The 115,343-nt window shown below is 61.5% G+C and carries 96 protein-coding genes (2 of these 96 cut by a window edge); 54 read left to right on the top strand and 42 right to left on the bottom strand.

Going from position 1 to position 115,343, the window contains the following annotated elements; translation table 11 throughout:
• The 13 genes from ACFWYE_RS23735 to ACFWYE_RS23675 form a co-directional block, all read right to left on the bottom strand.
• A protein-coding gene (locus tag ACFWYE_RS23735; RefSeq protein ID WP_379114725.1) for a phosphoglycolate phosphatase crosses the window boundary here: on the bottom strand, positions 1–57 show its beginning. It extends 624 nt beyond the left edge of the window; 57 of the gene's 681 nt are visible here — the first part of the coding sequence; the start codon lies at positions 55–57; its stop codon lies off the left edge, out of view.
• Between the two features lie 77 nt (positions 58–134).
• Entirely contained in the window at positions 135–1,904 is a 1,770-nt protein-coding gene (locus tag ACFWYE_RS23730) for a dipeptide ABC transporter ATP-binding protein (RefSeq protein WP_379114770.1), read from the bottom strand.
• A gap of 47 nt (positions 1,905–1,951) precedes the next feature.
• A complete protein-coding gene (locus tag ACFWYE_RS23725) occupies positions 1,952–2,896 on the bottom strand; it encodes an acetamidase/formamidase family protein (RefSeq protein ID WP_379114724.1) in 945 nt (314 codons plus the stop codon).
• Entirely contained in the window at positions 2,886–4,529 is a 1,644-nt protein-coding gene (locus ACFWYE_RS23720; RefSeq protein ID WP_379114723.1) for an ABC transporter substrate-binding protein, read from the bottom strand. The genes ACFWYE_RS23725 and ACFWYE_RS23720 overlap by 11 nt, the downstream gene beginning before the upstream one ends.
• A gap of 33 nt (positions 4,530–4,562) precedes the next feature.
• Positions 4,563–5,483, bottom strand: coding sequence for an ABC transporter permease (locus tag ACFWYE_RS23715; RefSeq protein ID WP_379071515.1), 921 nt, complete (start codon positions 5,481–5,483; stop codon positions 4,563–4,565).
• On the bottom strand, positions 5,480–6,388 hold the full coding sequence (locus ACFWYE_RS23710; RefSeq protein ID WP_379114722.1) for an ABC transporter permease: 909 nt from the start codon (positions 6,386–6,388) through the stop codon (positions 5,480–5,482). The genes ACFWYE_RS23715 and ACFWYE_RS23710 overlap by 4 nt, the downstream gene beginning before the upstream one ends.
• Positions 6,366–6,971: an ANTAR domain-containing response regulator gene (locus tag ACFWYE_RS23705; RefSeq protein ID WP_379114721.1), complete on the bottom strand. Its 606-nt coding sequence runs from the start codon at positions 6,969–6,971 to the stop codon at positions 6,366–6,368. The genes ACFWYE_RS23710 and ACFWYE_RS23705 overlap by 23 nt, the downstream gene beginning before the upstream one ends.
• Positions 6,968–8,101, bottom strand: coding sequence for a transporter substrate-binding protein (locus ACFWYE_RS23700; RefSeq protein WP_379114720.1), 1,134 nt, complete (start codon positions 8,099–8,101; stop codon positions 6,968–6,970). The genes ACFWYE_RS23705 and ACFWYE_RS23700 overlap by 4 nt, the downstream gene beginning before the upstream one ends.
• Positions 8,102–8,283: 182 nt before the next feature.
• Positions 8,284–9,675 carry a glutathione-disulfide reductase gene (gene gor / locus ACFWYE_RS23695; protein ID WP_379114719.1) on the bottom strand — a complete coding sequence of 464 codons (1,392 nt, stop codon included), beginning with the start codon at positions 9,673–9,675 and terminating at the stop codon, positions 8,284–8,286.
• 112 nt (positions 9,676–9,787) lie between these two features.
• Positions 9,788–10,399 carry a DUF2059 domain-containing protein gene (locus ACFWYE_RS23690; protein WP_379114718.1) on the bottom strand — a complete coding sequence of 204 codons (612 nt, stop codon included), beginning with the start codon at positions 10,397–10,399 and terminating at the stop codon, positions 9,788–9,790.
• A gap of 19 nt (positions 10,400–10,418) precedes the next feature.
• Positions 10,419–11,117: a ribose-5-phosphate isomerase RpiA gene (rpiA, locus tag ACFWYE_RS23685; protein ID WP_379114717.1), complete on the bottom strand. Its 699-nt coding sequence runs from the start codon at positions 11,115–11,117 to the stop codon at positions 10,419–10,421.
• 91 nt (positions 11,118–11,208) lie between these two features.
• Positions 11,209–12,159, bottom strand: coding sequence for an alpha/beta fold hydrolase (locus ACFWYE_RS23680; protein WP_379114716.1), 951 nt, complete (start codon positions 12,157–12,159; stop codon positions 11,209–11,211).
• A gap of 190 nt (positions 12,160–12,349) precedes the next feature.
• Complete coding sequence (locus ACFWYE_RS23675; RefSeq protein WP_379114769.1) at positions 12,350–14,260, bottom strand: ABC transporter ATP-binding protein/permease; 1,911 nt, start codon at positions 14,258–14,260, stop codon at positions 12,350–12,352.
• A gap of 433 nt (positions 14,261–14,693) precedes the next feature.
• Here ACFWYE_RS23675 and ACFWYE_RS23670 point away from each other — a divergent pair, with 433 nt between their 5' ends.
• Entirely contained in the window at positions 14,694–16,067 is a 1,374-nt protein-coding gene (locus tag ACFWYE_RS23670) for a class II 3-deoxy-7-phosphoheptulonate synthase (protein WP_379071497.1), read from the top strand.
• 57 nt (positions 16,068–16,124) lie between these two features.
• Here ACFWYE_RS23670 and ACFWYE_RS23665 read toward each other — a convergent pair whose 3' ends face one another.
• A complete protein-coding gene (locus tag ACFWYE_RS23665; protein WP_379114715.1) occupies positions 16,125–16,529 on the bottom strand; it encodes a hypothetical protein in 405 nt (134 codons plus the stop codon).
• Between ACFWYE_RS23665 and ACFWYE_RS23660 the strand changes: the two genes are divergently transcribed.
• Positions 16,528–17,430, top strand: a complete 903-nt coding sequence (locus tag ACFWYE_RS23660) for a LysR substrate-binding domain-containing protein (RefSeq protein WP_379114714.1) — start codon at positions 16,528–16,530, stop codon at positions 17,428–17,430. The genes ACFWYE_RS23665 and ACFWYE_RS23660 overlap by 2 nt on opposite strands.
• Here the strand turns inward: ACFWYE_RS23660 and ACFWYE_RS23655 are convergent.
• The 3 genes from ACFWYE_RS23655 to ACFWYE_RS23645 all read right to left on the bottom strand — a co-directional run bounded on the left by ACFWYE_RS23655 (position 17,404) and on the right by ACFWYE_RS23645 (position 19,726).
• A complete protein-coding gene (locus tag ACFWYE_RS23655) occupies positions 17,404–18,177 on the bottom strand; it encodes an RES family NAD+ phosphorylase (RefSeq protein ID WP_379114713.1) in 774 nt (257 codons plus the stop codon). The genes ACFWYE_RS23660 and ACFWYE_RS23655 overlap by 27 nt on opposite strands.
• Positions 18,137–18,517 carry an antitoxin Xre/MbcA/ParS toxin-binding domain-containing protein gene (locus ACFWYE_RS23650; protein WP_379071485.1) on the bottom strand — a complete coding sequence of 127 codons (381 nt, stop codon included), beginning with the start codon at positions 18,515–18,517 and terminating at the stop codon, positions 18,137–18,139. The genes ACFWYE_RS23655 and ACFWYE_RS23650 overlap by 41 nt, the downstream gene beginning before the upstream one ends.
• Before the next feature lie 138 nt (positions 18,518–18,655).
• A complete protein-coding gene (locus ACFWYE_RS23645; RefSeq protein ID WP_379071482.1) occupies positions 18,656–19,726 on the bottom strand; it encodes a diguanylate cyclase domain-containing protein in 1,071 nt (356 codons plus the stop codon).
• Between the two features lie 363 nt (positions 19,727–20,089).
• Between ACFWYE_RS23645 and ACFWYE_RS23640 the strand changes: the two genes are divergently transcribed.
• Positions 20,090–20,449 (top strand): diacylglycerol kinase, encoded by a 360-nt coding sequence (locus ACFWYE_RS23640; RefSeq protein WP_129415426.1) that lies wholly within the window; start codon positions 20,090–20,092, stop codon positions 20,447–20,449.
• Between the two features lie 5 nt (positions 20,450–20,454).
• Here ACFWYE_RS23640 and ACFWYE_RS23635 read toward each other — a convergent pair whose 3' ends face one another.
• The gene (locus tag ACFWYE_RS23635) at positions 20,455–21,009 is read right to left on the bottom strand and encodes a DedA family protein (RefSeq protein WP_379114712.1); all 555 of its coding nucleotides are present in this window, start codon (positions 21,007–21,009) and stop codon (positions 20,455–20,457) included.
• 38 nt (positions 21,010–21,047) lie between these two features.
• On the bottom strand, positions 21,048–21,626 hold the full coding sequence (locus ACFWYE_RS23630) for a DUF1003 domain-containing protein (protein ID WP_379071476.1): 579 nt from the start codon (positions 21,624–21,626) through the stop codon (positions 21,048–21,050).
• A 96-nt stretch (positions 21,627–21,722) separates the two neighbouring features.
• On the opposite strand from ACFWYE_RS23630, the gene ACFWYE_RS23625 reads away from it, so the two are divergent.
• From ACFWYE_RS23625 to gltX, 5 genes are all read left to right on the top strand, one after another.
• A complete protein-coding gene (locus ACFWYE_RS23625) occupies positions 21,723–22,436 on the top strand; it encodes a DNA-3-methyladenine glycosylase I (RefSeq protein WP_379071473.1) in 714 nt (237 codons plus the stop codon).
• A gap of 85 nt (positions 22,437–22,521) precedes the next feature.
• Positions 22,522–24,198, top strand: coding sequence for an NAD+ synthase (locus ACFWYE_RS23620; RefSeq protein ID WP_379071470.1), 1,677 nt, complete (start codon positions 22,522–22,524; stop codon positions 24,196–24,198).
• A gap of 2 nt (positions 24,199–24,200) precedes the next feature.
• Positions 24,201–24,605 carry a GNAT family N-acetyltransferase gene (locus ACFWYE_RS23615; protein ID WP_379071467.1) on the top strand — a complete coding sequence of 135 codons (405 nt, stop codon included), beginning with the start codon at positions 24,201–24,203 and terminating at the stop codon, positions 24,603–24,605.
• A 368-nt stretch (positions 24,606–24,973) separates the two neighbouring features.
• Positions 24,974–26,776, top strand: coding sequence for an ABC transporter ATP-binding protein (locus tag ACFWYE_RS23610; protein WP_379071464.1), 1,803 nt, complete (start codon positions 24,974–24,976; stop codon positions 26,774–26,776).
• Between the two features lie 148 nt (positions 26,777–26,924).
• A complete protein-coding gene (gene gltX / locus ACFWYE_RS23605; RefSeq protein WP_379071461.1) occupies positions 26,925–28,298 on the top strand; it encodes a glutamate--tRNA ligase in 1,374 nt (457 codons plus the stop codon).
• Here the strand turns inward: gltX and ACFWYE_RS23600 are convergent.
• The 3 genes from ACFWYE_RS23600 to ACFWYE_RS23590 all read right to left on the bottom strand — a co-directional run bounded on the left by ACFWYE_RS23600 (position 28,216) and on the right by ACFWYE_RS23590 (position 32,647).
• Positions 28,216–29,316: a DUF2865 domain-containing protein gene (locus ACFWYE_RS23600; protein WP_379114711.1), complete on the bottom strand. Its 1,101-nt coding sequence runs from the start codon at positions 29,314–29,316 to the stop codon at positions 28,216–28,218. The genes gltX and ACFWYE_RS23600 overlap by 83 nt on opposite strands.
• A 62-nt stretch (positions 29,317–29,378) precedes the next feature.
• Complete coding sequence (locus ACFWYE_RS23595) at positions 29,379–31,709, bottom strand: NADP-dependent malic enzyme (RefSeq protein ID WP_379114710.1); 2,331 nt, start codon at positions 31,707–31,709, stop codon at positions 29,379–29,381.
• A 158-nt stretch (positions 31,710–31,867) separates the two neighbouring features.
• Positions 31,868–32,647, bottom strand: a complete 780-nt coding sequence (locus ACFWYE_RS23590; protein ID WP_379114709.1) for an SDR family oxidoreductase — start codon at positions 32,645–32,647, stop codon at positions 31,868–31,870.
• Between the two features lie 114 nt (positions 32,648–32,761).
• On the opposite strand from ACFWYE_RS23590, the gene ACFWYE_RS23585 reads away from it, so the two are divergent.
• Both ACFWYE_RS23585 and ACFWYE_RS23580 read left to right on the top strand, forming a co-directional pair.
• Positions 32,762–33,598 (top strand): UDP-2,3-diacylglucosamine diphosphatase, encoded by an 837-nt coding sequence (locus tag ACFWYE_RS23585; protein WP_379071449.1) that lies wholly within the window; start codon positions 32,762–32,764, stop codon positions 33,596–33,598.
• Between the two features lie 145 nt (positions 33,599–33,743).
• Entirely contained in the window at positions 33,744–34,958 is a 1,215-nt protein-coding gene (locus ACFWYE_RS23580; protein WP_379114707.1) for an MFS transporter, read from the top strand.
• Here ACFWYE_RS23580 and dgcA read toward each other — a convergent pair.
• Positions 34,929–35,909: an N-acetyl-D-Glu racemase DgcA gene (gene dgcA, locus ACFWYE_RS23575; RefSeq protein ID WP_379114706.1), complete on the bottom strand. Its 981-nt coding sequence runs from the start codon at positions 35,907–35,909 to the stop codon at positions 34,929–34,931. The two genes, ACFWYE_RS23580 and dgcA, sit on opposite strands and share 30 nt — an antisense overlap.
• Before the next feature lie 78 nt (positions 35,910–35,987).
• Here dgcA and ACFWYE_RS23570 point away from each other — a divergent pair, with 78 nt between their 5' ends.
• The 5 genes from ACFWYE_RS23570 (at position 35,988) to ACFWYE_RS23550 (ending at position 40,786) form a co-directional block, all read left to right on the top strand.
• Positions 35,988–37,172: an ABC transporter permease gene (locus ACFWYE_RS23570; protein ID WP_379114705.1), complete on the top strand. Its 1,185-nt coding sequence runs from the start codon at positions 35,988–35,990 to the stop codon at positions 37,170–37,172.
• Between the two features lies 1 nt (position 37,173).
• Positions 37,174–37,992 carry an ABC transporter ATP-binding protein gene (locus ACFWYE_RS23565; RefSeq protein WP_379114704.1) on the top strand — a complete coding sequence of 273 codons (819 nt, stop codon included), beginning with the start codon at positions 37,174–37,176 and terminating at the stop codon, positions 37,990–37,992.
• An 8-nt stretch (positions 37,993–38,000) separates the two neighbouring features.
• Entirely contained in the window at positions 38,001–39,374 is a 1,374-nt protein-coding gene (locus ACFWYE_RS23560) for an MlaD family protein (RefSeq protein WP_379071438.1), read from the top strand.
• Between the two features lie 73 nt (positions 39,375–39,447).
• On the top strand, positions 39,448–40,047 hold the full coding sequence (locus tag ACFWYE_RS23555) for an ABC-type transport auxiliary lipoprotein family protein (protein ID WP_379071436.1): 600 nt from the start codon (positions 39,448–39,450) through the stop codon (positions 40,045–40,047).
• Between the two features lie 121 nt (positions 40,048–40,168).
• A complete protein-coding gene (locus ACFWYE_RS23550; RefSeq protein WP_379114703.1) occupies positions 40,169–40,786 on the top strand; it encodes a DsbA family protein in 618 nt (205 codons plus the stop codon).
• A 114-nt stretch (positions 40,787–40,900) separates the two neighbouring features.
• Here ACFWYE_RS23550 and ACFWYE_RS23545 read toward each other — a convergent pair whose 3' ends face one another.
• Positions 40,901–48,031: a kinesin gene (locus ACFWYE_RS23545; RefSeq protein ID WP_379114702.1), complete on the bottom strand. Its 7,131-nt coding sequence runs from the start codon at positions 48,029–48,031 to the stop codon at positions 40,901–40,903.
• A 280-nt stretch (positions 48,032–48,311) separates the two neighbouring features.
• On the opposite strand from ACFWYE_RS23545, the gene ACFWYE_RS23540 reads away from it, so the two are divergent.
• Together ACFWYE_RS23540 and ACFWYE_RS23535 are read left to right on the top strand one after the other, a co-directional pair.
• On the top strand, positions 48,312–48,677 hold the full coding sequence (locus ACFWYE_RS23540) for an Hpt domain-containing protein (protein WP_379114701.1): 366 nt from the start codon (positions 48,312–48,314) through the stop codon (positions 48,675–48,677).
• A gap of 142 nt (positions 48,678–48,819) precedes the next feature.
• Entirely contained in the window at positions 48,820–49,140 is a 321-nt protein-coding gene (locus ACFWYE_RS23535; RefSeq protein ID WP_129415406.1) for a 2Fe-2S iron-sulfur cluster-binding protein, read from the top strand.
• Between the two features lie 45 nt (positions 49,141–49,185).
• Here ACFWYE_RS23535 and ACFWYE_RS23530 read toward each other — a convergent pair whose 3' ends face one another.
• Together ACFWYE_RS23530 and ACFWYE_RS23525 are read right to left on the bottom strand one after the other, a co-directional pair.
• The gene (locus ACFWYE_RS23530; RefSeq protein ID WP_379114699.1) at positions 49,186–50,664 is read right to left on the bottom strand and encodes an MDR family MFS transporter; all 1,479 of its coding nucleotides are present in this window, start codon (positions 50,662–50,664) and stop codon (positions 49,186–49,188) included.
• 267 nt (positions 50,665–50,931) lie between these two features.
• On the bottom strand, positions 50,932–51,546 hold the full coding sequence (locus ACFWYE_RS23525; protein WP_379071421.1) for a DUF922 domain-containing Zn-dependent protease: 615 nt from the start codon (positions 51,544–51,546) through the stop codon (positions 50,932–50,934).
• A gap of 84 nt (positions 51,547–51,630) precedes the next feature.
• On the opposite strand from ACFWYE_RS23525, the gene folP reads away from it, so the two are divergent.
• From folP to folK, 3 genes are read left to right on the top strand one after another with little or no spacing between them, the layout of a single operon-like run.
• The gene (folP, locus tag ACFWYE_RS23520) at positions 51,631–52,482 is read left to right on the top strand and encodes a dihydropteroate synthase (RefSeq protein WP_379114697.1); all 852 of its coding nucleotides are present in this window, start codon (positions 51,631–51,633) and stop codon (positions 52,480–52,482) included.
• Complete coding sequence (gene folB / locus ACFWYE_RS23515; protein ID WP_379071415.1) at positions 52,482–52,841, top strand: dihydroneopterin aldolase; 360 nt, start codon at positions 52,482–52,484, stop codon at positions 52,839–52,841. Before folP ends, folB begins: the two co-directional genes overlap by 1 nt.
• Entirely contained in the window at positions 52,825–53,337 is a 513-nt protein-coding gene (folK, locus tag ACFWYE_RS23510; RefSeq protein ID WP_379114695.1) for a 2-amino-4-hydroxy-6-hydroxymethyldihydropteridine diphosphokinase, read from the top strand. The genes folB and folK overlap by 17 nt, the downstream gene beginning before the upstream one ends.
• Before the next feature lie 27 nt (positions 53,338–53,364).
• Here the strand turns inward: folK and ACFWYE_RS23505 are convergent, their stop codons facing one another.
• A complete protein-coding gene (locus ACFWYE_RS23505) occupies positions 53,365–53,907 on the bottom strand; it encodes a DUF924 family protein (protein WP_379114694.1) in 543 nt (180 codons plus the stop codon).
• A 64-nt stretch (positions 53,908–53,971) separates the two neighbouring features.
• Positions 53,972–55,801, bottom strand: a complete 1,830-nt coding sequence (locus ACFWYE_RS23500) for a monovalent cation:proton antiporter-2 (CPA2) family protein (protein WP_379114692.1) — start codon at positions 55,799–55,801, stop codon at positions 53,972–53,974.
• A gap of 258 nt (positions 55,802–56,059) precedes the next feature.
• Between ACFWYE_RS23500 and ACFWYE_RS23495 the strand changes: the two genes are divergently transcribed.
• On the top strand, positions 56,060–56,329 hold the full coding sequence (locus tag ACFWYE_RS23495; RefSeq protein ID WP_379071405.1) for a hypothetical protein: 270 nt from the start codon (positions 56,060–56,062) through the stop codon (positions 56,327–56,329).
• An 88-nt stretch (positions 56,330–56,417) separates the two neighbouring features.
• Here the strand turns inward: ACFWYE_RS23495 and ACFWYE_RS23490 are convergent, their stop codons facing one another.
• Positions 56,418–56,969: a hypothetical protein gene (locus ACFWYE_RS23490; RefSeq protein WP_379071403.1), complete on the bottom strand. Its 552-nt coding sequence runs from the start codon at positions 56,967–56,969 to the stop codon at positions 56,418–56,420.
• A gap of 384 nt (positions 56,970–57,353) precedes the next feature.
• On the opposite strand from ACFWYE_RS23490, the gene ACFWYE_RS23485 reads away from it, so the two are divergent.
• The gene (locus tag ACFWYE_RS23485) at positions 57,354–59,993 is read left to right on the top strand and encodes an ATP-binding protein (RefSeq protein WP_379114690.1); all 2,640 of its coding nucleotides are present in this window, start codon (positions 57,354–57,356) and stop codon (positions 59,991–59,993) included.
• Positions 59,990–61,258, top strand: coding sequence for a sensor histidine kinase (locus tag ACFWYE_RS23480; protein ID WP_379114688.1), 1,269 nt, complete (start codon positions 59,990–59,992; stop codon positions 61,256–61,258). The genes ACFWYE_RS23485 and ACFWYE_RS23480 overlap by 4 nt, the downstream gene beginning before the upstream one ends.
• Here the strand turns inward: ACFWYE_RS23480 and ACFWYE_RS23475 are convergent.
• On the bottom strand, positions 61,175–61,912 hold the full coding sequence (locus ACFWYE_RS23475; protein WP_379114686.1) for a response regulator: 738 nt from the start codon (positions 61,910–61,912) through the stop codon (positions 61,175–61,177). The genes ACFWYE_RS23480 and ACFWYE_RS23475 overlap by 84 nt on opposite strands.
• A gap of 364 nt (positions 61,913–62,276) precedes the next feature.
• Between ACFWYE_RS23475 and fmdA the strand changes: the two genes are divergently transcribed.
• The 3 genes from fmdA to ACFWYE_RS23460 all read left to right on the top strand — a co-directional run bounded on the left by fmdA (position 62,277) and on the right by ACFWYE_RS23460 (position 64,480).
• The gene (gene fmdA, locus ACFWYE_RS23470) at positions 62,277–63,503 is read left to right on the top strand and encodes a formamidase (protein WP_129415395.1); all 1,227 of its coding nucleotides are present in this window, start codon (positions 62,277–62,279) and stop codon (positions 63,501–63,503) included.
• Positions 63,504–63,570: 67 nt separating this feature from the next.
• On the top strand, positions 63,571–64,083 hold the full coding sequence (locus tag ACFWYE_RS23465; RefSeq protein WP_379114685.1) for an AmiS/UreI family transporter: 513 nt from the start codon (positions 63,571–63,573) through the stop codon (positions 64,081–64,083).
• A 97-nt stretch (positions 64,084–64,180) separates the two neighbouring features.
• Positions 64,181–64,480 (top strand): FmdB family zinc ribbon protein, encoded by a 300-nt coding sequence (locus tag ACFWYE_RS23460; RefSeq protein ID WP_379114684.1) that lies wholly within the window; start codon positions 64,181–64,183, stop codon positions 64,478–64,480.
• Between the two features lie 49 nt (positions 64,481–64,529).
• On the opposite strand, the gene ACFWYE_RS23455 is transcribed toward ACFWYE_RS23460, so the two are convergent.
• The 3 genes from ACFWYE_RS23455 to ACFWYE_RS23445 all read right to left on the bottom strand — a co-directional run bounded on the left by ACFWYE_RS23455 (position 64,530) and on the right by ACFWYE_RS23445 (position 67,677).
• The gene (locus ACFWYE_RS23455) at positions 64,530–65,615 is read right to left on the bottom strand and encodes a YcjF family protein (RefSeq protein WP_379114683.1); all 1,086 of its coding nucleotides are present in this window, start codon (positions 65,613–65,615) and stop codon (positions 64,530–64,532) included.
• Positions 65,612–67,081, bottom strand: a complete 1,470-nt coding sequence (locus tag ACFWYE_RS23450) for a YcjX family protein (protein ID WP_379114768.1) — start codon at positions 67,079–67,081, stop codon at positions 65,612–65,614. Before ACFWYE_RS23450 ends, ACFWYE_RS23455 begins: the two co-directional genes overlap by 4 nt.
• Positions 67,082–67,173: 92 nt before the next feature.
• Positions 67,174–67,677, bottom strand: coding sequence for a SixA phosphatase family protein (locus tag ACFWYE_RS23445; protein ID WP_379071400.1), 504 nt, complete (start codon positions 67,675–67,677; stop codon positions 67,174–67,176).
• A gap of 252 nt (positions 67,678–67,929) precedes the next feature.
• On the opposite strand from ACFWYE_RS23445, the gene dksA reads away from it, so the two are divergent.
• Positions 67,930–68,346, top strand: a complete 417-nt coding sequence (gene dksA / locus ACFWYE_RS23440; RefSeq protein ID WP_129415389.1) for an RNA polymerase-binding protein DksA — start codon at positions 67,930–67,932, stop codon at positions 68,344–68,346.
• A 74-nt stretch (positions 68,347–68,420) separates the two neighbouring features.
• Here dksA and ACFWYE_RS23435 read toward each other — a convergent pair whose 3' ends face one another.
• Positions 68,421–69,170 carry a hypothetical protein gene (locus ACFWYE_RS23435; protein ID WP_379114681.1) on the bottom strand — a complete coding sequence of 250 codons (750 nt, stop codon included), beginning with the start codon at positions 69,168–69,170 and terminating at the stop codon, positions 68,421–68,423.
• Positions 69,171–69,408: 238 nt separating this feature from the next.
• Here ACFWYE_RS23435 and cckA point away from each other — a divergent pair, with 238 nt between their 5' ends.
• On the top strand, positions 69,409–72,039 hold the full coding sequence (gene cckA, locus ACFWYE_RS23430; protein WP_379071394.1) for a cell cycle histidine kinase CckA: 2,631 nt from the start codon (positions 69,409–69,411) through the stop codon (positions 72,037–72,039).
• Positions 72,040–72,075: 36 nt separating this feature from the next.
• Here cckA and ACFWYE_RS23425 read toward each other — a convergent pair whose 3' ends face one another.
• Positions 72,076–72,381 carry a ribbon-helix-helix domain-containing protein gene (locus ACFWYE_RS23425; protein WP_379071391.1) on the bottom strand — a complete coding sequence of 102 codons (306 nt, stop codon included), beginning with the start codon at positions 72,379–72,381 and terminating at the stop codon, positions 72,076–72,078.
• A gap of 235 nt (positions 72,382–72,616) precedes the next feature.
• On the opposite strand from ACFWYE_RS23425, the gene ACFWYE_RS23420 reads away from it, so the two are divergent.
• The 3 genes from ACFWYE_RS23420 to ACFWYE_RS23410 all read left to right on the top strand — a co-directional run bounded on the left by ACFWYE_RS23420 (position 72,617) and on the right by ACFWYE_RS23410 (position 75,238).
• Positions 72,617–73,012 (top strand): VOC family protein, encoded by a 396-nt coding sequence (locus ACFWYE_RS23420; protein WP_379071388.1) that lies wholly within the window; start codon positions 72,617–72,619, stop codon positions 73,010–73,012.
• An 82-nt stretch (positions 73,013–73,094) separates the two neighbouring features.
• The gene (locus tag ACFWYE_RS23415; RefSeq protein WP_379114678.1) at positions 73,095–73,625 is read left to right on the top strand and encodes a gluconate 2-dehydrogenase subunit 3 family protein; all 531 of its coding nucleotides are present in this window, start codon (positions 73,095–73,097) and stop codon (positions 73,623–73,625) included.
• A gap of 41 nt (positions 73,626–73,666) precedes the next feature.
• On the top strand, positions 73,667–75,238 hold the full coding sequence (locus tag ACFWYE_RS23410) for a GMC family oxidoreductase (protein ID WP_379114676.1): 1,572 nt from the start codon (positions 73,667–73,669) through the stop codon (positions 75,236–75,238).
• A 51-nt stretch (positions 75,239–75,289) separates the two neighbouring features.
• Here ACFWYE_RS23410 and ACFWYE_RS23405 read toward each other — a convergent pair whose 3' ends face one another.
• Positions 75,290–75,655 (bottom strand): hypothetical protein, encoded by a 366-nt coding sequence (locus ACFWYE_RS23405; RefSeq protein WP_379114674.1) that lies wholly within the window; start codon positions 75,653–75,655, stop codon positions 75,290–75,292.
• Positions 75,656–76,006: 351 nt separating this feature from the next.
• Here ACFWYE_RS23405 and ACFWYE_RS23400 point away from each other — a divergent pair, with 351 nt between their 5' ends.
• The 3 genes from ACFWYE_RS23400 to ACFWYE_RS23390 all read left to right on the top strand — a co-directional run bounded on the left by ACFWYE_RS23400 (position 76,007) and on the right by ACFWYE_RS23390 (position 78,291).
• Entirely contained in the window at positions 76,007–76,183 is a 177-nt protein-coding gene (locus ACFWYE_RS23400; RefSeq protein WP_165358265.1) for a hypothetical protein, read from the top strand.
• Between the two features lie 94 nt (positions 76,184–76,277).
• Positions 76,278–77,288: a hypothetical protein gene (locus ACFWYE_RS23395; protein WP_379114672.1), complete on the top strand. Its 1,011-nt coding sequence runs from the start codon at positions 76,278–76,280 to the stop codon at positions 77,286–77,288.
• A 4-nt stretch (positions 77,289–77,292) separates the two neighbouring features.
• Positions 77,293–78,291 carry a hypothetical protein gene (locus ACFWYE_RS23390; RefSeq protein WP_379114670.1) on the top strand — a complete coding sequence of 333 codons (999 nt, stop codon included), beginning with the start codon at positions 77,293–77,295 and terminating at the stop codon, positions 78,289–78,291.
• Between the two features lie 9 nt (positions 78,292–78,300).
• Here ACFWYE_RS23390 and ACFWYE_RS23385 read toward each other — a convergent pair whose 3' ends face one another.
• Positions 78,301–79,833 carry an acyl-CoA carboxylase subunit beta gene (locus ACFWYE_RS23385; RefSeq protein ID WP_379114668.1) on the bottom strand — a complete coding sequence of 511 codons (1,533 nt, stop codon included), beginning with the start codon at positions 79,831–79,833 and terminating at the stop codon, positions 78,301–78,303.
• Between the two features lie 460 nt (positions 79,834–80,293).
• Between ACFWYE_RS23385 and ACFWYE_RS23380 the strand changes: the two genes are divergently transcribed.
• Together ACFWYE_RS23380 and ACFWYE_RS23375 are read left to right on the top strand one after the other, a co-directional pair.
• Positions 80,294–81,823, top strand: a complete 1,530-nt coding sequence (locus ACFWYE_RS23380; RefSeq protein WP_379114666.1) for a DEAD/DEAH box helicase — start codon at positions 80,294–80,296, stop codon at positions 81,821–81,823.
• Between the two features lie 125 nt (positions 81,824–81,948).
• On the top strand, positions 81,949–82,350 hold the full coding sequence (locus ACFWYE_RS23375) for a GNAT family N-acetyltransferase (protein WP_379114664.1): 402 nt from the start codon (positions 81,949–81,951) through the stop codon (positions 82,348–82,350).
• Between the two features lie 3 nt (positions 82,351–82,353).
• Here ACFWYE_RS23375 and hutC read toward each other — a convergent pair whose 3' ends face one another.
• Positions 82,354–83,079, bottom strand: coding sequence for a histidine utilization repressor (hutC, locus tag ACFWYE_RS23370; RefSeq protein WP_379071367.1), 726 nt, complete (start codon positions 83,077–83,079; stop codon positions 82,354–82,356).
• Between the two features lie 38 nt (positions 83,080–83,117).
• On the bottom strand, positions 83,118–84,473 hold the full coding sequence (locus ACFWYE_RS23365) for a formimidoylglutamate deiminase (protein WP_379114662.1): 1,356 nt from the start codon (positions 84,471–84,473) through the stop codon (positions 83,118–83,120).
• Between the two features lie 101 nt (positions 84,474–84,574).
• Between ACFWYE_RS23365 and hutI the strand changes: the two genes are divergently transcribed.
• From hutI to ACFWYE_RS23310, 11 genes are all read left to right on the top strand, one after another.
• Entirely contained in the window at positions 84,575–85,807 is a 1,233-nt protein-coding gene (gene hutI, locus ACFWYE_RS23360; protein ID WP_379114660.1) for an imidazolonepropionase, read from the top strand.
• Complete coding sequence (hutH, locus tag ACFWYE_RS23355; RefSeq protein WP_379114658.1) at positions 85,804–87,348, top strand: histidine ammonia-lyase; 1,545 nt, start codon at positions 85,804–85,806, stop codon at positions 87,346–87,348. Before hutI ends, hutH begins: the two co-directional genes overlap by 4 nt.
• Complete coding sequence (hutG, locus tag ACFWYE_RS23350; protein WP_379114656.1) at positions 87,345–88,163, top strand: N-formylglutamate deformylase; 819 nt, start codon at positions 87,345–87,347, stop codon at positions 88,161–88,163. The genes hutH and hutG overlap by 4 nt, the downstream gene beginning before the upstream one ends.
• A gap of 19 nt (positions 88,164–88,182) precedes the next feature.
• Complete coding sequence (hutU, locus tag ACFWYE_RS23345; RefSeq protein ID WP_379114654.1) at positions 88,183–89,859, top strand: urocanate hydratase; 1,677 nt, start codon at positions 88,183–88,185, stop codon at positions 89,857–89,859.
• Positions 89,860–89,863: 4 nt separating this feature from the next.
• Complete coding sequence (locus ACFWYE_RS23340) at positions 89,864–90,439, top strand: HutD family protein (RefSeq protein ID WP_379114652.1); 576 nt, start codon at positions 89,864–89,866, stop codon at positions 90,437–90,439.
• Positions 90,440–90,719: 280 nt separating this feature from the next.
• Positions 90,720–99,281: a GH36-type glycosyl hydrolase domain-containing protein gene (locus tag ACFWYE_RS23335; protein ID WP_379114650.1), complete on the top strand. Its 8,562-nt coding sequence runs from the start codon at positions 90,720–90,722 to the stop codon at positions 99,279–99,281.
• Between the two features lie 277 nt (positions 99,282–99,558).
• On the top strand, positions 99,559–101,334 hold the full coding sequence (locus ACFWYE_RS23330) for a glucan ABC transporter ATP-binding protein/ permease (protein ID WP_379071343.1): 1,776 nt from the start codon (positions 99,559–99,561) through the stop codon (positions 101,332–101,334).
• 125 nt (positions 101,335–101,459) lie between these two features.
• Positions 101,460–102,215, top strand: a complete 756-nt coding sequence (locus tag ACFWYE_RS23325) for a heme ABC transporter permease (protein ID WP_379071339.1) — start codon at positions 101,460–101,462, stop codon at positions 102,213–102,215.
• Between the two features lie 124 nt (positions 102,216–102,339).
• Entirely contained in the window at positions 102,340–103,026 is a 687-nt protein-coding gene (locus ACFWYE_RS23320; RefSeq protein ID WP_379114648.1) for a D-lyxose/D-mannose family sugar isomerase, read from the top strand.
• Between the two features lie 214 nt (positions 103,027–103,240).
• Positions 103,241–104,239, top strand: a complete 999-nt coding sequence (locus tag ACFWYE_RS23315; protein WP_379114767.1) for a YeiH family protein — start codon at positions 103,241–103,243, stop codon at positions 104,237–104,239.
• 103 nt (positions 104,240–104,342) lie between these two features.
• The gene (locus ACFWYE_RS23310) at positions 104,343–105,269 is read left to right on the top strand and encodes a LysR family transcriptional regulator (protein WP_379114646.1); all 927 of its coding nucleotides are present in this window, start codon (positions 104,343–104,345) and stop codon (positions 105,267–105,269) included.
• Here ACFWYE_RS23310 and ACFWYE_RS23305 read toward each other — a convergent pair.
• From ACFWYE_RS23305 to ACFWYE_RS23295, 3 genes are all read right to left on the bottom strand, one after another.
• Positions 105,253–106,674 carry a coniferyl aldehyde dehydrogenase gene (locus tag ACFWYE_RS23305; RefSeq protein WP_379073053.1) on the bottom strand — a complete coding sequence of 474 codons (1,422 nt, stop codon included), beginning with the start codon at positions 106,672–106,674 and terminating at the stop codon, positions 105,253–105,255. The two genes, ACFWYE_RS23310 and ACFWYE_RS23305, sit on opposite strands and share 17 nt — an antisense overlap.
• Positions 106,675–106,925: 251 nt before the next feature.
• A complete protein-coding gene (locus ACFWYE_RS23300) occupies positions 106,926–108,515 on the bottom strand; it encodes a GMC family oxidoreductase (RefSeq protein WP_379114644.1) in 1,590 nt (529 codons plus the stop codon).
• A gap of 4 nt (positions 108,516–108,519) precedes the next feature.
• Complete coding sequence (locus ACFWYE_RS23295) at positions 108,520–110,022, bottom strand: aldehyde dehydrogenase family protein (RefSeq protein ID WP_379114642.1); 1,503 nt, start codon at positions 110,020–110,022, stop codon at positions 108,520–108,522.
• Between the two features lie 195 nt (positions 110,023–110,217).
• On the opposite strand from ACFWYE_RS23295, the gene ACFWYE_RS23290 reads away from it, so the two are divergent.
• From ACFWYE_RS23290 to ACFWYE_RS23260, 7 genes are all read left to right on the top strand, one after another.
• Entirely contained in the window at positions 110,218–111,006 is a 789-nt protein-coding gene (locus ACFWYE_RS23290) for an SDR family NAD(P)-dependent oxidoreductase (protein WP_379073052.1), read from the top strand.
• Between the two features lie 18 nt (positions 111,007–111,024).
• Positions 111,025–111,819: a MoaF C-terminal domain-containing protein gene (locus tag ACFWYE_RS23285; protein ID WP_379114640.1), complete on the top strand. Its 795-nt coding sequence runs from the start codon at positions 111,025–111,027 to the stop codon at positions 111,817–111,819.
• Between the two features lie 14 nt (positions 111,820–111,833).
• The gene (locus ACFWYE_RS23280; RefSeq protein WP_379071319.1) at positions 111,834–112,223 is read left to right on the top strand and encodes a nuclear transport factor 2 family protein; all 390 of its coding nucleotides are present in this window, start codon (positions 111,834–111,836) and stop codon (positions 112,221–112,223) included.
• 60 nt (positions 112,224–112,283) lie between these two features.
• The gene (locus ACFWYE_RS23275; protein WP_379114639.1) at positions 112,284–113,486 is read left to right on the top strand and encodes an amino acid ABC transporter substrate-binding protein; all 1,203 of its coding nucleotides are present in this window, start codon (positions 112,284–112,286) and stop codon (positions 113,484–113,486) included.
• Between the two features lie 146 nt (positions 113,487–113,632).
• Positions 113,633–114,370, top strand: a complete 738-nt coding sequence (locus ACFWYE_RS23270) for an ABC transporter ATP-binding protein (RefSeq protein WP_379114637.1) — start codon at positions 113,633–113,635, stop codon at positions 114,368–114,370.
• Positions 114,351–115,076: an ABC transporter ATP-binding protein gene (locus ACFWYE_RS23265; RefSeq protein WP_379114635.1), complete on the top strand. Its 726-nt coding sequence runs from the start codon at positions 114,351–114,353 to the stop codon at positions 115,074–115,076. Before ACFWYE_RS23270 ends, ACFWYE_RS23265 begins: the two co-directional genes overlap by 20 nt.
• Positions 115,076–115,343, top strand: partial view of a branched-chain amino acid ABC transporter permease gene (locus ACFWYE_RS23260; RefSeq protein WP_379071309.1) — the 5' portion only. It continues 623 nt past the right edge of the window; 268 of the gene's 891 nt are visible here — the first part of the coding sequence; its start codon is at positions 115,076–115,078; its stop codon lies off the right edge, out of view. The genes ACFWYE_RS23265 and ACFWYE_RS23260 overlap by 1 nt, the downstream gene beginning before the upstream one ends.

The following is a 115,343-nucleotide window of genomic DNA, read 5'->3' as shown; positions in this document are numbered from 1 at the left end:
TGGCGCGGTGTCGACAAGCGTTCCGTCAAGGTCGAAAACGATAATGGGGCGCGTCATGATCCAGTCCGTGATTGCAGCGAAGCAAGGCGATAGCTGTTCGCTCGCTCCGATACAAGCAGCGCGACGGCTATGGCTCAGTGTGCTGAGGCGATGTGGGCTGCGACCATGTGGCCGTCACCGACATCCGTCAGCATCAGTTTCTCCGGCGGGTCCCCCACGCGGCGAACCGGGCTTGCGATCTCGCTGTCCAGTCTGGCGAACCGCGTTCGCCGACGGGCTGGATCCGGTACCGGAACCGCCTCGATCAGCCGCCTCGTGTAAGGATGGCGCGGATTTGAAAAAATCTGGTCGCGCGTCCCCATCTCTACGATCTGGCCGAGATACATCACGGCCACCTTGTCGGAGATGTTTTCGACCACCGCCATATCGTGTGAGATGAAGAGATAGGCGACGCCGAACTCGCTCTGCAATTCCTTGAGCAGCCTCAGCACGCGCGCCTGCACCGAGACGTCGAGCGCGGAAACACTTTCGTCGGCGATGATAAGCTTGGGCCTCAGCGCCAATGCGCGCGCGATGCAGATGCGCTGGCGCTGGCCACCTGAGAATTCATGCGGGTACCGCTCCATCTGGTCGGCGGTGAGGCCTACGCGCTCGAACAATGCCGCGACGCGGTCGATCCGTTCCTTCGGAGTGCCGATGCCGTGGATGAGCAAGGGCTCCGCGACCAGGTCGCCGACACGCATGCGCGGATCGAGTGACGCGTACGGGTCCTGGAAGATCATCTGGATGTCGCGCCGTACCGCCTTGCGTTCGTCGCGCCCAAGGCCAGCAAGGTTGCGCCCGCCAACGGCGATGTCGCCGCTGTAAGGAAGCAGGCCAGCCAGTGCTTTCGCGGTGGTGGACTTGCCGCAGCCCGATTCACCGACCAACGATAGCGTTTCGTTCGACGCTATCGAAAAATTGACGCCTTCGACGGCGTGAACGCGGCGCGTGACACGCCCGAAGAAACCGCCGTGCAGATCGAATCGCACATGAAGGTCGCGGACCTCGGCGACGGCGACCGGCTTGGTCTGTTCTTCGATTCTAGCCGGTGTTGCCGCGCGCCCGGAACCCATCTTGGGTACCGCGGCAAGCAGTTCGCGCGTGTAGTCGACCTGCGGACGCTCGAAGATATCGACGATGGTTCCCTGTTCGACCATGCGGCCGTTGCGCATGATAATCACCCGATCCGCCATTTCGGCAACGACGCCCATGTCATGGGTGATCAGGATGACGGCAGTGCCTTGCTCGCGCTGCAGGTCACGCAGCAACTCCAGCACTTCGCCCTGCACGGTGACGTCGAGAGCCGTGGTCGGTTCGTCGGCGATCAGCACGTCTGGCTTCAAGGCCAGCGCCATGGCGATCATGACACGCTGGCGCATGCCGCCGGAAAGCTCATGCGGAAACTGTTTCAGGCGGCTCTCGGCTTCCGGAATACGGACGGCCTTCAACGCTTCGATGGCGCGCGCGCGTGCTGCGCTGCCGCTCAGGCTGGTGTGGGCTTCGATAGCCTCGATAAGCTGACGTCCGATCGAAAGCACCGGATTCAGCGATGTCATCGGCTCCTGGAAGATCATCGCGACACGATTGCCGCGAATGGTCTGCATGCGTTTTTCGCTCAAAACCGTGAGATCGAGTTCGTCGAGATGGATCGAGCCGGCCGAAATGCGCGCTTGCGGCTGCGGCAGCAGGCCCATCACCGCCAGCGAAGTCATCGACTTGCCCGAGCCGGACTCACCAGCAATACACAGCGTTTCGCCGCGAGAGAGCGTGAAGGAGAGGTCGGATACCACCGCTCGCTCCCCTTCGTCCCCGCGCACGGAAACCGTGAGGCCGGAGACGGCAAGCACCGGCTTGCTGCCCATATCAGGCGCGGCGATCGCCGCGCCTGAGTTTGCGTCGCCTGCTGCGGTCATTCGAACACGCAACGCGGGAAGTAGAACGACACCACCCAGTTCGGCATGTCGACGATCTCGCTGATGCGGAGATCGCCGCAGACTGAAACCAGCATGTAAGCATCGACCGGATCCATCTGATAGCGGGCAGCGAGCAGGTCGACCATCTGGGCAACGGCTTCCCTGGCGCCCGTCATCAGGTCGGGTCCGATGCCGGTCGTCACCTCGTACCCCTTGGCGTCGAGATGGCGTGTCACGGGACCGGGTGTGGTGAAGCGAGGCGTCTTCAGCCGGGCATTCTTGACCAGGTCGAGCGTGAGCACGACATCCATCGGGCTCTCGATCGCGGTACCGCAGACTTCGCCGTCGCCCTGGGCTGCGTGGGTGTCTCCTACCGAGAACAAGGCACCGGCCACTTCTACGGGGAGGTAAAGCGTGGTGCCGGCGGCAAGGTCGCGGATGTCGAGATTGCCGCCGACGCGGCGCGGTGGCACCACCGAATGCAGTCCTTTTTCCGCCGGCGTATTGCCTATGGTGCCGGCGAAGGGCTTGAGTGGTACACGGCCATGCTTGCCGAACAGCGCCGGTTCCAGCGAACTGGCATCATACTTCCAGATGGCCAGCGCCGGTTCCTTGAAGTCGTCGGCGAGCAGGCCGAAGCCCGGAATATTGGCCGTCCAGCCGAAGCCGGACGGTTTGAACTGTTCGACGGTGATCTTCAATGCGTCGCCGGGCTCAGCGCCCTCGACATAGATCGGCCCGGTGACCGGATTGATCTTGCCGAAGTCGAGCCTGGCGATGTCCGCGACCGTGCTGTCGGGCTGCAACTGGCCGCCGGACGAATCCAGGCAGTTGAACTCGATGGTCGAGCCGGGTTTCACCCGCTCGGCCGGGACGAAGGAGTTGTCCCAGCCGAAATGATGATGACGCCCGTGGATCGTGTAGTTGCAGTTATTGCACATCGTTCACATACACATAGTCGTAGTTGATCGGGATATGGACCGGGTCGACATAGAGCTTGTCGTCGCCTGCCATGCGCGGCGAACGCATGGTGAAACGCTGCTCGTTGAACACGGGAGCCCACGGCGCGTCTTCCATGACCTTGGCGTAGATCTCGCCCCACAGCTTGTAGCGTTCGTCCGCCTTGGCCGGATCGACGATGGAATCCGCCTTCGCGGCTTTGGTGTCGAGATCCTTGTTGCAGTACCAGGCCCAGTTCCAGCCACCCTGGACCGCGCCACCGCAACCGAGGATAGGGCCGTAGAAATTGGAAGGATCCGGGAAGTCGGCGATCCACGCCATGCCGCCCGACCAGATCATCGGCGCGCCGGCCTTGTCGCCGCCGGCTGCGATCACATTGGCCTGTGCCAGCGACTGGATCGAGGCCTTGATGCCTATTGCCGCCAGATCCTGCTGGATAGCCTGTGCGATGCGCGGGTTGGGGTCGGTGTTCATGACGAACAGCTGCGTCTCGAAACCGTCGGGATGACCAGCCTCGCCGAGCAGCGCTTTCGCTTTATCGACATCGTATTTATAGCCGGCAAAATTCTTGTCGTAACCGGGCATCGATGGCGGCAATGGCTGGTTGGCCGGTACGGCGCGGTTGTTGATGATCTTGACGATGCGTTCCTTGTTGATGGCCATGTTGACGGCCTGGCGGACCTTCACATTGTCGAACGGCGCCATGGTGGTGTTCATGGTGACGTAGCCGGTCTGGAGTTGACCACCCTCGACAACACGCGCCTTTTGCGCTGGATCGGCCATCACTTCTTGGAATTTGGCCGGCGGGATGCCGTCACCCGGCACATCGACTTCGCCCTTCTGCAGGCGCAGCAGTGCAACGATCGGCTCCTGGCCGATCTCGAAGGTGATCTTGTCGAGATAGGGCAGGCCCTTGTGCCAGTAGTCGCCATTACGCTCGAACACCAGACGCTGACCGAGCGTCCACTCGGCGAGCTTGTATGCGCCGGTGCCGACCGGATGCTTGCCGAAGTCAGCGCCATATTTCTCGACCTCTTCCTTCGGCACGACGTGGCTGAAATTGATCGCCATTACGTGCAGGAAGGTGGCGTCGGGCCGCGACAGCTCGATCTTGACGGTTGCAGGATCGACAACCGTGACACCGGCAAGGCTTTGCGCCTTGCCTCCAGCGACGTCCTCGTACCCTTTGATGGAAGCGAAGAATCCGGCGCCGGGGCTCTGGGTCTTCGGATTGGTCACGCGATCAAGCGAATATTTGACGTCGTCGGCCGTCATTTCGCGGCCATTGTGGAATTTCACGCCCTTGCGCAGCTTGAATGTGAACGTCGTGCCGTCAGGAGAGATCTCATAGCTTTCGGCGAGCTCCGGGCGCAGGTTGGTCGTGCCGGGTTCATAATCCATCAGTCCGTCGAACAGGCTCTTGATCATCGACCAGTTCTGCCAGTCGTAGCCGATTGCGGGGTCGAGGGTCGCGACATCGTCCTTGTAGGTGATGGTGATGGAGCCGCCCTGCTTGGCATTCGGATCGAGCTTCTCTTCAGCAGATGCGGGCGCCAGCCCAAGCATCAGCGCCAGCGCCGAGGCTGCTACGGTTGAGGCAAGATACTTCTTCATGTTCTGTTCCCTTCTCTTGTTTTGGTTGAATGGTCAGCGCAGCTTGATGCGCGGATCGATGAACGGAGCGACGATATCGGCGAGCAGGTTGCCGAGCACGATGGCGCAGGCCGATACCAGCGTCACACCCATGATGATTGGAATGTCGACACGCTGGATCGCCTGCCAGGCGAGCTGTCCGATGCCCGGCCAGCCGAACACGCTTTCCACCACCACGATGCCGCTCATGAACAGGCCGATATCGATGCCGATCATGGCAACGACGGGCAGGATGGCGTTGGGAAGGGCATGGCGAAACAGGATGGCACCACGCGCCAGCCCCTTCGCGCGGGCGGTGCGGATATAATCCTGACGCAGCACGTCGATCATCGACGAGCGCATCATGCGCGAATACCAGCCGGCGCCGAGGATGCCGAGCGTCAGCGATGGCAGAACCGCATGCCGCCACGTGCCGTAGCCGCCGATGGGGAACCAGCCGAGCTGGACGGCGAAGACATAGAGCAGCAGCAGCCCGACAACGAATTGCGGCGCCGAGACACCGATGAAGGAGCCGACCATGAGGGTCTGGTCCGTGGCACTGCCGCGTTTTGTGGCTGCGATCAGTCCCATGGTCAGGCCGATCGCCAGTTCGCACAGGATCGCACCCACCATCAGGACGAGGCTTGCCGGCAGGCGCGAAACGATCAGTTCGCTGACTTCGGATCGCTGGATGTAGGAGCGGCCGAGGTCACCTGAAAGCAGATTGGTGAGATAGCGCCAGTACTGCACGACAAAGGGTTGATCGAGACCGAGTTGCTGGCGAATGCTCTCGACTGTCTGCGGCGTCGCGCTGCGGCCGGCGATCTGGCGCACCGGATCGGCTGGCAGCAGATAGAGCAGGGCGAAGGTGATGATCGAGACACCGAGCAGGATCAGCGCTGCCTGGATCAGGCGGCGGGTAAGATAGGCGATCATGCCCGTCCCCTTTGCGTCGGGTCGAGAATGTCACGCAGCGCATCGCCGACCAGGTTGAAGGCAAGCGCGAGAGCCAGGATGGCGGCACCAGGAAAGAAGACCAGCCAGGGAGCTGCCTGGAAATAGGTTTGGTTTTCGAAGATGATGTTGCCCCAGGAGGCTGTCGGAGGCTGCACGCCGATACCAAGATAGGACAGGGTGGCTTCCAGCAGCACCGTGGTCGAGATGCCGAGCGTTCCCCACACGATGATGGTGGGGAGAAGATGCGGCAGGATATGGCGGAACAGGATGCGCGGCGTGCCGGCGCCGATGGTGCGCTCGGCATCGATGAACTCGCGCTCGGCCAGCGAACTGGTCTCCGTGAACACGACGCGGGCAGTCTGTACCCAGTTCACCAGCGCGATGACCATGGCGACGATCCATAGACTTGGCTGGAAGACGGCCGCCAGGCAGATGGCGAGCAGGAGTGCAGGGAAAGCCATCATAAGATCGGTAAACCGCATCAATGCACCGCCGATCCAGCCGCGGAAATAGCCGGCGGTGACGCCGACCAAAGTTCCGATGAGCAGGGCGGTTCCGTTGGCGACGACGCCAATGACGAGTGACGTGCGCGCGCCATAGAGGATCCGGGTCAGAAGATCGCGTCCAAGCAGATCCGTGCCGAGCCAGAACGCGGCATTGGGTGGCAGCGGCGCGCCTTCGAGCGTCAGCCCGTCGAACAATTGTTCGTTGGGATCATAGGCCGTCAGCCACGGCGCAAAAATCGCGCCGACAACCGTGATGGCGATGATGACAAGCCCGATGACGGCGAGGGGACGTGTCAGAAGGCGGCCGAACACACCGGGCCGGCGTTTTGCCGGCAGGCGCGGTGCGATAGGCGCGTCAGGCGCTATGGGATTGGTCAATGCCGCCCTCCTTTTCGCTCATGGCGACAACCCGGCGGGCAGCTTCCTCGAGATTCACCTGCCAGCTCATGGCCAGCGAGCGCAATTGCGCATAGGCGCGCTCGTCATCGATACCTTGGCCGGTCAGGGCGGTCACCGCACGCACGATGGTCTGGCGTTCGGCGACGCGCGCCTGCAGCGTTGCAATCTCGTCGGCCAGTTGCCGACGCGCGGCGAAGCTCTGGCGGGCGATCAACAGCGCGGAATAGACGCCGGAATTGCCGACCGGTTTCAGCAGCTGGGCATCGGCATTGTGGGACAGCGCCCACTCGATACGACCGGGTGCTTCCGAGCCGATCAATGCGATGATCGGCATCGGCGCCTCGCCCGGTGTCCAGGGAAATTGTTCGTTGAAACCGAGATCCACGTCGAAGAAGACGAAGTCTGCCCCAAGTGCCTCCGGCGGCAGCTCCGGCCAGCAGTCGGTCGCCGAAAGGCCGATCGCGGAAAGCTGGCGCATGATGGCGGTGAGGTTGGCATGCTGGCGGTGCAGCACAAAGGCCTTCGCGCCGCCGAGGATCGGGATGCGGGCGGCGCGCTTCATGACACCACCTTCAGCTTGCGACGGCCGAACACCTTGGTCCGATCATAGCGCGAAAGATAAGGGTCTGGCTCGATCGCTTTGGTAACGCTTACTTTTTCAAAACCGTCACCCGCGATGCGGCCGATCTCGACGGGCAGTGTCGCGTGCTGAGTTTGCGGATCGATGCTGATCGCCCCGAACGGCGTGTTGAAGCTGCTGCTTGCGAAGGCAGCAGACAGTTCGCTCGGGCTGGCGTCGCTGCCGGCAGCGAGAATGGAAGCCAGAACTTTTACGGAAGCGAAGGCCGAAGCCTGGAAGGATGAGGGACGCGGCTCACCGCTCTCGGGTTGGCCAACCAGCCATATCTCCTTGAGGGAAGCGTCGTGGAAATACGGTCCGGCGGAAAGGTGGCCATTGCCGGCGGCGCCGATGGCCGGCAGTTCACATTCGGTCAGATTGCAGGAGATGATCGGGCATTGCTGTGGCGTAAAGTGATCGTCCTGCCGGGCCAGTTCCGCATAGGCCTGGAAGAAAGCGTAGGAAGAGGGGCCGATCAGGTTGTTGAGGATGAAGTTCGGGCGGGTCGCGCGGATCTCTTCGATCAGCCGTGAGACATCGGTCTCTCCAAGCGGCAGATAGCGTTCGCCGAGCACACGGCCTCCGGCGTCGGCAATCAGGTCGCGGGCGACGCGATTGGTTTCCCAGCCCCAGATGTAGTTGGAGCCGGTCAGGAAGCCATTGGCGCCGTAAATGGGAATGACGTGCCCAAGCAGCGGCACCAGATGCTGGTTGGGACATGCATGCATGTAGACCACATGCTCGTTGGCCTCGAACCCCTCATACGGGCAGGCATACCAGAGCATGCCGCCGGCTTTCTCGAGTGCCGGAATGATTTCCTTGCGACTCCAGGACGTGACGCCGCCGATGATGTGGCGGGCTCTTGAGTTGCGCAGGATGTCCTCGGCCAGCGTCGCATAGCGGTCGGCATTGCCTTGCGGATCGCGCTCGATCGGAATGAATTCGATCGGCGAAAAGGGATCGGCATTGATTGCTGCGATGGCCTGCATGGCACCGCGATGACAAGACTCCGAGACGAGGCGGTAATTCCCGGAACGGGAATACAGGATGCCGATCTCGACGCGGCGTTTCACCAGCAATGTCCCCCAAAACGAAAATGCCCCGCAGCCATCGCCGTCAGGCGAGGCATACGAGGCACGCTTGCCGTCCGGCTAACAAGGCCGGTATTTTGTCCTTAAACTATCCGGTGCTGCTCCGCAGTCAAGAGCAGGAGCCTGGTTTTCTGCCGCATCGGAAACGAATCGATAGCGGGGCGCTAGTCGATCCGTTCGCCGTTTTTGACGCGGTATGTTGGTTTGTACATCGTGACAAGCTCTTCTGCGGCTGTCGGATGCACAGCCATGGTGCGGTCGAAATCATCCTTGGTCAGGCCTGCCTTGATCGGAATGCCCAGAAGCTGGGCCATTTCTCCCGCATCGGGTCCGAGGATGTGCGCGCCAAGCACCTTGCGGCTTGCCGCATCCACCACCAGCTTCATCAGCATCTTCTCGTCGCGTCCCGAAAGGGTGTGGCGCATCGGCCGGAAGGAAGCGCGATAGATTTCAAGTTCCGCGAAACGCTTGGCGGCATCATCTTCCGAAAGGCCGACAGTGCCGATTTCCGGCTGCGAGAACACGGTAGTGGCAATGGTGTCGTGATCGGGCGAAGTCGGCTTGTTCTTGAACGCGGTCTCCACGAAACACATTGCCTCATGGATGGCCACCGGCGTCAGCTGGACGCGGTTGGTTACATCGCCCACGGCCCAGATGTTGTCGACATTGGTGCGGGAATACTGGTCAACGATGACGGCGCCTGCCGGCGACAGTTCCACGCCGGCGGACGCCAGGCCGAGACTTTCGGTGTTGGGCTGGCGCCCGATGGCAAGCATCATCTGATCGACGGTAAGTATGTCACCTCCTGTCACCCGGACGTCGAGCCGGCCATCCGGGCGACGCTTCACTTCTTCCGAAACCGTGCGGCAGAGGATGCGGATACCTTTCTTTTCCATGGTTTCGTGCAGAGCATGGCGCAGGTCCATATCGAAGCGGCTGAGGATTTCGGTGCCGCGATAGATCAGCGTCGTTTCCACGCCGAGGCCATGGAAGATGTTGGCGAATTCGACGGCGATGTAGCCACCGCCTTCGATGGCGATCGCCTTCGGCAGTTCAGCCAGGTGAAAAGCCTCGTTGGAGGTGATGCAATGTTCATGGCCCGGCAGCGCGGGGTGCGCAGCCGGGCGGCCGCCGGTGGCGATCAGGATCTGGTCGGCGGTGACCGTCCGATTTTCCGCCTCCAGGCGGATGGTGTGGCGATCGACGAGCGTGGCGCGGGTCTGAAAAGTCTCCCCGCCGGCGCCTTGCACGCCCTTTGCGTAAAGTCCCTCGAGTCGGGCGATCTCACGGTCCTTGTTGGCGATCAATGTCGGCCAGTCGAAACTTGCCTGCGGCACGGTCCAGCCATAGCCAGCGGCGTCCTCGAAATGCTCCGGAAACTGTGAGGCGTAGACGAAAAGCTTCTTCGGTACGCAGCCGCGGATCACGCAGGTGCCACCGAACCGATACTCCTCGGCGACGCCGACCCTCTTGCCGAGTGCTGCGGATACGCGTGCCGCGCGCACGCCGCCCGAGCCGCCGCCGATAACGAAAAGGTCGTAGTCGTAAGCGCTCATCGTGAAATCCTGTTCCTTTGTACAACGCAGGTGAGAGGTAGGCGTGTAATCGTCAAAAGAAAAGCCCGGCAATTGCCGGGCTTCTTGATCCAGTCGCGCTGAGATGCAGCGATCAGTTGGCGCTTCCGTCCGCAGGTGCCGCACCCTCGGCTGGAGCCGCTCCATCGGCAGGGGCTGCGCCTTCTGCCGGAGCGGCGCCGTCGGTCGGAGCAGGAGCCTTGGCGCCGGCGGCGGACTGCAGTGCTTCGCCGACCTGCTGGGCGAGGTCCCGAGCGACGCCGTTCTGCCAGATCTCGGCGGCCTTCACGAGTTCACGGGTCACGATCGGGCCGCTGTCGAGCAGTTTCTTGCCGGTCTCGGACTGGTAGAAGGTGGCGATGTTGGTGAGGTCCTGTTCGGAGAACACCTTGGCGTAGGCGGTCGCTGCTTCCTTCTCAAGGTCGGAGCGGCGCGAAGCCAGCGCAAGCGCCTTGGCATTGATCGTCTGGCTGATCAGCTCCTGCAGGTCGGGATTCTTCTGGATCAGCTGGGCTTCGAGTGCCGCGGCCGCCTGCGGGAGGATGTTGTCGAATGCGTCGGTCGCATGGATTGCCGAGACTGCCGCGCGGGCTGCCTTGAGGTGCGATTCGGAGATTTCCTGAGCGAAGGAAGGCGCGGCAAAGGCAACGACAGCAGCAGTCGCCAGCATCACGGAAAGACGACGGACGCGGTTATTCAACATCATGATCGGAAAACTCCCTTGTTTATCGGGGTGCGTGGACAGTTTCGATGCCATTGGCACCTGCAACCACCGCCGCGGACGCCAGCCCGATGAAAAGACCGTGCTCGACCACACCGGGAATGGCATGGAGGGCATTCGATAGCGCTCTTGTATTCGGAATGCGGCCAAAAGATGCATCGAGGATGAAATGACCGCCGTCTGTAACAAAAGGCTGGCCCGCCGTCATCCTCAATGTGATCGGCCCGGAAAGGCCGAGTTCGCGTGCCGCAGAGGCAACGGCGATCTCGGTCGCGCGCAGGCCGAACCGGTTGACCTCGATGGGCAATGGGAAACGGCCGAGCATATCTACGAGTTTCGAGCGGTCGGCGATCACGATCATGCGTTGCGAAGCCGCAGCCACGATCTTTTCGCGCAGCAGCGCACCTCCGCCACCTTTGACCAGTGTAAGCTCCGGATCGATTTCGTCGGCGCCATCGATGGTGAGGTCGAGTTCAGGGGTCTCCTCGAGAGTCGTCAGCGGCACGCCAAGCTCGGCACACAGTGCAGCCGTGCGCTCCGAGGTCGGCACGCCGACGACGGAGAGACCGGTGGCGACCTTTTCAGCGAGTAGCCGAACGAATTCCTCTGCCGTAGAACCGGTGCCGATGCCGAGCCTCATGCCATCCGTGACATGGGCGAGGGCTGCCCGCGCGGATTCGATCTTTAGTTGCCTGGCATCCATGGTTGGAATTCGCTTCCCCGCGCCTTCGTTGCGGGGCTCCTAGCATTTTTGTCCGCACGGTCAAAGGGTATGCGGATGAGCTGGCCAGCTTCTATGTCATTTGTGGCGGCGGACTGCCGGCGGTGAAGGCCACACCGTTGAGCAACCAGGACAGAAATGGCGGCCACAAGGTGGTTGCGAAGCGTGAGCGGAAAAAGCCGAGATGACCGATCGGGCCGCCAGCGTCCTCCGGCGAAATCCAGCGCCTTTCGATTGGCGCATGGTCATAGTGTTTCATCAGCGATACGACGGCGCGTTCGGTTCCCCATGGATCGTCACTCATGCGCAGAGACAGGATCGGTGTGCGCACCTCTGCGAAACGTGTTGTTTCCCTCAGTCCGGGATCGTCGAAGAAATAGTCCGGCATCGAGCACCAGCGTGCCCAGTCACGGAAAACCGTCGCAGGGATCGGTTCGCCAAGGCGCATCCATTTCGGCATGTTGCTAAAGAGATAGGAGAGCGGCACGCCAAGCAGGAACATGCGCGGTCCGGCCCATTTGTCGTCGAGGCCGCGGTGATAGCCTGACATGACCGCGATCATGCCGTAGCGGGTGAAGCGGTTCGAAATGCCGCTCAAACCCAGCGCCTGGCCGCCATAGGACTGCCCGACACCGACCATGGGATGTCCTGGCGCAACGGCATCGAGCGCCTTGGCCGCTGCCGGCATGTCACGCAGTCCCCAATCCGCCATGCCGATGCGTTTCGACCAACCTTTGGAGGGCATTGAATCGCCTGTGCCGCGATAGTCATAAATGAGCACGCCACGCGCGCCGGCCTTCACGGCTGCAGTCGCAAAGGCCGCATAGAAACCGCGTGGCACTGCGGTTGCCGAAGAGATCAGCACGAGCGGTTGCTGTCCGTCGCCTTCGAACAATGTGCCGGTGAGAGGAAAGCCATCATCCGCGTCAAAGCGGATATCGCGGCGATGTACTTCCTGAGCGGTTGCCTCTTTATCCCTTTGAAGGGAGGCGGGCCGGATAGACTGCGCCTGGGGAGATGTCATAGATCCTGCCTCCCATGATCGAAAGCAGAGTCTACCATTGACGTGAACGTCAAAGTCAAGGCGATGATCGGCTTTGGCTGCCACTGCGCGTCACGATGGTCGGTGCGAACTTTCAGATCGCGCCGATGTCCATTCATCGAGCCGGTATCGGCCTGGGTCACCCTCCAGGCCAATGAAGGCTGTGGAACAGCTACTTTTGCCTGAGCCGCATGCGTGTGATGCGCGCCCAGCCATCCTCCAGCCGCGGTGCCTTGGCGACCGGCCGCGCAGGCGGGTTGGCCAGGATGGTGGTGATCTCGCGCGGCAATGTCGGCACCAGCGGCTTCTTGGTGGCGATGCCATCGGCGATGCTGAGAACGCTGTTGTAGAATTCCTCGCCGCTCGCCGAGCGTGGCGGAATCGCTTCGTGCATCACGCTGATGACGATGACGTCGGGACAATTGTCCTTGATCACCTGATGGAATGCTACCTTGCCCTGAGGATCGAGCGCTGCGGTCGCTTCATCCAGGAACAGCAGGCCCGGCTGCTGCAGAAGAATCCTGGAAACGATCAGTTTCTGCTTCTGGCCACCGGAAAGAACCTGGTCCCAGCTGTGATTGTCGCGTGTCGTCTCGGACAGATATTCGATGAATTCACCGAGGCCGGCGCGGTGCAGGGCAGCAGCGGCCTTGGTGTCGGAATGATCGTCGGGTGAATCCGGCAGGCAAACCAGCTCCTTCAGTGATACCGGCGGCAGTTTCACTTCCTGCGCTGCGTAGAAGGTTTTCACCCCTTCCGGGAAAACGACGGTGCCGCGCCCGTAAGGCCACAATCCATTGATCGCCTTGATCAGCGAAGTCTTGCCGCTGCCGGATTCGCCCTTGAGGAAAGTCCATTCACCGCGCCGGAAGCGAAGCCGTTCCGTCGTCACGAACGGTTCGGCGTCGGCTCCCTTCTGCATCAGTTCGAGATGCTGGATGGTAAGGCCGAACACCGGGTTCTGATGCGTGTATTGGAAGTCCGAATGACCTGACTGACGATAGAAATCGGCGGGCTGCTGGACACTTTCGATGGCGTCCGCCAGTTCTATGACACGGCGGCTGTTGGCTCTGAGCGCTGCGATCGCCGGCATGACATGGATGAACCACGAGCACTGGCTGATCAGCGAATTGACCAGCTCTGCGCCGGTAATGTAGCCCTTGAGGTCGATCTTGTTGTGGATGAACGGGATCAGGCCAGGCCCGTAGGCGACAATGCGGGCGCCGATGAAGTTGTAGACCAGCTCAAAGGATGAATAGCCGGCATTGACGCGGTTCAGGCGGCCCCATGTCTTGTCGATATCTTCATAGAGGCGGCCGTGCATGGCCTTCTGGACTTCCTCGCCGCGCGCGGCTGCGACATGGAATGAGCGGCGCAATAACGTCGTCAATTCACCACGATAGCTGCCCTCGGCCTGTTGCATCCTGACCGATAGCCGCTCAAGCATGCCGCCGAGCTTCATGGCGATCCAGGTGTTGACCGGGACGTAGGTTGCGACTGCCGCCAGCGCCAGCATGGCGCTGCCATAGTCGCCGAGGAATTCCAGTCCCGCGACTTCGGTGGAGTCTGCGATCAGCTTCTGTCCGACAAAGAACAGGGAGGTGGCCACCGCCAGCACGCCCATGGCAAGCCCGATGGCGCCGCCGGTCATGTCCTTGATCGATTCCTGCACGCGCTGGTCGATGTTGTCGGGCGCTGGCCCGTCGCCCCCATTCTGGGCATGGAAATGCGTGTGGTTTGGATCGAGCAGTGCGTCATTGAAGCGGCCGTTCAACCAGCCGCGCCATTTGCGATGTAACGTTGCCGAAACCAATGTGCGGGTGCCGGTGATGCCGACATCCTTGATGATGACGAGCAAAACCAGCCAGCCGGCATTGCTCAGCAGCGAGGTGAGGGGCGTTGTGTTGGCAGCATCGTGGAAGAAGGCAATGGAGTTGACCAATTCGCCGGAAGCTATCGCGAACCAAACGCCTGTCTTGCTGGAAAGTGCCGTCAGCAGAGCGATGATGGCAGCCAGTGCCCATGCTTCTCGCCACCGGTCCGAGAACCAGTATGCCCGCATAAGGCCCCAGAAACCGCGCATCGAAGAAACCGGCGTCCGGGTTGGCGGTGTTGCCGTATCGTGGCGCCGCCGTTTCAGCATTGAATGGCTCGGTCTATCGACCCGAATCACTTCCCGCCCAAACCTCTCTAGTTTTGTTACACAGAGTAACACCAATTGATCATTTTCCGTTAACATTCTCACTAAATGGTTAGCAGCGGTCTGTGATTGGCTTCACCCACGTGGCTGATCCGCCACAGTGACGCTAGGGTAAGGTCTTGTCCGGAAAGCTGGTTTGGTGCCTTCCGCGCAAACGGCGTAAGCTTCCAGGGGCAAGCATAAGTCGTTCGCGTCCCTGCCAAATCCGGGCTAGAATAGGAAACCGGCTTCCTGTATGGAGCCGCATCTCCTTGTTGGGGAGCGAAGGGCTTGGGCGATGGTGCCGAAGCGTGGAAAGCGCGTTGGGTGCGACAAGATGACAAAGTGGTCCCCGAATTCCTGGAGAGCGAAGCCGATTCAGCAGGTTCCCGCCTATCCGGACCTCTCCGCGCTGAAGGAGACCGAGGCGCGTCTTGCCAGCTTCCCGCCGCTGGTTTTCGCTGGTGAGGCCCGCAAGCTGAAGAAGCAACTGGCGGCTGTGGCCAATGGCGAGGCTTTCCTGCTTCAGGGCGGTGACTGCGCCGAGAGCTTTGCGGAACATGGCGCGGACAACATCCGCGACTTCTTCCGCGTGTTCCTGCAGATGGCGGTTGTGCTTACCTTTGCAGGATCGCAACCGGTGGTGAAGATCGGCCGTGTCGCCGGTCAGTTCGCCAAGCCGCGTTCGTCCGACAATGAAACCAAGGGCGAGACCACTCTGCCGAGTTACCGCGGCGACATCATCAACGGCATCGAATTCGACGAAAAGTCGCGCATACCCGATCCAGCCCGCCAGGAGATGGCCTATCGCCAATCGGCCGCGACGCTCAACCTTCTGCGCGCCTTCGCCCAGGGCGGCTACGCCAGTTTGGAAAACGTGCACCGCTGGATGCTCGGTTTCGTCGCCGACAGCCCACAGGCCGAGAAATACGAGGCGCTCGCCAACCGCATCACCGAAACCATGGATTTCATGCGGGCGGTCGGTATTACCTCGGAAACCAATTTCGCGCTGCGCGAGACGGATTTCTATACCAGCCATGAAGCGCTGCTGCTCGGCTACGAAGAGGCGCTGACCCGTGTCGACTCGACCTCAGGCGACTGGTACGCCACGTCGGGTCACATGATCTGGATCGGCGATCGTACCCGCCAGCCGGATCACGCGCACATCGAATATTGCCGCGGCATCAAGAATCCGCTCGGCCTGAAGTGCGGTCCGTCGCTTACGCCGGATGGTCTGCTGGAACTGATCGACCTGCTGAATCCCGACAACGAGCCTGGCCGGCTTACGCTCATTGCGCGCTTCGGCGCTGATAAGGCCGCGGACCATCTGCCGAAGCTGGTGCGGGCGGTGAAGAACGCCGGCCGCAGCGTGGTGTGGTCGTGCGACCCGATGCACGGCAATACCGTGACCGCCGCCGGCTACAAGACCCGCCCGTTTGAACGCATTCTCAAGGAAGTGCAGACTTTCTTCGACGTGCACCAGGCGGAAGGCACGCATGCAGGCGGCATCCATATCGAGATGACGGGCAAGAACGTCACCGAATGCACCGGTGGCGCTCGTGCCATCACGGCGGAGGACCTGCAGGACCGCTATCACACCCATTGCGATCCGCGCCTCAATGCCGACCAGTCGATCGAACTGGCTTTCCTGGTGTCGGAATTGCTCAAGAAGAGCCATGTGCGCCAGCCGCATACGCAGGCGGCCGAGTAGAGCATTGGATGACAGGAAAAAAGGCGCCGGAACCGGCGCCTTTTTTGTTTCAAGCATTCAATCTGCCAATGTTTGGTTTTTGACGCCCAGGCGCGGTTTCATCGGACCGGAACGGGTGTTGCCATCCTCGCCGACCGGGGTTCCACCTGTGCCTGGAAACAGGATCTCGAGGGCCGCGGGCTCTCGCAGCCGCAGATAGGTTTGCTCGTCGGCTCGCCACAGGCCGATATCGCGCAGTTGCGCGTCGTTCATCCGGTTGAACGAACCCGCGCTGTCAAAGCGGCGCACACCGACGACACCGCGGCGTGAGACGCCCAGCCCAGCGATAAGTCTTCTCAGCAGCGCTTTCATCTTGGCCTCTGGATTCGGCAAAATCGTGCGAAAGCAAAGATGGTGGGTATCGACTGGCCTGACAAAGCGAAATATCGCAATCTGCCATAAAGAATGCTTATGTATGCGCATGAAGCTGCCGCCTATTGCCGCCATTCGGGCCTTCGAGGCCGCCGCCAGGTATCAGAGCTTCACGCGCGCCGCCGAAGAACTCGGCATGACACAGGCAGCCGTCAGCTATCAGATAAAGCTGTTGGAGGCCCGCATTGGCGTTCCGCTTTTTGTGCGCGAGCCAAGACAGGTGACTTTGACGGCGGCAGGTCGAAAGCTGTCACCAAAGGTTACCGAGGCGCTGGACCTGCTTGGCTCCGCCTTTGTCGAAGTCGCAAGGAAGCCCGATCTCCATCTGATCATATCGACGCTGCCGACTGTTGCCTCGACCTGGCTTGTTCCGCGTCTGCCGTCTTTTCAGGCCGCCAATCCCGAAGTTCGGATCAAGCTGCATACGTCGAACGACAGCATCGATTTTGTCAGAGAGGACATCGATGTGATGATCCGGGGCAGTGACAGCGTGCTGCCAGAGCACGAGGTCTTCTCGCTGTTTCCGATGGAGTATGCGCCCGTCTGCACGGCCGAATATCGCGAACGGCATGCCATCGCGCAACCCGCGGATCTTCTGAAGATCCGCAGGTTTGGAGCGCTTAGCTGGTGGGCACGCTGGCTCGCCGGCGCCGGCGTCGAGAATGCTGGCGACGACAGCCGCATGGATCTGGTGATCGGCGTTCAGAGCATCGACGTCGGATTGACCTTGCAGGGGCAGGGGGTGGCGATGGTGATGCCGATTTTCTTCGCTGACGAATTGAACAGCGGCCGGCTCATACGGCCTTTCCAGCATATCGGGCGCGACGATCGCAGCTACAGCCTGGTCTACCCAAAGTCGCGCCGGCAGTCGCGGAAGATCAGGCTTTTCCGCGAATGGGTCATCGCCGAAGCGGAGGCGACACGATCAGCCTTTGCCGCGATCCCAGTTTAATTCGGCAAGTCGCGGGTCGCCGGCAAACGCCGTGCGTCCGAAACCGATGCGGCGCGGCGGAAATTCACACAGGGCCTGCACGCCGGAGGCACTGAGGCGCACACGCCAAGTCTGCCACTCCATCGGTTGCGGGTTGCTGAAGATCGTACACGTCAGCAAAGCGAGGTTCCTGCCGTCCGGATCTCGTGCGGACTGGTAACGGATGGCTTTAAGACCTGCTTCGCGCGCGTTGTCCGCAAGAGTCTGACAGGCGACATAGTCGGTTGGATGTGTCCATGCGCCCTTATTGCTGTCCAGTGGCGGTCTGGTGAGGTCCAGTACCTTGTCGGTGCGGTACGCGGCTGAAAAGGCGGTGTACTCGGCGGCGTCCTGTGGCCATGGCGTATCGGGGGATTCCGCAAAGAACAGCAGCCGGTAGAACGACATTTCCGCGACTGCGGTGGCGATGGTTTCCGCCGCGTAGTAGACGCCGAGCGTCCGACCGGCACGGCGGAATCGCGAGCCGTAAGGATAGACGGAGCCATAGCGGAACGGGGTGGCGAGCAGATAGTGCAGATGCCGGCATTCATGCGGAATATGCGGCTTGGTGTCTTCTATCAGCTCTTCCAGGAGTGTCTGTTCATCCAGCGTATCGACGAGCTTCAGCGTGGAGACGTGATGCTGCGCCTCCACCATGCGCCAGCACTGTCCCCCGAGGCCGATTGCCTCAGACGAGAGCGCGGCGGGCGTCCAGATAGCCGATGACATCGACGAGTCCGGTAACAGTCAGGATTTTCTCCAGCGGCTTGCCGTCAAGCGCCGTGTTGGCGTTGCGCAGCCATGCGCGCGCCACGGTCTCGTCACCGCCGGTGATGGCGTCGAGCGAGCGAAACAGGCGTATGAACAAGACTGCCAGTTCGAATGGTTTGGAACCTCTGTCGAGCAGGAACTCGCTCCTGCGCATGCGCGAAACCGTGGCCTCGGACACGCCGATGATCATGGACAAGGCTCGCGCCGTCACGTCCAGCCGTTCCGCGGCCCGCAGCGTTGCCTTGGTGATGACAGCGCTTTCTTCCGCGCTAGGGGCTGGTGCGATCCTCGTCGACATGGCTCATCCTTTCTGCTGCAAATATAGGGCAGAAAAGTTCATTGTGAAAGGTTTTAAAGAAAATTAGAACAAAACAAGAACTTAGGGCGGCGAAGCTTGATGTGTTGCTTCAGCCTTGTTCCGGCCTTCGTTGGGGATCTAGTCTTTCTTGTAGATCAGCCAGTTCTTGCTGGCGCGTCCGCCCATGACCGAATGGCGTGTGACGCGATTGCGGCCCTCGACCTTGGAGCGGTAGAGGGCCCGGTCGGCCTTGGAATAGAGATCTTCCGGTCCGATAGCCTCGGAAGCCATGCAGATGCCCATCGATATCGTCACCGTACCGTAGCTGGCGCCACTCTGGCTGCTGACGAAGGGAGTTTGCTCGATCAGGATGCGGATACGTTCGGCGATGTCGAAAGTGGCTTCCTCGCTGGCGCCTTCGATGATGAGGGCGAATTCCTCGCCACCTGTGCGGGCAACGAAGATGCCGCTGGAGACGCTGGTCTGGAAGACGTCGGCGATGTCCTTGAGGATCTTGTCGCCCACCGGGTGGCCGTAGCGGTCGTTGATTTCCTTGAAACGGTCGATGTCCGCCAGGATCAGGGCGTTGAACAGGATGCCCTTGTTGCTGTTGTAGATACGCGCGATCTCGGCATCGAAAGCACGGCGGTTCCAAACCTGAGTCAGGGGATCGGTGTCGGCGAGGCGCTTGTATTCCTCGAGCTTGGACTTGACGCTTTCAAGCTCGGCCGTCTTGTCGCCCAACGTGCTTGCTACCTGCTTGCCATGATCGATGGTCGAGGCGGTTGCCGTCGAAACCGCGCCAACGATCTTTTCCAGGAGTTCCTTGGAAATCACGCTGCGGTTGGCAAGTCCATCGGAAGTTTCGTCGAGTATCTTGCCGTATTTCTCGATATGGCTGCGCTCGTTGCGCAGCAGCGAGGCAATATCTTCCAGCTCGCGTGCCAGAACATCACGCACGTGGTCGACGATGCCGTGCTTGTGGTTTTGAGCGAAGAACCTGCGCCCGATCCGGTCCAGATCATCCTGGCTTGGCCGCTTGCTGAGGTCGAGCACGGCAAGGCTGAGCTCCGGATTTGTCCCGGCCAGCGCTTCATAGAAAATCTCGTAATTGCGAGGCATCGCAATGACGCCGAGTTGCCGCATCGTGGCCACGACTGTGGTCGCAATATCGGAACTCCGCTCGGGCGTGACGGCTGCCGGCTGCATTTGGACCCAATTCCCCCATCGGAACCGACGCGAGACAGAGGTCTCTAAGCTGCCGGTTGCAGAACTCATTTCGAAGTCGAATCCACACGAAAGACGTTCCGCCAACGACTTTCGCTTGCAAGACCTTAGATGTGCTAGCGCTAAAGTTTTCTTAACCTGCCGATTTTCCGGCGCATTTTTCTACTTGAGGCTGTGCTTGTTATGCAAGAGCAGGCAAAGATATTTTTGTCGGCTTTCATTCGAGGCGTAGAAGAACTGGATTCGGCAATCTTGGTTGCGGATGACTGGAGGATATCGGATAAGCACGCCAATCCATCGAAAAGGCGCAATAGACAGGCCGATCGTCGGAAAGGGACAGACTTCATGAAGCGGCTGATCGACGCCTTCCATAATTCCGTTCGTGCGTTCCGCCGCCTCGCGCAAAGCGAAGCGGCTTTCCAGCAGGAGTTGATGCTGCTTGTACTGGCCATTCCGCTTGGCTGGTTCGTGGCGACAAGCTGGAGCGGCTATGCGCTGCTGATCGGTGCGGTTCTGGTCCTTATCATGGTGGAAGTCCTGAACACCGGCATCGAGGCAACCTGCGATGCCATCAGCCGCGAGTTCAATATCGATATCCAGCTCGCAAAGGATTGCGGCTCGCTGGCAGTGCTGATTTCCATTGTTCTTGCTGCCGGTATCTGGCTGTTCGCCATTGTCGAGCGCCTTTACGGCGCGCCGATCTGATTTGGCTAGCCAGCCCGGCGCTCGCGGGCTTTTTCACGGCGCAGCAGATGTCGGGCAATGGCGATTGCGGCCGTCATGACGATAACGCCGATCGCGAATGCAACCAGCAGGCGTTCGTGATGGAGCAGGGCGCGGCCGACGATTTGTTCCGCACCGAGACCGAAGAGATAGCCGAAGCCGCAGAATAACGTCGCCCAGACTGCTGCGGAGATCGCGTTCAGAACCAGGAACCGCGCTGTCGCGATTCCGGAAAGACCGGCAACCACACCGCCCAGGATGCGCATGCCGTAGATATAGCGGTTGGACAGCACGTAGATGTTCGGGTGGTCGGTAACGAGCTGCCGGGCGCGGTCGAAGCCGGGCTTGCGGCTGATACGCCGCACAAGTCCGGTTTGGGCAAAGCTTCTCCCTAGCACAAAGAAGGCGGTGTCCCCGGCAAACGCGCCGGCAAACACGGTCAGCAGGGTCTGCCAGAGCGCGAAGACATGCTGATGAGCAAAGAAGCCACCGAGTATGGCAATGGTTTCACCTTCTGCCAGGCAGCCGAGGAAAACGGCCATCAATCCATAGTGTTCGACGAACTGATGGAGGGTTTCCGTCATTTGCGTGAACGCGTCGGGCGGACGGGCACCGACAGCTTTTGTTCGAGTTGCAGCATCTGATCGGCAAGGTGCTTGATGTCCTCGCGCATCGCCATGATCTGGCTGTGCCGCAACTCGTCCAGCTTTTCGTGCAGCGCCATGATTTCGATTTCGGCCTTGAGATTGACCTCATAATCGTGCGCTGCGGCGATGCGGTCGCGTTCAGCCTGCCGGTTCTGCGACATCATGATGACCGGTGCCTGGATTGCAGCCAGCATCGACAGCACCAGATTGAGGAAGATGTAGGGGTAGGGATCGAACGCTCCGCTGACCAGAACGACACTGTTGAGCAGTGCCCAGGCAATCAGGAACACCATGAAAGAGATGATGAAGGCCCACGAGCCGCCGATCCTGGCCACCGCATCGGCAATGTGTGCGCCGGTCGTGGCGCGCTGTTGATCGGCCTCCCCGGAATAGAAGGACACCGTTTTGCGGTCGATAGCGCTCTGCAGCACGCGACGTTCGCTGTCGGTCAGTGCATCGGCGTTGCGCGACAGCCAGCGGCTGGCCAGTTCCGCCATGGTCCTGCGTTGCATCTGCTCCTCCTTGCCGACGCTTGCACGTGCCGGCGATCTATAGAAGATGGTGCGAACATTTCATCGCGGCCCAAGCCGCAATCCGGGAAGGGCGACATGCTCGATTTTCAGCAGATTCGCGCCCGCGCCGCAAAGCGCAAGGGTGGCGATGCGGTTCTCGTATCGCTGCTGGGGGCAACACCCGACAATGCCGCGCTTGCGAAGGTACCCGACGATCGTGTGCTCTCGACGATGGCTGAGCGCGTTTTTGCTGCCGGTTTCGTCTGGAGCGTTATCGAACAGAAATGGCCGGGTTTCGAGGAAGCCTTTCTCGGCTTCGAGCCGAAACGATTGCTCTTCCAGCCCGATGATTTCTGGCACGATCTGGCGTCCGACAAGCGCATTGTGCGCAATCCGCAGAAAATCCGCTCCGTGCGGGACAACGCTGTCTTCGTCGAGCGAGTTTCCAAGGAACACGGTTCCTTCGGCAAGTTCCTGGCCGCATGGCCGGCGGCTGACCAGGTCGGGCTGACCGGCTATTTGTCCAAGCACGGCAGCCGGCTCGGCGGCAACACCGGCCAATACCTGTTGCGCTGGCTGGAGTGGGACAGCTTCATTATATCGAGAGACATGTCGGCTGCGCTGCGCGATGCCGGACTCGACATCGCCGAAAACCCCACCTCCAAGCGCGACCTCGATAAGATCCAGGCGCAGATCAACGTCTGGGTGGCTGAAACCGGCTTGCCGCGCAAACACATCTCGCGCGTCTTGTCGATGTCGATCGGCGAGAACCACGCGCCGGAGGCCATACGCGAATATACCGGGGAATGAGCATTATGCTCATATTGAGCATTGGCATAAGCGGTCACCGGCCTTGTCCGTTGCAGGCGCAAGGTTGCCACGCTAAACCCTAGCCATGACCAAGACCGCTCCCGATACGCTTCGCATCGCCGTTGCCCAGTTGAACCCTACCGTCGGTGACATAGCCGGCAATCTCGCCAAGGCGCGCGAGGCGAGGGCGGATGCAGCCCGTCAGGGTGCAGACCTTGTCCTGTTCACGGAACTCTTCATTTCCGGCTATCCGCCGGAGGACTTGGTGCTGAAGCCGGCCTTTCTGCAAGCCTGTCTCAAGGCGATTGAAGGGTTGGCGCGCGATACCGCAGATGGTGGACCTGGCATCATCATCGGATTTCCGCGGCAAGGCGAAAAAGGCAAGCACAATTCGGTGGCCGTACTCGACGGCGGCAAGATCCTTTCCACGCGCGACAAGGTTGACCTGCCAAACTATGGCGAGTTCGACGAGAAGCGTGTCTTCTCGGAGGGATCGATTTCCGGTCCGACGAATTTCCGCGGAGTTAGGATCGGTATCCCGATCTGCGAAGAGATATGGAATGATCTCGGCGTCTGCGAAACGCTGGCCGAGAGCGGAGCGGAGCTGCTCCTGGTGCCGAACGGTTCGCCTTATTACCGTGGCAAGCTCGACGTGCGCCATCAGGTGGCGCTGCGCCAGATCATTGAGAGCGGTCTTCCGCTTCTGTTCGCCAACCAGATTGGCGGGCAGGATGAACTCGTCTTCGACGGCGCGAGTTTTGCCTTCAATGCGGACAAGACGCTCGCTTTCCAGATGAGCCAGTTCGAAGAGACGCTTGCCGTTACCGAATGGAAGCGCACCGCCGACGGTTGGGTGTGTGCCGAAGGGCCGATGTCGAAAATCCCGGAAAAGGAGGAGGCCGACTATCGCGCCTGCATGCTGGGGCTGCGCGACTACGTTAACAAGAACGGCTTCAAGAATGTGGTTCTGGGCCTTTCCGGCGGCATCGATTCCGCGATCTGCGCTGCCCTTGCCGTCGATGCCCTGGGCGAGGAGAGGCTGCGCGCGGTGATGATGCCATACCGCTACACCTCCAAGGATTCCCTGAAGGACGCCGAGGACTGCGCGCGTGCGCTCGGCTGTCGCTATGACATCGTGCCGATTTTCGAGCCGGTCGAGGGATTTTCTCATGCGTTGACGCAACTCTTCGAAGGCACCAAGGAAGGCATCACCGAAGAGAATTTGCAGAGCCGTGCCCGCGGCACGATACTGATGGCGATCTCCAACAAGTTCGGCTCGATGGTCGTCACCACCGGCAACAAGTCTGAGATGTCGGTCGGCTATGCCACGCTCTACGGCGACATGAATGGTGGCTTCAATCCGATCAAGGACCTCTACAAGATGCAGGTCTACGCGCTTTCGCGCTGGCGTAACACGCATGTGCCGCCGGGTGCGTTAGGCCCTTCAGGGGAGGTCATTCCGAAGAACATCATCGACAAGGCGCCGTCTGCCGAATTGCGCCCGAACCAGACCGACCAGGATTCGCTGCCGCCCTATCCGGTTCTCGACGACATCCTGGAATGCCTTGTCGAGAATGAGATGGGGGTCGACGATATCGTAAAGCGCGGTCATGATCGCGCCACCGTCGAGCGCATCGAGCATCTTCTTTACATTGCCGAATACAAGCGCCGGCAGGCTGCTCCAGGCGTGAAGATCACCAAGAAGAATTTTGGCCGCGATCGCCGCTATCCGATCACCAATCGTTTTCGCGATCGGGCCTGAGCGTGCCGGAGGTCGAGATTTCCTTCGATCCCGGGCGCATCGATTTCTCGGCGACATCAAGGGTCATCAAGGAGAGTTACTGGGGTGCGCAACGCAGTGACGCCATCCACCGCCGGGCTTTCGACAACTCGCTCTGTGTCGCTGCCTTCATGGATGGCGAACAGGTGGGATTTGCCCGCGTGATCACCGACTATGCCTGTTTTGCCTATCTGTGCGACGTCATTGTGTGGCCGGATCGCCGCGGTGCCGGCATTGGCAGGAAGTTGATCCGCGCGTTGCTCGATCATCCGGATCTTGCAACCGTGGGAGGCTGGAGCCTGCGAACCGCCGATGCGCATTCGCTCTATGCCGGCTTCGGTTTCCAGGTTTCCACCGATGGCAAGACGATGCATTTCAGGCGCGGCTGATTGCCGCCGCCCGTGATCCGAGTGTTGCAGCATAGCCTCACCGGTTGTGCCAAGGCAGTTTTGTGACAGCCGCGGGGTTGGCGTGGCAAAATGCCTCTCCTATAAGTCCCCATCCGCGATTCCCTGATCGGGAGGATACGAATGATGGCATTTGAAAAATCCATACGAGGTAACGAGGCTTAGGTCTTCGAGGCTGTTCCTGAGGGAACACGCCGTCGCAGAATAGGCTTTGGAATTCCTCGAGCGCCGCCCCGCAAGGGGTTGGTCGAATCCATTTTCGCATCCGCATATACGACGGCGCTGAGCCCTCAACGCGGTGTTTTCTTTACACTTTTTTGGGATCAGGCACGATTGTGCCTGCAAACGTCATGACTCGTTTCAAGATCGATTTGCGCGCTGGCGCATTCGGCAGCGTTCTCGGCTTCACTCTGGTTCACTGGCGGCGCCAGCCGTTCAGGGTGCTGTTCATCATGCTGATGATTTTGCTTTCGACGATGGCCGACGTGCTGACACCACTCTATTCCGGCCGTCTGGTCGATGCCGTGGCCTCGGGTGCCGCATCAAATGAAGAGGCTTGGAATGCCGCGGTCACTGCATTCGCTGCATTGATCGGACTGGCATTGTCCTCGGTCATTTTCCGCAATTTTGGTTTCTACGGCATCGTGGAACTGACGCTGAAGATGATGTCGGACATCTGCGCCGACGCTTTCCATCGTGTCCAGCGCTTCTCGACCGACTGGCATGCCAATTCTTTTGCCGGCTCAACAGTGCGTAAAGTTACCCGTGGCATGTGGGCACTCGACCTGTTGAACGACACGATCCTTGTCGCGTTGTTCCCGTCCGTCGTCATGCTCGTGGGCTCGACGGTGCTACTTGGCTGGTATTGGCCGATGATGGGCCTGGTCGTCGCGATCGGCTCGCTCGTTTTCATCGCTGTCACGGCAATCCTGTCGCTCGCCTATGTCGCGCCCGCAGCAAGGCTCGCCAACGCGTGGGACACGCGACTTGGCGGCGCGCTTGCAGATGCGGTCAGCTGCAATGCGGTGGTGAAAGGCTTTGGCGCGGAGGCACGCGAGGAGCAGCGACTGGCCGAGGTTGTCACCAAGTGGCATCATCGCACGGGACGCACCTGGAACCGGGGCACGGTCAACGGCACCACGCAGGGCGTGATGCTGCTGGTCCTGCGGGCGGCGGTGATTGGTGTCGTTCTGCTGCTCTGGCTGCGCGGACAGGCGACCGCTGGCGATGTCGCCTTTGTGCTGACATCCTTCTTCGTGCTGCAGGGATATCTGCGCGACATCGGCATGCATATTCGCAACCTTCAGCGCTCGATCAACGATATGGAGGAACTGGTCGACTTTCAGGCGCAGCCGCTCGGCATCGAGGATGTGCCGGGAGCCGAGCAGGCCCGTATCACCGACGGTGGCATCGTGTTCGACCACGTCACCTTCCACTACGGCAACCATCGTGAGCCGCTCTACCGCGACTTCTCGGTGGCGATCGAGCCCGGCGAGCGCGTTGGCCTCGTCGGCCATTCAGGGTCGGGCAAGACGACCTTCGTCAAGCTGATCCAGAGGCTCTACGACATCAGCGGTGGCCGCATCCTGATCGACGGCGAGGATATCTCGCAGGTCACGCAATCGTCGCTGCGCCAGCAGATCGCCATCGTGCAGCAGGAACCGATCCTGTTCCACCGCTCGCTTGCCGAAAACATCGCCTATGCCAGGCCCGATGCCACCCAGTCGGAGATCGAGGAAGCGGCGCGCCTTGCCAGTGCGCACGACTTCATCACCCGGCTCCCCAAGGGCTACGGCACGCTGGTCGGCGAGCGCGGCGTGAAGCTCTCGGGTGGTGAGCGCCAGCGTGTGGCGATCGCCCGCGCTTTTCTGGCGAATGCACCGATCCTGATCCTCGACGAGGCGACGTCAAGTCTCGACTCGGAATCGGAGGTGCTGATCCAGCAGGCAATGGAAAGGCTGATGGTCGGGCGCACCACGCTGGTCATCGCACACCGGCTGTCCACGGTGAGGGCGCTAGACCGGTTGTTGGTCTTCGATCGGGGCAAGATCGTCGAAGAAGGCTCGCATGACGAGCTTATCCGCCTGAGCGGCGGCATCTACCGCCGGCTGTTCGAGCGGCAGGCGCTGGAATTGACCAAAGGGCTGGTCTGATCCGGCAATCCTCTGAAAACAAAGCGGGCCGCTTCGAAGGAGGCGGCCCGCAGCTTTTTTCGCTTGATCGGAATTCACCATATTTCCGACCGATCGAGGTTTTAAGGCGCGCCTTGCCAAGGTCCAACTCATCCGCTACGCCCCGTTCATGACAGTTACCGTCCGTTTTGCTCCGTCTCCCACCGGCCGCATCCATATCGGCAACGCGCGTACCGCGCTTTTCAACTGGCTGTTTGCGCAAAAGCACAAGGGCCGCTTCGTTCAGCGTTTCGATGACACCGACACGGTGCGCTCGAAACAGGAATATGCCGACTCCATCCTCTATGATCTGCATTGGCTGGGCATCTTCCCGGATGCTACCGACTATCAGTCGCGGCGCGTGCACATCTACGATGCCGCCGTCGAGCGCCTGAAACAGGCCGGGGTGCTCTATCCCTGCTTTGAGACGCCCGAGGAACTGGATCTGCGGCGCAAGATCCGGCGCACACGCGGCTTGCCGCCCGTCTATGGACGGGAGGCACTGACCCTGACCGCCAAGCAGCTCGCCGACCTCGAGGCTGACGGACGTCGTCCGCACTGGCGTTTCCTGTTGCCAAACTTCAAGAGCGATCCCCAGGAACCGGAACGCACCGATATTCATTGGAACGACCTCGTTCGCGGCGAGGAGACCGTCGATCTGGCCTCCGTGTCGGATCCGGTTCTGGTTCGTGAGGATGGCACCTATCTCTACACGCTGCCGTCTGTGGTCGACGACATCGAGATGGGCATCAGCCATGTCATCCGTGGTGATGACCATGTCACCAACACCGGCGTTCAGATTGCCTTGTTCAAGGCGCTGGGAGGGGAGGTGCCGGTCTTTGGCCACCACAATCTCCTGACCACGACAACCGGTGAGGGGCTTTCGAAGCGCACTGGTTCGCTCTCGATCGAAGGGCTGCGTTCGGACGGTATCGAGCCGATGGCGGTCGCTTCCCTCGCCGTCTTGATCGGCACCTCGGAAAATGTCCAGCCAATGCAGAATATGAGCGAACTGGCAGCGCATTTCGACCCCGCCGCGACCTCGAAATCCGCCGCCAAGTTCGACCCGGAAGAGCTGGTTGTGCTGAACCGTGGCCTGATGCACACGCTGTCCTTTGCAGACGCGCGTGACCGCCTGGCGGTACTTGGCATATCCGGCGACGACGCAGAGCAGTTCTGGGGCATCGTCCGCGGCAATCTCGACCGGTTGAGCGACGCGGTCTCCTGGTGGCGTATCGTTCAGGAGGGGCCGCTCGATAGACCTGAATTCGAGCCCGAGGAACTGCAGTTCGTGCGCGAAGCGTTCGATCTCCTGCCGGAAGAGCCCTGGACGGCAACGGTCTGGAAGGACTGGACCGCTCGGGTCAAGGATGCGAGCGGCCGCAAGGGCAAGGCGTTGTTCCTGCCGCTCAGGCTGGCGCTTACCGGACTTGTTTCGGGGCCGGAGCTTGCAGATCTATTGCCGCTTCTGGGTCGGGAAGGAACGTTGGCCCGACGACCCTGATCTTGCGCTGTTCCGGCGGCAATGCAGAGACGGGAGAGACCTCTGGTTTCTTCACCATCTGGCGCATGATCTCTATGTCGAATCCACCTGCCGCATTGGCTTGCGTCTCGGGATCGTCGGCGAGATCTGGCTTGTCCGTCGGCGTCGGCAGGAAGCCGGAACCAGCATCGGTTCCGGGCTGTGCAAGCGGCGGGTTGCCGCCGATGATCTTGAAATTCTGCGCTGCGTTGCAGCCGCAACCTTGCGGCAGTGGCTGGTCGGGACTCTTGTAGAGAAAAGCTGACGGAAGTTCGGAATAGGGGCGCCCGGTTCTCGATGACGTCATCGCTGCGGGATCGCCCGTCATGCCGCGCGAATAAAAAACCTGCATTTCCGTGCCGGGGCAGCCGGCGTTGCAACGGTTCTGGTCGCGCTGGAAGTCACTGACGGCGGCAGCATTCGACATCGGGAAGAAGTAGCCGTCGCAGGTGCGCACGCACATCGTGCGGAATTCGCCGGATGGCGACGGGACGAAAGCTGCACCGAGCGCTGCTTCCTTCGCTCCGGATTCCACCTCGCCATCTGGCTCGTCTGCCTGAACTTGCTTTTGCTGCGTCGGTTTGTCGTCGCAGTCATTGGTTTCCAGCGCCGCCAGCAGGCGGCTTCGATCGCGACGCGGCGAGGCATTTCCCATTTGCGCCCGCTTGCGCTGAAGTTTGTCGAGGTTGGCGTTCATCCGGTCGATGGCCGTGTTGAGTGCCGCACACTGACTGACGCTGCCGCCGAACAATGAAAAACCACACCCGGCGTCGCGCGCCTGAGTGCGTGCCTTGGCCAGTTCGTTGTTCTGGCGGGCGATGGCGCCGTCATAGCGACGCTGCTGGCCCGCACCACCGCCTTTTTGCAGGGAAGCGAGCTCTGCTCTCAGCTGACGGCAGATGCGAGAGGCGGCCTCGGCACGGGGCAGGGAACAAAAGACCAGCGCGATGACGCAAACCAGCGTCCATGCAAGCGCCTGCCTTCGATTCACCCCGGTCATCATTGCCCGCCTGTGTCGGGCAATGAAAATAAGGCGGGCCGGTTAAGCTTCTCTTGAGTTCGTCAACCACGCGGCGCATGAAGCGCCGCCTGTGCCTTATGCGAGGCCTCGACAACGGCCAGCGCGGTCATGTTGACGACGCCGCGTGAGGTCACCGAAGGAGTGAGGATATGCGCCGGCATGTCAGTGCCGAGCAGGATCGGGCCGACATGCAGGGCATCCAGCATGGTTCGAAGTGCCGTCAATGTGATGTTGGCGGCATCGAGGCTGGGAAACACCAGCAGATTGGCTTCGCCCTTCAGGCGCGAATGTGGATACACGCGCTGACGCAGGTGCTCTGACAATGCCGAATCCGCATGCATTTCACCGTCGCATTCCAGTTCCGGCGCGATACGCGCCAGGATATCGGCAGCCTTGCGCATCTTCAGGGCGCTTGGCGCATCGCGAGAACCGAAATCCGAAAGCGAGAGCAGGGCAGCCTTCGGCTCGATGCCGAAGCGGCGAATTTCCTCGGCAGCCAGGATGGTCATCTCGGCGATCTCTTCGGCGCTTGGATCGATCGAGACATAGGTATCGGTGAGGAACAAAACGCCGCGCTGCGAGATCAGCATCGAAAGCGTCGAAAGGTCATGATCGGTGATGCCTGGACGCGGCCCGATGATCAGTGTGACGTTGCGCAGATGACGCGCGAAACGGCCTTCGAGACCGCAGATCATGGCATCCGCGTCACCGCGTTTCACCGCAAGAGCCGCAATCACCGTATTGTCGGTGCGCACCATGGTCCGCGCCGCCTCCGGCGTGATGCCGCGACGGCCGCCCAGCTCGATCAGCAGGTCGACATAGTGGCGGTAGCGCGGGTCTTCCTCGGGATTGATCAGGCCGAAGTCGACGCCGGGCTTGATGCGCAGGCCATAGCGTTTGAGACGAACCTCGATCACATGCGGACGGCCGATCAGGATCGGCTCGGCGATACCTTCCTCGAGCACCACCTGGGCTGCCCGCAGCACCCGCTCGTCCTCGCCATCGGCATAGATGACACGCTTGGCGCTGGAGCTTCGGGCGGTTGAGAACACCGGCTTCATGACGAGGCCGGAACGGAAGACGAAGCGGTTCAGCTTGTCGAGATAAGCGGCCATATCCGCGATCGGACGTGTTGCCACGCCGGTATCGCAGGCTGCCTTTGCCACCGCCGGCGCGATGCGCAGGATGAGACGCGGATCGAACGGTGACGGGATCAGGAAATCCGGCCCAAAGATCGGCGTTTCGCCGGAATAGGCGCGCGCTGCGACGTCCGAGGGCTCTTCGCGTGCAAGTGCTGCGATCGCGCGCACGGCAGCCATCTTCATTTCTTCGTTGATGGCGCTGGCACCGCAATCCAGCGCGCCACGGAAGATATAGGGGAAACAGATGACGTTGTTGACCTGGTTCGGGAAATCCGAACGTCCGGTACAGATCATGGCATCGGGGCGGGCAGCCCGCGCGACTTCCGGCATGATTTCAGGCGTTGGATTGGCCAGCGCCAGGATCAGTGGTTTCTCGGCCATCCCTTGCAGCAATTCGGGCTTGAGCACGCCGGCGGCGGACAGGCCGAGGAAAACATCGGCACCAGGGATGACATCGGCCAGCGTACGGGCTTCGGTGTCCTTGACGTAAGGGTCCTTCCAGCGATCCATCTCCTCGACACGGCCCTTGTAGGCAACGCCAAAACGGTCGGTGACCCAGATGTTCTCGATGCTGGCACCGAGCGAAACAAGCAGGTTGAGGCAGGCAAGTGCCGCGGCGCCAGCTCCCGACGTCACGATCTTGACGTCTGCTATTTTCTTGCCGGCCAGCTCTAGCCCGTTGAGGACGGCAGCGGCGACGATAATGGCGGTGCCATGCTGATCGTCATGGAAAACCGGAATGCCCATGCGGGCCTTCAATTGCTCCTCGACCTCGAAGCATTCGGGCGCCTTGATGTCCTCCAGATTGATGCCGCCAAACGTCGGCTCCAGTGCCGCGACCGTCTCGACCATGCGGCTGATTTCAGGTGCCTCGATCTCGATGTCGAAAACGTCGATGCCCGCGAATTTCTTGAACAGGACTGCCTTGCCTTCCATGACCGGTTTGGAAGCCAGCGGGCCGATGTTGCCAAGGCCGAGCACGGCCGAGCCGTTCGAGATCACGGCGACAAGATTGGCGCGCGCCGTGTAGTCGGCGGCAGTCGCCGGATCATCTTTGATGGCGAGGCAAGGCGCGGCAACCCCCGGAGAATAGGCGAGCGCGAGGTCGCGCTGGTTGCCAAGCGGCTTGGTTGCCTGGATCTCCAGCTTTCCGGGGATAGGGTACTTGTGGAAGAAGAGCGCGGCCTCATCCAGATCCGAACGTGCCGTCTTGCTCTTGTCGCCTGCCATGCTTTCCCGCCTCCTGTTGCGTCACCCCTTTTAGCATGGGTCGCCATTTTTTCGAGGCGCGATGTAACGCACCTCCGTGTTTTTCACATCGGCGGGAAATCATTGCAGATCAATGCGTTGCTGGCGGAACCTGCGGGCAGGTTCACAAATTTTCCTGGCTAGAAGGCGCTGACGTAAAGCCCGCCATCGACCGGAATGTTCTGCCCCGTCAGATATCCCGCATGGACCGAGCACAGGAAAGCGCAGATCTGGCCGAACTCGTCCGGCGTTCCCAGCCGCTTGGCGGGAATGTCGGCGGCAAGACGTGCCTTGCGTTCCGTGGCGGCGTCCGCCGTCTCGATCGAGCCCGGTTCATGCGGCCCGCGCAGACGGTCGGTGTCCAGCTTGCCGGGCAGCATGCTGTTGATGGTGACGTTGCGGTCGATAACCGTGCGGGCGACGCCAGCGAGAAAGGACGTCAGCCCCGCCCGCGCGCCAGAGGACAGATCGAGACCGGGAATCGGTACATAGACCGAGAGCGAAGTGATGTTGACGATGCGTCCGAAGCCGCGCGCCGCCATGCCATCAATGACAGCTTTCACCAGTTCGATCGGCGTGACCATGTTGTTGGTGACGCCTTCCAGGATCTTTTCGCGGTCCAGCTCGCGAAAGTCGCGATAGGGTGGTCCGCCATTGTTGTTGATGAGTATATCTGGATCCGGGCAGGCAGCGATCAAGGCCTTCTGTACCTCGGGTTTCGACACGTCACCGACCACCTCGACAACACGCACACCGAACCGTTCGCGGATTTCCGCCGCGGTTTTCGCCAGGAGCACGGGATCGCGGCCATTGACCACGAGATCGCACCCTGCTTCGGCCAGCGCTATCGCGCACCCGCGTCCCAGTCCCTTGCTCGATGCGCAAACGATCGCCTTCTTGCCGCGAATGCCGAGATCCATGTCCCAAAACCTCCGATTGGATACGCAAGGCTAGCGAAAAGGCTGGCCCAATCGCAACCGTCATACGGTTGTTGCATGAATCGATGCATAGGCAGCGCGAAAGGTGAGATCGCGATGTCCAGCGCCAAACCACGCATGTTCCGCTCCATCTTCATCTCGGATGTGCATCTGGGATCGAAGGCGGCCAAGGCAGAATTCCTGATCGATTTCCTGCGTCATCACGATGCCGATACGATCTTCCTTGTCGGCGACATCGTGGACGGGTGGCGGTTGCGTCGCAGCTGGCATTGGCCCCAGGCACACAACGACGTGGTCCAGAAACTGCTGCGCAAGGCTCGCAAGGGTAGTTCGATCACCTACATCGCCGGCAATCACGACGAGTTCGCCCGCCAGTTCCAGGGAGTGCACTTTGGCGGCATCGTTGTGGCTGACCGTGCCATTCATGAAACGGCCGATGGCCGCCGCATGCTGGTCATCCATGGCGATCAGTTCGACACCGTCGTGCACAATGCGCGCTGGCTCGCCTATTTCGGTGATTACGCCTACGACGCGGCGATGTTGATCAACCGCGGTGTCAGCCGCTTCCGCAAAGTCTTCGGCATGCCGTACTGGTCATTCTCGTCCTGGGCCAAGGTCAAGGTGAAGAAAGCCGTCAATTTCATTGGTTCCTTCCAGAATGTGCTTACCGAGGAAGCACGACGGTCGGAGGTCGATGGTGTGATCTGTGGGCATATCCACCACGCCGCAATCGAAACCGTCGACAGCGTCCAGTACATCAACACCGGTGATTGGGTGGAAAGCTGCACGGCTGTGGTCGAGCATTTCGATGGTCGTTTCGAAATCCTGCATTGGGCGCATGTCATGCCCGAAGCGCCGTCGGCGGAACCGGTACTGGTGCCGGTGACCTTTGATGTCTTGCCGGCCAAGGTCAGGGCGGCGGAAGCGGCCTGACGACTGCTGATCCCACAAGCCTCCGATACCCACAATATTTGACATAAATCGATTAGGCCAACCGGTTTCTGGCAGCTGGCAGGCGTGATAGAGCAGGGCGGCTGACCGGCCATTTTGCCGGCAGCAGTTGCCGATTGCCTTTTTGATGTCCCTGCCACCGCTTTCGCCTGAACAGCAGATCAAGCCGCGCAACTATGAACTGCGCATGGCGCTCGTTTTCTTCACCGTTCTCGTGCCGAGCGGCATCTACCTGCCTTATTTCCCGCTCTGGCTGGAAGCACACGGCTTCAGCCCGGAAAAGATTGCAGTCATTCTGTCTGCGCCGATGTTCCTGCGCGTGGCGACGACCCCGCTGTTCACCTCCCTTGCTGACAAGGCCAATGACCGTGTCAACGTCTATCTGGCACTCGCCGTCGCGTCGGTGGTGGTTTCCGCAGGCTACTTCCTGCCGCCGAGCTACGCGATCGTGCTGGCGGTTTCACTGGTTCTGGCCGTGGTCTGGACGCCGCACTCGCCGATTGCCGATTCGCTGGCGCTGTCGGGCGTACGCCGCTTTGGCGCCAACTATCCGCGTATGCGGATTTGGGGATCGATTTCCTATCTCTGTGCCAATCTGGTTGGCGGTTTCATCCTGACCTCGACAGGGGCAGGTGCGGTACCGATCATGTTGTTCGTGTCGTTCCTGGCGATCGTCGCGATCGGCTTGATGGCTCCCCGCATGGGAAGGCCGCGGCGTGCCTCGCCCCTTTCCGCGACTGATCTGCAGCAAGCGGTACCCAGCCTGCGAAATCCATACTTCCTTTATTTTGCCACCGGTGCCGGCGTCCTGGTCGGCAGCCATGGCTTTCTCTACGGGTTCTCGTCCATCTATTGGAAATCATTGGGAATAAGCGATTCCGTCGTGGGCTTTCTGTGGGCCTTTGGCGTGGTTTGCGAAGTCGGCATGTTCATGGCCTTCAACCGACTGTTCAGCCACGTTCCGGTCGTTCGCGTCATGATGCTGGCCGCGTGCGGTGCCATCGTCCGGTGGATCGCTTTTCCGCTGATCTGGCCACTCGGCCTCGGCGTGGCCGGCTTCTTCGGCTTGCAGGCGCTGCACGCCATCTCGACAGCGCTGGTATTGATCGGCCTGCAAAAGATGATCGGCGAAACAGTGGCCGAGGAACGTACCGGCGCAGCGCAGGGCATCGCCTTTTTTGCCAATGGCTTTGCCATGGCGGCAGTCACGCTGGTCTCTGGCCCGCTCTACCAGAGCTTCGGGGTCGAAGGGTTCTATGCCATGGTGCCAGTGGCGTTGCTGGGCCTTGCGCTCATTTTGCTGGCTGCCCGTTCAGCCCCACAGCGCGGCATCAGGCGGTGAAACCAGCGATCCCTGGTAGACAAGGCCGGGTTCGCGATCACGGGCCAGCAACAGCGGGCCGTCGAGATCGACATAGTCGGCGCCTTGCGCCAGCAGTACTGCCGGCGCCATGGCGAGCGAGGTACCAACCATGCAGCCGACCATGACACCGAAACCTGCTTTGCGGGCACGGTCGCGCAGTTCGATCGCCTCGGTCAGGCCGCCGGCTTTGTCCAGTTTGATGTTCACGGCGTCGTAGAGGCCGACCAGCGCATCGATATCCTGTGTTGCATGCACGCTCTCATCGGCGCAGATCGGGACGGGGCGGGAAATGTACCTCAGCTTTCCGTCGCGACCGGCGGGCAGGGGTTGTTCGATCAACGCGACACCGAGGGCCGCCGCGGCAGCGATATTCTCCACGACATTGTCGTCGGTCCAACCTTCATTGGCATCCAGGATCAACCTGCTCCTCGGGGCCGCCTCTCGAACCGCGCGGATGCGCGCGGTGTCGTTCTCACCCCCGAGCTTGACCTTGAGCAGCGGCCGAGCCGCATTGGCATGAGCCTGCGCAGCCATCGCCTCGGGCTCCGCCAGCGACAGGGTATAGGCGGTCTCCAGTGCCGCGGGGGCAATCCGAAGCATCCGGGCAACAGAGGTGCCAGCCATCTTGGCCTCGAGATCCCACAACGCGCAGTCGATGGCATTGCGGGCTGCGCCGGCTTGCATCGCGGCCTGCAACTGCAGGCGATCCAGGCCGTTTTCAAGTGCGGGGCGCATGGTCTCGATTGCTCCCAGAACGCCCTCGATTGTCTCGCCGTAACGCCGATAGGGTACGCATTCGCCGCGTCCGATGTGATTACCGTCGCGGATGGTACAGGTGATGACCTCAGCCTCGGTCTTGGAGCCGCGCGCAATGGTGAAGACCCCGGCGATGGGAAAACGTTCGGCATCGACCGAAATGACACGCACCATATTTTTCTGCTCCGGTAATACTGGCGTAATGCTGCCGGCAAATCGACAGGCCTGTCCCGTCGAGATAAACAGGATGGCATGTTGACGATCCGCAAACGCGACGCAAGCGACAACGCCGCCACAGCGAGCCTTGAGCCGCGCGTTGTCGTCAGCGAGAGCGATGGGACGCTTGGCTGCACCTTTCACGGCAATTGGACGACACGCCGTGTCGCGCAAGTCGATGCTGAGATGCGGCAACTTGAAAAGAGAAACGATTTCAAATCTTTATCTCTTGATTTCTCAAGCGTCGCGCGCATGGATACAGCCGGCGCCTGGCTGATCGCGCGGCTGATCAATGCTTATCAGACGCGTGGCGCGCAGATCGAGCAAGTCGGGCAGAATGAGACGGTCAAGACGCTGATCGACGCCGTCTTTGAAGCTGTAAGCAGGGCCGAACTCGGCAAGGCGATTCCCCAACCGAACATCGTCGTTCGTGCGTTGGAGTTGATCGGGCGTCGTGTCTGCGAGGCTGGAGACGACTTCTTGGCCGGAATGAACATTTTGGGCGCCACGATCCGGGGCGCCCAGATGAAGCTTGGGCGCGGTCATGCGGTCAATCCGGCCGCGATCTTCAACCAGCTGGATCGCATGGGTGTCGGTGCGGTGCCGGTCGTGCTTCTGATGTCGGGCATCGTTGGCGCCATCGTGGCGCAGCAGGGCGCGTATCAATTGCGCTACTTCGGTGCCGACATCTTCGTCGTCGATCTGGTTGGCGTTCTGGTACTGCGCGAGCTTGGCGTGCTGATGACGGCAATCATGATTGCGGGCCGATCGGGCAGCGCGATCACGGCCGAGATCGGTTCCATGAAGATGCGCGAAGAAGTCGACGCGTTGAAGGTCATCGGCCTCAATCCGATCGGCGTTCTGGTGTTTCCGCGTCTTGTTGCGTTGGTAATCGGCCTGCCATGCCTCACCGTACTGGCCAATTTTGCGGCACTTGGCGGCGGCATCTTCGCGGCTTGGGCCTATTCCGACATTCCCCCGGCAGCCTTTATCGATCGGCTCAAGGTCGCCATCGATCTCAGTACAATCTTCGCAGGTCTGATCAAGGCGCCGTTCATGGCCATCATCATCGGCACCATCGCATCGGTGGAAGGATTGAAGGTCGGTGGAAGCGCAGAATCGCTTGGCCTGCACGTCACCCAGTCGGTGGTGAAATCCATCTTCGTCGTCATCATCCTGGATGGACTCTTCGCCCTGTTCTATGCGTCGATCAATTTCTGACATGGCAATCATCGAACAGCACGCCGAACATACCGACGAGGAGCAGGACGACATCGTGCTGTCGGCGAGCGGCATCAAAGTTGCCTTTGGCGAGACGGTCATCCTGGACGACCTGTCGCTGGATATCCGACGCGGCGAGATCCTTGGTTTCGTCGGAGCCTCGGGTGCGGGCAAATCCGTGCTGCTGCGCACCGTGCTTGGCCTTGTGAAGAAGCAGGCCGGCACGATCAGGCTGTTCGGGGTTGATGTCGATAACGCCAGCGACACGGAGCGGCTGCGCATCGATATGCGACTTGGTGTGCTGTTCCAGCAGGGCGCCCTGTTTTCGGCGCTCACGGTGATGGAAAACGTCCAGGTGCCGATGCGCGAATATCTGGATCTGCCGCGAAAGCTGATGGACGAACTGGCCATGCTCAAGATCGAGCTGGTCGGCCTGCCGCCGGATGCTGCGCGCAAATACCCTTCGGAACTGTCCGGCGGCATGATCAAGCGTGCAGCCCTTGCACGTGCCCTGGCTTTGGATCCGGAAATCGTATTCCTCGACGAGCCGACTTCCGGTCTCGACCCGATCAGCGCAGCCGAGTTCGACGAGTTGGTGGTCAAGCTGCGCGATACGATGGACCTGACCGTCTACATGGTGACGCATGATCTTGATTCGTTGTTCACGGCTTGTGACCGCATCGCGGTGCTCGGCAAGAAGCGCGTGCTGGTGCAGGGCACTGTCGCGGACATGTTGAAGAGCGAAGAACCCTGGGTGAAGTCCTATTTCCGCGGAAAAAGGGCTCGGCAGCTTGATCTTGCAACGCGCGCGCAGCCATAAGTGAAGCAATGGAAACCAGAGCCAACTATGTCATTGTCGGCATTTTCACGCTGGTGGCGATCCTGGCGGCCTTCGGCTTCGTCTACTGGACCGCGAACATCGGCGACCGTGGCGAGACGACGACGCTGAGCGTGCGCATTCCAGGTTCGGCTTCGGGCCTGACTCGTGGCAGCTTTGTCTTGTTCAATGGTGTCAAAGTCGGTGATGTCCGCCGCGTCTACATCGACGTCGACGATCCAACCATTGCGGTGGCGGAGACCGTGATCGACCGCATGACACCGATCACCCGTTCGACACAGGCCGACATCGGCCTTGCCGGCCTGACCGGTCAGGCGAATATCGAGTTGACCGGCGCGAATCCGAAGGAGCCGAAGCTTCTCGATGAAGCGGAAAAAGAGGGGCGCGTGGCGGTGATCATCGCCAAGCCTTCCGCCGTGACCAATCTTTTGCAGACCGCGCAGGACATCGCCAGCCGCGCCGACAAGGTCCTGTCCGAGTTCGAGGGCTTCGCGAAGGATGTGCGTGGACCGTTGACGCAGACGGCGCAGAACGCCGCCAAATTCTCGGATGCTTTGGCCAAGAATTCAGATGGCATCGACAAGTTCCTGTCCAGCGTCAGCGCGCTTTCAACGGAATTGCAGGGCGTTTCGGGCAAGCTGGATGGTGCGCTGAAGGCTGCGGAAGGCCTGCTGAACGCCGTCGATCGCGACAAGGTCAGGAATATCGTCGCAAATGTCGACGAATTCACCCGCAATCTGAGCAAGACCAGCGACGAGTTCGATTCGACCATCGCCGAGGTCAAGCAGGCGGTTGGATCGATCAACGATTTCGCCGCGAAAACGCAGGTGACGCTCGACAAGGTGAATGGCGTTCTCGACAGCGTCGACCCGGCCGATGTGCGCACCGCGCTCGCCAACATCAAGGATGCCAGCGTCAATGCCGGCAAGGCATCGGCAGACATCGCCAAGGTGACGGAAAAGGTCTCCGCGCGCTCCGACGACATTCAGCAGACCATCAAGGATGCGCAGCAACTGGCACAACGCCTGAACAACGCTTCCGTGCGCATCGACGGCATCCTCGCCAAAGTAGATGGCATGCTTGGCTCGGGCGATACAAAGGGCCTTGTGGCCCAGGCAAGCGAGACGCTGAAGTCGTTCAAGCAGGTGGCCGACACGCTGAACAAGCATGTTGGCGTCATCTCCGACAACCTGCAACGCTTCTCCGGCCAGGGCCTGCAGAACGTGGAGGCGCTGGTTGGAGACACCAGACGCTCGGTCAATCGCATCGAAGAGGCGGTTTCCGACTTCCAGCGCAATCCGCAGCGTATCCTGTCGGGTGGCGATGGCGAAGTGCGCCAGTATGATGGAAGGGTACGGCGTTGACGGCGCTGTACCGCTACGTTGATAAATACTGTCCGGAAGGGGACCGGGCGGACGTGTTCAGTGGGGACGTCGCGTGAAGTCGATCCGAGTGCATGCGGGCGCGTTGCTGCTCGCGACTATCCTTGTGGGATGCGCGGCGCTGCCAGGTGGCGGCCCCGCGCCTCTGGATACCTTTGATCTGTCGACGCCGAGCGTGCAGACCGGAGGGCAAAGCAAACGCCAGATCCTTGTCACCCAACCGGTGGCACTCAAGGCGCTGGACAGCCAGAACATCGTCATCAAGACCGGCCAGCGCTCGATTCAGTATCTCAAAGGCGCGCAATGGGCCGACAGGCTGCCGGTCATCGTGCAGGCAAGACTGGCTGAGGCATTCCAGCGCACGGGCCGGTTTGCGGGTGTCGGCCGGCCGGGCGAAGGACTGGCGATCGACTATCAGGTCATTACCGAAATCCGGGCCTTCGAAGTGCGCGCCGAGAAAGGCGAGCAGGCACATGTCGAACTCTATGTCCGCATCCTCAACGACCGCAACGGGGAAGTGCGTGCTTCACGCAGTTTCCAGGCCAGCGCGCCGGTCACTGGCGGCGGCGGTAACTCGGCCTATGTGGCCGCGCTCGACCGTGCTTTCGGCCAGGCGGTTGGCGAGATCGTGCGCTGGTCGGACTCGACGATCTAGGCTGCGAACACTCGAGGTCTCCAGTCATCACCGCTGTTTCGCGGCAATTTGGCACCTGCTTTCAGGCCTCGCTGCATTGTAGTTTCGCCGAATGGGCGGGCATCAGCAATCAGGGTGAACCATGAAACTCCTATCGACCGCCACGGTCATCTCGGCATTGCTCTTGTCCGATGGTGCAGCCTTTGCTGCACCGAAATCAGTATTGAACGGCGTGTTGATGCAGCCGGCAGGTATCGAAGACACTTTCATTGGCAGCAAACAGGCGCCCGCCACCCTCATCGTCTATTCTTCGCCGACCTGCGGCCACTGTGTCGACTTCGAGAAAAAAGTACTGCCCGACCTTGAACGGAAATATGTTCACACCGGCAAGCTTCGGATCTCGATACGCCCCTTTGCTCGCAACGCGGTGGACGCTGCAATTTTCCTGATAGCCGAGCAGGCGGGTCAGGAGCGCCATCGCGAGACGCTTGCAGCGTTCACCGATCGCTACGAAGAGATTATTGCTGCGACGGAGCGCAAAGGCGTGATGAGTGAAATCGCCGCTTCCCAGGGCATCGATCAGCCGCATTTCGAGCAAGCCCTCAAGAACGAAGCCTATCTTCGCAAGCTCGAAGGTCTTCGAGATCAGGCGATGCAGCAGTTGGAGATAAAGGGGACGCCGACGTTTTTCTTGAACGGCGAGCGTCTGGTCTACGACGGGACAGTCGCTTCATTCGACAAGGTGCTGACGTCCAGATAGCGTTCTTTGATTGGTAGAAACAAAAAAGGCGGGAGTTGAACTCTCGCCTTTTTCTATCGTGCCGAACCTCGGAGTGTTTCCATTTTTCACCGAAACACTCCGACTGGGATTGCTCTAGCGCAGTCGCCCGCTGGCATGGGCCAGCATGGTGTAGACCTTGCCGGTGTCGGAGGTGAGGTAGGTCTGCGAGATCATGTTGTCACGATCATTGCGCGAAACGTCCTTCAGCAGTTTCTCGAAGTCGTCGCAGTAGCGATCGACAGCGGCGCGGAACTCGGCCTCTGACTGATATTTGCGGCGGATGTCGTCGAAGGTCTGCTGGCCTTTCAGCGTATAGAGGCGGCGGGTGAATACGTCACGCTCGCCGCGCCGGTAGCGGTTCCACAGTTCGATCGAAGCATCGTGGTCGATGGCGCGGGCAATGTCGACCGAGAGGGAGTTCAGCGACTCCACGACGTGCAGCGGAGAACGCTGCACTGGCGTGGCACGTGGCTGTAGCGGAGCCGGCCGTGCGCCATCGTCTTCCGAAGCGCCGGTCAGCAGGTCACGCACCCAGCCACCCTGCGGCGTGCGGGCGCCGGCATCATTGCGTGGCCTGAGTGCTGTCTCGGCAGCGTCGAGCGAGCCGCGCAGGCCTGTCGGCGCGGTCGGTGCTTCAGGCGCGCGACGCTGTGGTTCCACGGGACGCCGCGCTTGCGGTTCAGTCGGACGCGGAGCCGGAGCCGGAGTCGGAGCAGGGCGCAGGTTGCGCGGCTCCGCGACGTCGACCGTGCGACCCGACTTGGCGACGATGTCCGACAACTCCTTGAGCGCATTGATCTGCTCGGAAACCGCACGGCGGATTGCCGTGGTCGATTCCTTTGCTTCTTCAGGCATCTCAATGACCCCCTTGCGCAGTTCGGCGCGGGTCAGGTCCAGCTCGCTCTTGATCGAACCGGCCGTGCGGCGCATCTCCTCGGTGGCATCGGAGAACCGCTTGGTGGCGGACTCGACCACTTCCGAAATAGCCACGCGGATCTTGTCGGCCGATTCCAGCGTCCTGCCTTCGGCGCTTTGCAGCGTCTGGCCGACCAGGGTCTCGAAGGAGCGCATGACCTTCTCAAGGTCCTCCGACTTCTTAACCAGGCCGACAGCGAGATCGTCGAGCGACGATTGGCGGGCCAGGGTGTGCTCCAGGTTGCTCTGCGCGGAACCGAGCAGGTCCGAGGCGCTGGCGAGCAGGCGGCTGTGTTCGTCGAAGCGGGTGGCGATGGAAGCCACTTCGCGCAGCGTCGCCGAGGACAGCTCGGTCAGCCTGGTCGTGTTGGAATCGACCAGACGAGCCGAGCTGGCGAAGGTCTGAGATGCCTTCTCGGTGGTTGCTGCGAAGCTCTGCGTCGAGCCGGCGAGACGGGTTTCGACTTCACCCAGGTTTTCCGAGGCCTTGGCGATCAGCGTGTTGAGCTGGTCGGCCGAGTTGGTCATGCGGCCGATCAGATCGGCAACATTGTCCGCAAGCGACGAACGGGCGCCATCGACCGCGGCAAGCGTTTCGGCCGTACGGTTGGCCAGCGCATCCGCAAGCACCGCGTTTTCGCGGCGCAACGTCTCCGTGGCACGCTCTGTCGCTTGCTCCATGCTCTTCTGCAGCTCGATGCCACCTTCCGAGAATTTGTCGACCAGCGGACGGGCCGTCTCGTCGAGGATCTTGGAAAGCTCCGCGGAACGAGCCGCCAGCATGGAGTTGAGCTCGCGTGTGTTGGCGCCGATGGTCTTGGCTGCTTCATTCGTGCTTTGGCCGATATGCTGGCCGACCGCGGCGAAGGTTTCGGCGATGACATTGGCGCGCGAAGCCAGCTGGCCTTCGGCCTGCGTGATCTGCTGCTCGAGCTTCTGACCCATCGCATCTGCCGATGCCGCAAAGCGGCTCTCGACACTTGCGATCTGGCCTTCGACGCGTGTCGCTGCGGCGGCGGCGCTGGATGCCAGGCGCTGGTCGGCGCTGGTCAAGGCACGTTCGATCTCGACGGCATGGCCGGCCAGTTCTTCACCGGTCATGCGGGCGCGGTCTGCAACGCGGCGCTCGGTATCCTCGAACGCCCCGACGATCTGGTCGGCATGGCTGCCGATTGCCGAAGCGCTGTCGGAGATACGCGACACCATACGGCTGTCGGCGTCGTCGAAGACGCGGCTGATCTCTGCGGCACGAGCTGTCAGAGCGTCCGAGCCCTCGGCGATGCGCGCGGCCAGCTGTTGTTCGACCGTTTCGAAGACGCGGCCGAGGTCGGTTGCACGAGCCGCGAGCGCGTCCGCGGATTCGCTGATGCGAACACCCATGCGCTGGTCGGCATCTTCGAAGTTGCGCAGGATATCGCCTGCACGAGAGGCCAGGGTCTGTGCCGTCTCAACGGCACGAGCGACCAGTTTCTGGTCCGCGCTCTCGAAGGTCTGGGCGATGTCTTCGGCACGAGCGAGCAGGGCGGCCGAGGTCTGCTCAGCACGCTCGGCGATCTTGCGGTCCGCATCGGTAAAGGCAATGCCGGCCTGTTCGTGCAGCGTGTTGGTGACCTCCAGGACCTTTTCACGCAGCTGGCCCGCAACATAGAGCGCGCTCTTTTCCAGCGCTCCGCGGATGTTGTCGACACCGGCGTTGAGCGCGCGTTCCATGGTGCCGGAGCGCTCCTCGATAACGCCGGTCTGGCGCGCGAAGGCCTGCTCGACCTTGTCGATATCGGCTGCAATGGCATCCGATATGCTCGAGGAGGAGGTCGCGATCTGATCAATATGTCCGGCGAGCGCGCGGTCGATGTCGCGGCGGGCATCGACCAGCTTGGCGAGATCTTCCTCCAGTGCCCGGGTGAGCGCCGAGCGGTCGGCCGACAGGCGATCATTGTGGCCCGAAATCAGGCCCTGGACATGTTCCAGGCTGCCTTCGAGAGCCTGCGCAAAGTCGGCGCGATTGTCGGCCAGCCGCTGGGCGTGGCCACCAAGTGCTCCGTCGATTGCGGCGAGGTCGGACTCCAGTGCGCGAGTCAAGAGATCGCGGCCCTCGGCCAGCTTGCCGACATGGTCGGCGATCACGGCGTCGATGCCGCCGCGGCTTTCATTGAGCTTGGCAAGGTCGGCGTCCAGGGCACGGCGCAAGATATCGCGGCCTTCGGCGAGCTTCTCGACCTGGCCGGCTACAAGGCCGTCGATGGACGAGCGGCTCTCAGCCAACTTGGCAAGGTCGTCTTCCAGCGCCGAGGTGAGCATCGAACGATCGGCGGCAAGCCGCTGGCTATGGCCGGCGACGATGTCGTTGACGCGCCGCAGCTCGTCGTCGAGCGCCTGCTGGAAATCGGTGCGCGCATCGACCAGCTTCTGCGACTGACCAGACATCACGCCGCCGATTGACGACAGGTCTGCTTCCAGCGCGCGCTTCAGCACATCGCGGCCTTCGGCGAGCTTCTCGACCTGTGCAGCGACAAGCCCGTCAATGGCGGCGCGGCTTTCGGCAAGCTTGGCAAGATCGTCTTCCAGGGACCTGGCAAGCAGCGCCCTGTCGGCCGCCAGTCTGTCGCCATGGCCGGAAACCAGAGCGTTGACGCGGGCGAGATCGGCATCCAGCGCGTCGGAGAACTGGGCGCGGTTGTCGACCAGCTTCTGCGATTGATCGGCAACCGTTGCACTGATGGTGTTGAGGTCTGCTTCCAGCGCACGCTTCAGAATATCGCGGCCCTCGGCAAGCTTTTCGACCTGACCGGCAACCAGGCCGTCGATGGATTCGCGGCTTTCGGCCAGCTTGGCCAGATCCTCTTCAAGTGCGCGGGTAAGCATGTTGCGACCTTCGGCCAGTCTGCCGACATGGCCGGCGATGGCTTCGTCGATACCGCTGCGGCTGTCGCCGATCTTGGCGAGATCTGCTTCCAGCGCGCGCTTGAGGATGTCGCGGCCTTCGGCGAGCTTCTCGACCTGGCCGGCGACCAGCCCGTCGATCGACGAGCGGCTGTCGGCGAGCTTGGCGAGATCCTCTTCCAGCGCCTGGGACAGGAGGGAGCGGTCTGCCGCGAGCCTGCCGCTGTGGCCGGCGACAAGGTTGCTGACGCTCGAGAGATTGTCTTCCAGTGCCTTGGAGAGCAGGGAGCGGTCCGCGGCAAGACGTTCGCTGTGACCGGCGACAAGATGATTGACGCTGGCCAGATCGGCATCGAGAGCCTGCGCGAACTGCGCGCGGCTGTCCGCCAGTTTCTGCGACTGGTCGCCGATCGCTGCCGTGATGGTGTTCAGATCGGCTTCCAGCGCGCGCTTGAGGATATCACGGCCTTCGGCGAGCTTCTCGACCTGGCCGGCGACCAGCCCGTCGATGGACGAACGGCTGTCGGCGAGTTTGGCGAGATCATCCTCCAGGGCTCTTGCAAGCAGGGAACGATCCGCGGCGAGGCGCTCGCTGTGCCCGGCAATAAGATGGTTGACGTTGCCGAGATCGGTTTCCAGCGCGGAAGAGAAGAGGGCGCGGTTGTCGGCCAGCTTCTGCGACTGATCGCCGATGGCTGCCGTGATGGCGCTGAGATCGGCCTCCAGGGCACGCTTGAGAATGTCTCGGCCTTCGGCGAGCTTCTCGACCTGGCCGGTGACCAGCCCATCGATCGACGAGCGGCTGTCGGCCAGCTTGGCGAGATCGTCTTCCAGTGCCCGGGCGAGCTGCGAGCGGTCGGATGCAAGCTGTTCGGCATGCCCGCGAACGAGTTCGCTGACGCTGGCCAGGTCCTGCTCCAGCAGGCGGGCGAATTGCGCACGATCGTCCGTCAGCCTCTGCGATTGGTCGGAAATGACCGAGCTGATCGTGCCGAGATCGGCTTCGAGCGCACGCTTGAGGATGTCGCGGCCTTCAGCCAGCTTCTCGACCTGACCGGCAACCAATCCGTCGATGGAAGCGCGGCTTTCGGCGAGCTTGGCCAGATCCGATTCCAGGGTCTGCGAGAGCAGGCTGCGTTCATTGGCGAGCTGGCCGGAGTGGTCGGTGACCAGCCGGCGGATGCTGGACAGGTCTGCATCGAGGGCGCGACCGAGCTGGTCGCGATCGTCGGCCAACTGCACCGAATGGCTCTCCATCAGCGCCTTGATGCTGTCGACGTCGGCTTCCAGCGCACGAGCAAGCACAGCTCGGCCTTCGGCGATCTTGGCAACCTGGCCAGCGACCAGATTGTCGATATCCGTGCGGCTTTCGGTCAGCTTGTTGAGATCTGCATCAAGAGCGCGGGCGAGGATGGAGCGACCTTCGGCCAGCTTGCCGACATGGCCGGATACCATTTCGTCGATGATGGTGCGGGCATGCACGAGCTTGTCGGCATCTTCATTCAGAGCGTGGGTCAGGCGCGAGCGGCCTTCCTCCAGGCGCTCCAGATGGCTGCCGAGCGAGGCGTCGATGGCCGCGCGGGACTCATTGACCTTGCGCAGATCCTCTTCGAGCGCCCGGCTGATGAGATTGCGGCCCTCGGACAGCATATGCACCTGCGAGGTGACGGCCTCGTCGATGGCGGCACGGCCCTCGGAGAACTTCTCCAGATCCGCCTGCATGGCGGCGGCCATGCGCTCGCGGCTCTCTTCCAGCTTGCGGCTGTGGTTCTCGACCGCTTCCTCGATGCCCACGCGAGCGTCCGCGAGACGGGCGATGTCGGCGTCGAATGTACGCGACACAGCGTGGCGTGCCGCCTCCATGCGGCCGGCGAAGTCGCTTGCACGAGCTTCAAGCATCGTCGACGTCGAGGTGACGATGTCGGCCATGTCGGCGCCGATCTGTGCCTTGCCCTGGTCGATGATGGCCGACAGCGTGTCCTTGCCTTCGGTGAAGGCGGTCGCGATGTCGCGGGCACGATCGACCAGCGTTTCGTTGATCTGGCGGGCACGGGCTTCCAGTGCGGCGTTGAGCTTCTGCGTGCCGGTGTCGAGCGCCTCGGCGCGCGTCTGGAATTCGCTGATCAGCGCCTGGCCACGTTCGGCGAGCGTGCGTTCGATGCCGGAGAGGCTGGACTCGAATTCGGAGCTGAGGGTGCGCGCGGCACCACCGAGCAACGACACCATACCCTGCGTGCGATCGTCGAGCAGTTCCGTCAGCGAACGCGTCAGGCCGTCGGTGCTGTCTGTAAGCTTGGCGATGCGCGTGTCCAACAGACTGGCGAATGCCTCGCCGGAAGTGGAGAGGCGGTCCGTGATCGTGTCGAGGCGGCTTTCGACCGAATCGAAAATCGACATCGAGCTTTCGTTGATGCGGTCGATCAGCTGATCGCCTGACGAGGTGATGGTCATCGACAGCTTGCTAGAGGCGCCGAGGATGTTCTCGCGGATGATATCGCTGGCCGAGTTGATCTCGTCACGCAGAGTTTCATGCGCACCGGAAATGGACGCGCGCACGCGCTCTGCGTGGCCGATGACAGCTTCCCGTTCGCTGCCCAATCCGTCGACCAGGTTTCGGATACGGCTCTCGTTTTCGGTGTAGGAGCGTTCGAGCTGGCTGACTTCGCTGTGAACCAGGGTCTCCAGTTCGACGGCGCGCGCGAGTGTGCGCTCGATGCCTTCGCCCATGGCCGCGACTTCGCGGCGCACGGCCTGGCCGATCATCATAACGCGATCCTGCGCGATGTTTTCCGGTTCGGTAAGGCGGAAGGCGACTTCCGTCATCGACTGCGCGGCCAATCGCATGTCCTGTGCGCGGCACACCATAGCGGCGAAAGCCCAGAACAGGATGATCGGAACTATGGCCGCAACGGCGATACCGATCAATTCGGGTCGCTGCAGCACCTGCGCGATGGAGCGGATATTCCAGATATCGGGACCGAAGAGGAGATTGGCCAAGGCTGCCGCACCGACGATCCAGGCGATCGATACGAACGCCACCACCCAATAGATGGTATTGGAAGCACGGCGATTGAGGTTATGCAGCAGGGAGCGATAGTCCTTCTGGCGATCGTCGTTGGCGGGCGAGAATCCGGCCGGCTGCGCTGCGCCGTTGCGCGGCTCAATGGGCCGCAGCTCAGCAGGTTTGGCCTCAGCCACGGAGGCTTTGACAGGCTGAGGGGCTGGTGCTGATGCTGGTGCGGCCTTTTCGGCACGACCGGCGCGCGCAAGCTCGTCTGCTGCCTGTGAGATCTGCGCTTCCAGATCCTCCATGGACGCGGCGATGTCCAGGTCTCCCGACTCTCCGGAGAGGTCGAAGTCGAGAGCCTGTTCGAGCTCCTTGGCGACCTCGGAATCAAGATTCTTCGTCGTGGTGGTTTTCTTCGCCATGCCTTCGCTACCCTGTACTAGCTGCTGCGAGAGCGGTCGTTATTGTCTTTTGTCGTCCCGCGCCGAGGCCTGATTTTGGACCCTCGTATCGTAATGACACAGGGGGGTAAAGAAAACATGCATTCGCGGACATACGTAAAACTTTAAATATAAGGTTAACGAGAGCGTGAGCCGAAACGGCGTTGCCAAACATTTTTCACAACTCCCTGTTAACCTGCCATCCATCGGAATTCGTTAGTTTGTAAGGCCTCGGGCGGCCGCGGCAATGGAGTTTGGTGGTATGCGTAGCGTGAACGTGGCGTTCTCGATGCCAGGTGGAGAAGCGTCGGGCCGTGCCCGCAACAGGCCTGTGGATATGGAACATCTGTCCCGGCAAACCATGGGCGATCGGGATCTGGAACGTGAGGTGCTTGCATTGTTCGTGCAGCAGGCGCTGTCGGCGGACGAGAAGCTGCCGGGCGCCGACAAAAGCCAGCGTCTCCTTTTGGCACACGCTTTGAAGGGCTCGGCTCGCGGCGTTGGTGCTTTGGCAATAGCCGATTGGGCCGTCGCATTCGAGCGTCAGCCGGACGATGATCGCCTCGTTAAAAAGCTGGGACCGTTGGTCGAGGACGTCCGCGATTTCATCGCCGCGATCAGCCGTTAGGACGGTTGACGGCTGGACGGACGATCGCCGTCGACTGGCCGAAGTCCGATTTTTCAAAAAGCGTCACTTTGGGGCGGTTTCGCGCGGCAGTTGACTTGCGCCGCCGAGTGATTATCTCGGCTGTGACTTCTCAGGTGACCAAATGACAAAACTGACCTACATCACCCATGACGGGACGCATTTTGACGTCGATGCCGAAAATGGCTCGACCGTTATGGAGAATGCGATCCGCAACGCGGTTCCCGGCATTGAAGCCGAATGCGGCGGAGCCTGTGCCTGCGCGACCTGCCACGTCTATGTCGATGAAGCCTGGACGGGTGTGGTCGGCGAGCCGGAGACGATGGAAGAGGACATGCTCGACTTCGCCTATGAGGTTCAGCCGAATTCGCGCTTGTCCTGCCAGATCAAGGTTCGGGACGAACTGGATGGCCTGGTGGTGCGCATCCCGGAGCGCCAAGGCTGATTTCCAAGCTTAGAACAGAGCTGCAAGCTTCTGTTTCTAAAAAGCTTACTCCGCAATCATCGGCGTTTCGGTATCATCGCGCCCACGCAGTGGCTTCTCCGGCATTGCAGCGAGTGCGGCAAGCGTGGCGACAAGCAGCGCTGTGCTGATGAGGAATATCGCCGCAAACGGAACCGCGGATGACAACTGCGCCTGAGCGGCCTGAGTGCCTTCGCCCATCAACGGCAGACCATAAGCGGCGCCGACCGCGCCCAGTAGCGCAACACCGAGAGCACCGCCCAGCGAGCGCATGAAGGTGAGCACACCGGTCGCTACGCCGAGATGGCTGCGTTCGACGGCATTTTGGACCGAAATGGTTGCCACCGGGAAAGTCGTGCCCGCGCCGTAACCAACGCAAGTGGTCAACACTATCACCCAGATGAGTGAACTGCTGCCGGCAACGAAGGCGAGCACGGCCAGGGCAACGATGCCGAAGCAGACGCCGGCCAGTGCCAGCCGCTTGTAGTGGGTAAAGCGCGGGGTCAAGCGACCCGCCGTGGTCGCGCCGGCAACCGTGCCGAGCAAGATACCAAGCATCGCCATGCCGGATTCCGATGCAGTCAGGCCGAGATGAGCCTGCAGGTAAACCGGAAGGTACACGGAAAGCCCGACATTGGCGGCCTGCAGAAGGAAGAGCGAGAGTGTGCCGGCGAGCACGATCGAATTACCGAGCACGTTCAGCGAGATCAACGGTTCGGCCGCTTTGACCAGCCGAAGTGCGAAGATGGCCCAAACGAAGGCAGAGGCAGCGAACAGGCCGAGAATCTGGTCAGAATCCCACGGATAGGTGCCACCGCCCCAGTTCAGTGCCAGAAGCAGCAGCGAGGTGGCAACGACAAGCAGTGCAGCACCGAGCCAATCGATGCTGTGGCGATGGGCGGCCACGGGGAGTTTTCTCAGCGGTTTGTTGATGATGGCCATTGCCAGCAGGCCGAGCGGCAGGTTGATCCAGAAGATCAGTGACCAGTGCAGGTGTTCGGCAAAGGTGCCTCCCAGCAGGGGCCCCGCAATGCTGGCGACGGCCCAGGTGCCGGAGATCCAGGCGGCATAGCGGGCGCGCTCTTTTGGCGGCACCAGATCGCCGATCACCGTCTGGGCCATCGCAAACAACCCGCCGCCGCCCAGCCCCTGGATGGCGCGGCCGATGATGAGAACCAGCATGTTGGGGGCGAGCGCCGCCACCAGCGAACCCGCCAGGAAGATGAGGATCGCGGCATAAAGCGTTGGCCGACGGCCGTGCACGTCGGAAATCTTGCCGTAAAGCGGGGCCATGGCGGTCGCGGTGAGCAGATAACCGGTGACGATCCAGGGAAGGTACTGCGCATGGCCCAGCGCCTCCGCTATGGTCGGCATGGCGGGGGCTACGATAGTCTGGTCGAGCGCGGCGAGCAGCATCGACAGAAGTACGCCGCCAATGATGGCATTCTTCTCGCTTTCCGACAGCGCGCCGTCTGCTGCCGCCACTTTTGAAACAGTCTGGTCCATGGTCATTCACCTGTCTGCCGTGGCGAACCCGGCAGCGTCCGAGTATGGGCGGCGGCTTTGATCGCCTGTGCTTGTCGAGAGTTGTATGGCCGGACATATGTCGCGCCGGCTGTGTGCATTTCGACAGACGGCTGAAATTTCTTGTTTCCGGGCGAGCCGAATGCGCCCTGTGAACAGTCTCGTTCCCTATATAGCGCGCCAGTCTCAAGGACCAACGGGTTGCTTCCGTTGATCCTGTTTCGCAAAATCCGATAAAATCCCGGGAGTTCAGCCAGGCAAACGACCGGCCTCGATCTGCTGGATACGGTAGCGCATAAGCCGGATGATACGGCTTTCGAAATTGACCATTTCGACACGGTCGAATTCAACCTGTGCCTGATCGTGCTGGCTGAGGATCTTTGCCGTCACCTCGCGGGCTTTGGCGGCGGCGATCTTGCAATTGGCCTCTTTGCCAATGTCTTTCAGCGAGCTTTCGAGGCGTTTGCCGTAGTCCTTGGCGATTTCGACATGGCGGTCTTCGTGTCGCTTGATGTCGGCTGCAAGCGTATTCCAGAACAGTCGCACATCCGGGCCCACCTTGCCGTTCGGTTTCCATCTGGGCAGGATGACATGGGTCTTTACCGTCACGACGGCCGAGACAATACGGCACGAATCCGGCGCGTCGGCGTAACCGATGCGGCTGGTGAAGGCCATGCGGGTAGCGCCGGGATGGCGCATGCCGGTGGATTTCACCGACGGACCACGTTTCGACAGTTCTGCCTGGATCTGTTCCAGGGAGCGTCCGCCGATCGAGAAATAACTGTAGGTCTTGACGAGATTTGCCGCATCGGCCGTAGAAACGGCGAAAAGGACGAGCAACGCGGTCAGCAGGGTACGATTCATTTTATTGCCTCTTGCCCCACCTTGCGTTACGGCCGTTGCCGGCGCAACGAAATACGTATCGCCAGCGCAGCTTGGCGGGCAAAGATGAACAGACGATGGCAATTGGCGCATGGACGCCATCTCGACCTCGGCGAAAGGTCCGTCGTCATGGGTATCCTCAACGTGACCCCGGATTCATTCTCGGATGGCGGCCGGTTCGACGCCAGGGACCTGGCGATCGAGCAGGCTGGCCGCATGATCCGGGAAGGAGCTGCCATCATCGATGTTGGCGGTGAATCGACCCGGCCGGGGGCTGCGGATGTTACGGCGCAGCAGGAACAGCAACGCGTGCTGCCGGTGATAGAGCAACTGGCAAGGCACGGCGACGCTTTGATCTCCATTGATACCTACCGCGCCGAAACGGCGCGCCTGGCAATTGAAGCTGGCGCTCATATTATCAATGATGTCTGTGGGTTACAGAAGGATCCTGAGATCGCTAATGAGGTTTCGAGGGCCAGAGCTGGCGTCGTCGTCATGCATACCGGCCGGGGGCGCGAGAAATTGACGGATGTCATTGCCGACCAGCGCCTCTTCCTTGGGAAATCGCTTGAGATCGCACGGGAAGCGGACATCGGCGATGACCAGATCGTGCTCGACCCCGGCTTCGGCTTCAATAAGGAAACGGCCGACGAAAACCTCGATCTGATGGTGCGTTTCGAAGAGTTGGCTGATCTCGGTTTTCCGCTCATCGTCGGCACGTCCCGCAAGCGTTTTGTCGGCACCGTCACAGGCAGGGACGCCGCGGATCGGGCGGCCGGCACCGCGGCCACCAGCGTCATCCTGAGGCTCAAAGGCGCCGATCTGTTTCGCGTTCACGATGTCGCAATCAACGTGGATGCTCTGGCCATGACGGATGCTATGCTGGCTCGCAGCAACACCTCGCAGGAACCTCGATAATGTACGTCATCCGGATGAAGAACTGCGCCTTCTTTGCCAGGCACGGGGTGCACGACGAGGAAGAGCGGCTGGGCCAGCGTTTCTATGTCGATGCGGTGCTGACTGTCGATCCAGCCAGGGAACTGGACGAGGATGCCATCGACAGCACGGTCGACTACGGTGTTGCATTCACCGTCATCGAAAAGATCATCACCGGCGAACGGCGTTTTCTCATAGAGGCCCTGGCGCTTGATGTTGCCAAGGCGCTGACCCGGCGTTTCCCGCAGATCAAGACGGCTGAGATTACCGTCCGCAAGCCCAATGCGCCGGTGCCCGGCGTGCTCGATTACGTCGAGGTCACCGTTGTCTGGCCGCAATAACACCGTTTTTCTAAGTCTCGGCGGCAATCTCGGCGATCCGGCTCAGTCCATTGCCGCAGCCTTGCGCATGTTGAACGACGATGCCGCGACGCGTGTCGTTGCGGTCTCCTCGCTCTATCGCACGCCGCCCTGGGGCAAGACCGACCAGCCCGATTTCCTGAACATTGCCGCGGAACTGACCACCGAGCTGACGCCGCATGTGCTCCTGGAACTGTGCCTGGAAACCGAACGCAGGCTGAAACGGGTCCGCGAGGAACGCTGGGGGCCGCGACTGATCGATATCGACATCCTCGTCTTCGGCAACCGTGCCATCCACGAAACCGAACTGGCAGTCCCGCATCCGCGCATGCTGGAGCGTGCCTTCGTCATGGTGCCGCTGGCGGAAATCGCGCCGCAACTCATCCTGGCTGGCAAGACCGTTTCCGAGCGGCTTGCGGCAATGGACATTACCGGCATCGAGCGGTTGCCATCCGGCCGTGAATGGTGGTCGGCCTGATCCGGCCGACCCGCGAACCATGTTGCTTTAGCCCGAGAAGCCGCCGCCATCGAGAAACGCTTTTTCCTGCACGGTGGTCTCGCGGCCGAGCGGCCGATTGCGGTGCGGAAAGCGGCCGAAACGCGCGATGATCTCAAGGTGCTCGATTGCATAGCTGAGGTAGTCCGGCGCATTCGCCTCCGTCAGCTCGACGCTGCGCTGCTGGTCTTCAAGGTTTTCGGAATGCTCGAAGGGCAGGTAGAAGAACACCCGGATTGCGACGTCGACTGCCAGGTCGTGCCCGGCAGCTACCGCTTTGGCCGCAAAATGACGAGCCAGCGGATCGGTTGCGAACATATGCGCGGTGCCGCGGAAGCAGTTGCGCGGGAACTGGTCGAGCAGGATCATCAGCGCCAGTGCGCCCTCGGCATGGTCGACCCAGCCATCCAGTTCCCGTCGCGCGGCTGCGTGATGCAGATCCAGGAAACGAGTCCTGAACGCGGTGTCGAAGGCCGCATCCTTCGTGAACCACGCATCCGTTCCGGCGTTGCGCCAGAAGGCCGTCACATCGAGTGCGCGTTCATCTACCATGTTTGTTATTATCCCTTTTTATCAGAGAGTTGATCGCGGCATCCAAAATTCGAGATGAAGCCGGTCAGGTCGCGTTTTTCAGCACTTCGGCTGTTTCCTCGCTAAGCGCCTGCGCCGGGCGACGCGGTTGGGTCACTGGTGCGGGAGCCGGCGTTGCGAGATTTCCTTTCAGGAAGTTGCGCCCATCGCGGATATCGCCGGTAAGCTGCAGGTCGAAGCGTGCGGCATCGCGCTGGCGGACGTCTTCGATGATTTCCGCGACTTCGTCCGGGTCTTCGCCCAGCGCCTCCAGTGTTGAACCGCCGAATACGAGTGCCGATTCGAAGGTTTCGCGCAGCTGATAGTCGACACCCGCCTTGACCAGTTGCAGCGAAGTGCCGCGGTCGTAGGCTCGGGCAAACACCGTCACCAGCGGGAATTCGGCCTTGACCAGTTCAGCAACGCGCACGGCGGTTTCCGGCTTGTCGACGCAGATGAGCACTGCCCGGGCGCGTCCGGCACCCGCGGCGTGCAGGATATCCAGCCTGGTGCCGTCGCCGTAATAGACCTTGAAGCCGAAATTGGCGGCGGCCTGGATCATCTCGACATCGTTGTCGATGATCGAAACGTCGACGCCGCGCAGGATCAGCGGCTGGCTGGCGATCTGGCCGAAACGCCCGAAGCCGATGATCAGCACTGATCCCGACAGGCCTTCCGCGACATCGACGCCGTCGAGCGAAGGTTCGTCACGTTGTGGATACAGATAGCGGAGGGCGATGATCACCAGCGGGGTCAGCACCATCGAGATGATGATGATGGCGGTAAGGATGGCGTTTGCCCGACCATCGATGATGCCGGCTTGCGTGGCCGAGGAATAAAGCACGAAGGCGAATTCGCCGCCTTGCGCCATGACCGCGGCACGTTCGATCGCTTCGCGGTTCGATGCCTTCAGAAGGCGGGCTACCCCATAGATGCCGAGCGCCTTGGCCACCATGTAGGCAACGACATAGATCGCGACCAGTTGCCAGTTCTCTGCCACGACGGCGAGGTTGAGCGACATGCCGACAGCAAGGAAGAACAGTCCGAGCAGGACGCCGCGAAACGGCTCGATATCGGCCTCGAGCTGATGGCGGAAGGTCGATTCCGACAACAGAACGCCGGCCAGGAAGGCGCCCATCGCCATCGAAAGGCCACTCATCTGCATGGCGAGCGCCGATCCCAATACGACCAGCAGGGCTGCGGCCGTCATCACCTCGCGCGCCCGTGCATCCGCCAGGACCCGAAACAACGGGTTGAGCAGATAACGGCCGGCAACCACCAGGCCTACGATAGCCGCAATGCCGATACCGATCTCGGTGAAACGCTGCTGCAAGGTGGTGTCGGCGCCACCGGGGGCCAGGAACGCTACCAGGGCCAGGAGCGGCACGATGGCCAGATCCTCGAGCAGCAGGATCGAGACCATCCGCTGACCTTTCGGGGTGGCGATTTCGCCCTGTTCTTCAAGCAATTGCATGACGATGGCCGTCGATGTCAGCACAAAGCCGGCGCCAGCGACAAAAGCCTGGGCGACAGGAAAGCCGCCGGCGAGCCCGCATGCCGTCAGCAACAGCGCGCACAGACCGACCTGCAGCGCGCCAAGTCCGAAGATGTCGCGACGCAGACCCCACAGCCGGGACGGCTGCATTTCGAGGCCTATGATGAACAGGAACATCACCACGCCAAGCTCTGCCACATGCAGGATTGCGGCGGGGTCGGAAAAGATGCCCAGGCCGAACGGGCCGATCGCCAACCCGGCGGCGAGATAGCCGAGGATCGAGCCGAGGCCGGCACGTTTGAATATCGGCACGGCGATGACGCCGGCGCCGAGCAGGGCGACCACATTCACCAGTTCGCTGTTTGAAGCCTCGACCGCCATCGCTGTTCCCGTTCTCGCCGCATCGGTGGAGGGAAGGAGCCCCCTGATCAGGATAGGAGGTTCGTCGCGCGGCGAACAGCCCCGAATCACCGTGTTTCAGCCCTCGCTGATAAGAGCCCAGAAGCCGGTAAATCCAATATTTCCAATAGCTGTACGTTGGTGAGTTGCAGTAGGCCGCAATGGCGCGCTATGGACGGCGAGGCTGGGGCCACAAACGCGGGCGGACGGGATCGCCGCCACTACGGAGAGAGGACTACCATGAAGAAGATTGTGCTGACTGTTGTCGGCGTGGCGGCGCTCGGTCTTTCGGCCTGCTCGAAGGCGCCTGAATGCACCGCAGAGGTGATCGGCAAGAAGACCCAGGAACTGACGACCGCGGTTCAGGAAGCCGTCACCAAGAACCCGGCCAAGGCTACCGAATGGACCGCCAAGATCCAGGAAATCGCCACAAAGTATTCGGGCTCGAACAACCAGGCCGACGCCTGCAAGGCTTATGACGAGATCATCGCTGAAGTGAAGAAGGGCTGATTGCCTGCTTCCACGCAAGGCGAAGGCCTTGCGCATGTTGAAACGGCGGCCTGTGGCCGCCGTTTGTTTTTATGGAATGGATCGCTCGTCAGTTCCTGGCAATGGCGCCCACCGCCACGTCATCGACACGCTTCAGGTTCATGCCGATCACAGGGACCATCTGCTCGTCGACCTTCACGGATACGGTGACGATCATCGAATTTTCGTTGGGGATACGGGCCTGCATGACGCCGCGCAGCTGATTTCGGTTGATGGCGAAGACGACCTTGCGGTTGTCTACGACATTGCCGGAGATGATATCGAGTCCCGCGCCGGAGGAACCGCCCATGAAGGAACCCTTATAGCCGTCGCGCCCTTTGCGCTCGACGGTTGCCCCCATCTTTTGCGAGAAGACGCCGACGCGACAATCTCCGTCCAGCGTCATGCCGACCTTGCTGCCTTCTGGCGTCGACCCTTTGAAATTGCAGTTGAACTTGGTTCCCTTGTACTTGCCGGCGACGATTTCGCCTGGCCCGATCCACTGTCCCTCGACCGATTGGAAAAACTGCTTGTCGCGATCGGCGCCGAATGCCGAGCTACCCACCGCGACCGAGGCGGCGAGCGCAAGAGGCATGACGGCGGACAGGAACACGCTTTTCATGGATGACACCCGGCAACGAGGACGCTGTGTTGGAACGAGGCCAACCATGAAGAAGATTGGTTAATGCTTCGTCACCTGGAGGGCGATTGGGAGGCGGTAAACCCAGCTCTGCCCGATCTTATCGACCCTGCAAGGAAGATCCGCAGCGCGACAGCGACAAAGTTGGATCGGACGCTCAACAGCGAAGCTTGCTGGACGCGCCAGGCGCAATCGAATGTGCCAACGGCTTCGCAAACGCACGACTGCCTCGCCTGACGGCAACGCCCCAGCGGGCTGGTCTGGCAATCGCCTTTGTGTGATCATTTGACAGGGAGCAGGTCTTAGGAGGAGCAGATTCATGCGCCGATCGCTGTATCGGACCATCGCGCATGCGTGCGGAATTTGATGGAAACGCCGCAGTTGCCAGCGTTGCGATCCTACCATTCCTGGATCGCCAACGAGACGCTGGAAGATTATTCGCTCCGGTACGCGGCTCGGTCGTTTCGCCGGTGGTCGCCATTTGTCATTGCCAACACTGCTTTGGGCGGGATTTCGTTTCTGGCCCTTGAAGCTATCGGGGGCGCTATTACGCTCAGCTACGGCTTCGCCAACGCCTTTCCCGCGATCCTGGTGACCTGCCTGTTTGTTTTCGCAACAAGCTTGCCGATCGCCTACTACTCCAGCCGTTACAACATCGACATGGACCTGCTGACGCGCGGCGCCGGCTTTGGTTACATCGGATCCACGATCACCTCGTTGATCTACGCAACTTTCACCTTCATCTTTTTTGCCCTCGAAGGCGTGATCATGGCGCAGGCGCTCAATCTGTTCGCCGATGTGCCACTCGTGCTGGGATATGTCATTTCTTCCGTCGTCATCATCCCGATCACCTTCATGGGCGTGACGCTGATCAGCAAGCTACAGCTCCTGTCGCAGCCGATCTGGATCGCCATGCATTTGGCTCCGTTCGCCTACATCCTGTTCGTCCATCCCGACACGCTCGACCAATGGGCGGCTTTCGTCGGCAGCGATATGGCAGGCGAGGGGTTCAATTTTCTGGCATTCGGCTCCGCCGTCGGTGTCCTGTCCGCGCTGTCCATCCAGATCGGCGAACAGGTCGACTATCTGCGCTTTCTGCCTGACAAGACACCCGGGAATCGTTTCCGTTGGTGGGCGGCCGTGATTGCCGCCGGCCCGGGCTGGATCGTCGTCGGCGGGTTCAAGATCCTGTGCGGCAGTTTGCTGGCAGTGCTCGCAATCCAGGCCGGCTTATCGCGGTCAACGGCGCTCGAACCCATCCACATGTATATCAAGGCATACGAGTATGTGAGCTCCGACCCACGTGTCGTGCTCGCACTTGCGGCGGCATTCGTGCTGATTTCCCAGGTCAAGATCAACGTCACCAACGCCTATGCCGGCTCGTTGGCCTGGTCCAATTTCTTCTCGCGCGTCACCCACTATCACCCCGGCCGGGTCGTGTGGCTGGTATTCAACATCCTGATCTCGCTGCTGTTGATGCTGCTAGGCATCTTCCAGACGCTCGAGCTTGTGCTGGCGGTCTACTCGATCATCGCCGCGGCTTGGATCGGCTCGATTTTCGCCGATCTCGCCATCCTAAAGCCGCTAGGGGTCAGCCCTGCTTTCCCCGAATTCAAGCGCGCCTATCTCTACAATTTCAATCCCGTCGGCTGCGGCTCTATGGCCATGGCGTCTTTCGTCGCCTTTCTGTGCTTCTCCGGCATTTTCGGCGTCATGGCACAAGCCTATGCCGCTCCCATCGCTTTTGTCACCGCGCTTGGCGGTGCGGTGGCGATCGGCGTCGCGACCAGGGGGCGATACTATCTGGCGCGCCAGCCTGTCGAGTTGCCCGCAACGACATCGGACAGCAATTTGTGCGCCATCTGTGGTGTCACCTATGAACGCTCCGATATGGTCCACTGCACTTTCTATGCGCAGCCGATCTGCTCGTTGTGCTGCAGTCTGGATTCGCATTGCCACGATGTGTGCAAGTCACCGGGCGGCGCCCTGGAGACCTCGCACACTCGGTATCTTGCCCGAGCACTGCCGCATATGCGCGACAAGATCGCCCCCCGCATGGGGCAGCGCCTCCTCAAGGTGGCGGGGGTGCTGTTTACCCTGGCGGTGGTCGCCGGCGGCGTGTTTCTTCTCACCTACCGATTGATCGAGCCGGGATCGGAACAACCCCATCTGGCAAGCGGCCAGCTGCTTTTGCGTGTCTTCCTCGCTCTGCTGCCCCTGCTGGGCATCGGCGCCTGGTGGATCGTACTGTCGCAGGAGAGCCGCGAACTTGCCGAAAGAGACCTCGTTGCGTCGCTGGAGAAACTGCGCCAGACCCAGAGGGACCTGGCAAGCAACGAACGCCTTGCCGCCATCGGCCAGATCACGGCAACCGTCAGCCACGAGCTGCGCAATCCGCTGGGTACCCTGGTGACATCAGCCGACGTCCTGCTTCGTTCGCTGAAGAATGCTGACGAGCCGGTGCTCTCCGAACTGCAACGGTTGCAGCGAAATGCCTGGCGCTGCGTGAGGATCATCGAGGACCTGCTCGACTTCTCGCGCAAGCACGTGCTGACGGTGACGCCAATCCTGATCGACCGGTGGGTGGCTCAACATGTCGCCGAACAGGATGCCACGCGGCCGATACAGCTCCAGCTCGCTGCCGGATGCAGGATATCGGCTGATGGTGAGCGGCTGCGGCAGGCTTTCTCCAATGTTCTGGCCAATGCCCTCCAGGCCTGCGAAGGGCACGCGGCGGATGACGCAGCGATTGTCGTCTCCACTCGCTGCGAGGGCAAGAACGCCATCATCTGCGTTGCCGATAACGGGACAGGCATGTCGCGCGAAACGGTGGCACGGGTGTTCGAACCGCTGTTCAGCACAAAGGCGTTTGGCGTCGGACTGGGGATGCCGCTGGTCAAGCGCATCGTGGAGCAGCATGGCGGCTCGGTCCTGATCGACAGCGAACAAGGCACAGGCACGCGCGTATCGATCGTGTTGCCGCGGACGAGCGCTGGTTCGTCATGACGGACCAGACCGACCTGCAGACCGATTTCATCGGCGACGATATCGTCCCGCAGGGCGCCGAGACGGTTGAGAAGAAGCGGATCCTAATTGTCGACGATGATGAGGACTTTGCCGCGAGTCTCGCCGGATTGCTTGAGCTTGAAGGCTACCAGGCGATCATCGCGCATGATGCGTTGTCGGCCCAAGGCGCATTGGCAGTGCACCAGCCGGCGATTGCCCTGGTCGACGTACGCTTGGGTGTAGGCAGCGGTGTCGAACTGGTCCGGGCGTTTCGCCGGCAAAGCCCCGATCTCATCTGCCTGATGGTGACCGCCTATGCCTCGGTCGAGACGGCTGTCGAGGCGTTACAGGCCGGCGCCTATGACTATCTGTGCAAGCCGTTCCACAGCGCCGACCTGTTGGCGACGCTGGAGCGCTGCTTCGAGCGCACCCGCCTGATGGAGGAAAAGCGCCTGGTCGCCGAGAGGCTCGGGCAGATGCAGCGCATCCAGACGATGGGACAACTGGCCGGTGGCATCGCGCACGACTTCAACAACATCTTGGCTGTCCTGCTCGGCAATCTGCGCTGGCTGCAGGAGCATGTGCGAACCAAGCCGGAGCAGGTACAGATGCTCGATGATGCCCTGGCGGCGGTGAAGGCGGGTACCGACCTGACGACGCGCCTGCTTAATTTCGGCCGCCAGGAAGGGGGCGATGCGGTTCGCGTCGACCTGCATGCGGTGTTGCCGGACCTGATGCGCGTCTTGCGTCGTACGCTGGGCGACGACATCAGCCTCTCGCTCGAGCTCGCGGATGATCTGCATGAGATCGAGGTTCACCCGGCGCAGATGGAAACCAGCCTGCTCAACCTCGCGCTCAACGCGCGCGACGCGATGCCTGATGGAGGCAGGCTCCGGTTCGAGGCTTGCAATTTTGTCGTTCGGCCGGATGATGCCCGGGTCGCGTCGGGCCTGTTGCCTGGTCAGTATGTCGTTATCTCTGTCATCGACACCGGCCATGGAATGCCGGTAGCAATACGCCGCCGCGCATTGGAACCGCTCTTCAGCACCAAACCTGCGGGCAAGGGCAACGGCCTGGGCCTGACGATGGTCGATGGATTCGTACGGCAGTCCGGCGGACGCCTTGGCATCTCCAGCAAGCCGGACGAAGGTACCCGGATCAATCTCTATCTGCCGCGTGCCTCAGTCCCGACCTTGAGTGGCGAACATGTAGCCGACGCCGCGAATGGTCTTGATGAATTGCGTGTCACGCGCGTTGTCCCGTAACTTGCGACGTATCTTGCCAATCAGCACGTCGATGCTGCGGTCATAGGGCGTCCAGCTGCGATTGGCGACGATGTCGAGGATCTGCTCGCGTGACAGGACGCGGCCGCGCCGTTCCACGAGCGCTGACAGGATCTGGAACTCCTGACTGGTCAGTCGCACGTTTTCGCCATTTGGTGACGACAGCTTGTAGCGTGTGGGGTCGAGCCGCCAGCCGTCGAAACAGACGGACGCGGAGCGGTCCGCCTCAGAAGCTTCAGGCACGTTGATGCGTTTGGCAAAGCGCCTCATCACCGTGCGGACGCGCGCCAGGAGCTCGCGCGGCTCGAAAGGCTTGGTGATGTAGTCGTCGGCTCCCAGTTCGAGACAGACGACCTTGTCGATTGTGGTGTTCTTGCCCGACAGCATGATCAGCGGCAGGTCGTATTGCGAGCGCATGCTGCGCGCCAGGGTCACGCCGTCTTCGCCGACAGGAAAGCCGAGATCGAGGATGACAAGATCGAACGCCTCGTCGGCCAGCGCGCGCCGCATTGAACGCCCGTCATGGGTGCTGACAATGGCATAGCCTTCGCTCGTGAGGAATCTTTCCAGAAAGCTGCACAGCCGACGATCGTCATCGACAACGAGAATGCGTGATCTTTGTTCGGCGACTGACATGACCGCTACGATAATCGCAATTCCTGCGTACGGTCGAGGAGGGAAGACATTCATTTGTCGTGGTCGGCGTCGCATGAAGCGAGGTGAGGGCGGGTCGATGTTTTTCGCGCATGGGAAGGTCTATCCAATGCGCTGAAAATTATAACTAAAATCGTCAGTAGGTCGCGTGCTGCGAGCGCGGGCCGCTAGCCGCCTGGTTACAAAAAATTACAAAGCGGGCGGCATTCCGATGCATGGCGATTACATGCCGCACCTAGCTTGGCGTCGCACGGCGATACCGGGCGCCATCGTGCAGCCCGGTGCAAGGACGAGGACGGCACGCAAGCCACCCGCCTGCACGCTGGCGTTGAGGAGGAACAGCCGCATGCCACAGACAGTATTCTCAGTCGACCTGAACAAAGCCCCCGAAGATCATGCCATCAAGACTCACAACCGGTGGCATCCGGACATTCCAATGGTGGAGCAGCTCAAGCCCGGGCGCACCTATCGTGTGGAATGCCACGACTGGACGGGAGGCCAGATCGGCAACAACGACAGCGCCAATGATGTCCGCGACGTCGACCTGACGCGCGTTCACTACCTCAGCGGCCCGTTCGGCGTCGACGGCGCGGAGCCCGGAGACCTGTTGGTGGTCGATATCCTTGACCTTGGCGCCAAACCTGACTCCGAGTGGGGTTTCAACGGCTTGTTTGCCAAGGAAAACGGCGGCGGCTTCCTGACCGAGCATTACCCCGAAGCCAGCAAATCCTGCTGGGATTTCCATGGCATCTACACGACGTCGCGCCATATTCCAGGCGTGCGTTATCCCGGCATCATCCACCCTGGCCTGATCGGCTGCCTGCCTGACCACAAGCTGCTCGCGGAAGCCAACAGGCGTGAAGCCGAACTGGTGGCGACCGATCCTGCGCGTGTGCCGCCGCTGGCAGCGCTGCCATATGCCGACACGGCACTGATGGGACAGTTGAAGGGCGATGCGGCGAGAAAGGCCGCGGCCGAGGCGTGGCGCACGGTTCCGCCGCGCGAGCACGGTGGAAACTGTGACATCAAGAACCTGTCGCGCGGTTCGAAGGTTTACTTTCCCGTCTATGTGAAGGGCGGCGGCCTCTCGATGGGCGATATCCATTTCTCTCAGGGCGACGGCGAAATCACCTTTTGCGGTGCCATCGAAATGGCCGGCTGGGTCGATATCAGCGTCGACGTCATCAAGGGCGGCATGGCCAAATATGGCGTCACCAACCCGATCTTCAAGCCAAGCCCGATCGACCCGCATTTCGACGACTACCTCATCTTCGAGGGCATCTCGGTCGATGAACACACGGGTGAGCAATTCTATCTGGACGCCCACGTCGCCTATCGTCGGGCCTGCCTCAACGCCATCGAATACCTCAAGAAGTTCGGCTACTCCGGCGAACAGGCCTACATGATCCTCGGCACCGCCCCTGTCGAAGGACGCATTGCCGGCATCGTCGATATCCCCAACGTTTGCGCCACCTTGGCCATTCCGACGGCGATCTTCGACTTCGACATCAATCCCAACGCACATGGACCGAAGAAGCAGGACTTCAAGGCCGACGTTGCCAAGACGAGCTGACAGGCTGCGCAACAATGAAGCGACGGTCAGACACGGTCTGGCCGGCGCTCTTTTGGGGAGGGAATTCATGCTGCTCGGATTTGCTTTGCTTTATGTCGGTGCGGTCCTGTTCCTGAACGGGCTGTGGCTGCTCGGAAAAATCGAGGACCTGGAAATCATCGTCATCAACGTGGTTTCCGGTGTCGTGACGTTCTGTGTGTCGCTCGCCTGGGCGTTCGGACCCGGCGCAGATGCTGCGTCTATAAAGGGTGCGGCGCTGACGATCCTGTTTTCGGCAACCTACTTCTGGGTGGCCTACAACAGGGTGATAAAGGTGGATGGGCGAGGGCTCGGCTGGTTCAGCCTGTTCGTCGCGATCACCACCGTTCCGGTGGCGGCACGAGGGTTTTCAGACGGCCAAACGTCGATCGACTTCTGGATGGCATCCAACTGGGTCATCTGGGGTGTGGTGTGGTTCCTTTATTTCCTGCTTCTGGCGCTGCAGCGGCCGGTGCTGCGGGTTACCGCGATTGCCACTCTGCTAGCGGGCGTCATCACCGGCTGGCTACCGGGCTTCCTGCTGCTGGACGGCAAGCTGTGACGCTGTTGTCTGGTCTGGCAACAGATCAGCCTGGCAACCTGGATGGGCGGGACACCCTTCGCCTGACAAAATCGTCTTGATGTTTCGGAGGCTGGCGATGCCGCTCTACAATTATGTTTGTGACGACTGCGGGCCATTTGATGAATGGGTTCCGATGCAAGACGCGCTGAGGGCGTGCGCGTGCCCGCAATGCAAGGAACAAAGCAACAGGGATGTGGCAGCACCCCGCCTGAGCATGATGAACGACAAACTGCGCCGGGCATTGGCACGTTCAGAGCGAAGCGGCACCGAACCGAAAGTGGTCAAGAAGGCGCATCTCAGCGGCTGTGGTTGCGCACTGTGCAAGATTGGCAACAAGCCGACATCGATGCGCAAGAAATGGATGATCGGCCACTGATGCCAACCGGCGCTAACTGTCCGCGCTCTGTAGGTATCGTCCGGTAGAATCAGGAAGTCGCGCCGGTGCCGCGATCCTTTCCGTCAGCGAACGAGGTCAATGCAGCAAGGAAGTCCCCCATACCGGGTCGCTTCACGGCCGTGAACGGCAAAGGGCGGGCGGTTTCCATGGCGGCGATGCCGATTCGTGCCGTCATCATGCCATTGACCACACCTTCCCCCAGCTTTGCCGACAGCCGCGCCGCGAGGCCATGACCCACGATCTGCTGGACAAAGCTGTCGCCGACGGCGATCGAGCCTGTGACGGCGAGATGGGCAAGCACGCTTCTGGCAAGCCGGAAGAAGCCCAACGTGCCGGGACGTCCGCCATAAAGTTCTGAAAGGCGCCGGATCAATCGCCCGGCTTCGAATACGACATAAGCGACGTCGACCAGGGCGCGTGGGCTGACGGCGGTAACCAGCGACACCCGTTTGGCCGCATCCAGGATCATTGTTTTGGCCTGGGCGTCGAGAGGACCGAGGATTTCGGTTTCGGCCAATCTCACGAGATCGCCGCCGTCGATGATCTCACCGCGCAATTCCGCCAGCGCACGGCGACCGGCGGCCGTCTGTGGCCGGGCTACGACAAAAGCAGACAGTTCGTCCACGACCGCGCGCGCGGCGTTGGGATCGTCCCGGGCAATGGCATCCAGCGCTTTGCCCTGCAGCTTCTCCACCTTGGCAAGCCGCGCAATCGCCAGGAATTCGCGAGCCAGGATGACAAGCAGTGCAAGCAGCGCGATTGCTGCCACGCCGGCGGCCAGCCAGCCGAGCCAATCGGCGCGCGTGAAGAGGTCGCGGATCAGCCGGTCCGTCCACAAACCTATCGCCAGCGAGACCAGGACGCCGACGGCGCCAAAGAAGATGTTGGCGAGGAACGAGCGTTTGCGTGGCGCGGGTGCTGCGGGTGGTTCGGCTGCAAGCAGGTTCGGTTCGTCGAACACATCGACTTCGTCAGGCACGACGATGGCCGCCTCGGCCTTCATCGCGCGCGGCTTGCGTGGTGTTTCCGTCGGCTTTTCGACAACCGCAGCCTTCGGTTGGGATGCGGTGTCCGGTCCGATGCGGAACGCCGCCGGCTTGCGGGACGTGGTCATGCGAGACGGTCTCCGATCAGGAACTGCAGGGCCCGGTCGAGCCGGATATGCGGCAGCGACAATGTCACGCCCTCGGCGGTGCGTTCGAGTTTCGGCGGCCGGAATCGCACGAAGCGTATGGCCGGATTGTCAGCACGATCCTGCGCGTTTTCTTCGAAAACAGCATCAGCGCTTTTCGGCAAATCACCGGGAAATATGGCTGTTTCGGTGTTGCCGTCGAAAGTCTCGCCCCCGATCCGCTCCCCTTCAAGCGGCGTGCCTATGATGACCGGCAAGGTTTCGGTGCCCTGCTTGACCGTACCTTCGCGGGTGGCACGCACCGCCGCCATGGCGACGACGTCGACGGCCGTACCGGTGAAGCTCGCTTTGGCGATGGCTCTATCGGCGAGCCGCCGCACGATCGCCTGCAGCCGGTCGTGGCTTTCATGGTGCAAATGGTCGGCCTTGGTCGCCGCGATCAGGATGCGGTCGATGCGCCGTGCGAACCAGTCGGTCAGGAAGTTGCCGCGCCCGGGCCGGAAGCAGGCAAGGATTTCCGTGACGGCACGTTCGAGATCGGCCATTGCCGCAGGCCCGGCGTTCAGGGCCTGCATGGCATCGATGAGCACGATCTGACGGTCGAGGCGGGCGATGTGTTCGCGAAAAAACGGCTTTACCACATGTGTCTTGTAGGCTTCGTAGCGACGCTCCATCATGGCATGGAGCGAACCGGGCCTTGCCCGTTTCCCTGTCATGCCGGGCAGCGGCGCGAACGTCAGCGCTGGCGAGCCATCGAGATCGCCTGGCATCAGGAAACGGCCCGGCGGCAAGGTGGAAAGCGCGCGTTCATCGCGTTTGCACGCCTTCAGGTAGGCAGAAAAACTCTCGGCCAGCCGGCGCGCGGTCAGCTCATCGGCATCCGCGTCGGCAGCCGCGGTCGTTGAAAGTGCGCGCCACTCGCGGGCGAGGTCGGCGCGTACCGGCAAGGCAGCCAGTTCGAAAGCCTCGCTGGAGAAATCGGCGAAGGATTTGCCGAGCAGCGGCAGGTCGAGCAGCCACTCGCCGGGATAGTCGACGATATCGACCGATAATCTCCCTGCCGAAAACATACGGTTCCAGCCAGAAGCCGATTCAAACTCGATGGTTAGCCGCAGCTCCGAAATAGCACGGGTGGAATCCGGCCATATGCGCTGGTCGACCAGAGCCGCGATGTGGTCCTCATACTGGAAGCGCGGTACGGCATCGTCTGGCTGTTCTTCCAGGAAAGCGCGCGCAATCCGCCCTGACTTCTGCGCTTCGAACAGCGGTAAGCGACCGCCATGTATGAGGTTATGGACGAGAGATGAGATGAACACCGTCTTGCCGGCACGCGAGAGACCGGTGACGCCCAGCCTGATCGAAGGTCGAAACAATCCGGCGGCACGGCCGGTCACGGTGTCCAGCGCGATGCGAGCCTCATCGGAAATTGTGGTCAGCGATGAAGCCAATCGGGTCTCTAGTGCTCCGCTCATCCAATCGCCCGCCGTGCGGGTATCTCGATATAGGCTGCCGGAGGTGGCTTTTGAATGGTTATTGCGTGTCAGGCGGTTATGGGCGTGAGGAAATCTTCCAGAAAGCCCTTGCCGGGTGCGGCGCCCGTCAGGCTTCCGTCGAAGCGTACAACTGCGAGCCCGGATGTTGGAAACCCGTGCTCCAGCGTCTCTCGCGCGCCTTCCTCACCGTCGCCGGATATGGCCATCGCAAGATCTTCCATCATCGGATTGTGGCCAATGACCAGAAGGGAACCGTAACCACCGTGGTCCCTGATGATTTCCAGATAACCTGCGGCATCCTCGCTGTAGAGCTTGTCGAAATAGAGTACGCGACCGGTGTCGGTATGAGCGGCTATTCCGCCGAGGGTCTCGCGGGCCCGCAGCGCCCCCGAACACAGTGTCAGGTCCGGAACATAGCCATGGGTCCGCATGGCGGTTCCAATCATCTCGGCATCGGTGACGCCGGAGGGGTCGAGTGCGCGGTCGAAGTCGCGCGTGCCCGGCAGAGCCCATCCAGCCTTCGCATGCCTGAGAAGATAGAGTTTCGCCACGCAGATCCCTCTTTCCGATCGGCGCCGCCCGCCGATCCGTCAGCTAAGAATTAGCCAGCCGGGAGCTTCGACGCAACGGCTGGGCAGTTGGCAGATATGCCGAGAACCTTGCAACTCGGGGCTGACCGGGAAAAGCGGCAGCGTAGGGCGGGGCTGTATTAACAAATGCGTGACGGCACGACGGATTGCGCTTGTTAAGCAATTGCGCCGCGAATATATAGGCGCCAAATTTGGGGCAGTCGGGTGAGTCGAATGAGCGAAATTGTAGCTTCCGATTACATACCCTCCGAAGACGAGCCGTTCATGAATGAACGGCAAAAATCATACTTTCGGCAGAAGTTGATTACCTGGAAGAATGATATTCTGCGCGAGGCGCGTGAAACTCTCGAAATCCTTCAGCAAGAAAACGCCAATCATCCAGATCTCGCAGACCGAGCGTCGTCGGAAACCGACCGCGCAATCGAGCTGAGAGCCCGTGATCGTCAGCGCAAGCTGATCTCGAAGATCGATTCTGCCTTGCAGCGCATCGATGAGGGCACTTATGGCTATTGCGAGGAAACCGGGGAACCGATCTCGCTGAAGCGCCTCGATGCGCGCCCGATCGCCACATTGTCGATCGAAGCGCAGGAACGTCACGAGCGCCGGGAAAAAGTCTACCGCGACGACTGACAATCGTCGGTGCTAGCTTGTCTTCGGAGATGGCCGGCTCTGCCGGCCATTTTCTTTGGTGTGTCCGTTGCCGATCAACGCTTGTGGCTGGACAATTCGCCGAGAAGCTTCGCCATTTCGTCGTCCAGCGTGGGCTGCGCCTTTGCATTGGTTTTGGCCGGGGGCATGTCGTCCTGCTCCAGTGAAACCTCAAGCTCATGCATCAACGCGTCATCGAGCGGATCTTCCAGCGGCTCCGGCGGTGCACGAAATGGCGGTTCGGCCCGGACGGGTTCCTGGCGCGCCACGGCTTGCAATGCGGGCTGTTGAACCCTTGGCGGCGAAGACAGTGGCAGGGTCGGCTCGAGATGCGGCGTCGGAGCACTGGGCGCAACCTGCTGGCGCGGCGGTTCCGGCCGTCGTGCCGGTGCAGCAGGTGAAGATGAAGGCGAAGGCGAAGGTTGTTGTTGGCGTTGTTGTTCGACGGTTGGACGCGCAGGTGATTGTTGCAGCTGCCCGTCTCCGGTGAGAACCGGGCGGCGCGAAGGCACCATTCGGATGTCGCGCTCGACAACCACGTCCGTTGGACCACCGATAAGGATCAAATGCTCGATGTCGTCGCGGCGCACGAGGACCAGGCGGCGATGGCTGTCGACCGCGGTTGCGTCCATGACCGCCAGACGTGTCTTGCGGTTCTTGCCGCCGGCGACATAAGTGCCGAAGGTCAGGCCGCGGATCAACCTTACTATAACCAGCAGGATGACAAGCAGGACCAGGGCCGCGAAGGTCCACACGATGGCAGGCGCATAATTCGGCCCTGCCATGCTTTCCAGCCAACTCAGCATAGACATCCCCAACAATGATCCGGCCCCAGCGTCGGCGACACTAAAGGCGGTGTCAGGATGTCGCAAGGCGCGTCTGGCGCTTTGTGAACAGGGCATATCGGAACGGCTTGCGGCAAAGCCCCGCGACAGCGTTGTTTTTGGCGCACATTTGCCAGCAGGGTCTTTTCCGGGCAGGGAGAATATGATTCAACCGGGCGAGTCGGGGCGCCGGTGGCTGGAATTGGTGAGCAGGGGGCACATGGCCAAGGAAACGGGCGGCGAGTTTTATCCGATGCCGATCGTCGACCAGGGTACAAGGCCGGGCGCGGTGACGCGGCTTATCGTCTTCATGGTGGTGCTGGCTGCGGCTGCCGTGGTTTTCGGTATTTTCCGCGAGCGTTTCGGCGATCCGTTTCTGCTTGGCATGCTGGGCGTGCTGGCGATGATCGGCGTCGGCTTCCTGTTTGCAACTGCAATCGGTTTCGTGCAGATCGCGCCGCGCTCGACCAGCGACGAACTGTCCAAGGCCTTTGTCGATTCGATGTCGCAGGGCCTTTTGGTGACGGATGCCAAGGATCGTGTGGTCTACGCCAACCGCGCTTATGCCGACATGACTGGCGCGACATCCGCCGCTGACGTCAAGACAGTGGAAGGGCTGCTGTCGGACGTTCCTGAAGCAACCAGCACGATTTATCGCCTTTCCGCCGGCCTGCGCGATGGTCAGGCCGGAGACGGCGAATTCCGGCTGACGCAATCGGTTCGCCCGGGCGCCGAACCTGGCGGGCGTTGGTATCGCACGCGGGCGCGCACCTTTACCGTGCCTGGCCTTCGGCAGCCGCTGTCGGCATGGCAACTTGCCGATATTTCGGTCGAGCGCGCCGAGCAGGAGCGTTTCTTCCTGGATCTGCAGCAGGCGATCGACCATCTCGACCATGCACCGGCGGGTTTCTTCGCTGCCGATCAGGATGGTCGCGTCACATACATCAATGCGACCCTGGCCGAGTGGCTGGGCATCGATCTGGCATCCTTCACGCCAGGTGCGGTTGCGCTCCCCGATATTGTCGCCGGTGACGGCATGGCGCTTATCCGCTCGGTGCGGGCGGATCCCGGTACAACGCGCAATGCGGTGATCGACCTTGATCTCACCACCATGGCCGGCAAGGCGTTGCCGGTGCGCTTCATGCATCGCGTTTCGGCGAGTCGCGAAGGGCTGAACGGTCCGAGCCGTACCATCGTGCTCAACCGGACCCAGGGTGAGGATGCCTCCGCAGACCTGCGCGCTTCCGAAATCCGCTTCACCCGTTTCTTCAATTCGACGCCGATGGCGATCGCCGGCGTCGATCATGACGGCCGCATCCTGCGCACCAACGCACCGTTCCTGTCGCTGTTCTCGCCTGCGGTCGACCGGGATGCGCTCGACCGCAAGGTGCGCCTCGACACAGTTATCCATGAGCGGGACAGGCCAGCTTTCGCGACGGCACTCGAAAAGGCGCATCAGCGCCAGGCCGATATCGCGCCGATCGACACGGTCCTGCCGGACAATGAGGAGCGTCATGTCCGCTTCTACGTCAACGCGGTCGCCGACGGCACCGATGGCGAGGGCGCCGAAGAGGCAGCGATCGTCTATGCGGTGGAAACCACCGAGCAGAAGGCGCTGGAAGGCCAGATGGCGCAGAGCCAGAAGATGCAGGCCGTGGGCCAGCTTGCTGGCGGCATAGCGCATGACTTCAACAATGTGCTTACCGCCATCATCATGGCGTCCGACCTGTTGCTGGCAAACCACCGTCCGTCGGATCCTTCCTTCCCGGATATCATGAACATCAAGCAGAATGCGAACCGGGCAGCATCGCTGGTGCGCCAGCTTCTCGCCTTCTCGCGCAAGCAGACGTTGCGTCCGGAAGTGCTCAACCTTACCGACGTGCTTGCCGACCTGCGCATGCTGCTCGCACGTCTCGTCGGCAACAACATCAAGCTCAAGGTCGACCACGGCCGTGACCTTTGGCCCGTCAAGGTCGATATCGGCCAGTTCGAGCAGGTGGTGGTCAATCTCGCCGTAAATGCCCGCGACGCCATGCCATCGGGTGGTGATCTCACCGTGCGCACGAAAAATGTCACGGCCGACGAATGCGCCGCGTTTTCCTATCGCGAGCTGCCAGCCGCCGACTACGTTGTCGTCGAAGTCGAGGACACCGGATCGGGCATCGCACCGGATGTGCTGAAGAAAATCTTCGAGCCGTTCTTCACCACCAAGGAGGTGGGGAAGGGCACCGGCCTCGGCTTGTCGATGGTCTATGGCATCATCAAGCAGACGGGCGGCTTCATCTTCTGCGATTCCGAAGTTGGCAAGGGCACGACTTTCCGCATCTTCCTGCCACGCCATGTCGCAGAGGCTGCGAAGCTGCCTATGGAAGGAAAGCCTGGCGATACCAGGGCGACGGGAACGGAGAACTCGGCGGCGGCTGAATCTGTCAAGAATGGCGATGCAGCCAGGTCCGGTGATGGCAAGGACCTGTCCGGCTCAGCCATCGTTCTTCTGGTCGAGGACGAGGATGCAGTGCGCATGGGGGGGGTGCGTGCGCTCAAATCGCGGGGCTACACCGTGCATGAGGCGACATCAGGCGTCGAGGCGCTGGAGGTGTTCGACGAGCTCGAAGGCAAGATCGACATCGTCGTCTCTGACGTCGTCATGCCCGAGATGGACGGCCCGACGCTGCTCGGCGAATTGCGAAAGCGCCAGCCGACCATCAAGTTCGTTTTCGTATCGGGCTATGCCGAAGACGCCTTTGCCAAGAACCTGCCAGCCGACGCCCAGTTCGGGTTCCTGCCGAAGCCGTTCTCGCTGAAACAGCTGGCTACCGTCGTGAAGGACGTTCTCGAGGGTAAATCCTGAGACGGATTCCTTAGACGGGTGTGTTCGCCGGGACCATCAGGCTGCCTGGCGTCGCAGCGTCTCGACGTCTTCGGCGCAGGGGCGGTGGCCGCGCAGATAGAGCGCGCAGGTTGTGCGCAGCATTGACGCGAAATTCGGGATTTCGCCATTGATCTCAATGGCTTCATCGTAGAGCTTCGAGATGAATTTCGGCGTCGTCAGACCCTGGCTGTCGGCGATTTCATCCAGCAACTCCCAGAAAGTGGCTTCGAGCTGGATGCTGGTCGAATGGCCGGCGATGCGGATCGACCGGTTGATCTGACGATATCCTTCCGGGTCCTGTCCGGCAAACACCCTGCACATTGAAAATCTCCCATCTTACTTTGGCTTTGGCCGGCACATCCGGCATCAGCCAGCTTTCAGTTTATCTTCCGCCGAAACGCCGGAGCCGGCAATCGGACTTTCGTCCGCGAGACAATAACAGAATCGGTAAAACCATAAGTGGGAGCATGGATTTGCGCGTGGTAACGGGCTGCCACCAAACTCTTTTCGCCGCGCCCATAATCCTCCTCATCAGAAAGATCAGGACGGAGTTCCCTTGGCCAAGGCAATCCACACGATGATCCGGGTTCTGGATGAGAACCGGTCGGTCGAATTCTACAGACAGGCCTTTGGCCTCGATATTGCCGAGCGCCTGGATTTCGAGACCTTCACGCTCGTCTATCTCAGCAATCCCGAGAGCGATTTCGAAGTTGAGCTGACGGTCAACAAGGGACGGGCGGAGCCTTACGCTCTGGGTGACGGCTATGGTCACCTGGCGGTGTCCGTGGCCGATCTCGATGCGGAACACGATCGATTTGGCGCGCTCGGCCTCAACCCGAAGAAGATCGTCGAGTTCAACCGCGACGGTGCGCTCCTGGCGCGTTTCTTCTTCGTCGAGGATCCCGACGGCTACAAGATCGAGGTTCTGCAGCGTCACGGTCGTTTCAAATAGGAGGAAATGCTGTCGCCCCTGGGAGGGGATGCGACGCCAGCCACAGCGCCGGGAGGCGCAACAGCAAGCAAGGGAGGAGAAGTTGGTCACAATTCACGAAGGCAGGCCTGGCCTGTCGCGCCGCGAGCTTCTGAAACGCGGCAGCATCGGCGCGTTGCTGGTCATTGCCGGCAACGCGGTCATCAGCCCCGAAAACGCCTGGGGTCTGGAAACCTCCGCGTTGAAACCGGAGACCATGGCAACGCTGATCCAGATGGCGCGCGACATCTACCCGCACGATCAGCTGGCCGACAAATTCTATGCGGTCGCGGTGAAAGGCCATGACGAACAGGCGGGCAAGGATGCCAAGCACAAGGAACTGATCGAGGTCGGTATCGCGGACCTCGACAAGCGTGCCGGCGAGGGAGGGTATCGCGGGCTCGGCTGGGAGGAGGAGCGGGTCTCTGTGCTCAAGGCCATCGAGACGACACCGTTCTTCCAGGCGGTGCGTGGGGGGCTGGTCGTCAGTCTCTACAACCAGAAAGAGGTCTGGCCGGTGTTCGGCTACGAGGGCGAGTCCTACTCCAAGGGTGGCTACATCAGTCGCGGCTTCGACGACATCGAGTGGCTCTGAAACACACCCGTCACCCAGCAAGGAATTCATGGGAGGAAACCATGGCAGCACCATTCGACCTGAAGAATGATGGCGTTGTCGTCATCATCGGCTCGGGCGCCGGCGGCGGCACGCTCGGCAACGAACTTGCCCAGAAGGGTATCGACGTCGTCATCCTCGAAGCAGGCGGGCGCTATGAATATGACGATTTCGTCAATGACGAGTGGGACAGCTTCGCCCAGCTCGCCTGGAAGGATATGCGCACCACTTCGGGCGACTGGCGTGTCGCAAAGGACTTTCCAAACCTGCCGGCCTGGATCGTCAAGGCGGTAGGTGGAACGACGACGCATTGGGCAGGTGCCTCGCTGCGCTTGCAGGATCACGAATTCAAGGCGCTCACCACCTACGGCAAGGTCGAGGGCGCCAACCTGCTCGACTGGCCTGTCACCCTTGCTGAACTCGAACCTTATTACGCCAAGGCAGAAGACAAGATGGGGGTGACGCGAACGAACGACATCCCAGGCCTTCCGGGTAACAACAACTTCAAGGTGTTGAAAGCCGGAGCCGACAAGCTCGGCTATAAGGAATGTCACACCGGTCGCATGGCAATCAATTCGCAGCCGCGCGACGACCGCAATTCCTGCCAGCAAACTGGATTTTGTTTCCAGGGTTGTAAGTGGGGTGCCAAATGGTCGACGCTCTACACTGAAATTCCCAAGGGCGAAGCGACGGGGCATCTTGAGGTGCGCCCCAATGCCATGGTTATCAAGATCAACCACGACGCGTCGGGCAAAGTGACCGGCGTCGTCTATGCCGACAAGGAAGGCAAATTGCAGGAACAGAAGGCGCGCATCGTCGCCGTTGCCGGCAATTCGATCGAAAGTCCCCGCCTGCTGCTCAATTCGGAGTCGTCAAAGTTCGCCCACGGGCTTGCCAATTCCTCGGGGCAGGTGGGACGGAACTACATGCGCCACACCACAGGCTCGGTCTATGCCATCTTCGACAAGCCGGTGCACATGTACCGCGGTACCACAATGGCCGGCATCGTGCGCGACGAGGCACGCAACGATCCTTCGCGCGGTTTCGTTGGCGGCTACGAACTGGAGACGCTGTCGCTCGGGCTGCCGTTCATGGCCGCATTCCTCGATCCCGGCGGCTGGGGGCGCTCCTTCACCACAGCGCTCGACCATTACGATCATATGGCCGGCCTGTGGATCGTCGGGGAGGACATGCCGCGCGCCGAAAACCGGGTGACGCTGCATGCTTCCGAGAAGGACACGCATGGCATGCCCGTGGCCAACGTGAATTTCGACGATCATCCCAACGACACCGCGATGCGCAACCATGCCTACAAGCAAGGCACGGCGCTCTATGACGCGGTCGGCGCGACGCGGGTCTTCCCGACGCCGCCTTATCCGTCCACGCACAATCTCGGCACCAACCGGATGAGCGAGAAGCCGGAGGACGGCGTCGTCAACAAGCATGGCCAGACGCATGACATCAAGAATCTGTTTGTCTCCGACGGCAGCCAATTCACCACCGGGGGTGCCGAGAACCCGACACTGACCATCGTCACCTTGGCGATCCGTCAAGCCGACTACATCGCCAAGGAGATGGCCGCCAGGACGATCTGAAAACTCGCAGGCCTGTTCGCGCGGAACGCCACGGTGTTCCGCGCTTTTCGTTCAAGGGTTGCGGATCGTGCAGGTCGCCGCGCTGAAGGCGCCGTCCGGCTGGCGCATGACGATGTCGAAAGAGGCGTCGGTGGTATCGTCGGCCGTCACCTGCGTCAGCGAGATGCCATTGCCGCCGCTGGTGAAACCGCCGACAGGGCCAAGCCAGCTGATCTCGCCATTGTTGTCCATCTCATAATTATAGCCTTGCATCAAAGGGCCGTAGGTCGGACCGCTATAGACGCGTCCCTTGATCTTGATATCGCCCAGGTTGACGAATGCGCCGAGCAGGTAGACCTCGCAGCGATAGCTGCCTTCGGGCAAGGTGCCGTCGGCAATGGCAGCGCGCGCGTTGCCGGTCGCAAGTCCCGCAGCCATGAAAGATAACAAAAGGGTCAGGCAACGCATCATCGATTGGTCCGAATGCGGTCGGCGCATGCTTTGCACCATTTTTTCGACAAGACCGCAACATCGCCGAACGTCGCCCCTTGCACAAACTTCACCGCTGAAATCATATATTCTGGATGACTAATATTGCTGCGCTTTGGTCCACCCATGTTACCCTTTGGTTGGCCTTGGTGAGTCGGCCATATTTTCCGCGTCAAACTTGATTTGGGGGCAGATCGAGGAAGATCTCGACGGCGTGGGCCAGTTCCGCGCTGGAGGATGAATACAGCGTTTCTTCCGTGATCTCGGCGTTACTGGGCACATCGGGCAAGGGACGGGCCGATGGAGACTTTTTTCGAAGACTACCAGAAGCGGCGGCTCGTCGAGCGCGTCGACATCCTGACGGCTATCAACATCCTGAAATCGCAGGGTTACGACGACGACGAGATCATCACCGAGATCACCCGCGTCTTCTACGTCGATCTCGATGAATACAACGATCTGGTAAGAGCAGCCTGAGTTTCAGGATACATCTTTCGGCTTACACCGGAAGATCTGAGAAAGCCTTCAGGACATTGTGCTACCGTAGCCTGTCCAGCGAGGGGGCCGGGGCATGAAACATCTCATCCTCGTTCATGGCAGGGATATCAAGCCGGCCGGTTCGGCGCTGGCAGCACTTGCCAAGCGCGCCATCGTCGCCGGATTGCGGCGGGCGGGCAAGGCCGATGTCGCAGACGACCTCCAAGGCGGCGCCATCAAATTCAGCAGCGCGTATTACGGCGATGTCACCAACCGCATCGAGGCGTCCTACGACCCCAAGACCGCCGCATTGCTGACCGCGCAGAACGATCCGCCATATGATTTCAAGCCGTGCTTTCCGGCGGCGGCATTGGATGACGCCTTCGATTTGACCGACGCGCTGCGGACTTTCAACAAGAAGAGCTATCGCCATGTCCTTGATATCGCCAAAGATTGGCGCTTTCTCGACGAGGCGATACACGCGGCTTCCATGTTCGGCGAGCTGTTTACCTTCGGCCTCGTCAACTCGCTGGTCGAAGTCTCGATCAAGTGGGACCTTGCCGTCTATCTCACATCGCAGCGTGTCGGCTCGGACATCCGCGCCCGGCTCCAGGATGTTCTGAAGCAGTCGTTGGCCGACGGCGATGACGTTTGCCTTGTCACACACAGCATGGGCTGCATGGTCGCCTACGACGTCTTCTGGAAGTACTCGTTCCGGTCCGAATATGAGGGCCGGCGCGATGCATCCGCAATCCCGGTCAGGCTCTGGCTCACATTAGGCTGTCCGCTCGGCGAAATCGGTATCCAGCGCAATCTGCTCGACGCCGTGGCGTTGGATGACGAAAAATATCCGCGCAACCAGTTCGTCGACTGGATCAATGTCCACGCAGAGGACGATTTCATCGCGCATGTGCAAAGTATGCGCACGGCCTTTGCAACCATGCGCACCAAACATTATTGCCGCTCGATCACCGACAGGAAGATCTACAACTGCTGGCATTATCGCGATGCGTCTAGCGGGCAACTCGTGTCCAACCCGCATGATTTCTATGGCTATCTGATGAACCAGGATACAGCCAGGATCGTGGCTGGCTGGGCGGAGTGAACCGATGGTTTCAAAGAAACCCCAAACCCCTCCGATCTCGCTTGCCGACCTACGCAAACGCTGCCGCAACGCATCGCTCAGCGAGCAGGAACTCACCGACTACTTCCTGCCGGACGAAGAACACAGCAAGCCTTTCGCTCCCGCTTTGAAACTTAACGAGGCGTTGGTCGAAGTCGGCCGCGCCAGGCCAGCCCCTGACGCAATCTCCAAACTCTACGCCGAGGCAACGCGAGCGCAGACCCCGCCTCCAAGGAAGCCGAGGGTACTGACGCAAACATTTCGCAGGGCGGCAAGGACCAGGCTTTTGGCCGAGGGTGACTCCTGGTTCAACCTGCCGGACTACATCTATCCAAAGACGGCAATCGACTTTCTAGGCAGCGATTATGATTTCGAAGTCAGCAACATCGCGCTCTGGGGCGATGAACTGGAAGCAATGGTCACAGCGAAGCAATATCGCCAGCCGTTACGCTCCGGTCTGTTCGGGCATTTTCTGTTCTCTGGCGGCGGCAATGACGTGTTGGGTTCCATCCCGACCTATGTGAAGCCTCGAAAGTCAGGCGATGCCGATCCGGCGCACGCGGCCGACTACATCAAGGCGACATTCTCGCAGAAGATCAGCCAGATGATGGGCTTCTATCGGTCGCTGGCCAATGATGCGCGCGACGCCACCGCAGGCCGTGTCGTGCTTTACGTGCACGGCTATGCCAATGCCATTCCGAAGAAGGGCGGACACTATCTCGGCGGTCCGTTGGAAACGCTCGGCTTTGATCCGATCGCTCATGCGCCGCTGTGCCGGGCAATCGTTGCCCAAATGGTCAAGCTGTTCAACGACGCCTTGCAGTCGTTCGCGCAGAGCACCGCGCATGTCGTCTACAGCGACCTCAGGCCGGCGATGACCGACCGCGACTGGTACCGCGATGAAATCCACCCGAATGAATCCGGTGCAAGAAAGATCGCCAGGATTTTTGCGGAATCCGTTCGTGCCAACACACCGAGCGTGTGATGGCACGTCCTAAAGCGGAATGTTGTCGTGCTTCTTCCAGGGATTCTGCAGGTCCTTGTTGCGCAACATCCTCAGCGCTCGTGCGACGCGGCGACGCGTCGAGTGCGGCATGATCACCTCGTCGACATAGCCGCGTTCCGCGGCCACGAAAGGTGACAGGAAGCGGTCCTCGTATTGTTTGGTGTGTGCCGCGATCTTCTCGGCGTCGCCGATATCCTTGCGATAGATGATTTCGACGGCGCCCTTGGCGCCCATCACGGCGATCTGCGCCGTCGGCCAGGCGTAGTTCATGTCGCCACGCAGGTGTTTCGAGGCCATCACGTCGTAGGCGCCGCCAAAGGCCTTGCGGGTGATCACCGTCACCTTTGGCACCGTTGCCTCGGCATAGGCGAACAACAGCTTGGCGCCGTGCTTGATCAGTCCGCCATACTCCTGCGCGGTGCCGGGCAGGAAACCGGGAACGTCGACAAAGGTGACGAGCGGAATGTTGAAGCAATCGCAGAAGCGTACGAAGCGTGCTGCCTTGCGGGAGGCGTCACTGTCCAGAACACCGGCCAGCACCATCGGCTGGTTGGCGACGAAGCCCACGGTGCGCCCTTCGACACGGCCGAGACCGGTCACGATGTTCTTGGCGAAGGAAGCCTGGATCTCGAAGAAGTCGCCTTCGTCGACGGTCTTCAGGATCAGTTCCTTGATGTCGTAGGGTTTGTTGGCGTTGTCCGGAATGAGGCGGTCGAGCGACATGTCATGCTCGGTTACCGATTGATAGCATTCGACTTCCGGTATCTCGGCGGTGTTGGAGGCTGGCAGAAGGTCGACCAGTCGTCGCATCTGCAACAGCGCCTCGACATCATTGTCATAGGCTCCGTCAGCGATCGAGGACTTCGTCGTGTGTACGGAAGCGCCGCCGAGCTGCTCGGCCGTGACAGTTTCGTTGGTCACGGTCTTGACGACGTCCGGACCGGTCACGAACATATAGGAGGTGTCCCGGACCATGAAGATGAAGTCAGTCATGGCGGGCGAATAGACGTCGCCGCCGGCGCAGGGACCCATGATCAGCGATATCTGCGGAATGACCCCGGAAGCCAGTACGTTGCGCTGGAAGATTTCAGCATAGCCGCCCAGCGCTGCCACGCCTTCCTGGATGCGCGCACCGCCGGCATCATAAAGCCCGATGATCGGCGCGCGGTTGCGCAGCGCCATGTCCTGCACCTTCATCACCTTCTCGGCATGCGCTTCCGAAAGCGAGCCGCCGAATACGGTGAAATCCTTGGCGAACAGATAGACCGGACGACCGTTGACCGTGCCCCAGCCGGTGACGACGCCGTCACCGGCGACTTTCGATTTCTCCATGCCGAAATCGGTGGAACGATGTTCGACATACATATCGAACTCCTCGAACGAACCTTCGTCGAGGAAGATCTCAATACGTTCGCGTGCAGTCAGCTTGCCCTTGGCGTGCTGGGCATCGATGCGTGCCTGACCGCCCCCCAAACGGGCGATGTCGCGCCGGCGCTCGAGTTCCTTCAGCACTTCCTTCATTGGGCGGCCTCCCTCAGATATTTAGTCCGCTTTTGGTATCGGCGTGGCGCGGGGAGCGCAAGCGGGGCTTTGATTTCACGATGCAAACCCGTATTTCGCATGCCTCGCGCAGTCATCGACGGCTGTAGTTTGTCTCCTGAACGCGGTTAGACGCCCATGCGCAATGCTGCATTGCAACATGAGGCTCTTGCATTTCTTCGCGAACTCCTCCATATGCCGCCTCATAGGCGCTCGGGCCGGGTCTTTCCGGCTTTCTCCCTGATTGAGACTGGTTGCGTCTGTTCCCCTTGCCTTGGGCAAGGCGGTGTAAGTCCCGCGGCAAGAGGCCGGCGGGCACGACAGCGCAGCCGAGCGGGCTTTTTGGCCCGCCCTCCTTGTCGTCCCATTCCTGTTTTTGACGGCGGGTTGCGCCCGGCCGCCATTGCTGTTTGCGGCAATCGCCGCACGAAAGAAGATTATTTTGACCAATGAAACCAATGCGGAGCTGAATGGCTTCGCCAAGCTCGGAATTTCCGGCCAACTGCTGAAGGCCACCAACACGGCAGGCTTCACCGAGCCGAAGCCGATTCAGGAGCAGGCCATCCCCGCACAGCTGGCTGGCCGGGACATCCTGGGCATCGCCCAGACCGGCTCCGGCAAGACGGCGGCCTTTGCTCTGCCGATCCTCTCGCGCATCATCGCGCTCGGCACCAAGCGCCGGCCGAAGACGGCACGCGCCCTGATCCTGGCACCGACCCGCGAACTGGCCGTCCAGATCGAAGAGACGATCAAGGTGCTCGCAAAAGGCGCGCACATCTCCACCGCGCTCGTGCTGGGTGGCGTTTCGCGCTTCAGCCAGGTCAAGAAGATCGGTCCCGGCGTGGATTTCCTGATCGCGACTCCCGGCCGCCTGATGGATCTGGTGCGCGAGAAGGATGTCATCCTGTCGGAGACCACCTGGCTGGTTCTCGACGAGGCCGACCGCATGCTCGATATGGGCTTCATCAACGACGTCAAGCGCATCGCCAAGGCCACGCATCCGGCAAGGCAGACCGCGCTGTTCTCGGCCACCATGCCGAGCGAGATCGAGCAGCTGACGCAGAGCCTGCTGCGCGATCCGGTGCGCGTGGAAGTGGCGCCGCAGGGCACCACGGCCGCCGAGATCGTGCAGAGTGTCGTGCTCGCCCGCACCAAGCAGAAGCGCAAGGTTCTGTCCGACATGCTGGCCGACGACGCCATGAGCTCGGTGATCGTGTTCGCCCGCACCAAGCATGGCGCGGATCGTGTCACCAAGGATCTCGAGCGCGACGGCTTCGAGGCTGCTGTCATCCACGGCAACAAGAGCCAGAATGCTCGCCAGAAGGCGCTGAATGGCTTCCGCGATGGCTCGGTGCGCATCCTGGTCGCCACCGACATCGCCGCGCGCGGCATCGATGTTCCCGGCATCAGCCATGTCGTGAACTTCGACCTGCCGGACGAGGCTGAAAGCTACGTTCACCGCATCGGCCGCACCGGCCGCAATGGCCGCGACGGCATCGCCATCACGCTGGTCGATCCGTCCGAGAACAGCAAGCTGCGTCAGGTCGAACGCATCATCCGCATGAAGTTGCCGGTACTGGCCGATCACCTCGGTCAGCCTGACCCGGCCCGTGAGCCGCGTCCGCAGGGTGAACGCAACTTTGCACCGGCAAATGACGGCGCGCGTGAAGAACGTCGCGACAGCAGGTCGCGTAATGACGGCTTCGGCAAGAAGCGCTTCGGCGGCAAGCCGCAGGGCGGGCGTCCGTTCTCCGGCAAGTCGGATGGCGAAAATGGCGCTCAAGGCGAGCGCAACCAGAGTGGTGACCGCCCCTTCAGAGCCAAGCCGAATGGCGAACGCCACTTCCACGGCAAGCCCAAGGGTGATCGGCCGTTTGGTGACAAGCCACACGGCGAGCGCAAGCCCGACGGCGGCAAGCCGTTCCGCGGTAAGCGCCGTTTCAACCGCAAGCCGGCTGCGCGGGCTGCCTGATCAAAAGAATGGGGCCGTCCAGCTTGGATCGGCCCCATTCTCTTATTGTCCTAGGCTTTGTCTGATCCATGACACTTTCCTTACGCCGCCTGGGTTTGCAAGACATGGCTCGTGTCGCTGTCGTTTTGCGGCAGGCGTTCGACGAGCGACTGCCGTGGCTGGCGGGAATTCACACCCCGCAAGAAGACCGGCGCTTCTTCGAAAATCAGGTCTATGCCAGCTGCGAGGTCTGGGGCGCCGTCGACGGTGAAATCATCGGCTTCATCGCTTTCCGGGAAGGGTGGGTTGATCAGCTCTATGTTCTGCCGGGCCATCAGAAGCGAGGCATTGGTGTGGCTCTGCTCGATGTGGCGAAGGCGGCCTGGCCGGTACTACAGCTCTGGACATTCCAGAAAAACATGGCTGCGCGCCGCTTCTATGAGAAGCATGGCTTTACGGCCATCCAGCAGACCGACGGTCGCGACAATGACGAGCGCGAGCCTGACATCCTCTATCGTTGGCTTCAACAGGCTGGCCTTGAGAGCTGACGCTCAACCCTGCGATGGCGCGAAACGCGCGACCAGCTCGTGGCTTTCGGCAGCATAGACGAAGCGCACCTGCGTGACCGGGCGTTCGGCATTCCAGGTTCGTCTTTCCACGACAAGGCACGGTGAACCAGCCGTGATATCGAGCGCCGAGGCAACACCTTCGTCGGCGGCCATGGCGCGGATGCGGTGTTCGGCTGCATTCCACGGAACATGTCCGACCAACCAGGGGTTCGGGCTGATTTCCAGGAACTCTTCCTCCTCCGCCTCCGGAACGGCACTCAGGTTGATGAGCCGCCTTTCCTGACAGAACGGCCGCTTGCCGGCAAAGTGCCGGCATTCCACCGCCAGAACCGGTCCCGCGGCATCAAGGCCCAGCAGTTCGCGATCTTCGGTGCTGGAACGGCGCTTGAGGCGCGACACACGCTCGAAGTGATAGGGCAGGCCGGTTGCCTCCACTTCGGTGCGGATGTCGTGGATCTCGAGGATCGCGGCCTGGGAATGCGGCTGGCGTACGAAGCTGCCCGAACGCCGGCGCCGCTCGATCAGGCCGGCCTTGGCGAGCTGTGACAGCGCCTTGTTCACCGTCATGCGCGAGCAGCCATATTCGGCCGTCAGTTCGTGTTCGAAAGGAATGCGATGACCCGGCGCCCAGACGCCGGACAGGATTTTTTCGCTGATGTCGGACAGGATGCGCTGATGAAGCGATGCCGGTTCCGTTGTCGTGTTCATCAGCCTGCTGTTCTCCGCTGTTCGAATCCCGGCAGCCCTTAGCCGGCCGACAACCGCATCATCACATTCCGGAAGCGTTCGGCAATGGCCTCACGTGCGAAATGGCGGCCATTCTCCACCAGCTTGCGACCATGGACCCACGCACAGTCGACGCGGGTGCCGCCGGCGAAGACCCAGGTATCGAGGATCGCGTCGCCGCATTTTCCGGCGAGCGAAGGATGGTTGGCATCAAGCGAAACGAAATCTGCTGGCATGCCGGTCGCAAGGCCTGCTGTCTCAAAGCCGAGAGCCGCGTTTCCCCCCATCAAGGACTGCGTGAACAGATTCTCGCCGTTGGACTGACCGGGGGCAGCCAACACGTTGCGGGCGCGGTGGAAAATGCGCTGGGAATATTCGAGCTGGCGCAATTCGTCAGCAACGCCGATCAGAACGTTGGAGTCTGAACCGACACCGTAACGGCCGCCATGGCTCGAAAACAACGGGGCGGAGAACGTGCCGTCCCCCAGATTGGCTTCGGTGATCGGACACAGGCCGGCAATCGCGCCGGACTTTGCCATGGCAATCGTCTCGTCATCCGTCATATGCGTGGCGTGGATCAGACACCAACGGCGGTCGACGGCCTGGTTCTCCAGCAGCCATTCCACGGGCCGTTTGCCGGACCATGCGACACAATCCTCGACTTCCTTCACTTGTTCGGCGATGTGGATGTGGACCGGCGCCTCTGGCTCAAGCTTGGCGACCACCGACAATTCTTCCGGAGTGGCCGCGCGCAGGCTGTGTGGAGCGACACCGACAACTGCCCGATCGAGCCCTGCTACTGCTTCTTTCGATTTCTCGAGAAGTCTGGAGAACCCGTTCAGATCATTGATGAAGCGGCGCTGACCTTCGTTCGGTACACCGCCGCCGAAGCCCGAGTGCGCATAAAACACCGGCAACAATGTCAGCCCGATACCGGTCGCCTTGGCCGCGGCCGCGATGCGCTCGGCCATTTCGGCGATGTTGGCGTAGGGCCTGCCGTCCCGATCGTGATGCAGATAGTGGAACTCGCCGACCCGGGAAAATCCGGCCTCCACCATCTCGACATAGAGTTGGGCGGCGACTGCTTCGACGTCTTCCGGCGTCATCGACAGGGCGAAGCGATACATCACTTCGCGCCAACTCCAGAATGAATCAGAGCCGGGGCCACGCGTTTCCGCAAGACCTGCCATGCCGCGCTGAAAGGCATGGCTGTGCAGGTTGGGCATGCCGGGAACAACGATGGCGTGCCGTTCGTCGCCGGCCCGGATGGCAGCGTCAGCTTCAATGGAGATCAGCACGCCATCGGCGATGATAAGGCGCACATTCTTGCGCCAGCCGTCGCTCAGAAGAGCCTGTTCCGCAAAAATCGCCGTCACGCCTTCGTCCTCCGCTTGCCGTAACCTGCGCGACATTAACACTTGCGTCGCGTCTTAATATGTATATACATAATTTCGACGGAGTGAAGCGGAAAAAGGCTATGGCTGAGGAGGAGAAAGGCCGGGCAGGGGCAAGCCGCATCTGGCGCAACGCGCGCCTGGCGACGCTGGCTGAAAATGCTGCCGGTCTTGGTGAAATCGAGCATGGCGCCATCGTGGCGAGCGGCGGCCGCATTGTCTATGCCGGCTCCGAAAAGGATATGCCGGCCGCGCCCGCAGGTGCCGAGGTCGTCGACTGTGAAGGTCGCTGGATCACGCCTGGCCTGATCGACTGTCACACGCATCTGATCCATGCCGGCAATCGTGCCAACGAGTTCGAGATGCGGCTGGCCGGCGCGACCTATGAAGAGGTCGCGCGTGCCGGCGGTGGCATCGTCTCGTCCGTGAAGGCGCTGCGGGCTGCGAGCGAGGATGAACTCGTTGCCCAGACGCTGCCGCGCCTCGATGCGCTGATGGCCGAAGGCGTCACCACGATCGAGGTGAAATCGGGCTATGGCCTCGATCTCGAGAATGAGAAAAAGTCCCTGAAGGCGGCGCGTCGTCTCGGTGCCGAACGCTCGGTCACGGTGCGCACGACCTTCCTCGGCGCGCATGCCTTGCCGCCGGAAGCCAACGGCGACAAGGACACCTATATCGACCTTGTGGCGAAGACGATGCTGCCGGCCATTGCCGCCGAAGGGCTGGCCGATGCGGTCGACGGCTTCTGTGAAGGCATTGCTTTCTCTCCCGAACAGATCGCGCGGGTGTTCGAGGCGGCGAAGGCGGCTGGTCTGCCGGTCAAGCTGCATGCAGACCAGCTTTCCAATCTCAACGGCGCTGCACTTGCTGCAAGCTATCGTGCGCTCTCGACCGATCACCTCGAATATACCGATGAGGCTGGCGCAGCAGCAATGGCCAAGGCCGGCACCGTCGCCGGTATCCTGCCCGGCGCCTATTATTTCATCCGCGAGACCCGAAAGCCGCCGATCGCGTTGTTTCGCCAGTACAGCGTGAAGATGGCGGTGGCGACCGACAACAATCCCGGCACCTCGCCGCTGACTTCGCTGCTGCTCACCATGAACATGGCGGCGACACTGTTCGCCATGACAGTGCAGGAATGCATCGCCGGCACGACGCGCGAAGCAGCGCGTGCGCTCGGGTTGCTTGGCGAGACCGGCACGCTGGAAGCCGGGAAATGGGCCGACCTCGCCATCTGGGACATCGAGCGGCCAGCAGAACTTGTTTATCGCATGGGCTTCAATCCGCTCCATGCCCGTATCTGGAGGGGACAATGACAGAACTCGTATTGAAGCCCGGCAATGCAACGCTGGCTGACTGGCGTGCCATCTATCGTGGCGCCACGCCGGCACTCGACCCTGCCTGCAAGGCGGCGATCGAGGCCAGCGCCAAGGCGGTCGAACGCATCGTCGCCAAGGGCGAGCCGGTCTACGGCATCAATACCGGTTTCGGCAAGCTCGCCAGCGTGCGCATTCCCGCCGCCGATCTCGAAACGCTGCAGCGCAACATCGTGTTGTCGCATGCCGCCGGCGTTGGCGAACCGATGCCGGTTGCTGTAGCGCGCCTGATGATGGCGCTAAAGATGGCGAGCCTGGCGCAGGGCGCCTCGGGCGTGCGTCAGCAGACCATCGACCTGCTGCAGAAGATGCTGGCAAACGACGTCATTCCGGTCGTGCCGGCACAAGGTTCCGTCGGCGCTTCCGGCGATCTTGCCCCGCTGTCTCACATGACTGCGGTGATGATCGGTGTCGGCGAATGCTTCACCCCGCATGGCCGCGTACCGGCCAGGGTCGCCTTTGCGTCGCATGGGCTGGAACCGGTGACACTTGGTGCCAAGGAAGGCCTGGCCTTGCTCAACGGCACGCAATTCTCGACAGCCTATGCCCTGGCCGGCCTGTTCGAAGCCGAGGTGCTCTACCAGTCGGCGCTTGTCGCCGGTGCCTTGTCGACCGACGCGGCCAAGGGCTCGGACGCGCCTTTCGACCCGCGCATTCATCTGCTGCGCAAGCATCGCGGCCAGATCGAAACGGCCGACGCCTTGCGCAGCCTGATGGCCGGCAGCGCGATCCGCGAATCCCATCGTGTCGGCGACGAACGTGTTCAGGACCCGTATTGCCTGCGCTGCCAGCCGCAGGTGATGGGCGCGGCGCTGGACGTGTTGCGCAAGGCCGCCGATACGCTGCAGACCGAAGCCAACGGTGTTACCGACAATCCGCTGATCTTCGCCGAGGATGACACCGCGCTTTCGGGCGGCAACTTCCACGCCGAGCCGGTGGCGTTCGCCGCCGACATGATCGCGCTCGCCGTCTGCGAGATCGGTTCGTTGTCGGAACGGCGCATCGCCATGCTGGTCGACCCGGCACTTTCGGGCATGCCGGCTTTCCTCACGCCGAAGCCCGGGCTCAATTCCGGCTTCATGATCCCGCAGGTGACGGCGGCCGCGCTTGTGTCGGAAAACAAGCAGAAGGCCTATCCGGCCTCGGTCGACTCCATTCCGACCTCGGCCAACCAGGAAGATCACGTCTCGATGGCGGCGCACGGCGCGCGCCGCCTCATCGGCATGATCGAGAATGCCACCGCTGTCATCGGCATCGAACTGCTCGCCGCGGCACAGGGCTGCGACTTCCATCAGCCGCTGGCGTCGAGCCAACCGCTCGAGGCGGTGCGCAAGGTACTGCGGGCGCAGGTGCCGCACCTTGACGACGACCGTCATTTCCATCCCGACATGGAAAAGGCGATCGCCCTGGTGCGTGACGGATCGCTTGCAAAGGCAGCAGAGGCGGTCAGGCTGCCGGCTGTCAGCGGAGCTGCCGGATGACCCAGCCTTCATGGCTCGAGGTCCAGCGCGGCGAGGCGCCGCTGCTGGTCAGCATCCCGCACACCGGTCTCGACCTGGCCGGGCTTGACGATCATTTCGTTTCGCCCTGGCTGGCCCGTCGAGATGCCGACTGGTGGATCGAAAAACTCTATGACTTCGCCATCGATCTCGGTGCGACTGTCGTGCGCACCGGCATCTCACGTTCCATCATCGACGTGAACCGCGATCCTTCGGGTGTTTCGTTGTATCCGGGGCAGGCCACCACCGAGCTTTGCCCGACGACGACTTTTGATGGCGAGCCGCTCTACACGACGGGGCGGGCGCCGAACGCTGAAGACGTGGCCGAACGTCGGAGGACCTACTTCGAACCTTACCACGCGGCACTGGAAACCGAGATCACCCGATTGCGCGGCCTGCACGGCAAGATCGTGCTCTATGATTGCCACTCGATCCGTTCGGTCATTCCCCGGCTGTTCGAGGGCAGGCTGCCGCTGTTCAACCTCGGCACCAATTCCGGCAACAGCACCGACCCCGTGCTGGAAAAGCAGGTCGCCGACATCATGGCCGCTACCGGGCGGCCATTCGTGGTCAATGGCCGCTTCAAGGGCGGCTGGATCACGCGTCATCACGGCAATCCGGAAGCAGGCGTCCATGCCCTGCAGATGGAACTCTCCTGCCGTGGTTACATGCTGGAGCCGGAGGGCAGGGTGGATCAGGCGAACTGGCCGAGCCGCTATGACCCGGATTTCGCTGCGCCGATGCGCAAGACATTGACCGAGATACTGACGACCGCACTCAACTGGGCGAAGGCCTGATTTTCGAGGGAGCATTCGCATGACCCAACACACCCGTATCGACAATTCCCGCACCATTCGTGCCGCAACCGGCACCGAGCTGACCGCCAAGAGCTGGCTGACCGAAGCACCGCTGCGCATGCTGATGAACAACCTCGACCCGATCGTCGCCGAAAAGCCCGGCGAGCTGGTTGTCTATGGCGGCATCGGTCGCGCGGCTCGCGACTGGCAAAGCTTCGACCGTATCGTCGGCGCGCTGCGCAACCTGGAAGCCGACGAGACGCTGCTGGTGCAGTCGGGCAAGCCGGTTGGCGTGTTCAGGACGCACAAGGACGCGCCGCGCGTCCTGCTCGCGAATTCCAACCTGGTGCCGCACTGGGCTACCTGGGACCACTTCAACGAGCTCGATAAGAAGGGCCTGATGATGTACGGCCAGATGACGGCCGGCTCCTGGATCTATATCGGCTCGCAGGGCATCGTTCAGGGTACCTACGAGACCTTCGTCGAGTTGGGTCGCCAGCATTACAATGGCGACCTGTCAGGCCGCTGGATCCTGACGGCGGGCCTGGGCGGCATGGGCGGCGCGCAGCCGCTGGCCGCAACCATGGCAGGCGCATCCTGCCTTGCCGTGGAATGCCAGGCTTCGCGCATCGAGATGCGCCTGAAGACCGGTTATGTCGACGTGCAGGCCAAGGATCTCGATGACGCTCTGGCCATTCTCGACAAGGCTGGCAAGGAAAAGAAGGCCATTTCGGTCGCCCTGCTTGGCAATGCTGCCGATGTCTTCCCCGAACTGGTACGTCGCGGCGTAAAGCCGGATGCCGTCACCGACCAGACCTCTGCTCACGATCCAGTCAATGGCTATCTGCCGCAGGGCTGGACGGTCGCAGAGTGGGAAGAGAAGCGTGAGCGCGATCCCAAGACCGTCGCCAGGGAAGCGAAGAAGTCCATGGCCGTTCACGTCAAGGCAATGCTCGACTTCCACAAGATGGGCATCCCGACCGTCGACTATGGCAACAACATCCGCCAGATGGCGCTGGAGGAGGGGGTCGAGAACGCTTTCGACTTCCCCGGCTTCGTGCCGGCCTATATCCGACCGCTGTTCTGCCGCGGCATCGGTCCGTTCCGCTGGGCCGCACTCTCGGGCGACCCGGAGGACATCTACAAGACCGACGCCAAGGTGAAGGAGCTGTTGCCCGACAACAAGCACCTGCACAACTGGCTCGACATGGCGCAGAAGCGCATCAAGTTCCAGGGGCTGCCGGCGCGCATCTGCTGGGTCGGCCTCGGCGACCGCCATCGTCTTGGTCTCGCCTTCAACGAAATGGTCGCCAGGGGCGAACTGAAGGCGCCTGTCGTCATCGGCCGCGACCATCTCGACTCCGGCTCCGTCGCTTCGCCGAACCGCGAAACGGAAGCGATGAAGGATGGCTCGGACGCGGTGTCCGACTGGCCGCTGCTCAACGCACTCCTCAACACGGCCTCGGGCGCGACCTGGGTGTCGCTACACCATGGTGGCGGCGTAGGCATGGGCTTCTCGCAGCATTCCGGCATGGTCATCGTTTGCGATGGCACCGAGGATGCGGCACACCGTCTTGAGCGGGTGTTGTGGAACGATCCGGCGACCGGCGTGATGCGCCATGCCGATGCCGGCTACGACATCGCCATCGAGTGTGCGAAGGAGCATCAGCTCAACCTGCCGGGCATTCTCGGCTAAACGTATGCGCATCCTCCGCGCCAGCGACTATCGATCCATGCCGTGGAAGAACGGCGGCGGGACGACGACCGAGATCGTCGTCTCGCCGGCCGGCGCCGGGCTTGATGATTTCGACTGGCGCATCTCCATGGCGCGCGTCGAAGCCGGTGGACCCTTTTCCGTTTTCGCCGGTATTGACCGCACGCTTTCGATCCTCGAAGGCGGAGGCATGACGCTCTCGATCGCTGGCCGCGAAGCCGTCGAGCTGACGCGTGCCAGCGCCCCTTTGCTCTTTCCCGCCGATGCGGCAACCGAAGCGACATTGCCGGCGGGACCCATTACCGACCTCAATGTGATGACCCGTCGTGGCCGTGTGCGCCACACGGTCCGTCGCCTGTCGCTCTCGGAGCCGCAGGACCTCGCCACGCAAACCGCTATCACACTCGTCTTCTGCGACGAAGGCGTCATTCAGATCGGCGAATCGCCGGCACTTGCGCTCGGTGCTCGTGACACATTGTGGCTCGACGGGGCGGGGCAGGCCTTGTCACTTCGTCCCCTGGCGCACGCCACAGTTTTCCTGATCTCCATCCAAAACGATTAAAAGCTGTTTCCAAGCGTTATCGAACCTGGCCCGAAATATCGGGTCGGGCGGTTGCGCCATCACGAAATTGCCGGAATCCTTGCCATTCGCTCCTTTCCGTTGTGAGCATGAGCGCGAGTACCACGGTTGTCGGCAAGGCAACGTCCGCTAATCTTGACGGGAAGACTGAACAAGCTCGTTCGACCCGCTTTGCTATGCAATCAATCACCTGTAAATCGATGTCAGACACCGGGGGCGCTGCGGTCGCGCCGCGACCGGTCCCCACCGCACGGATTGCTTGATGAATATTCAGACCAGCCCCGCCGAGATCCGGACCGCCACAGCGCGTTTCCCCGCCGCAGCGGAAGAGCCGATCCGGTCACAGTTTCTGCCCGAAGACAGGTTGCGGGCGCTGGGTGAAAGCCTCGCCAGAGGCGACGTCTCCGATCTTGCGGGTCTGCAACCTTTCGACTTCCAGAAGCGCATCCGCGAAAGCGCCAGGAAGATCCTCGAAGTCTACAAGCTGACCAATGCCGCCCAGGCAAGGGGCGAGACGGTTACGCCAGCCGCACAGTGGCTTCTCGACAACAATTATCTGGTCGAGGAGACGATCTATCAGATCAAGCGAGACCTGCCGCGCCGTTTCTACCGGCAACTGCCGACTTTGAAGCTGTCAGACAGCGTCAGCGTGCCGCGCGCCCTGGCGCTGGCGTGGGCTTATGTCGCCCATTCGGACAGTTCTGTCTCGGCGCAGATGTTCAAGGCGATCGTCGAGGGCTTCCAGTCGGTCGAACCGATGAAGATCGGCGAGATCTGGGTCTTGCCATCGCTGCTGCGCTTCGTGCTGATCGAGAACCTTCGCCGGCTCGCCGTTCGGGTCAATCGTTCGAGGGATCTGCGCCTCATCGCCAACGACGTTGCCGACCGCGTGCTGGCCGCCGGGGACAGTGCCGACCGGCAGGCGATCCTGGATAAGTATCAGGCCCAGGCCGCCGACACCTCATTCGCGACGCAGCTTCTCTACCGACTGCGCGACGGCTCGCAGAATGCGGGCAGGGCGCTCGAATGGCTGGAAGCCGAACTGGAGAAGTCCGGCACCGACGCCGAAAAGATCACCATCGCCGAGCACCAGACACTGTCGAGCGGCAACGTCACCACCGGCAACATCATCCGCGGCCTGCGCCTCATCAACGACGTCGACTGGACGATCTGGTTCGAGGGCGTCAGCCGCATCGATGCGCTGTTGCGCGAACGGACCAATTTCAGCGAGCTCGACTTCCCTTCGAGGGATCAGTACCGCACCGAGATCGAGGACCTCGCCAAGCGTTCGAAGCAGTCGGAATACCGCGTCGCCGAACAGGCAACCGACATGGCGGCAGCGGCCAAGGAAGCTGCAGGCGAAGCTGTGGATGCTGCCGACACCACCGATATCGGCTTCTTCCTCGTTGGCTCACGCCGGCCTGAACTCGAAAAGGCGATCGGCTATTCGCCGAGTGTGGCGCGCAGTTTCCTGCGCGCTTTCCGCAAGACCGGATGGCTGGGCATCGTGCTGCCTGTCTTCCTGCTGACGGCGCTTCTGCTCTGGTTGTCCGGCAGTGCGTTGGCAGCGCTGGGACTGCCGCTCTGGGGCATAACGCTGATGCTGGTGCTGTTCGCGGTGCCGGCGAGTGAAGGTGCGCTGGCGTTTTTCAATACCGTCTTCCTCCTGTTCCTGAAGCCGACACGTCTCGTCGGCTATGAGTACAAGGACGGCATTCCGGCTGAGGCACGAACGCTTGTCGTCGTGCCATCGCTGATCGGCTCACGCGACGATGTCGAGGAAAATGTCCGCAACATCGAAGTGCACCACCTCGCCAACATGTCGGGCGAACTTCATTTCGCGCTGCTTTCGGATTGGCCGGACAGCAAATCGGAGATCAGCACCAACGATACGGAAATCCTCGAATTTGCCCGCAGTCAGATCGCGGAACTCAACCTGCGTTATCCGACCGAAGGCGCGCCACGTTTCTATCTGCTGCACCGCCGCCGCCTCTACAACCCTGCGCAGGGTCGCTGGATGGGCTGGGAGCGCAAGCGCGGCAAGCTGCACGAACTGAACCTTTTGCTGCGTGGTGACAAGGACACCACCTTCCTGCCGCTGGAAACGCCACTGCCCGATAACGTCGTGCATGTCATGACGCTGGACGCCGATACCCGCACGACGCGCGATGCCGTTTCGAAACTGATCGGCAAGATGTGCCACCCGATGAACAAGCCGCATTTCGATGCGGAGAAGCGCAGGGTCACGGCCGGCTACGCGATCATGCAGCCGCGCATCACGCCTTCGCTCACCACCGGCGACGAAGCGTCGTTCTTCCAGCGCGTGTTCTCGGCCAATCGCGGTCTCGACCCCTATGTCTTCGCCGTTTCTGATCTCTATCAGGACGTGTTCGGCGACGGTTCCTTCACCGGCAAGGGGCTCTACCATATCGACGCCTTCGAGGCGGCGCTCAAGGGGCGTATCGAAGACAACACCGTGCTCAGCCATGATCTGCTCGAAGGCGCTTTGGCCCGCTCGGCACTCGTCACGGATGTCGAACTGGTCGAGGACTATCCGACCCGCTACTGGGTCGACGCCTCGCGCACCCATCGCTGGGCGCGTGGCGACTGGCAGTTGCTGAGTTTCATATTCGATCCGCGCTCGGGTGTTCCGGCGCTGTCCCGCTGGAAGATGATCGACAATCTGCGTCGCTCGCTGACCCCGATCTTCTGGGTGATGGCGGCGATCGCCGGCTGGACGTTGCTGCCTTTCACGCAGGCCGCCCAGTGGCAGGGACTGCTGATCCTGACGTTGTTCATGGCGCCCACCTTCGACATCGTCAACGCGATCATCCCGAAGAACAGCGACGCCACGCCGCGCGGTCATTTCTCTGCGCTCGTGCATGACATCGCCTTCGGCACCGCGATGGTGGCGCTGAAGATCGTGCTGATGGCGCATCAGGCCTGGATGATGGGCGATGCCATCATCCGTACGCTCTATCGTCTCTTCGTCAGTCGCAAGAACCTGCTCGAATGGCGCACCGCCTCGCAGGCGCATCAGGGCAGCGGCAACGACATCGGCTCTTATTATTCGATGATGTATGGCGCCGTGATCATTGGCGCCGTCGGCCTCGCCATTCCGGTTCTCGACGATTCAACCGGCGCGTTCGTCGCCTTTGCCTTCGCGCTGTTCTGGATCGGATCGCCGGCATTCGCCTGGCTGGTCAGCCGCTCGGCCGAAACGGAGGACAGGCTGCACCTGCTGCCGCAGGATGTGCACGCGTTGCGCATAGCCGCCCGCCGCACCTGGCATTACTTCGAGAACTTCGTAACAGCCGAGCAGAACCATCTGCCGCCGGACAACTTCCAGGAAAACCCGAAGCCGGTTATCGCCTCGCGCACCTCGCCCACCAACATCGGCGTCTACCTGCTGTCGGTTGTATCGGCGCGCGATTTCGGCTGGATCAGTCTTTCGGAAGCAATCGCGCGCATCGATGCCACCATGTCGACCATCGAGCGCATGGAGCGCAGCCGCGGCCACCTCTACAACTGGTACGAGACGACGACGCTCAATCCGTTGCGCCCGACCTACATTTCCGCGGTCGACAGCGGCAATCTGGCCGGCCATCTGGTGACGGTCGCCGCGACCTGCACCGAATGGGCGGAGGCACCGTCCGTCCACCTGCATGGCGACGTCGAAGGCGTGCTGGACACGGTCGCAATCCTGGACGAAAGCCTGGATGAATTGCCGGATGACCGCCGCCAGCTCAGGCCGTTGCGTCAACGTCTCGCCGATCGGCTGGACGGGATGCGCCGCGCCGTGCGCACGATCAAGGCACAGCCGGAGATGGCCCTGGCTCGTACCGTCAACCTGACGGTGCTCGCAGGAGAGATCCGCAAGCTCGCCGCAGCCATCCACGCCGAGGCCAAGTCGACGGCCAGCGACATCATCGTCGACTGGGCTGCGCGGCTGGAAGCCACCTGCGAGGCGCATGTGCAGGATGCCCAGGCCGACGAAAAGTCGGTCCAGGCCATGCGTGCCAAGCTGCTCGAACTGCACGAACGCACCCGCCGCTATGCGTTCGAAATGGAATTCGGCTTCCTGCTGCGGCAGGACCGTAAGCTGCTGTCGATCGGCTACCGTGTCGAGGAGCGCCAGCTTGACGAGGCCTGCTACGACCTGCTCGCTTCCGAATGCCGCCTGACCAGCCTGTTCGCCATCGCCAAGGGCGACCTGCCGACCGAGCACTGGTTCCGCCTGGGCCGCCCGATCGTCGAGATCGGCTTCCGGGGCGCGCTGATGTCCTGGTCCGGCTCGATGTTCGAATATCTGATGCCGCCATTGGTGATGAAGGAACCCCAGGGCTCGATTCTCAACCAGACCAGCCAGCTCATCATCAAGCGCCAGATCCAGTACGGCCGCTCGAAGGGGGTGCCGTGGGGCATCTCCGAAGCTGCATACAATGCCCGCGACCGCGAGATGAACTATCAGTACACCAACTTTGGTGTGCCAGGCCTCGGACTCAAGCGTGGTCTCGGCCAGAACACGGTCATCGCGCCTTACGCCACCATCCTGAGCGCGCAGTTCCTGCCGCGCGAGGCCGTTGCCAATCTGAAGCGCCTGAAGGAGATCGGCGCACTCGGCCGCCACGGTTACTACGATGCCGTTGACTTCACGCCGCAGCGTGTGCCGGAAGGCGCGACCTGCGCGGTCGTGCAGAACTACTTCGCGCACCATTCCGGTATGTCGATCGCAGCCATCGCCGATGCCGTCTTCGAAGGACGCCTGCGTGATCGCTTCCACAGCGACCCGGTGATCGAATCCGCCGAACTGCTGCTGCAGGAGAAGGCGCCGCGCGAGATTCCGGCTGATACGGTGCGTACGGACGCCGAGGAGCAGGCTGTCGCCGACGAGACCGAGGCGCAGACCCCCGACATGCGTGTGGTGCTCGATCCGGCCTGGGCGCTGCGCGCCACCAATTTGATGTCGAACGGGCGTTACTCCGTCATGGTGACGGCGACCGGTTCCGGTTACTCGCGCTGGGGCGACTTTGCTGTCACCCGCTGGCAGCCTGACCCGGTCGAGGACCGGCTCGGCTCCTATATCTTCCTGCGTGACGCCGACACCGGTGACTGGTGGTCGGCGACGGTTGAGCCGAAGCGTGTGCCGGGTGAAACCGCACAGGCACAGTTCTCCGACGACAAGGCGACCTTCATCAAGACCGTGCACTCACTGCGCTCCGAGGTTGAATGCATCGTCATTTCGGAAGGCAATGGCGAAGGCAGGCGGGTGACGCTCTACAACGACGGAGCCACCGACCGGCATATCGAGGTGACTTCGTTCGCTGAGCTGGTGCTAGGTCAGGAGGCGGCGGACTACGCCCATCCCGCCTTCTCTAAGATGTTCATCGAAACCGAGATCGCGCCGAACAACAACGCCATCTTCGCAACGCGGCGCAAGCGCGACGCCGGCGAGCCGGACATCGCTGCCGCTCATTTCGTGACCGACCCGTCCGGGCTTGCCCGTGATGGTGAGGCCGAGACCGATCGCCGTGCATTCATTGGCCGCGGTCGCACCATCGCTGATGCCGCTGCCTTCGATCCGGGTGCTCGACTGGAAGGACATGCCGGGTTCACGCTGGATCCCGTTGCCGCACTGCGGCGTCGGGTGCGGGTGCCGGCGAACAAGAAGATATCGCTCACTTTCTGGACCGTCACGGGGGCCAACCGTACGGAGCTGGACGAGGCAATTGCGCGGCTTGACCATGCCGAGAGCTTCGCCCGCCAGTCGATGCTGGCCTGGACCCGTTCGCAGGTGCAGACCCGCCATATGGGGTTGAGCCTGACGGATGCGTCCAACGTGCAGAAGCTCGCGCGTTATCTGATCTATCCGGATCCGTTCCTGCGTCTGCCTTCGGATGCGATTGCTCCGGGGCTCGGTCGTCAGTCCAGCCTGTGGCCGACCAGCATTTCAGGTGACTTCCCGATCTTTGCGGTGCGTATCGGCGACGTTGCCGACCTGGAGATCGTTGCCGAGGCGCTGCGTTTTCAGGAATACATGCGGGCACGCGGCATGACGGCGGATCTCGTCATCGTCAATGAGCAGGCATCGTCCTATGTGCAGGACCTGCAGCAGGCGATCGATGCGCTTTGCGAAAACAGCCGGCTGCGCGGCAACGAGTTCGGTTCGCGTCAGCACATCTTCGCGGTGCGCCGCGATCTGATGGACGAGACCACGTACAAGACGCTGCTCGCGGTCGCACGTGTGGTGCTGCACACCCGCAATGGCACGATCTTCGATCAGATCGAGCGCGCCGAGACCGCAGCGATCCAGGCACGCGATGCCTTGCATCCTGGTGGTGCCGTGGCGCTTCGTGAGACATCTGCGCCGGTGTTGCGGAAGCCAGTCAGGAAGGATGGCGCGACATCTGCAGATGGCAGTGGTCTCGACTATTGGAATGGCTATGGCGGCTTTGACAGTGATGGCCGTCACTACGTCGTTCGCCTGACGGGGGAACGCTCGACTCCGCAACCCTGGATCAATGTGGTCTCGAACGAGGCTTTCGGCTTCCATACCTCGGCGGAAGGCGCCGGGTTCACCTGGAGCCGCAACAGTCGTGACTATCAGTTGACGCCCTGGTCGAATGACCCGGTCACGAACCGTCCAGGTGAAGGCATCTACATCCACGATCTCGGCAGCGGTGAATCCTACTCACCGACGGCCGCGATGCTGCGCGACCCGGCCATGGTCTACGAAGCCTGGCATGGGCAGGGTTTCTCGACGTTCCGAACCAAGCGCGGCGCACTGTCGATGGATCTGACCCACGTCGTCGATCCCGCCGACCCGGTACGCATTTCGCGCCTGCGCATCCAGAATGCCGGATCGACACCCGTCAGGTTGCGCATCTACGCCTATGCTGAATGGGTGCTGGGCAGCCATCGTTCGAAAACGGCGGCCACAATCCTCTCGCAGCGCGACGAGGCCACCGGAGCCCTGCTTGCGCAGAACCCGTATGGGCTCGACTTCAGTGACCGTGTGGCTTTCCTGGCCAGCGATCGCGAGCCGCAGTCGTTCACGGCCGACAGGCAGGAGTTCCTCGGCCGCGACGGAAGCACGGCGATGCCGCAGTCCGCCGTCGCGGGCGTGGCCTTGTCCGGCCGCGTCGAGGCGGGCGACGATCCGTGCGCTGCTCTGTCGCGCGATGTCGACATTCCAGCAGGCGGCGACGTGACCTTGCTCTGGCTGATGGGGGATGCGGGTTCCGCCGAAGAAGCAAGCGCTTTGGTCAAGACGCATCGTGCCAGGGATTTCGACAAAAGGCTGGCCGAGAACGAACGCAGCTGGCGTGGTTTCCTCGATACGATCCAGGTCGAGACGCCGGACAAGGCGCTCAACGCCATGGTCAACCACTGGCTGCCGTACCAGGCATTGGCCTGCCGCATCCGTGCGCGCTCGGCCTTCTACCAGGCGAGCGGCGCCTTCGGTTTCCGCGACCAGCTGCAGGATACGCTGGCCCTGCTGGCCCATGACCCGTCGCTGGCACGCGAGCAGATCCTGAACGCAGCCCGGCGGCAGTTCCCGGAAGGCGACGTACAGCATTGGTGGCTGCCTCGTACCGGTGCCGGCGTGCGCACGATGATCTCAGACGATGTCGTCTGGCTGGCTCATGCCGTCTCACGTTACATCCTCGTCACCGGAGACAAGGCGATCCTGAAGGAAGCGCTGCCGTTCATCGAGGGCAAGCCGCTGGCCGAGGGCGAGCACGATTCCTTCTTCGAACCGCAGGTCTCGAAGACGAGTGTTCCACTCTATGAACACTGCGCGCGGGCATTGGATCTCGCCATCCAGAGAACCGGTGTCGACGGCCTGCCGCTGATCCTCGGCGGCGACTGGAATGACGGCATGAACCGCGTCGGTATCGGCGGCAAGGGCGAGAGCGTCTGGCTGGGCTGGTTCCTGCTGAGGACGCTCACGGACTTTGCTCCGGTGGCCAAATCGCAAAGCGATGCCAAACGTGCCAAGGCCTGGGAAGCGCATGCGGCCAGCCTGAAGCGGGCGCTGGAGAATGCGGCATGGGACGGTGAGTGGTACCGCCGCGGCAGTTTCGACGATGGTTCGCCGCTCGGCTCGCGCAGGTCCGACGAATGCAAGATCGACTCGATCGCGCAATCTTGGAGCGTGCTGTCGGGTGAGGGCGACCCCGCCCGCTCGCAGACAGCGATGGATCAGGCGGTCAAATATCTCGTCGACGACGAGCTCAAGATCGTGAAGTTGTTCACGCCACCTTTCTCCAGGACGGAGAAGGATCCCGGTTACATCAAGAGCTATCCACCAGGCGTGCGCGAAAATGGCGGCCAGTATACGCACGCCGCGACGTGGTTCGTCATCGCGCTGGCCGAGATGGGCCGGACCGACGAGGCCTACCGCTGCTTCTCGATGCTCAATCCGGTCAATCACGCACTGGATGATGCGGCAGCCGAACACTATCGCGTTGAACCCTACGTGGTTGCGGCCGACATCTATGCCGGTGAAGGCAAGGGCGGCCGTGGCGGCTGGACCTGGTATACCGGCTCGGCTGGATGGCTCTATCGTGCCGCTGTGGAAGGGATCCTCGGCATCGAGCGGCGTGGCAACCGCATCGAGATCACCCCGAAACTGCCGAAGGAATGGGAAGGTTATTCGGCGAAGCTCAAGATCGGCGGCACCGAACACGCCGTCCGTGTGGTACGCGCCAAGGGCACCAAGACCATCTCGCTGGAGGTTGATGGGGCCAAGGTGAAAGGTAACGCTTTCGACCTGAAGGATGGCGGTTCCAGCGAGATTATTGTCAAGATTCCAGCCTGATAGAGGCGGAAATGGTTCCGGAGGCCTTTGGAAAGGCCTCCGGTTGCTCAAAAATGCGGCAGCAATGGGTGTCTGCCGCAATTTTGCCGCAGGGTTGGGATTTCACCTTTTATCTCAAACCGTTACGCGATCACGGCAGATTTCTGCCCGTTGTCATGTTTTGTTCGTCGGAACGGAGCAGAAGGCATAGGCGGGCATTGTTTTGCCACCCATCTAGGGCTAGGTGTTCACCGCAATAATGCGGCGCACTATGGATCGTTACGCGGGAGTAATTGGGTTGTCCCTGCTGCAAATCTACTGGAGAGCGCTCGGCTACCTCACCGCCGACAAGAAGCGTCTCGTCCTGATCTGCATGGCGAACGTCATGCTCGCGATGGTCGCGGTTTACGAACCGATGCTGTTGGGTAAGGTCATCGGCGCGATCGCCGAACGCACCAACCCGTTCAGCGAACTGGTCATGTGGGCAGGCCTCGGCGCCTTCAACATCATCGCAGTCGTGCTGGTCGCTCGCGGTGCTGACCGCTTCGCTCACAAGCGTCGCTCGGAAGTGCTGTGTGAATCCTTCGAACGCGTCATCACCATGCCGCTCGCATGGCACCAGCAGCGCGGCACCTCCAACTCGCTGCAGACGCTGCTGCGCGCGGTCGAGTCACTTTTCACGCTGTGGCTGGAGTTCATGCGCCAGCATCTGTCGACCGTTGTCGCACTGGTGTTCCTGGTGCCGACGGCGATCAGCCTCGACGCGCGCATGTCCGCGGTTCTCCTCGTGCTTGGCGTGTTCTATTTCGCCATCGGCCGTCTGGTCATGCGCAAGACCAAGCAGGGTCAGGCCAACGTCGAGCGTCACTATCACACCGTATTCGCTCACGTGACGGATTCCGTCAGCAACGTCGCCGTGCTGCAGAGCTACAACCGCATCGGCCACGAGGCCGACACCCTGAAGCGTTACATCAAGGATCTGCTCAACGCGCAGAACCCGGTTCTCGACTGGTGGGCTCTGGCCAGCGCCATGAACCGGCTGTCGTCGACGGTCTCCATGATGGTCGTTCTGATGATCGGTTCCTACCTGGTCATGCACGGCGAACTGCGCATCAGCGACGTCGTTGCCTTTACCGGTTTCGCCACGCTGCTGATCGGCCGTCTCGACCTCGTCTCGAATTTCGTGACGCAGATCTCCGAAGCCCGTGCCAAGCTTGAAGAGTTCTACAAACTCGAAGAGGATTCCGCCGAAGCCGCCGAGCCGGAGGGTCTGCGCGATCTCGGCAAGGTCACCGGCCATATCCAGTTCGAGAATGTCAGCTTCAACTTCGCCAACTCCACGCAGGGCGTCGAAGATGTTTCCTTCGAGGTGAAGGCTGGCCAGACGGTTGCCATTGTCGGTCCGACGGGTGCGGGCAAGACCACGCTCATCAATCTCCTGCAGCGGGTCCACACGCCGAGTGAAGGACGCATTCTCGTCGACGGCATCGATACACGTACGGTGACCCGCAAGTCGCTGCGTCATTCGATCGCTACGGTCTTCCAGGATGCTGGCCTGCTCAATCGCTCGATCGAAGACAACATCCGTGTCGGTCGTGACAGCGCGACCAACGAAGAGGTGCACGCAGCTGCCAACGCCGCCGTGGCGCAGGACTTCATTCTCGCCAAGAGCGACGGCTACGACACCGTCGTCGGCGAACGTGGTGGCCAGTTGTCGGGTGGCGAGCGTCAGCGTATCGCCATTGCCCGCGCCGTGCTGAAGGATGCGCCGATCCTCGTCCTGGACGAAGCGACCAGTGCGCTCGACGTCGAGACCGAAGGCAGGGTCAAGGAAGCGCTCGATGATCTGCGGCGCGATCGCACCACTTTCGTCATTGCTCACCGCCTGACAACGGTGCGCGACGCCGACCTCGTCATCTTCATGGACAAGGGCAACGTCGTCGAGATGGGCGGCTTCCAGGAGCTGTCGATGCGCAACGGCCGCTTCGCTTCGCTGTTGCGCGCCGGTGGCCTGCTTGCCGACGAAGAGGGGCCGCGGCTCAGCATCGTGTCGGTGACCGGCGAGGCCGCCTGACCACAGGAAACTTGCCCTCGGACGCTGGCGAGTGAAATCTTGCACCGCGCATCCTTTCCAGGGTGCGCGGTGTTGTCCTTTCGACATGGCTTCAAAGCTTGATCGAAAGGTTTTAAGAACACCTCATGAGCGAAACGAGCACACGCCCCTCGAGTTGGGCAGACCTGGCCAACCCAACGCGCTTTGTGGCGTTGGCCGACAGGCTGGTGCCTTGGCTGACGGGCATCGCGACGGTCGTGCTCGCAGTCGGGCTTTACATGAGTTTCACCGCGCCGGAAGACTTCCAGCAAGGCATAACCGTCCGCATCATGTACATCCATGTGCCGTTCGCCTGGCTCTCCATGATGTGCTACTCGCTGATGGCCGTTTCGGCTATAGGAACGCTGGTCTGGCGCCATCCATTGGCCGATGTTTCTTTGAAGGCAGCAGCGCCCATTGGCGCGGTGTTTACCGCATTGGCGCTGATCACCGGCTCGATATGGGGCAAGCCGATGTGGGGCACATGGTGGGTCTGGGACGCCCGCCTGACCTCGGTCTTTGTGCTGTTCCTGATGTATCTCGGTATTATCGCGCTGACCCGGGCGCTGGATGACGCTGCGCGCGCGGCCTGGGCTGCCGCGATCATAACGCTCGTCGGCTTCATCAACATCCCGATCATCAAGTTTTCGGTGGAATGGTGGAATACGTTGCATCAGCCGGCCTCGGTGTTCCGGCTGGACGGACCGACGATCGATCCAAGCCTGCTTTGGCCGCTGTTGGTGATGGCAATCGGCTTCACGGTTCTGTTCTTTGCGTTGCACATGATTGCGATGCGCACGGAGATCCGTCGCCGCCGTGTGATTGCCATGCGCCGCATGGCGGCACGGCGCGCCGACGCCTGACGCACGCATCGACAGCAGGCGGGCGTTGCGCTATGCGAAATGCCCAGGCAGGTTCCGCAAAAGTGTCCCGCGGTTTTGCGACGAGAACCTGCCAAAGGATAACCGCTCTCACAGGACCGTCCTCATGAAACGTTCGACCGTCAACGCCATCATTCGCGAGGGCGATGCCTTCATCCGTTCCTTCAGGTACGTCATGCCGCCTTTCGCCTATTGGACGCCTGAGGACATGAAGGCGCGTCGCGGCACATCCGCTGGCGTGTTCGACTCCCGGCTCGGTTGGGACATCACCGACTACGGCCAGGGCAAGTTCGATGAGCTCGGGCTCTTCCTGTTCACGGTGCGCAACGGCCGCTTCGAGGACATGAAGAAGGGTGCCGGCATGCTGTATGCCGAAAAGATCATGATTACGCGCAAGGACCAGCTGTCGCCGATGCACAGGCATGTGATCAAGGCGGAAGACATCATCAACCGCGGCGGCGGCAAGCTGGTGCTGGAGCTGTTCATGCCCGATGCGGAAGGCGGTATCGATCCGAAGGCCGAAGTCTCGGTTCCGGTCGATGGAACCATTCGCAAGCTGCCGGCCGGCGGCCTGCTCAAGCTCGATCCAGGCGAGAGCGTCACGCTGCTGCCCGGCGTCTGGCACGCCTTCTGGGCAGAGGGCAAGGATGTGCTGATCGGCGAGGTCTCGACCGTCAACGACGATCTCACCGACAATATCTTCCGCGATCCGATCGGCCGCTTCTCAGATATCGAGGAAGATGAGGCGCCGCTGCACCTGCTTGTCTCCGACTACGAACGCTGGGTCGGCTGATCCCGTCTCTTGCTTGTCGTACGCGCTGGGAGAAATCCGGCGCGTATCCCCACTTTGAACCTTTGGTGGCGAGATCGTTCGTTTGAATCGAATGATTCGACACGAACAATGCGTTGGATTGATAGGATGGAGAATGGCATTCCAATTCCACCTGGAATTGGAGAATGTCGTGTCTGCCGTATCATTTGATCGCCCGATCGCCCCGCCCGTCGAGATGGGCAAGCCGGCGTCCGCCAGCAAAACCACGATCTGGCCTGGCGTGGTGCTGGCGGTGATCGTCGCGGCCTCGGCCTTTTCGATGCGCGAACTGCCGGGGCTCGGCATTTTCAGCCCGATGATCCTGGCCGTCATCGTCGGCATCGTCTTTGCAAATCTGGTCGGCCTGCCGGCCAACACGCGCGCCGGTATCGCGTTCTGCCAACGGACGCTGCTCCGGTTTGCCATCGTTCTGCTGGGCTTCCAGTTGACGGTCACGCAACTGGGCGCGATCGGACTCGGCGGTGTCGCGATCGTTGCATCGTCGCTGCTGGCAACCTTCTGCTTCACACTCGGTCTGGGCCGGCTGCTCGGTGTCGATCGCAAGCTTGCCGAGTTGATCGCGGCCGGAACCTCGATCTGCGGAGCTTCTGCCATCGTAGCAACCAATGCGGTGACTAACGCCAGTGACGAGGATGTTGCCTATGCCGTCGCTTCGGTCACGCTGTTTGGCACCATCGCGATGCTTGGCTATCCGCTGTTGGCCAGTACGGCAGGGCTCGATCAGCATGGTTTCGGCCTCTGGGCGGGTGCTTCCATCCACGAGATCGCCCAGGTGATCGGTGCCGGCTTCCAGGTTGGCCCGCAGGCAGGCGAAATCAGCACAATTGCCAAGCTGGCACGGGTCGCCTTGCTGGCGCCGATGGTGATAGCGCTCGGCGTCATGGCTGCACGGGGCAGGGTTACGGAAAAGACCACCAAGCCACCCATGCCATGGTTCGTGTTTGCCTTTGTCGCCGTTGTCGCGTTGAACAGTGCTGTTGAAGTGCCGGCCGAAGCCAAGTCGCTGATCGTTTTCGCCACGACCTTCATGTTGACGGTCGGCCTGGCGGCGATGGGCTTGCAGACTCATATCGGCAAGATACGCTCACGCGGTCTTCGCCCCTTGCTGCTTGCGCTTTCGGCATTTGCCTTTATCGCTTGCTTCAGCCTGCTGCTGGTCAAACTGGCAGGCTAGCGCATCGGCTTGAAAGTCGGGTTCGATTTTCGGCATGCACGATGTGCCGATTGAGAAGTTTAGAGCGCCTCCAGATGGATTTATGGCGCTCTAAGGAGTTCGCATGACGCTGGAGCAGTTGCGCATTTTTGTTGCCGTCGCAGAGCGCGAGCACGTGACCAATGCGGCGCGTGATCTCAATCTGACGCAATCGGCGACAAGCGCCGCCGTGGCTGCACTTGAGGCGCGCTATGCCACGAAGCTGTTCGATCGTGTCGGCCGCCGCATCGCGCTGACCGATGCCGGACGCCTTTTCCTGATCGAGGCAAAAGCGGTCCTGGCGCGCGCGACAGCGGCTGAACTGGTACTCGCAGATCTTGCCGGGTTGAAAGTCGGCTCCCTTGGTCTCGCCGCCAGCCAGACGGTCGGCAATTATTGGCTGCCGCCATTCATTCACGCTTTCCGCTCTCAGCATGCCGGCATCGCGGTTTCGCTCACAATGGGCAACACCGAGACGGTCGCGGCTCAGGTGCGCGATGGCGAGGCCAACCTCGGCTTTGTCGAGGGTGAAGTCGACGAGCCGACCTTGGCCGTCACCACGGTGGCTGATGACGAGATGGTGCTTCTTGCGCCGCCCGATCATCCCTGGAGCCGACTTGGCGAGGACGCCAGACCTTCGCTTGCCTCAACCAGCTGGATCCTGCGCGAAAGCGGTTCCGGCACGCGATCTACCCTTGCCGCCATGCTCCGGCAGCAGGGAATTGCGGAAACCGATATCGATATTGGCCTGGTGCTCCCGACCAACGAAGCCGTGCGGACGGCTGTCGCGGCCGGGGCAGGCGTCACGGTGATGTCTCGTCTTGTTGCGGCCAATGCACTTGCCGCCGGCAACTTGATCGCGATCGACTATCCGGTGCCGCGCCGCAAGTTTTTCATGTTGCACCACAAGGAGCGGTACGTCACGGCCGCCGAGACCGAGTTCATGCGGCTGATCGGCGAAGGCACACAGGACAGTAGCGGGCATCGCCTCCCGGTCAGGTCACCAGCCTGAGCATCTTCAGCACACGCTCGAACATGGCGCCATAAGGAGGATGCAGCAGCGCTCCGCCATTGAAGCGCGATTGCAGGAAGACGGGCTTCTCCTTGCTGAAGGTGCGGAACCCCCATTCGCCGTGATAGGCGCCGGTACCGCTGGCGCCGACGCCACCGAAGGGTTGGCGCTCCTGGGCGATATGCAGCAGGCAATCGTTGATGGTCACGCCGCCGGCGACGGTTTCGTGCAACACACGTTCGCGCGCCGTGGAATCGGTGCCGAACCAATAGAGCGCAAGCGGCCGGTCATGCCGGTTCACGTGAGCGATTGCGTCGTCCAGAGACGCATATTCGAGGATCGGCAACACAGGCCCGAAAATCTCCTCGCGCATCAGGCGACTGTCTTCCGGTGCTTTCTCGACCAGCGTCGGGGCGAACTTGCGGCCTTCGGCGGGAAGTGTCTCGTTTGCCGGATTAATCTCGGTCACGACCGCGCCGCCGGCAGCCGCTTCTTCGACCAGGCTCTTCAGCCGCTGGTAGTGACGGTCGGAGACGATCGAGCTGTAGTCGGCGTTGGTTTTCAAACTCGGATAGAGTTTCCGCACTGACTCGGCAAACCGCTTTGTCAAAGCAGAGGCCTGCCCCCGCGGCACCATCACATAGTCGGGGGCGATGCAGGTCTGGCCGGCATTGAGCAGCTTGCCGAAGACAATGCTGCGCACGGCCGCGTCCATGTCACAGGAAGGATCGAGGATCGCCGGCGACTTGCCGCCCAGCTCCAGCGTCACCGGTGTCAGGTTGGCAGCGGCGGCGAGCGCCACATGGCGGCCGACCGCCGTCGAACCGGTGAAGATAAGGTGATCAAACGGCAGGGAGACGAAAGCCTTTCCGGTCTCGGCATCGCCGGTGACGACGTCGACTTCCTCTGGCGCAAAATGCTCGGCCACCAGATCGGCGAGTAGGGTCGAAAAGCGCGGGGTCAGCTCGGAAGGTTTCATCAGCACCCGGTTGCCGGCTGCGAGCGCTGCCGTTGCCGGGGCAACAGCAAGTTGGAACGGATAGTTCCACGGCGAGACGACGCCGACCACGCCGAGAGGCTGCGGCACGAGGCGGTTCTTCCCCGGTAGAAACGGCAGGCTGGTGCCGACGCTGCGCGCACGCATCCAGGAACCGACATGCGAGAGCGCATGATTGATACCGGCGCGCACCACGAAGAGCTCAGCAAAGCGCGTCTCATGTGCTGAACGGCTACCGAAATCGGCATCGATGGCGTCGCAGATCGCCTGTTCGTGACTTTCGGTCAGCGCCTGCAGGCGTTTCAGGCGATCCTTGCGGACGGAAAGAGATGGAAACGGCTCCGCTGCGAAGGCGCGTCGCTGCATGTCGAAGCGCTCGCGCAGCAAATCGGGTTTGACATGCAACATGGTCAGCTCCACCCCTGCTTGATCGTTCTGCTGCAAAGCATTGAAAACGTATAAAGCTTGCTGCCGCACTGGAATACTCCGTACGCATACGGGAATGGAACGCCCGATTTGGTCGAGCGTCAACAGCTTTGTGACGGACCAGAAGCTGCCGGAACGGAAGGTTTGCGCTCGTTTATTGTGTGCCGAGGGGCGGGCCAAGGCTGCTGAAAGCTACCCTGGCCAACATCTCGGCACACTTGAAGACAGGAAAATCAGCCTGTCGCGAGAATGAAGTCGGCACACCGGTCGGCGATCATGATCGTCGGCGCGTTGGTGTTGCCGCTGACAAGGCGCGGCATGATCGAGGCATCGCAAATGCGCAAGCGTGGCACCCCGCGTACCCGAAGCTGCGTGTCGACCACAGCCGCATCGTCTGTGCCCATCCGGCAGGTTCCGACCGGGTGATAGACGGTCTTGGCTGTCTGCATGATGTGATCGACGATCTTCTCTTCCGCCAGGTCAGTCGCTCCGCCCGGCTTGAGTTCTTCGCGGATCACCGCCTGCAGGGCGGGCTGGCGCAATATGTTGCGCGCCACTTTCACGCCTTCGACAAGCAACTTCAGGTCATCGGGTTCCGAAAGGAAGCCGGTTGCGAACTGGATCGGATCGTTCGGATCGCGCGAGCGCAATTCCACCTTGCCGCGCGATTTGGGTCGCAGCACGCAAGGGTTCAGCTCCATGCCATGCTCGGCCACCGACCCGTGCACTGCATTCTCGATCATCACCGGCAGTACATGGAACTGGATATCCGGTCGTCCGTCACCATCGGTATCGAAGAAACCGCCGCTCTCAACGACATTCGACGTGAGCAGGCCGGTGCCGAACAACATATATTGCAACCCGTGGCGCAGCGCCTTCAGACCCTTGTCCTGGCCGAGCAGCGAGATCGGCTCGCGAGTCGCTGCATAGACCGGTGTCGCAACATGATCCTGCAGGTCCTTGCCGACGCCTGCCATGTCGCGGACAACCGGAATGCCCAGTTCCGTGAGGTGCGCCGCAGGGCCCAGCCCCGACAGCATCATGATCTTCGGCGTCGCCAGAGCGCCCGCAGCCAGGATCACTTCTTCCCTGGCAGTGGCTTGCACCACCCGCCCGTCGGCGGTCGTGTAGGAAAGTCCGCTCGCCGCGCCATTCTCCAGCGTCAGCGTGTTCACCTGTGCATCGGTGACGACAGTCAGTTTGGCATTGCCGGCGAGTGGTTTCAGGAACACCGTCGCCGCCGACTGGCGGACGCCATCGAGCGTGGTGAGCTGGTAAAATCCGACACCTTCCTGGCGTTCACCGTTGAAGTCGTCATTGTAGCGGTATCCGGCCTGCTGCGCGGCTTTCACATAGGCAAGCGAAAGCGGATGCCTGTGGCGGGCATCCGACACGGGCAAGGGGCCATCTGTACCGTGATAGCTACCGTCCAGCCGTTCGTTGCGCTCAAGTCGCCGGAAAACCGGCAGCACGTCGTCCCAGCCCCAGCCAGGGCAGCCTAGGTCGCGCCAAGTGTCGTAGTCTTCGTGCTGGCCTCGGATATAAAGCATCGCGTTGATGGAGGAGCCGCCACCCAGTGTGCGCCCCTGCGGGATCGGCAGCCGCCGTCCGCCGACATTCGGCTCTTGCTCCGACTCGTAGATGAAGCTGCGATTGGTGCCGATGACCTTGGCAAAGGTCGCTGGCATATGGATGAACTTGTCATTGTCACACGGCCCGGCCTCCAGCAGCAGGACGCGTTTGCCGGCTTTCACCAGCCGGTTGGCAATGGTGCAGCCGGCCGATCCCGCGCCGGCGACGATGTAGTCGAAGATCTCCGTCATCGGCTCAGGCATACCGCATGATGACGGTTTTCGTCTCGAGGTAGCTCTCCAGCGCAGCCTTGCCGTGCTCGCGGCCGATGCCGGATTGTTTGAACCCGCCAAACGGGGCGGCCGGATCCAGGGTGTTGTGCGAGTTCACCCACACCGTACCGGCCTTGAGCCCATGGACGGCTTTCATCGCCTTGCCGAGATCGCGTGTCCAGACCGAGGCGGAAAGGCCGTAGCGCGTATCGTTGGCAAGCCGGATCGCCTCGTCGAGATCAGCGACGGGCATCGCGGCGACCACCGGTCCGAAGACCTCTTCGCGCACGATTTCGGCGTCGAGCCTCACATTGTGCAGGATGGTCGGGGCAATATAGTGGCCCTTGGCCGGTACGGAGCGGTCGCCGCTGACACGCTCGCCGCCAGCCGCCAAGGCACGATCGAGATAGCCGAGCACGCTTTGCTTGTGCTTCGCAGAGACGACCGGGTTGATTTGCGCGCCTTCGTCGCGTCCGGCACCAAGTGTCATGCCGTCAGCGATTTCAGCCAGTCTTGCCAGCGTCCGGTCATAGATGGATTTTTCGATCAGGATGCGTGCAGCCGATGTGCAGACCTGGCCTTGGTTGAAGAACATGCCGAGACCAGCGAGCAGAGGCTCTATGCCGTCTTCCATGTCCGACAGCAGGATCATCGGCGACTTCGAACCCAATTCCAGCGTGAAGCGGGCGACACGATCCACGGCCGCGTGACCTACGCGCTTGCCGACCTCGGTCGAACCCGTGAAGGTGAGCTTGTCAACGCCCGGATGCCGGATCAGTGCTTCGCCGGTCACGGCGCCCGAACCGGTGACGACGTTGACCACGCCGGCCGGAAAGCCGACTGCCTCGATCAGTTCGGCAAGTCTCAGCAGACCGAGCGGAGTCTCCTGCGGCGGCTTGATGACAATGGTGCAACCCGCGGCGAGTGCCGGGGCGATCTTCCACACGCCGATCATCAGCGGGAAATTCCACGGCACGATGGCACCGACCACCCCGACTGGTTCCATGACAGTCATGGCATGGTGCTTCGCTCCGGGTGGCACCGGAATGGAGACGTTGATCGTCGCACCTTCGATCTTGGTCGCCCAGCCGGCATAGTAGCGCAGCCAGTTCGCCGAACCGCCAGCCGACAGCATCCTGGCGACGCCGAGCGACTTGCCGTTTTCGATGCTTTCGATCTCGGCAAGCAGATCCGCATCCGCCTCGACGGCGTCGGCGAGTTTCAGCATCAGCCGCTCACGTTCGACCGGCGCCATCGAGCCCCAAGGGCCCTCCAGCGCTGCGCGTGCGGCCCTCACGGCCTGGTCGACGATTTCAGCGCCGCTTTCAGGCACGCGCGCCACGATCTCACCCGTTGCCGAGTCATCAACCGGCAATGCTCCACCCTGGTCGATGTCGACAAATCTTCCGCCGATGAAAGGGCGATGCGTGCGGGCAAGGAATTCTGACGCCGCGGCGCTGATCGGGGGGGCAACTCTCTCGTTCATCAAATCCTCCTGCCGGCCACTTGGCCGTTGTTTGAGGGGTAGGAGGACGGCGTACGCGCTTCAAGGCAAAGGCGGATAAGTGCACGCTCAGTCAAAACAAAGTTCCCGTTCGGACAAGACGTTTCGCCCGACTGCATCGCACTATCGATGCACACGAACGGGCCGGATCCGGCGGTCCGCCAATATGGGGCGATGATGAGATTTTCTGGAAAGACCGCATTCATTACCGGCGGAGGCACAGGCATCGGTGCTGCCGTCGCCAGGCGCATGGCCAGGGAGGGTGCCAACATCGTTCTGATGGGCCGCCGCCGTGAACCGCTGGAGGCGGTGGCAAATGACACCAATGCGCTGATCGTGCAGGGTGATGCAGCCAACGCCGACGCTGTACGCGCTGCGTTGAAGGAAGTTCACGCCAGGTTCGGTCTTGTCGACATCCTGATCGCGAATGCAGGTGGCCACGGCGTCGGGCCGACGATCTCGATGAGCGACGAGACCTGGGCGCTGGCGACCCGGACCAATCTCGACACCACCTTCGTCTGTGCCCGCGAGATCCTGCCTGACCTGATCTCGCAGCGCGGCAACATCGTTGTCGTTGCATCGATCGCCGGCCTTTTCGCCGGCCCTGCCGCCGCGGGCTATGTGACGATGAAACATGCCTGTGTCGGGCTCGGCAAATCGCTGGCGCGCGACTACGGCCGCCGTGGTGTTCGCACGAACACCATCTGCCCGGGCTGGGTCGCCACCGCCATGGCCGACGAGCAGATGCAGGTCATCGTCGAAAAGCATGGTCTGGCAACCGTGGATGAGGCCTACAGGCTGGTCACCAAGGATGTGCCTCTCGGCCGTCCTGCCACACCGGAGGAGGTCTCCAACGTCATCTGCTTCGTCGCCTCCGAAGAGGCTGCGATGATGAATGGGTCGATCCTGACCGTCGATGGCGGTGCCACCGTGGTCGACCTGCCAACCCTGGCTTTTGTTGATTGAGCGTTCGAGGACCTTGCGATGAATGACGTGAACAGACCGGCCGACTGGAAGCATTTCGACGACTTCGCCGCCGGCATTGCCACCAACCGGCTGCCGACGACCAAGGCCCTGGCTGGCCAGACCTTCAAGATCACGCTGAATGGCGGACGGCAGATCGATCTGGCTTTCACATCGGCGGATACCGTCGCGTGGGGTGAGGGCAAGGATGCAGGCGTCGATTGGTACGAAGCGCTCGAAGTCGCGACCGATACCGTCTTCATCAACATGACGTTCGCCGCCCGTCCGACCGAGGACGAAGCCTTCATCGTCAACATCCGCAGCCGGCGCGTGCTTTCGGTGCGAGAACGGGTGAGGGACGCAGGTGAAGCACCGGGCGAGCCGCGTGTCGCACAGACGTGGCTGGCGGGCGTGCTCGGTGATCCTTCGGTCGCAGCGGAAGGTGTTGAACCCGCACCGTCGCGCGATCTCGTCGGTCTCACCGCGCACTATGAATACAGCCCCAACCACGTCTACGAGCACATCTACCTCTCCTCGCAGCGCTATGCCTGGCAAAACCTGGTTGGTGTGCAACGCGGCCATGGCGATGTCGACCTGGCCACGACCTGGAAATTTGCCGAGGGGCAATACGTTTTCGGGTTTCGCGAGTTCATCATCCCGGTGGCTTCGTTGTTCTTCTACAACTGGGCTGACATGCGCTCGACGGGCAAGTTCCTCGGCGTGATCTCGACCGGCGCCATCGAAAACAAGCCGGCCGGTGCCTTCATTACCAAGAAATCGACAACCGACTACGGAAAGGGACCGGCGCCGGTTTGAGCGCGGGCGAAGCCATGAGCAAAAACTACGAAGCGATCAAGGCGCATTACGTCGGCTCCGACAACAAGGACCTGGCGGCGATGATGGCGCCGATCACCGACCGCACGGCCTGGACCGAGATGGCAGGCTTTCCCTACGCCGGTACCTATGTCGGAACCGTCGCCATCATCGAAGGTGTGTTCAAGCGCATCGGCGACGAATGGGAAGGCTACACGTTCACGCTGGAAAGGCTGGTCGACGGCGGCTCGACCATCCTCGGCATAGGCACCTATTCAGGCACCTACAAACGCACCGGCAAGCCGATGAAGGCGCGTGTCGTTCACGTCTGGGACGTCGAGGACGGCAAGGTGCTGCGCTTCGAGCAGTTCACCGACACCAGGCTGGTAGCACAGGCGACCGGCTGACGATTTGGGGCATGCCCGACCGGTATCCGGCGGGAGTGGAATTGGGAGGAGAACATGGAAATGAGCCTGAAAGGAATGCTGGCGGCGCTCGCGCTGTCCACTGTGCTGACCACTGGTGCAACCGTCATTGCCAACGCCGCTGGCGACGAGATCGTCATCGGCGCGCCGGTCTCACTGACCGGTCCGTTCGCTGGCGACGGCAAGGAACAGGAATGGGCCTACAAGCAGGCAGTCGCCGATATCAACAAGGCTGGCGGCATCATGGTCAAGGAAGCCGGCAAGAAGCTTCCTGTCAGGCTGGTCATCGCCGACGATGAAAGCACGGAAGCCAAGGTCGCCTCGGCAATCGAGAACCTGGTCAAGGTCCAGAAGGTCGATATCCTGCTTTCGACCCACTCCGGCCCGCTCAATGTCGCCGGTGCAATCGTCGCCGAGAAGTACAAGAAATTCTACATGATCACGGCGGCTTTCCCGTTCGAGTGGCAACCGCTCAAATTGAAATATTCGGCGCTGTTCTTCTTCCACCCCGGCCCCGGTGCCGAGGTGCCGTTTGAGATCTGGCAGAAACTGCCTGAGAACGAGCGTCCAAAGCGGCCGGCCCTCGTGACAGAAGATTCGCCTGACGGCAAAGGCTTCGGCGGCGCTTTCGAGGCCGCAGCCAAGAAATATGGCTACACCTTCGCCTTCAACGATCCGTGGGCAACCGGCTCGACCGACTATTCGGCGATGATCACCAAGCTGAAGGCTGCCGATGCGGACGCCATGCTGGTGTTCGGCTCCCCGGCAGACACCGTCACGCTTATCCGCCAGATGAAGGAACTCGGCTTCAGCGTTCCGTATTTCCATGGCTGGAAAGGTACCTGGACCGGCGAATTCCATGACGCGCTGGGCAAGGATTCCGACTACGTCCTGACCGATGGTTTCTGGTCGGCCAGCTATCCCTACAACGGCGCCAAGGAACTGGGTGAGCGCTACGAGGCCGAATACAAGAAGGACTCCGTCACGGTCGGTGCCTTCTACGCCAACGCCCAGGTGCTGTTCCAGGCCATCGAGCGCGCCGGATCGACCGATGCCGCGGCAGTGCATGACGCCATCTTCAACCAGGAATTCAAGGACACCGTGGTTGGCCCGCTGAAGTTCGACGAGACCGGATTTGCCCTGATCCCGTCGGTTGCAACGCAGTGGTGGGAAGGCAAGCATCAGCTGCTGTTCCCGAACGGGACCTGGACCTACAAGCCGGCTCCCGCCTGGGACAAGCGCTAGACGTTGGGGGTGCCGTCGGGACGACGTTCGGCTTTGTGCCGACGCCGTCCCGTCGTGCACGCAGTTACCGACGCGCCGCAGTTGTGGGCATATAAAATCCACGCAGTCTTTTCCCTGAAGCCAGCGGGCAAAGGAACCGAACAAGCATGCAGTCAGACGAAACCGTGCTCAGCCTGGAGGCGGTGACCAAACGTTTCGGCGGCCTGGTGGTGTTGGATGGCATCGATATGGTTGTCGGCCGGGGCGAGCTGGTTGGCCTGATCGGCCCGAACGGCGCCGGCAAGTCCACGCTTTTCAACGTCATGACGGCGATCTACGCGCCGACGCGTGGCAAAGTCCGCTTCAAAGGCAAGGATATCACCGGCGCGGCTCCACACCTGATCTGCCGGCATGGCATCGCCCGCACGTTCCAGTTGGTGCGCACCTTCCTCACCATGACTGCCTTTGAGAACGTCATGGTCGGCGCCGTCTACGGTTCCGGCGGGCGGGTGCGGCACGCAAGGGAGGCGGCCGAAGCCGCGCTTGATCTGGTCGGCCTCGGCGCAAAGCGCAATGTGACGACGGCACACATGACGTTGTCCGATCGCAGGTTGCTGGAGATAGCGCGCGCGGTAGCGTCAGAACCGGCTCTGCTGCTGCTTGATGAGCCTATGGCTGGTCTCAATCCGACCGAAATCCGGCAAATGGTCGAGGTCATCCGACGCACGCGATCGGAGAAGGGGATTTCCATCCTGTGGGTGGAACACAAGGTGGATGCCATCATGAAGGTGTGCAGCCGCGTCGTCGTGCTCGACCACGGCGTCAAGATCGCCGACGGCACACCCGCCGAAATCGTCGCCAACCGCAAAGTCATCGAGGCCTATCTTGGCGAACCGGCTGCTTGAAGTAACAGATCTCGAAGTCGCCTATGGTGACGTGCGTGCGCTCTGGGGCGTGTCGATCCATGTCGACGCGGGTTCTGTGGTCGCCATTGTCGGCGCTAACGGTGCCGGCAAGACCACGCTGCTGAAAGCTGTTTCTGGACTTATCCCCGCCAAGCGCGGTGAGATCAAGCTCTCCGGCACATCCCTGCTTGGCCGTCTTCCGGAAGACATCACCCGCTTGGGCATCGCTCATGTGCCCGAGGGGCGTGGGCTGTTTCGCCAGATGACCGTGCTGGAGAACCTGGAACTGGGTGCCTTCCAGCCCAAGGCACGGGTGAACATGAAACGCGCGCTGGAAAAGGCTTATGAGCTGTTTCCACGCTTGAAGGAGAGGACCGGCCAGAAGGCTGGCTCGCTGTCGGGCGGCGAACAGCAGATGCTGGCGATCGCGCGCGCCACAATGTCCGAACCGTCGCTGCTCATCCTCGACGAACCTTCCATCGGCCTGTCGCCTCTGGTGGTGCAGCAGATGTTCCAACTGATCGAGGCGCTGCACAAGCAGGGCGTCACCATCCTGCTGGTCGAGCAAAACATCCACCAGGCGCTGAAGATCGCCGACTACGCTTTCGTGCTGAAGACCGGCGAACTTGCCATGCAAGGCACCGGCGCCGAGCTCATCGCCGATCCCGAAGTCCAGAAAGCCTATATGGGCGTATTGGAGTTGTGATGACATTGCCATCGCCGGAGATATTGCTGCAGCTTTCCATCAACGGTGCACTCGGCGGCGCCATGTATGGTGTCGCCGCCGTCGGACTGAGCCTCATTTTCGGCACCATGCGCCTGATCTTCCTGGCGCAGGGCGCCATGATCATCCTGGCCGCCTATGTGGTGCGCGCATTGTTCCAGCACCTCGGCATCGACCCGTTCTTGTCGCTGCTCATCATGGTGCCGGTCGGTCTGGTAGCCGGCTGGCTGATCTATCAGGGCCTGTTCC

This window comes from Mesorhizobium sp. NPDC059025 (genome assembly GCF_042739655.1).
Lineage (GTDB): Bacteria > Pseudomonadota > Alphaproteobacteria > Rhizobiales > Rhizobiaceae > Mesorhizobium.
Note: the sequence above shows the minus strand (reverse complement) of the source record. Positions and strands in the feature narration are given on the sequence as shown.

Bases quoted from the DNA above. Each gene is read 5' to 3' on its own strand.
- ACFWYE_RS23730 (WP_379114770.1), bottom strand. From the start codon at position 1,904: ATGGGCAGCAAGCCGGTGCTTGCCGTCTCCGGCCTCACGGTTTCCGTG.
- ACFWYE_RS23725 (WP_379114724.1), bottom strand. From the start codon at position 2,896: ATGTGCAATAACTGCAACTACACGATCCACGGGCGTCATCATCATTTC.
- ACFWYE_RS23720 (WP_379114723.1), bottom strand. From the start codon at position 4,529: ATGAAGAAGTATCTTGCCTCAACCGTAGCAGCCTCGGCGCTGGCGCTG.
- ACFWYE_RS23715 (WP_379071515.1), bottom strand. From the start codon at position 5,483: ATGATCGCCTATCTTACCCGCCGCCTGATCCAGGCAGCGCTGATCCTG.
- ACFWYE_RS23705 (WP_379114721.1), bottom strand. From the start codon at position 6,971: ATGAAGCGCGCCGCCCGCATCCCGATCCTCGGCGGCGCGAAGGCCTTT.
- gor (WP_379114719.1), bottom strand. From the start codon at position 9,675: ATGAGCGCTTACGACTACGACCTTTTCGTTATCGGCGGCGGCTCGGGC.
- ACFWYE_RS23690 (WP_379114718.1), bottom strand. From the start codon at position 10,399: ATGATGTTGAATAACCGCGTCCGTCGTCTTTCCGTGATGCTGGCGACT.
- rpiA (WP_379114717.1), bottom strand. From the start codon at position 11,117: ATGGATGCCAGGCAACTAAAGATCGAATCCGCGCGGGCAGCCCTCGCC.
- ACFWYE_RS23680 (WP_379114716.1), bottom strand. From the start codon at position 12,159: ATGACATCTCCCCAGGCGCAGTCTATCCGGCCCGCCTCCCTTCAAAGG.
- ACFWYE_RS23675 (WP_379114769.1), bottom strand. From the start codon at position 14,260: ATGCGCGGTTTCTGGGGCCTTATGCGGGCATACTGGTTCTCGGACCGG.
- ACFWYE_RS23670 (WP_379071497.1), top strand. From the start codon at position 14,694: ATGACAAAGTGGTCCCCGAATTCCTGGAGAGCGAAGCCGATTCAGCAG.
- ACFWYE_RS23660 (WP_379114714.1), top strand. From the start codon at position 16,528: ATGAAGCTGCCGCCTATTGCCGCCATTCGGGCCTTCGAGGCCGCCGCC.
- ACFWYE_RS23665 (WP_379114715.1), bottom strand. From the start codon at position 16,529: ATGCGCATACATAAGCATTCTTTATGGCAGATTGCGATATTTCGCTTT.
- ACFWYE_RS23655 (WP_379114713.1), bottom strand. From the start codon at position 18,177: ATGTCATCGGCTATCTGGACGCCCGCCGCGCTCTCGTCTGAGGCAATC.
- ACFWYE_RS23650 (WP_379071485.1), bottom strand. From the start codon at position 18,517: ATGTCGACGAGGATCGCACCAGCCCCTAGCGCGGAAGAAAGCGCTGTC.
- ACFWYE_RS23645 (WP_379071482.1), bottom strand. From the start codon at position 19,726: ATGCAGCCGGCAGCCGTCACGCCCGAGCGGAGTTCCGATATTGCGACC.
- ACFWYE_RS23640 (WP_129415426.1), top strand. From the start codon at position 20,090: ATGAAGCGGCTGATCGACGCCTTCCATAATTCCGTTCGTGCGTTCCGC.
- ACFWYE_RS23635 (WP_379114712.1), bottom strand. From the start codon at position 21,009: ATGGCCGTTTTCCTCGGCTGCCTGGCAGAAGGTGAAACCATTGCCATA.
- ACFWYE_RS23630 (WP_379071476.1), bottom strand. From the start codon at position 21,626: ATGCAACGCAGGACCATGGCGGAACTGGCCAGCCGCTGGCTGTCGCGC.
- ACFWYE_RS23625 (WP_379071473.1), top strand. From the start codon at position 21,723: ATGCTCGATTTTCAGCAGATTCGCGCCCGCGCCGCAAAGCGCAAGGGT.
- ACFWYE_RS23620 (WP_379071470.1), top strand. From the start codon at position 22,522: ATGACCAAGACCGCTCCCGATACGCTTCGCATCGCCGTTGCCCAGTTG.
- ACFWYE_RS23610 (WP_379071464.1), top strand. From the start codon at position 24,974: ATGACTCGTTTCAAGATCGATTTGCGCGCTGGCGCATTCGGCAGCGTT.
- gltX (WP_379071461.1), top strand. From the start codon at position 26,925: ATGACAGTTACCGTCCGTTTTGCTCCGTCTCCCACCGGCCGCATCCAT.
- ACFWYE_RS23600 (WP_379114711.1), bottom strand. From the start codon at position 29,316: ATGACCGGGGTGAATCGAAGGCAGGCGCTTGCATGGACGCTGGTTTGC.
- ACFWYE_RS23595 (WP_379114710.1), bottom strand. From the start codon at position 31,709: ATGGCAGGCGACAAGAGCAAGACGGCACGTTCGGATCTGGATGAGGCC.
- ACFWYE_RS23590 (WP_379114709.1), bottom strand. From the start codon at position 32,647: ATGGATCTCGGCATTCGCGGCAAGAAGGCGATCGTTTGCGCATCGAGC.
- ACFWYE_RS23585 (WP_379071449.1), top strand. From the start codon at position 32,762: ATGTCCAGCGCCAAACCACGCATGTTCCGCTCCATCTTCATCTCGGAT.
- ACFWYE_RS23580 (WP_379114707.1), top strand. From the start codon at position 33,744: ATGTCCCTGCCACCGCTTTCGCCTGAACAGCAGATCAAGCCGCGCAAC.
- dgcA (WP_379114706.1), bottom strand. From the start codon at position 35,909: ATGGTGCGTGTCATTTCGGTCGATGCCGAACGTTTTCCCATCGCCGGG.
- ACFWYE_RS23570 (WP_379114705.1), top strand. From the start codon at position 35,988: ATGTTGACGATCCGCAAACGCGACGCAAGCGACAACGCCGCCACAGCG.
- ACFWYE_RS23565 (WP_379114704.1), top strand. From the start codon at position 37,174: ATGGCAATCATCGAACAGCACGCCGAACATACCGACGAGGAGCAGGAC.
- ACFWYE_RS23560 (WP_379071438.1), top strand. From the start codon at position 38,001: ATGGAAACCAGAGCCAACTATGTCATTGTCGGCATTTTCACGCTGGTG.
- ACFWYE_RS23550 (WP_379114703.1), top strand. From the start codon at position 40,169: ATGAAACTCCTATCGACCGCCACGGTCATCTCGGCATTGCTCTTGTCC.
- ACFWYE_RS23545 (WP_379114702.1), bottom strand. From the start codon at position 48,031: ATGGCGAAGAAAACCACCACGACGAAGAATCTTGATTCCGAGGTCGCC.
- ACFWYE_RS23540 (WP_379114701.1), top strand. From the start codon at position 48,312: ATGCGTAGCGTGAACGTGGCGTTCTCGATGCCAGGTGGAGAAGCGTCG.
- ACFWYE_RS23535 (WP_129415406.1), top strand. From the start codon at position 48,820: ATGACAAAACTGACCTACATCACCCATGACGGGACGCATTTTGACGTC.
- ACFWYE_RS23530 (WP_379114699.1), bottom strand. From the start codon at position 50,664: ATGGACCAGACTGTTTCAAAAGTGGCGGCAGCAGACGGCGCGCTGTCG.
- ACFWYE_RS23525 (WP_379071421.1), bottom strand. From the start codon at position 51,546: ATGAATCGTACCCTGCTGACCGCGTTGCTCGTCCTTTTCGCCGTTTCT.
- folP (WP_379114697.1), top strand. From the start codon at position 51,631: ATGAACAGACGATGGCAATTGGCGCATGGACGCCATCTCGACCTCGGC.
- folB (WP_379071415.1), top strand. From the start codon at position 52,482: ATGTACGTCATCCGGATGAAGAACTGCGCCTTCTTTGCCAGGCACGGG.
- ACFWYE_RS23505 (WP_379114694.1), bottom strand. From the start codon at position 53,907: ATGGTAGATGAACGCGCACTCGATGTGACGGCCTTCTGGCGCAACGCC.
- ACFWYE_RS23500 (WP_379114692.1), bottom strand. From the start codon at position 55,801: ATGGCGGTCGAGGCTTCAAACAGCGAACTGGTGAATGTGGTCGCCCTG.
- ACFWYE_RS23495 (WP_379071405.1), top strand. From the start codon at position 56,060: ATGAAGAAGATTGTGCTGACTGTTGTCGGCGTGGCGGCGCTCGGTCTT.
- ACFWYE_RS23490 (WP_379071403.1), bottom strand. From the start codon at position 56,969: ATGAAAAGCGTGTTCCTGTCCGCCGTCATGCCTCTTGCGCTCGCCGCC.
- ACFWYE_RS23485 (WP_379114690.1), top strand. From the start codon at position 57,354: ATGGAAACGCCGCAGTTGCCAGCGTTGCGATCCTACCATTCCTGGATC.
- ACFWYE_RS23480 (WP_379114688.1), top strand. From the start codon at position 59,990: ATGACGGACCAGACCGACCTGCAGACCGATTTCATCGGCGACGATATC.
- ACFWYE_RS23475 (WP_379114686.1), bottom strand. From the start codon at position 61,912: ATGTCAGTCGCCGAACAAAGATCACGCATTCTCGTTGTCGATGACGAT.
- fmdA (WP_129415395.1), top strand. From the start codon at position 62,277: ATGCCACAGACAGTATTCTCAGTCGACCTGAACAAAGCCCCCGAAGAT.
- ACFWYE_RS23465 (WP_379114685.1), top strand. From the start codon at position 63,571: ATGCTGCTCGGATTTGCTTTGCTTTATGTCGGTGCGGTCCTGTTCCTG.
- ACFWYE_RS23460 (WP_379114684.1), top strand. From the start codon at position 64,181: ATGCCGCTCTACAATTATGTTTGTGACGACTGCGGGCCATTTGATGAA.
- ACFWYE_RS23455 (WP_379114683.1), bottom strand. From the start codon at position 65,615: ATGACCACGTCCCGCAAGCCGGCGGCGTTCCGCATCGGACCGGACACC.
- dksA (WP_129415389.1), top strand. From the start codon at position 67,930: ATGAGCGAAATTGTAGCTTCCGATTACATACCCTCCGAAGACGAGCCG.
- ACFWYE_RS23435 (WP_379114681.1), bottom strand. From the start codon at position 69,170: ATGCTGAGTTGGCTGGAAAGCATGGCAGGGCCGAATTATGCGCCTGCC.
- cckA (WP_379071394.1), top strand. From the start codon at position 69,409: ATGGCCAAGGAAACGGGCGGCGAGTTTTATCCGATGCCGATCGTCGAC.
- ACFWYE_RS23425 (WP_379071391.1), bottom strand. From the start codon at position 72,381: ATGTGCAGGGTGTTTGCCGGACAGGACCCGGAAGGATATCGTCAGATC.
- ACFWYE_RS23410 (WP_379114676.1), top strand. From the start codon at position 73,667: ATGGCAGCACCATTCGACCTGAAGAATGATGGCGTTGTCGTCATCATC.
- ACFWYE_RS23405 (WP_379114674.1), bottom strand. From the start codon at position 75,655: ATGGCTGCGGGACTTGCGACCGGCAACGCGCGCGCTGCCATTGCCGAC.
- ACFWYE_RS23400 (WP_165358265.1), top strand. From the start codon at position 76,007: ATGGAGACTTTTTTCGAAGACTACCAGAAGCGGCGGCTCGTCGAGCGC.
- ACFWYE_RS23395 (WP_379114672.1), top strand. From the start codon at position 76,278: ATGAAACATCTCATCCTCGTTCATGGCAGGGATATCAAGCCGGCCGGT.
- ACFWYE_RS23390 (WP_379114670.1), top strand. From the start codon at position 77,293: ATGGTTTCAAAGAAACCCCAAACCCCTCCGATCTCGCTTGCCGACCTA.
- ACFWYE_RS23385 (WP_379114668.1), bottom strand. From the start codon at position 79,833: ATGAAGGAAGTGCTGAAGGAACTCGAGCGCCGGCGCGACATCGCCCGT.
- hutC (WP_379071367.1), bottom strand. From the start codon at position 83,079: ATGAACACGACAACGGAACCGGCATCGCTTCATCAGCGCATCCTGTCC.
- hutI (WP_379114660.1), top strand. From the start codon at position 84,575: ATGGCTGAGGAGGAGAAAGGCCGGGCAGGGGCAAGCCGCATCTGGCGC.
- hutH (WP_379114658.1), top strand. From the start codon at position 85,804: ATGACAGAACTCGTATTGAAGCCCGGCAATGCAACGCTGGCTGACTGG.
- hutG (WP_379114656.1), top strand. From the start codon at position 87,345: ATGACCCAGCCTTCATGGCTCGAGGTCCAGCGCGGCGAGGCGCCGCTG.
- hutU (WP_379114654.1), top strand. From the start codon at position 88,183: ATGACCCAACACACCCGTATCGACAATTCCCGCACCATTCGTGCCGCA.
- ACFWYE_RS23340 (WP_379114652.1), top strand. From the start codon at position 89,864: ATGCGCATCCTCCGCGCCAGCGACTATCGATCCATGCCGTGGAAGAAC.
- ACFWYE_RS23335 (WP_379114650.1), top strand. From the start codon at position 90,720: ATGAATATTCAGACCAGCCCCGCCGAGATCCGGACCGCCACAGCGCGT.
- ACFWYE_RS23325 (WP_379071339.1), top strand. From the start codon at position 101,460: ATGAGCGAAACGAGCACACGCCCCTCGAGTTGGGCAGACCTGGCCAAC.
- ACFWYE_RS23320 (WP_379114648.1), top strand. From the start codon at position 102,340: ATGAAACGTTCGACCGTCAACGCCATCATTCGCGAGGGCGATGCCTTC.
- ACFWYE_RS23315 (WP_379114767.1), top strand. From the start codon at position 103,241: ATGGGCAAGCCGGCGTCCGCCAGCAAAACCACGATCTGGCCTGGCGTG.
- ACFWYE_RS23310 (WP_379114646.1), top strand. From the start codon at position 104,343: ATGACGCTGGAGCAGTTGCGCATTTTTGTTGCCGTCGCAGAGCGCGAG.
- ACFWYE_RS23305 (WP_379073053.1), bottom strand. From the start codon at position 106,674: ATGTTGCATGTCAAACCCGATTTGCTGCGCGAGCGCTTCGACATGCAG.
- ACFWYE_RS23300 (WP_379114644.1), bottom strand. From the start codon at position 108,515: ATGACGGAGATCTTCGACTACATCGTCGCCGGCGCGGGATCGGCCGGC.
- ACFWYE_RS23295 (WP_379114642.1), bottom strand. From the start codon at position 110,022: ATGAACGAGAGAGTTGCCCCCCCGATCAGCGCCGCGGCGTCAGAATTC.
- ACFWYE_RS23290 (WP_379073052.1), top strand. From the start codon at position 110,218: ATGAGATTTTCTGGAAAGACCGCATTCATTACCGGCGGAGGCACAGGC.
- ACFWYE_RS23285 (WP_379114640.1), top strand. From the start codon at position 111,025: ATGAATGACGTGAACAGACCGGCCGACTGGAAGCATTTCGACGACTTC.
- ACFWYE_RS23280 (WP_379071319.1), top strand. From the start codon at position 111,834: ATGAGCAAAAACTACGAAGCGATCAAGGCGCATTACGTCGGCTCCGAC.
- ACFWYE_RS23275 (WP_379114639.1), top strand. From the start codon at position 112,284: ATGAGCCTGAAAGGAATGCTGGCGGCGCTCGCGCTGTCCACTGTGCTG.
- ACFWYE_RS23270 (WP_379114637.1), top strand. From the start codon at position 113,633: ATGCAGTCAGACGAAACCGTGCTCAGCCTGGAGGCGGTGACCAAACGT.